The 87,242-nt window shown below is 58.6% G+C and carries 76 protein-coding genes and 1 tRNA gene (1 of these 77 only partly in view); 39 read left to right on the top strand and 38 right to left on the bottom strand.

Annotated elements, in window-relative coordinates; translation table 11 throughout:
- Positions 1-84 precede the first annotated feature (84 nt).
- Positions 85-168: transfer RNA gene (locus tag G5533_RS09330), tRNA-Leu, on the top strand.
- Between the two features lie 217 nt (positions 169-385).
- Here the strand turns inward: G5533_RS09330 and G5533_RS09325 are convergent.
- Complete coding sequence (locus G5533_RS09325) at positions 386-2,218, bottom strand: SLC13 family permease (RefSeq protein WP_040066935.1); 1,833 nt, start codon at positions 2,216-2,218, stop codon at positions 386-388.
- A gap of 263 nt (positions 2,219-2,481) precedes the next feature.
- Between G5533_RS09325 and pnuC the strand changes: the two genes are divergently transcribed.
- The 7 genes from pnuC to nifJ all read left to right on the top strand — a co-directional run bounded on the left by pnuC (position 2,482) and on the right by nifJ (position 11,154).
- A complete protein-coding gene (gene pnuC / locus G5533_RS09320) occupies positions 2,482-3,198 on the top strand; it encodes a nicotinamide riboside transporter PnuC (RefSeq protein ID WP_042656944.1) in 717 nt (238 codons plus the stop codon).
- 3 nt (positions 3,199-3,201) lie between these two features.
- A complete protein-coding gene (locus tag G5533_RS09315) occupies positions 3,202-3,927 on the top strand; it encodes a nucleoside phosphorylase (RefSeq protein ID WP_441254720.1) in 726 nt (241 codons plus the stop codon).
- Positions 3,928-4,032: 105 nt separating this feature from the next.
- A complete protein-coding gene (locus G5533_RS09310; RefSeq protein ID WP_441254719.1) occupies positions 4,033-4,704 on the top strand; it encodes a Crp/Fnr family transcriptional regulator in 672 nt (223 codons plus the stop codon).
- Between the two features lie 42 nt (positions 4,705-4,746).
- On the top strand, positions 4,747-5,070 hold the full coding sequence (yqfB, locus tag G5533_RS09305) for a N(4)-acetylcytidine aminohydrolase (protein WP_441254718.1): 324 nt from the start codon (positions 4,747-4,749) through the stop codon (positions 5,068-5,070).
- A gap of 67 nt (positions 5,071-5,137) precedes the next feature.
- Positions 5,138-5,539 carry a DUF1622 domain-containing protein gene (locus G5533_RS09300; RefSeq protein ID WP_047437940.1) on the top strand — a complete coding sequence of 134 codons (402 nt, stop codon included), beginning with the start codon at positions 5,138-5,140 and terminating at the stop codon, positions 5,537-5,539.
- 200 nt (positions 5,540-5,739) lie between these two features.
- Positions 5,740-7,380, top strand: a complete 1,641-nt coding sequence (locus tag G5533_RS09295; protein WP_441254717.1) for an alpha-glucosidase — start codon at positions 5,740-5,742, stop codon at positions 7,378-7,380.
- A 228-nt stretch (positions 7,381-7,608) separates the two neighbouring features.
- Positions 7,609-11,154: a pyruvate:ferredoxin (flavodoxin) oxidoreductase gene (gene nifJ, locus G5533_RS09290; protein WP_441254716.1), complete on the top strand. Its 3,546-nt coding sequence runs from the start codon at positions 7,609-7,611 to the stop codon at positions 11,152-11,154.
- 111 nt (positions 11,155-11,265) lie between these two features.
- Here nifJ and G5533_RS09285 read toward each other — a convergent pair whose 3' ends face one another.
- Positions 11,266-12,630, bottom strand: a complete 1,365-nt coding sequence (locus G5533_RS09285) for an MDR family MFS transporter (RefSeq protein ID WP_441254715.1) — start codon at positions 12,628-12,630, stop codon at positions 11,266-11,268.
- Positions 12,631-12,815: 185 nt separating this feature from the next.
- Here G5533_RS09285 and G5533_RS09280 point away from each other — a divergent pair, with 185 nt between their 5' ends.
- Positions 12,816-13,418, top strand: coding sequence for an HAD family hydrolase (locus tag G5533_RS09280; RefSeq protein WP_421222277.1), 603 nt, complete (start codon positions 12,816-12,818; stop codon positions 13,416-13,418).
- A 54-nt stretch (positions 13,419-13,472) separates the two neighbouring features.
- Here G5533_RS09280 and G5533_RS09275 read toward each other — a convergent pair whose 3' ends face one another.
- Positions 13,473-13,820 (bottom strand): hypothetical protein, encoded by a 348-nt coding sequence (locus tag G5533_RS09275; protein WP_254204217.1) that lies wholly within the window; start codon positions 13,818-13,820, stop codon positions 13,473-13,475.
- A gap of 858 nt (positions 13,821-14,678) precedes the next feature.
- Between G5533_RS09275 and G5533_RS09270 the strand changes: the two genes are divergently transcribed.
- On the top strand, positions 14,679-15,944 hold the full coding sequence (locus G5533_RS09270; protein ID WP_421222278.1) for a RidA family protein: 1,266 nt from the start codon (positions 14,679-14,681) through the stop codon (positions 15,942-15,944).
- Positions 15,945-16,016: 72 nt separating this feature from the next.
- Here G5533_RS09270 and G5533_RS09265 read toward each other — a convergent pair whose 3' ends face one another.
- From G5533_RS09265 to G5533_RS09255, 3 genes are all read right to left on the bottom strand, one after another.
- Positions 16,017-16,739, bottom strand: coding sequence for a PA1136 family autoinducer-binding transcriptional regulator (locus tag G5533_RS09265; protein WP_158112064.1), 723 nt, complete (start codon positions 16,737-16,739; stop codon positions 16,017-16,019).
- Entirely contained in the window at positions 16,736-17,599 is an 864-nt protein-coding gene (gene hchA, locus G5533_RS09260) for a glyoxalase III HchA (protein ID WP_421222281.1), read from the bottom strand. The genes G5533_RS09265 and hchA overlap by 4 nt, the downstream gene beginning before the upstream one ends.
- Positions 17,600-17,744: 145 nt before the next feature.
- On the bottom strand, positions 17,745-18,617 hold the full coding sequence (locus tag G5533_RS09255; RefSeq protein WP_181269112.1) for a LysR family transcriptional regulator: 873 nt from the start codon (positions 18,615-18,617) through the stop codon (positions 17,745-17,747).
- Positions 18,618-18,752: 135 nt separating this feature from the next.
- Here G5533_RS09255 and G5533_RS09250 point away from each other — a divergent pair, with 135 nt between their 5' ends.
- Complete coding sequence (locus tag G5533_RS09250) at positions 18,753-19,784, top strand: NAD(P)H-quinone oxidoreductase (RefSeq protein WP_441254714.1); 1,032 nt, start codon at positions 18,753-18,755, stop codon at positions 19,782-19,784.
- A gap of 176 nt (positions 19,785-19,960) precedes the next feature.
- Here the strand turns inward: G5533_RS09250 and G5533_RS09245 are convergent, their stop codons facing one another.
- Complete coding sequence (locus tag G5533_RS09245) at positions 19,961-20,494, bottom strand: transcriptional regulator (RefSeq protein WP_164537512.1); 534 nt, start codon at positions 20,492-20,494, stop codon at positions 19,961-19,963.
- A 135-nt stretch (positions 20,495-20,629) separates the two neighbouring features.
- Entirely contained in the window at positions 20,630-22,621 is a 1,992-nt protein-coding gene (gene tkt / locus G5533_RS09240; RefSeq protein WP_005343828.1) for a transketolase, read from the bottom strand.
- 349 nt (positions 22,622-22,970) lie between these two features.
- Here tkt and metK point away from each other — a divergent pair, with 349 nt between their 5' ends.
- From metK to ruvX, 7 genes are all read left to right on the top strand, one after another.
- Entirely contained in the window at positions 22,971-24,122 is a 1,152-nt protein-coding gene (metK, locus tag G5533_RS09235) for a methionine adenosyltransferase (protein ID WP_042058491.1), read from the top strand.
- A gap of 68 nt (positions 24,123-24,190) precedes the next feature.
- Positions 24,191-24,718 (top strand): SprT family zinc-dependent metalloprotease, encoded by a 528-nt coding sequence (locus G5533_RS09230; protein WP_441254713.1) that lies wholly within the window; start codon positions 24,191-24,193, stop codon positions 24,716-24,718.
- Positions 24,719-24,791: 73 nt separating this feature from the next.
- Positions 24,792-25,496: an endonuclease gene (locus tag G5533_RS09225; RefSeq protein WP_376901506.1), complete on the top strand. Its 705-nt coding sequence runs from the start codon at positions 24,792-24,794 to the stop codon at positions 25,494-25,496.
- Between the two features lie 119 nt (positions 25,497-25,615).
- Complete coding sequence (gene rsmE, locus G5533_RS09220) at positions 25,616-26,347, top strand: 16S rRNA (uracil(1498)-N(3))-methyltransferase (RefSeq protein ID WP_441254712.1); 732 nt, start codon at positions 25,616-25,618, stop codon at positions 26,345-26,347.
- A gap of 51 nt (positions 26,348-26,398) precedes the next feature.
- Entirely contained in the window at positions 26,399-27,349 is a 951-nt protein-coding gene (gshB, locus tag G5533_RS09215) for a glutathione synthase (RefSeq protein ID WP_040066605.1), read from the top strand.
- A gap of 201 nt (positions 27,350-27,550) precedes the next feature.
- The gene (locus G5533_RS09210; RefSeq protein ID WP_005349793.1) at positions 27,551-28,105 is read left to right on the top strand and encodes a YqgE/AlgH family protein; all 555 of its coding nucleotides are present in this window, start codon (positions 27,551-27,553) and stop codon (positions 28,103-28,105) included.
- Positions 28,106-28,148: 43 nt separating this feature from the next.
- Positions 28,149-28,571 carry a Holliday junction resolvase RuvX gene (ruvX, locus tag G5533_RS09205; RefSeq protein WP_005343821.1) on the top strand — a complete coding sequence of 141 codons (423 nt, stop codon included), beginning with the start codon at positions 28,149-28,151 and terminating at the stop codon, positions 28,569-28,571.
- Between the two features lie 57 nt (positions 28,572-28,628).
- On the opposite strand, the gene dtpB is transcribed toward ruvX, so the two are convergent.
- From dtpB to ampC, 4 genes are all read right to left on the bottom strand, one after another.
- The gene (gene dtpB, locus G5533_RS09200) at positions 28,629-30,134 is read right to left on the bottom strand and encodes a dipeptide/tripeptide permease DtpB (protein ID WP_368195500.1); all 1,506 of its coding nucleotides are present in this window, start codon (positions 30,132-30,134) and stop codon (positions 28,629-28,631) included.
- A 709-nt stretch (positions 30,135-30,843) separates the two neighbouring features.
- Complete coding sequence (yidZ, locus tag G5533_RS09195; protein ID WP_216979315.1) at positions 30,844-31,806, bottom strand: HTH-type transcriptional regulator YidZ; 963 nt, start codon at positions 31,804-31,806, stop codon at positions 30,844-30,846.
- An 18-nt stretch (positions 31,807-31,824) separates the two neighbouring features.
- The gene (locus G5533_RS09190) at positions 31,825-32,997 is read right to left on the bottom strand and encodes an MFS transporter (protein WP_441254711.1); all 1,173 of its coding nucleotides are present in this window, start codon (positions 32,995-32,997) and stop codon (positions 31,825-31,827) included.
- Positions 32,998-33,293: 296 nt separating this feature from the next.
- Entirely contained in the window at positions 33,294-34,454 is a 1,161-nt protein-coding gene (gene ampC, locus G5533_RS09185; RefSeq protein WP_201937292.1) for an FOX/MOX family class C beta-lactamase, read from the bottom strand.
- Positions 34,455-34,626: 172 nt separating this feature from the next.
- Here ampC and G5533_RS09180 point away from each other — a divergent pair, with 172 nt between their 5' ends.
- From G5533_RS09180 to G5533_RS09170, 3 genes are read left to right on the top strand one after another with little or no spacing between them, the layout of a single operon-like run.
- Positions 34,627-35,547, top strand: coding sequence for an AAA family ATPase (locus G5533_RS09180; protein WP_201937293.1), 921 nt, complete (start codon positions 34,627-34,629; stop codon positions 35,545-35,547).
- Positions 35,547-36,542 (top strand): DUF58 domain-containing protein, encoded by a 996-nt coding sequence (locus G5533_RS09175; protein WP_376901510.1) that lies wholly within the window; start codon positions 35,547-35,549, stop codon positions 36,540-36,542. Before G5533_RS09180 ends, G5533_RS09175 begins: the two co-directional genes overlap by 1 nt.
- Positions 36,529-38,544: a transglutaminase family protein gene (locus G5533_RS09170; RefSeq protein WP_441254710.1), complete on the top strand. Its 2,016-nt coding sequence runs from the start codon at positions 36,529-36,531 to the stop codon at positions 38,542-38,544. Before G5533_RS09175 ends, G5533_RS09170 begins: the two co-directional genes overlap by 14 nt.
- A gap of 62 nt (positions 38,545-38,606) precedes the next feature.
- Here G5533_RS09170 and G5533_RS09165 read toward each other — a convergent pair whose 3' ends face one another.
- On the bottom strand, positions 38,607-40,037 hold the full coding sequence (locus G5533_RS09165; RefSeq protein WP_201937296.1) for an alanine/glycine:cation symporter family protein: 1,431 nt from the start codon (positions 40,035-40,037) through the stop codon (positions 38,607-38,609).
- 701 nt (positions 40,038-40,738) lie between these two features.
- Here G5533_RS09165 and tal point away from each other — a divergent pair.
- Complete coding sequence (tal, locus tag G5533_RS09160) at positions 40,739-41,689, top strand: transaldolase (RefSeq protein WP_005343804.1); 951 nt, start codon at positions 40,739-40,741, stop codon at positions 41,687-41,689.
- A gap of 160 nt (positions 41,690-41,849) precedes the next feature.
- Positions 41,850-42,032 (top strand): DUF3545 family protein, encoded by a 183-nt coding sequence (locus G5533_RS09155; protein WP_005338547.1) that lies wholly within the window; start codon positions 41,850-41,852, stop codon positions 42,030-42,032.
- A 289-nt stretch (positions 42,033-42,321) separates the two neighbouring features.
- On the opposite strand, the gene accA is transcribed toward G5533_RS09155, so the two are convergent.
- The 17 genes from accA to rpsB all read right to left on the bottom strand — a co-directional run bounded on the left by accA (position 42,322) and on the right by rpsB (position 61,590).
- On the bottom strand, positions 42,322-43,272 hold the full coding sequence (gene accA / locus G5533_RS09150) for an acetyl-CoA carboxylase carboxyl transferase subunit alpha (RefSeq protein ID WP_005338549.1): 951 nt from the start codon (positions 43,270-43,272) through the stop codon (positions 42,322-42,324).
- 15 nt (positions 43,273-43,287) lie between these two features.
- Positions 43,288-46,767 (bottom strand): DNA polymerase III subunit alpha, encoded by a 3,480-nt coding sequence (dnaE, locus tag G5533_RS09145; RefSeq protein WP_236356388.1) that lies wholly within the window; start codon positions 46,765-46,767, stop codon positions 43,288-43,290.
- A gap of 38 nt (positions 46,768-46,805) precedes the next feature.
- Positions 46,806-47,396 (bottom strand): ribonuclease HII, encoded by a 591-nt coding sequence (gene rnhB, locus G5533_RS09140; RefSeq protein WP_227341172.1) that lies wholly within the window; start codon positions 47,394-47,396, stop codon positions 46,806-46,808.
- Positions 47,397-47,515: 119 nt separating this feature from the next.
- On the bottom strand, positions 47,516-48,655 hold the full coding sequence (gene lpxB / locus G5533_RS09135) for a lipid-A-disaccharide synthase (protein WP_227341174.1): 1,140 nt from the start codon (positions 48,653-48,655) through the stop codon (positions 47,516-47,518).
- Positions 48,648-49,439 carry an acyl-ACP--UDP-N-acetylglucosamine O-acyltransferase gene (gene lpxA / locus G5533_RS09130; protein WP_005338557.1) on the bottom strand — a complete coding sequence of 264 codons (792 nt, stop codon included), beginning with the start codon at positions 49,437-49,439 and terminating at the stop codon, positions 48,648-48,650. Before lpxA ends, lpxB begins: the two co-directional genes overlap by 8 nt.
- A gap of 5 nt (positions 49,440-49,444) precedes the next feature.
- Complete coding sequence (gene fabZ / locus G5533_RS09125; RefSeq protein ID WP_184155768.1) at positions 49,445-49,906, bottom strand: 3-hydroxyacyl-ACP dehydratase FabZ; 462 nt, start codon at positions 49,904-49,906, stop codon at positions 49,445-49,447.
- Between the two features lie 24 nt (positions 49,907-49,930).
- Positions 49,931-50,950 carry a UDP-3-O-(3-hydroxymyristoyl)glucosamine N-acyltransferase gene (gene lpxD, locus G5533_RS09120; RefSeq protein WP_100654847.1) on the bottom strand — a complete coding sequence of 340 codons (1,020 nt, stop codon included), beginning with the start codon at positions 50,948-50,950 and terminating at the stop codon, positions 49,931-49,933.
- A 3-nt stretch (positions 50,951-50,953) separates the two neighbouring features.
- Positions 50,954-51,466 carry an OmpH family outer membrane protein gene (locus tag G5533_RS09115; RefSeq protein WP_005338563.1) on the bottom strand — a complete coding sequence of 171 codons (513 nt, stop codon included), beginning with the start codon at positions 51,464-51,466 and terminating at the stop codon, positions 50,954-50,956.
- 149 nt (positions 51,467-51,615) lie between these two features.
- Positions 51,616-54,147 (bottom strand): outer membrane protein assembly factor BamA, encoded by a 2,532-nt coding sequence (gene bamA, locus G5533_RS09110; protein WP_204385182.1) that lies wholly within the window; start codon positions 54,145-54,147, stop codon positions 51,616-51,618.
- Between the two features lie 34 nt (positions 54,148-54,181).
- Positions 54,182-55,534 (bottom strand): sigma E protease regulator RseP, encoded by a 1,353-nt coding sequence (rseP, locus tag G5533_RS09105; protein ID WP_266134120.1) that lies wholly within the window; start codon positions 55,532-55,534, stop codon positions 54,182-54,184.
- A complete protein-coding gene (gene ispC, locus G5533_RS09100) occupies positions 55,534-56,730 on the bottom strand; it encodes a 1-deoxy-D-xylulose-5-phosphate reductoisomerase (RefSeq protein ID WP_441254709.1) in 1,197 nt (398 codons plus the stop codon). Before ispC ends, rseP begins: the two co-directional genes overlap by 1 nt.
- Positions 56,730-57,587 carry a phosphatidate cytidylyltransferase gene (locus G5533_RS09095; RefSeq protein WP_421255606.1) on the bottom strand — a complete coding sequence of 286 codons (858 nt, stop codon included), beginning with the start codon at positions 57,585-57,587 and terminating at the stop codon, positions 56,730-56,732. Before G5533_RS09095 ends, ispC begins: the two co-directional genes overlap by 1 nt.
- Positions 57,588-57,614: 27 nt before the next feature.
- Positions 57,615-58,391 carry a polyprenyl diphosphate synthase gene (gene uppS, locus G5533_RS09090; protein WP_216951881.1) on the bottom strand — a complete coding sequence of 259 codons (777 nt, stop codon included), beginning with the start codon at positions 58,389-58,391 and terminating at the stop codon, positions 57,615-57,617.
- A gap of 72 nt (positions 58,392-58,463) precedes the next feature.
- Positions 58,464-59,021, bottom strand: a complete 558-nt coding sequence (gene frr / locus G5533_RS09085; protein WP_216951882.1) for a ribosome recycling factor — start codon at positions 59,019-59,021, stop codon at positions 58,464-58,466.
- A 48-nt stretch (positions 59,022-59,069) separates the two neighbouring features.
- Entirely contained in the window at positions 59,070-59,804 is a 735-nt protein-coding gene (gene pyrH, locus G5533_RS09080) for a UMP kinase (RefSeq protein WP_005343782.1), read from the bottom strand.
- Positions 59,805-59,875: 71 nt separating this feature from the next.
- The gene (gene tsf / locus G5533_RS09075; protein ID WP_005343781.1) at positions 59,876-60,757 is read right to left on the bottom strand and encodes a translation elongation factor Ts; all 882 of its coding nucleotides are present in this window, start codon (positions 60,755-60,757) and stop codon (positions 59,876-59,878) included.
- 104 nt (positions 60,758-60,861) lie between these two features.
- Positions 60,862-61,590, bottom strand: a complete 729-nt coding sequence (rpsB, locus tag G5533_RS09070) for a 30S ribosomal protein S2 (RefSeq protein ID WP_204385178.1) — start codon at positions 61,588-61,590, stop codon at positions 60,862-60,864.
- A gap of 371 nt (positions 61,591-61,961) precedes the next feature.
- Here rpsB and map point away from each other — a divergent pair, with 371 nt between their 5' ends.
- The 4 genes from map (at position 61,962) to G5533_RS09050 (ending at position 66,997) form a co-directional block, all read left to right on the top strand.
- Positions 61,962-62,750 (top strand): type I methionyl aminopeptidase, encoded by a 789-nt coding sequence (map, locus tag G5533_RS09065; RefSeq protein ID WP_216951883.1) that lies wholly within the window; start codon positions 61,962-61,964, stop codon positions 62,748-62,750.
- Between the two features lie 86 nt (positions 62,751-62,836).
- Positions 62,837-65,485 (top strand): bifunctional uridylyltransferase/uridylyl-removing protein GlnD, encoded by a 2,649-nt coding sequence (gene glnD, locus G5533_RS09060; protein WP_441254708.1) that lies wholly within the window; start codon positions 62,837-62,839, stop codon positions 65,483-65,485.
- Between the two features lie 174 nt (positions 65,486-65,659).
- Positions 65,660-66,487, top strand: coding sequence for a 2,3,4,5-tetrahydropyridine-2,6-dicarboxylate N-succinyltransferase (gene dapD, locus G5533_RS09055; RefSeq protein WP_005338581.1), 828 nt, complete (start codon positions 65,660-65,662; stop codon positions 66,485-66,487).
- Positions 66,488-66,613: 126 nt separating this feature from the next.
- Positions 66,614-66,997 carry a DUF3461 family protein gene (locus G5533_RS09050; protein WP_005338583.1) on the top strand — a complete coding sequence of 128 codons (384 nt, stop codon included), beginning with the start codon at positions 66,614-66,616 and terminating at the stop codon, positions 66,995-66,997.
- 269 nt (positions 66,998-67,266) lie between these two features.
- Here G5533_RS09050 and ptsG read toward each other — a convergent pair whose 3' ends face one another.
- The 6 genes from ptsG to G5533_RS09020 all read right to left on the bottom strand — a co-directional run bounded on the left by ptsG (position 67,267) and on the right by G5533_RS09020 (position 73,670).
- Positions 67,267-68,697: a PTS glucose transporter subunit IIBC gene (ptsG, locus tag G5533_RS09045; protein ID WP_005338586.1), complete on the bottom strand. Its 1,431-nt coding sequence runs from the start codon at positions 68,695-68,697 to the stop codon at positions 67,267-67,269.
- Between the two features lie 423 nt (positions 68,698-69,120).
- Complete coding sequence (locus tag G5533_RS09040; protein ID WP_216958954.1) at positions 69,121-70,092, bottom strand: MalM family protein; 972 nt, start codon at positions 70,090-70,092, stop codon at positions 69,121-69,123.
- 91 nt (positions 70,093-70,183) lie between these two features.
- Positions 70,184-71,503, bottom strand: coding sequence for a maltoporin (locus G5533_RS09035; protein ID WP_302054505.1), 1,320 nt, complete (start codon positions 71,501-71,503; stop codon positions 70,184-70,186).
- Between the two features lie 530 nt (positions 71,504-72,033).
- Entirely contained in the window at positions 72,034-72,474 is a 441-nt protein-coding gene (locus tag G5533_RS09030) for a flavodoxin (protein WP_216951888.1), read from the bottom strand.
- A gap of 90 nt (positions 72,475-72,564) precedes the next feature.
- The gene (gene truC, locus G5533_RS09025) at positions 72,565-73,338 is read right to left on the bottom strand and encodes a tRNA pseudouridine(65) synthase TruC (protein WP_041202291.1); all 774 of its coding nucleotides are present in this window, start codon (positions 73,336-73,338) and stop codon (positions 72,565-72,567) included.
- Entirely contained in the window at positions 73,335-73,670 is a 336-nt protein-coding gene (locus G5533_RS09020; protein WP_005338596.1) for a YqcC family protein, read from the bottom strand. The genes truC and G5533_RS09020 overlap by 4 nt, the downstream gene beginning before the upstream one ends.
- Before the next feature lie 276 nt (positions 73,671-73,946).
- Here G5533_RS09020 and G5533_RS09015 point away from each other — a divergent pair, with 276 nt between their 5' ends.
- The 5 genes from G5533_RS09015 to G5533_RS08995 all read left to right on the top strand — a co-directional run bounded on the left by G5533_RS09015 (position 73,947) and on the right by G5533_RS08995 (position 76,879).
- Complete coding sequence (locus G5533_RS09015) at positions 73,947-74,987, top strand: DUF3549 family protein (protein ID WP_019445211.1); 1,041 nt, start codon at positions 73,947-73,949, stop codon at positions 74,985-74,987.
- A gap of 111 nt (positions 74,988-75,098) precedes the next feature.
- Positions 75,099-75,398, top strand: coding sequence for a DUF3301 domain-containing protein (locus G5533_RS09010; RefSeq protein WP_234603541.1), 300 nt, complete (start codon positions 75,099-75,101; stop codon positions 75,396-75,398).
- A gap of 74 nt (positions 75,399-75,472) precedes the next feature.
- Positions 75,473-75,709, top strand: a complete 237-nt coding sequence (locus G5533_RS09005) for a DUF2789 family protein (RefSeq protein WP_005338602.1) — start codon at positions 75,473-75,475, stop codon at positions 75,707-75,709.
- 84 nt (positions 75,710-75,793) lie between these two features.
- Positions 75,794-76,090, top strand: a complete 297-nt coding sequence (locus tag G5533_RS09000; protein ID WP_005343755.1) for a DNA-binding protein — start codon at positions 75,794-75,796, stop codon at positions 76,088-76,090.
- 3 nt (positions 76,091-76,093) lie between these two features.
- Complete coding sequence (locus G5533_RS08995) at positions 76,094-76,879, top strand: Zn-ribbon-containing protein (RefSeq protein WP_266134128.1); 786 nt, start codon at positions 76,094-76,096, stop codon at positions 76,877-76,879.
- 92 nt (positions 76,880-76,971) lie between these two features.
- On the opposite strand, the gene syd is transcribed toward G5533_RS08995, so the two are convergent.
- Positions 76,972-77,520 (bottom strand): SecY-interacting protein, encoded by a 549-nt coding sequence (gene syd, locus G5533_RS08990; protein ID WP_158110989.1) that lies wholly within the window; start codon positions 77,518-77,520, stop codon positions 76,972-76,974.
- 204 nt (positions 77,521-77,724) lie between these two features.
- Here syd and queF point away from each other — a divergent pair, with 204 nt between their 5' ends.
- The 7 genes from queF to G5533_RS08955 all read left to right on the top strand — a co-directional run bounded on the left by queF (position 77,725) and on the right by G5533_RS08955 (position 86,909).
- Positions 77,725-78,573 (top strand): NADPH-dependent 7-cyano-7-deazaguanine reductase QueF, encoded by an 849-nt coding sequence (gene queF, locus G5533_RS08985; RefSeq protein ID WP_421205921.1) that lies wholly within the window; start codon positions 77,725-77,727, stop codon positions 78,571-78,573.
- Between the two features lie 177 nt (positions 78,574-78,750).
- A complete protein-coding gene (locus tag G5533_RS08980; protein WP_266134129.1) occupies positions 78,751-81,033 on the top strand; it encodes a hypothetical protein in 2,283 nt (760 codons plus the stop codon).
- Positions 81,034-81,112: 79 nt separating this feature from the next.
- Positions 81,113-82,726: a GGDEF domain-containing protein gene (locus G5533_RS08975; RefSeq protein ID WP_421205920.1), complete on the top strand. Its 1,614-nt coding sequence runs from the start codon at positions 81,113-81,115 to the stop codon at positions 82,724-82,726.
- Between the two features lie 148 nt (positions 82,727-82,874).
- Positions 82,875-84,230 carry a nucleotide 5'-monophosphate nucleosidase PpnN gene (gene ppnN / locus G5533_RS08970; protein WP_019445906.1) on the top strand — a complete coding sequence of 452 codons (1,356 nt, stop codon included), beginning with the start codon at positions 82,875-82,877 and terminating at the stop codon, positions 84,228-84,230.
- Between the two features lie 135 nt (positions 84,231-84,365).
- Positions 84,366-85,166, top strand: coding sequence for a flap endonuclease Xni (xni, locus tag G5533_RS08965; RefSeq protein ID WP_441254707.1), 801 nt, complete (start codon positions 84,366-84,368; stop codon positions 85,164-85,166).
- A gap of 159 nt (positions 85,167-85,325) precedes the next feature.
- Positions 85,326-86,333: an isocitrate dehydrogenase gene (locus G5533_RS08960; protein WP_005349723.1), complete on the top strand. Its 1,008-nt coding sequence runs from the start codon at positions 85,326-85,328 to the stop codon at positions 86,331-86,333.
- A gap of 117 nt (positions 86,334-86,450) precedes the next feature.
- Entirely contained in the window at positions 86,451-86,909 is a 459-nt protein-coding gene (locus G5533_RS08955) for a hypothetical protein (protein WP_005349721.1), read from the top strand.
- 80 nt (positions 86,910-86,989) lie between these two features.
- Here G5533_RS08955 and rlmM read toward each other — a convergent pair whose 3' ends face one another.
- Positions 86,990-87,242: the 3' portion of a 23S rRNA (cytidine(2498)-2'-O)-methyltransferase RlmM gene (rlmM, locus tag G5533_RS08950; RefSeq protein ID WP_005338617.1), read on the bottom strand. The gene runs 842 nt beyond the window's last position; only the last 253 of its 1,095 coding nucleotides appear in the window; the start codon falls outside the window, past its right edge; it ends in the stop codon at positions 86,990-86,992.

Here is an 87,242-nt window from a genome sequence, read left to right as displayed (position 1 = left end):
GCTATGTAGCTCAGTTGGTTAGAGCATCGCACTCATAATGCGGGGGTCACAGGTTCGAATCCCGTCATAGCCACCATTAATATTGCGGAAGTGGCGAAATTGGTAGACGCACCAGATTTAGGTTCTGGCGCCCTAGGCGTGAGAGTTCGAGTCTCTCCTTCCGCACCATTAATAGCAGTACCAAACAGACCAGCTCATGCTGGTTTTTTTGTATCTGAAATTTGCCTCTCCCCAGTTTTTCTCTCGCTCCTCTATTAACCCAGCTCCACGTTAATTCCCGTCCATCTCACTCTTCACTGATTCCGAGCACGCATTGCCACTCTTGTCTCCCGGCCACAAAAAGCGGCCCGCAGGCCGCTGGTGCACACATTCATCATCCCGGTTATCAAAACGGGAAGAACCAGGGGATCGCCACCACACTCACCGCCATCACCAACAAGGTGAATGGCACCCCGATACGGATAAAATCGGCAAACTTGTAGTTGCCCGGCCCCAGCACCAGAGTATTCACCGGTGACGAGACCGGCGTCATAAAAGCGGCCGAGGCGGCGATGGCAATGGTCATGGCAAACGGATAGGGCGATACCCCCATCTGCTGGGCTGTGCCCAGTGCAATGGGCGCCATCAGCACAGCTGTCGCGGTGTTGGAGATAAAGAGCCCGATCACGGCGCAGAGGGCAAACAGGCTGGCCAGCATGACCCGCGGCCCCATCTCCCCCACCGCATTGATCAGGCCACCGACGATCAGATCCACCCCGCCGGTTTTTTGCAACGCCAGCGCGAAGGGGAGCATACCGACAATAAGGATCAGGGTCGGCCAGTGGATCGACTTGTAGGCACTCTCCATGTCGATGCAGCGAAACTTGCCCATCAGCAGACAGGCGATCAGCGCGGCAATCACGTTGGGCACCGGATCGGTCACCATCAGCAGGATCATCACTCCAAGACAGAAGAGGGCATGAATGGCCTGACTGCGGGCGGGGGCCATCTCGTCCACTTCGGCGGGCAGCCCCATCAGCAGAAAGTCGCGGCTATGGGTCTGCAACTGTCTGATGTGGCTCCAATTCCCTACCACCAGCAGGGTATCCCCCATCTGCAGCGGCTCGTCCACCAGCTTGCCTGCCAGTGCCTCACCATCGCGGCGCAGCCCCACCACGCTCAGGCCATAGCTGGAGCGGAAGGTCACCTCACGCACGCTTTTACCCAGCAGCTTGGACTCGGGGATCAGCGACACCTCGGCCATCCCCACCTCCCGCGCCTGATCGGAGAAGTACTCCCCGCGCAGGATCATGGGTTCGAGCCGCGCCTCGGTGCAAAACGCCCGCACATCCACCTCGGGGTCTGACATGTCGATCAGCAGAACATCCTTGGCCTGAAATTCACTGATCCCCGACACCGGCACCATCACCCGGCGAAACTTGCGCCAGCGCTCCACCCCGATGACGTGGGCACCATAACGGGCACGCAATTGCAGCTCATCCAGGGTGTGGCCAATCAGCGGGGAGTCCGGCCGCAGCGCCAGACGACGGGCACGACCGGCCAGTCGGTAGTCTCGGATCAGATCGCGCAGGGTGCGGCGCCCGGTCGGCTTGCCTTTGCCCTCTTCTCCCTCGCCCACCAGGGAGCCGCGCACCAGCAGCATGTAGAGGATGCCCAGCCCCAGGATCAGCACGCCCATGGGGGTGAAATCGAAGAATCCGAAGCCGTGAATACCGTGGCGCATCAGCTCGCTGTTGACCACCATGTTGGGGGGCGTAGCCACCAGCGTCATCATGCCGCTGATCAGCCCGGCAAAGCCGAGGGGCATCATCAGGCGACCAGCGGGGATCCCCATCCGGTTCGCCACGCTCAGCACCACCGGGATAAAGATGGCCACCACCCCGGTGCTGCTCATCACAGCCCCAAGACTTGCCACCGCCACCATCAGCAGCACCAGCAGCTTGGTCTCGCTGCTACCCGCCACCTTCACCAATGCATCCCCCACCTGATAGGCGATGCCGGTGCGTACCAGCCCCTCACCCACCACAAATAGGGCGGCAATCAGGATAACGTTGGGATCGCTAAAGCCCGCCAGCGCCTCCGGCAGGGTGAGGGTGCCGCTCAGCACAAAGAGGATAATGATCAACAGGGCAACCACGTCCATCCGCACCTTGTTGGTCATGAAGAGATAGATGGCGCCAGCCAGCAGACAGAGCACCCAGACAAGCTCGGAATTCAATGCAACCTCCTTTTATCACGTGATTCTCCTCCCGGAGAGTGGACTCTATCAGACCACAGCCACGGCGCTATCATCTTGCTACATATCAATAAAGTCCGGCCCGCCGGGGCCCCATAACCCATCACTGCTGGAATAACCGGGCAGCAGCGGCGATTTCTTTGATATGGGCCAAGCCCGGGGCGGACAAAAGTCCTGCCCCTCCTCCCCCTCACCCCTTAGAATGGCGCCCTCGCATACTAACCCTCATGCCCAAGGATCAGAAAATGAGCATATTCGAGCTGTTCAGCATCAATAACACGCTAGTGACCATCCCGCTGGGTGGCGGCTATGCCATGTCATGGATTGAAGCCATCGGCACCCTGTTTGGTCTGGCCTGTATCTGGTTCGCCAGTCAGGAGAAAACCATCAACTACCTGTTTGGCCTGATCAACGTCAGCCTGTTTGCCATCATCTTCTTCCAGATCCAGCTCTACGGACTGTTGATGCTGCAGCTGTTCTTCTTCTGCGCCAACGTCTACGGCTGGTACGCCTGGACCCGCCCGGCCAACGATCAGGGGGATACCCTGCAGATCCGCTGGCTCAGCAAATCCAAACTGATGGTGACCGCCGCCGTGAGCGTGCTGGCCATCGCTCTGCTGACCCGCTATATCGACCCGGTCTTCGCCACCCTGGCGCGCACCTCGGTCTCCCTGCTCAACCTGTTTGGTGCCAACCTTGCTACCCCCGAGCCTTCACCCGATGCCTTCCCGTTCTGGGATGCCAGCATGACGGTGCTCTCGGTGGTCGCCCAGATCCTGATGACCCGCAAATACGTGGAGAACTGGATCCTCTGGGTCGTCATCAACATCATCAGCATCGGTGTCTATGCCGCGCAGGGCGTCTACGCCATGTCGCTCGAATATCTGATCCTGCTGTTTATCGCCGCCAACGGCACTCGCCTCTGGGTGATTGCCGCCAAGCGCCAGCCACAAGGTCTATAAGCCATGAGTCTGTTACCCCATCTTCAGTGCCGCCCCGAGCAGATTGCCGAGCGGGTGGTACTGTGCGGCGACCCGGCCCGAGTCGATCGCATCGCCAGCCAGCTCGAACAGTGTGAAGTGCTGGGGCAAAACCGGGAGTTTCGCCTCATCAACGGCCGCTATCAGGGGCTGCCCATCACGGTCTGCAGCACCGGCATCGGCGGCGCCTCGGCCATCATAGCGCTGGAGGAGCTGGTGCAAGCCGGTGCCCGCTCGCTTATTCGGGTCGGCTCCGCCGGTGCCCTGCAACACGACATCGGCCTTGGCGACCTTATCGTGGTGGAAGGGGCGGTACGCAATGAGGGGGCCTCGCAGGCCTATCTGCCCGCCGAGTACCCCGCCTGCGCCGATATCTGGCTGCAAGCGGCCCTGCTCAACCATGTGGCCACTAGCAGCCAGCCTCATTGGCACGGGCTGGTACGCTCCCACGACAGCTTCTATCGAGATGACGAGCAGGAGGTGTGCCGCTACTGGCATGCCCGTGGCGTGCTCGGCGCTGACATGGAGACCGCCTCACTGCTGACCGTGGGTCGCCTGCGCAAGGTACGGGTCGCCGCCGTGCTCTGCAACGTAGTGCTGTTCGAGCAGGATGTGCAGCAAGGGGTAGCGGATTACGCCAGCGCCGAACAGGCGATGATGGCCGGTGAGCAGCACGCCATCGCGGCTGCCCTCTACGCCCTGGTGCAATAAACCGTAAACCGTTAACTGCGGCACATCCGCTACCGTGCGAGCTGGTATCCGGCCCGCACTCTTGCTAGCCTCATGGCCCTCGTCATCCGGTGCGACAGGCAAGTCATGCAGCAACAGCCCTACCCCCTCGGCCGTTTTCACGCCGAACTCCAGCAGCTTGAACCCCGCTTTGCCGCGGCGCTCGACGCCTGCACCCTGTTTCTGCGCCGTTACCTGCCGGGCGAATTGATCATGCGGCAGGGGGAGCAGAGCGAGCAGCTCTATCTGGTCGAACATGGTCGGGTCTCCCTCAATAGCGCCGTCCACTCGGGCCGCATCTTCCAGCTCGGCGAGATTGAGTGTCACAGCCAGATCTTCGGCGAGATGGAGTTCTTCAGCGCCACCCCGGTGCAGTGGAACGTGGTGGCCGAGACCGAACTCGACGCCCGGGTCATCTGTGCCGACAAGCTGGCCCAGCGCCTGCTGACCGAGCCCGAGCTAACCCTCTTCTTCGCTGCGGCGCTTGCCAGCGACTATCTCGATACACTGGAGATCACCACCAGCCGGCTGCTCCACCCCATCGCCTACAACATCGCCTACGAGTTGTGGCGAGAACGCCAGCGTACCCCCATGCTGGGGTCACGCAAGCGGGCCCATGAGGCGGCGCGCTTCGGCACCACAGAGCGGGTTTACCGCCGCGCCCTCAAGGAGCTGGTCGAACAGGGCATAGTTGCCGACGGCAGTGACGGCCCCGTCATCGCCGATCTGGCCAGGCTGCGCGCCTATCTCGACCTTTGATTTCCATTCATCCCATTTCGATTAACCCTGTCAGGAGTCACCATGCCTACTCACACCTATCCAGAGTTCACCTTCTTCAGCCGCTTCGTTGCCGACATTCAGGCGGGTCGCAAGACCATCACCATCCGCGACGAGAGCGAGGCCAACTGGCAGCCCGGCCAGCGGCTGGCCCTGTTCACCAATACGGAGCACCAGCCCTTTGGCACCATCGAGGTGATCTCCGTCAACGCAGTCGCCTTCGATGAACTGAATGACGAGCATGCCCGTCAGGAGAACATGACCCTCCCCGAGCTTAAAAATGTGATCCGCGATATCTACCCCGATCTACCGCCGCTCTATGTGATTGAATTCAAACTGATTGCCTGAACCGGATTTGGCCTTTGCCGAGCGATGTGTTAATAGTGTCCTCTTTTGAATCAGGGAGGTGACCCGAGTGTTTGAGATAGCGAGCCTGAAAGAGGGGATGATGCACGGGGTCGAGCTGTTCCAGCTGCTGCTGGAGATCATCTCCATCGCCTGTGTGGTGATAGGGCTTGGCAAGACCCTCTGGCTGGCGGCAAGAGTGCGGGATCACCAACCCGGCTTTCCGCGCATTCGCCTCTGTTTCGGCAGTTGGCTCATCTTGGCGCTGGAGTTCCAGCTCGCCGCCGACATCCTGGCCACCACGGTCGCGCCGAGCAAGGAGGAGCTGATCCGCCTCGCCATCATCGCGGTGATCCGCACCTTCCTGAACTACTTCCTCGGCAAGGAGCTGGAAGCACAAGCGGAACGCCAGCAAGAGAAGGCAGAGCGCCAGCAGGAGCAGCGCAGCGAACAGGCCAAGGCTGCTCAATAGCCTGTATTCCTGCAGAGTATCAGTGCTAAGTGCCGTGTCATCCCGACCACAGCCGTGGCTTGGGATGGCACCTTTGTGACCCTTTCCGCACTTTTGGCAATCAGCCAACAATGGAACCCTTTTCAAGGTTTCCCCTGCCCTGTTGAGTGCCCGCCCATCTGGGTAAGATAGAAAATCTCTTCCCCCAACCGGCCAAGCTGATGAACCCGCAACCCCGCCATACGCCCGATATCGACCTCGATAGCTGTGTCATCTACCAGATCTACCCCATGAGTTTTCAGGACAGCGATGGCGACGGCATGGGCGATATCAACGGCATCCGTCAGCGCCTCGACTATCTGGCCACCCTCGGGGTCGATATGCTCTGGCTCACCCCCATCTATCGCTCCCCCTGGCGGGACAACGGCTATGACGTGGCGGACTACCGTGCCATCGACCCCGCCTTCGGCACTCTGGCCGAGATGGAGCTGCTGATAGCCGAAGCAGCCGCTCACGGCATCGGCATCATGATGGATATCGTCGCCAACCACACCTCCACCGAGCACGAGTGGTTTATGAAGGCACTGGCCGGGGATCCCTGCTATCAGGACTACTACGTATTCCGGGATCAAGCCTTTGTCGATGCTCACCCCATTACCTCGATTTTTGGCGGCAGCGGGTGGCAGTATGTGCCAGCGCTTGATCGCTACTACCTGCACAACTTCGATCCCAGTCAGGCCGATCTGGACTGGGACAACCCGGCGGTGCGGGCCGAAATGGCAGAGGTGATCAACTTCTGGCTGGGCAAAGGGATCAAGGGATTTCGCTTCGATGTGATCGACATGGTGAGCAAGGAGTGGGACCGGCTGGCCATGAGCAATGGCCCGCGCCTGCACGACTATATCCGTGAGCTCAATGCTGCGAGCTTCGGTGGCAAGGGGATCATTACGGTGGGGGAGACCTGGGGGGCCGATCTCGCCCATATGCAGAACTATTCGAACCATGATGGCAGCGAGTTCAGCATGGTGTTCAACTTCGAGCATCTGGGGCTGGGCAGTGACAAGTGGTCATCCCGCTTCGATCCCCTCGCCTTCAAACGAGCCATGGCCCGCCACCAGCAAGGGCTGCACGGTCAGGGCTGGAACAGCCTGTTTCTCGGCAACCACGACCTGCCCCGCGCCGTCTCCCGCTTTGGCGATGACAGGCCAGAGTGGCGTGAAACCAGCGCCAACCTGTGGGCTATGGTGCTGCACATGATGCAGGGTACTCCTTTCATCTATCAAGGGGAGGAGCTCGCCATGACCAACCGCCACTGGCAGCCGGGCGAGCTGCGCGATGTGGAGGCGCTCAACTACCGCGCCAGCCAGTCAGGGCTGGATCCTGCCGAGCTGAGTCGGCGGCTCGATGCCATCGGCCGCGACAACGCCCGTACCCCGATGCAGTGGGACGCCGGCCCCCACGCCGGTTTCAGCGCCACCACACCCTGGATTGCCCTCAACGCCAACCACGTTGCAATCAATGCAGCCGAGCAGTTGATCCGCCCCGACTCGCCGTTTCACTGCTATCGCCAACTCATCGCCTTGCGCAAGGCTCACCCTGTCGTTCGCCACGGCAATTTCGAACTGCTGGATGGGGATGATCCCGAGCGCATCAGCTATCGCCGCCACTGGCAGGATCCGGCCAGCGGAGAGCGGCACACCCTGCTGCTGCTCGCCAATCTCACGGCGACCCCCTTGCCGATGCCCCACTTCGACAAGGTGGCAGACGAGATGCGATTGCTGCTGGCCAATTACCCAAGCGAACCGCTGCAGCTCTTCGCCCCTTATCAGTGCGCCATCTGGCTGCAAGTGGATCAGGGTTAACCACGTGCTGATGGGCCATGTCAATGGCCCATCAGCCACCTCCCGTTGGCTGTCAGCAGAAAATCATGCACCCACGCAGCGGGATTAAATTAACCACTATTACTGACTTATTAATTGATTATTTATCCCGTTTGATACGCTCTCATTGCCCCTCTTACTATGCCTGCGACCTATCCATTGCCGATGCAACTATCGGCTTTCAAACTGGCATAGCAAAGTGGAAAACACATGATCACCACAGACGGGAATAACGCAGTCGCCTCGGTGGCGTACCGCACCAGCGAAGTCATCGCCATCTACCCCATCACCCCCAGCTCGGCCATGGCTGAGCAGTCGTCGGCCTGGTCGAGCGAACGGGGCAAGAACCTGTGGGGGGATGTGCCCCGGGTTGTCGAGATGCAGTCGGAAGGGGGGGCCATCGCCGCCGTCCACGGCGCCCTGCAGACCGGCGCGCTGGCGACCTCGTTTACCTCGTCGCAGGGGTTGCTGCTGATGATCCCCAACCTCTACAAGCTGGCGGGTCAGCTCATTCCCTTCGTGCTACATGTGGCGGCGCGCACCGTGGCGACCCATGCGCTATCGATCTTTGGCGATCACTCGGACGTGATGGCGGTGCGCCAGACCGGCTGTGCCATGCTCTGTGCCAGCAATGTGCAGGAGGCGCAGGACTTTGCCCTGATCTCCCAGATAGCGAGCCTCAACAGCCGCCTCCCCTTTATCCACTTCTTCGACGGCTTTCGTACCTCTCACGAGATCGCCAAGATAGCGCCGCTCGCTGACGACACCCTGCGCGCCCTGCTGCCCGCAGATGCCATCCGTGCCCATCGTGACCGGGCGCTCACCCCCGACAAACCGGTCATTCGCGGCACCGCCGCCAACCCGGACACCTACTTCCAGTGCCGGGAGGCGAGCAACCCCTGGTATGACGCCGCCTATGGCCATGTGAGCGAGGCAATGCAGGCTTTTGGCGAGCAGACCGGCCGCCACTACCGGCCGTTTGAATATGTCGGCCACCCGCAGGCGGAGCGGATTGTGGTGCTGATGGGCTCGGCCATCGGCACCTGTGAAGAGGTGATCGAGCGCCTGCTTGCCCAAGGGGAGAAGGTGGGGCAGGTGAAGGTGCGGCTGTTCCGCCCCTTCTCGGCCGAGCACCTGCTGGCCGTGATTCCCGAGAGTGCCCGCGCCATCGCCGTGCTGGATCGCACCAAGGAGCCGGGCGCACAGGCCGAGCCCCTCTATCTCGACGTGATGACAGCGCTGGCCGAAGCTGTCAGCCGGGGCGAGCGGGCAAGCCTGCCGCGGGTTATCGGCGGTCGCTATGGCCTCTCCTCCAAAGAGTTCGGCCCCGCCTGCGCGCTGGCGGTGTTTGCCGAACTGGCGCAAGAGAACCCGCGTCCACGCTTTACCGTCGGCATCTTCGATGACATCACAGGTCTCTCGCTACCGCTGCCCGCGCTGGATTCGCAAAGCCCCATCCACGGCCAGCAACACAAGCTGGAGGCGCTCTTCTACGGCCTTGGCAGCGACGGCACCGTCTCGGCGGCCAAGAACAGCATCAAGATCCTCGGCAACCACACCGACCTCTATCCGCAGGGCTATTTCGTCTACGACTCCAAGAAGGCGGGCGGCCTCACCGTCTCTCACCTGCGGGTGGGCGAGCGGCCGCTCCAATCGGCCTATCTGGTGGAAGAGGCGGACTTTATCGGCTGCCATCAGTGGCAGTTTGTCGACAAGTACCGGATGGCGGAGCGCTTGAAAGCGGGCGGCATCTTCCTGCTCAACACCCCCTACAGCGAAGCGGATATCTGGCAACGTCTCCCCAGCGAGGTGCAGCACGCCCTGCGCGAGAAAGAGGCGCGCTTCTACATCATCAACGCCGCCAAAATTGCCCGCGACTGCCAGCTCGGCAACCGCATCAATACCGTGATGCAGATGGCCTTCTTTCAGCTCAGCGCCATCATTCCCCCCGCAGAGGCGACCAGCCTGCTGAAGCAGGCCATCGCCACCAGCTATGGCAGCAAGGGACAAGCGCTGGTCGAACGCAACTGGCAGGCTCTGGAGGCAACCTGCGCCGCACTGACCAGGGTGCAACTTGGCGAGCTGGATCCTGCCAGCCGCCCGCGCCCACCGGTGGTTTCGGCCAAGGCCCCCGACTTTGTCCAGACCGTCACCGCCGCCATGCTGGCGGGGCTGGGTGACAGCCTGCCGGTCTCCGCCTTCCCGCCGGATGGCACCTGGCCGGTCGGTACTACCCGCTGGGAGAAGCGCAACATCGCCAAGGAGATCCCCATCTGGGAAGCGGAGCTCTGTACCCAGTGCAACTACTGCGTCGCCGCCTGTCCCCACTCGGCCATTCGCGCCAAGGTGGTAGAACCGGATGCACTGGCCGCTGCTCCCGCTACCCTGGATGCGCTGGATGTGAAATCCCGTGACATGCGCGGCCAGCAGTACGTGCTGCAGGTGGCGCCGGAGGATTGCACCGGCTGCAATCTCTGCGTTGAGGTGTGCCCGGCCAGGGATCGCAGCAACCCGGATCGCAAGGCGATCAATATGGCTTCGCGCCTCGATCACCTCGACGAGCAGAAGGCCAACTACGACTTCTTCCTCGACCTGCCAGAGCGCAGCGCCGAGCAGCTGGAGCGCATCGACATCCGCACCTCCCAGCTCATCTCGCCGCTGTTTGAATACTCGGGCGCCTGCTCCGGCTGTGGCGAGACCCCCTATATCAAGCTGTTGACCCAGCTCTATGGCGATCGGCTGCTGATTGCCAACGCCACCGGCTGCTCGTCCATTTATGGTGGCAACCTGCCTACCACCCCCTACACCACCAACGCCGACGGGCGTGGGCCGGCCTGGGCCAACTCGTTGTTTGAAGACAACGCCGAGTTCGGACTGGGCTTCCGTCTTACCGTCGATCAGCACAGGGAGCGGGTACGCCGTCTGCTGGCGAACCTGGGCGACACCATACCGGCAGCGCTGCACGAGGTGCTCGGCGATGCCACCCTGCCGGTTTCCGAGCAGCGGGCCCATATCCAGCAGCTGCGAGCACTGCTGCAGGAGAGCCCGATCCCGGCAGCCCAAGAGCTGGCTCGCGATGCGGACTATCTGGTGGAAAAATCGGTCTGGCTCATCGGCGGCGATGGCTGGGCCTACGACATCGGCTTTGGCGGGCTCGACCATGTGCTGAGCCTGGGGGAGAACATCAATGTGCTGGTGCTCGACACCCAGTGCTACTCCAACACCGGCGGCCAGCAATCGAAGGCGACGCCACTCGGGGCCATCACCAAGTTTGGCGAGCAGGGCAAGCGCAAGGGGCGCAAGGATCTCGGGGCCAGCGTGATGATGTATGGTCACGTCTATGTGGCGCAGATCTCCCTCGGCGCCCAGATGAACCAGACAGTGAAGGCGATTCAGGAGGCGGAAGCCTACCCGGGCCCCTCACTCATCATCGCCTACAGCCCCTGCGAGGAGCATGGCTACGACATGGCCGAGAGCCATGAGCAGATGAAACAGCTGACCGCCACCGGCTTCTGGCCCCTCTACCGCTTCGATCCGCGCCGCGCTGACGAGGGCAAACTGCCGCTGGCGCTCGACTCGCGGGCACCCAATGCCTCGCAGGCCGAGACCTTGCGCCATGAGCCCCGCTTCCAGCGGCTGGAGCGCCAACTGCCGGAGGTGGCCAGCCAGCTCTATGAAGAGGCGGAGCAGGAGGCCAACCGCCGCTTCGCCTGGCTGAGCCAGCTGGCGGGCAAGGAGAGTCCGGCGCAGGAGTAACTCGCGCATGGCTTGATGGCAGCAGCCACGCTATTCGCCAAATAACAATCAGGGCTCCCCGCGGGGAGCCCTGATGCTAGCTATGGTGAGCCAATGTCGGCGCAGGCCTGATCAGGCGCTGATGGAGGCCAGCTCGTGGCGCTTCAACGCCAGCAATGTGATGAGCAGCGCCAGCGTGGCGATCAATGCCATGCCGATATAGGTCGCGCTGAAGCCCGGGGCCAGCAGATCGGGGGCGAGCCGGCTCAGATCGCCACCGCTGCCGGCTGGCAGGCGGAAATGAAACAGCATGGAGCAGATGGCCACGCCGACGGCTCCGCCAAGCTCCCGCCCGAAGTTGAACAGCGACATGCCGATGCCGCGATCCTGCCGCGGCAGGGCATTCTGTACCACCACCGAGAGGGCGGGCAGCACCAGACCGAGACCAATATCGGCAAACCCGAGCGCCAGCCTGACCCAGGCATCGAAGTGGATCTGCCACAGCGCCACCGCCGCGAGGCCAAAGCCCACCGCGACAAAACTCTTGTAGTGGCCGGTACGGCCAATCAGCTTGCCGCCGACAAAGGCGCCAGCAGTGATGCAGATCATGAAGATGACCATGATGGCGCCGCTCTCGCTGGCGCTCATCCCCTTCTGCCACTGCATCTGCAACGGCAGATAGACCAGCACGGCAAACATCAGCAACTGGGAGAGCATCACCAGCAGCACGCTCACCAGATAACCGGGCAGCCGTGCCAGATGGGCAGGCAATATGGGGTCGTGGGCACGCCGCTCAATAAGAATGAGCAGCAGCAACGCAACGCCCAGTGCCGCCGAGAGCCAGACGGCGGGCAGCGCCGCTTCCGGCGAGAGCAGCAACAGGGTGAGCGTGGTGACGGTAATCAGCAGAGCCGCCCCCTTCCAGTCGAAGCGACTGTGGCGACGCACGTTGAGCTGCTTGAGGTTGCGGTTGATGAGAAAGACTGCCAGCGCCCCGAGCGGCAGATTGATCCAGAAGATCCAGCGCCAGCTGAGCTGCTCGGTGAAGTAGCCGCCGAGCAAGGGGCCAGCGATACTGGAGACCGCATAGACCGCCGAGATGTAGCCCTGATATTTGCCCACCTCCCGCGGCGGAATGGTGTCGGCAATCACGGTAAACGCGAGGGCAATCAGACCGCCGCCCCCCAGCCCTTGCAGCACCCGCGCTGCCAGCAGGGTCTGCAGATCCTGGGAGAGCGCACAGGCCACCGAGCCCGCCAGAAACAGGCCGATGCCGATATTGAGCATCCGCACCCGACCAAAGAGATCGCTCAGCTTGCCATAGAGGGGCAGCACGGCGGTGGCGGCCAGCAGGTAGGCGGTGACCACCCAGGTGAGGGCGGCACCGGCATGCAGCTCGGCGCCAATCATGGGCAGCGGGGTAGTGACGATGCTCTTTTCCAGTGAACCGAGCGCGATCACAAGCGCCACACTGGAGAAGATGGTTTTGGGGGACATTTTCGAGGTCATAAGCGGACTCGCAGATCTGATATGCCAAAGTATCCGGCAATGAACGGATTATTGTCTCACAAATCAGCAAGAGATAGAAAAAACGGCGGCCACAATCTGCCCAACCATGAGGCCGATCCCACAAAACGCCGACCGTTTCTGCTAGCCTGCCCTATTTGATTCGAGGAGCCCCCATGAGCGAGCGTGAGCAGTACGGGTTTGATCACTACGATGCCCTGATTTTCGATATGGATGGCACTTTGGTAGATTCCATGCCCCTCCATCTGGATGCCTGGGAGCTTACCTGCGCCGAATTCGGCATCCCCTTCGAGCGGGATCAGCTCTATCAGTACGGCGGCATTCCCACCCGCAAGATCATCGCCATGCTGGCCGAGCAGCAGGGGCTGACGGTGGATGTCGAGGCTTTTACCCGTCGCAAGATTGCCCTCTATATGGAACATATCGACAAGGTCAGCGTCTTTCCCAAGATGTGGGAGCTGGTCAGGCACTATCACGGCAAGGTCAAGATGGGGATTGGCACCGGCTCACCGCGCAATCAGGCGGACTCCATCCTCAAAAGCACCGGGCTCGATGCCTATATCTCTGTGGTGGTCAGCGCCGATGATGTCACCAACCACAAACCGCATCCCGACACCTTCTTGCGGGTGGCCAAACTGCTCGGCGCCAATCCCGCCAACTGTCTGGTGTTTGAAGATACCCGGATCGGGCTTGAGGCTGGCAAGGCGGCAGGGATGGATACTCTACTGGTAATGGAAGGCGAACTGCACCAGAGGTAGATCGCAAGCGGACAGCGGCAACATGGCGCCACCTCGATGGTGCCATGATGCTGTTCAACTCGCGGATAAAGGGTTCTCCTGCAAACAGGAGACGAGCGTCGGCCCGGTGGCAACTGTCAAGGAGAGTGCATCGACCATGGCTTCCTCCTTCCATGCCTGATGCTGGCGCAACAACGCCAGTGCTTCAACCGGCGTATCTGCAAAGATGGGGGCCGCCATGGCGGCAAATCCCTGCTCAACCAGTTGACGACGCTCATCGCTATAGCGCGGGGCATTGGCATCGAGATAGGTAAGCGCCTGGCCCAGCGTGAAAAAGTGATAGTTGGGCATCGAATGACCCTCAAAAATAAAGTGCCATTCTACTCCTTTCTGCTCCATTTCCAGCCTTAAACCCTTGTCCATCCGGTGATCTCGTTCACATTTTTGTTAACAATCCCGCAGACAACCATGCCACGGCAGCTGGCCTCGCCCGCGACCCTTTCATCCCTGGCAGGCTGTAGACTACAACCGGCGCAGAGAGCCCGATCCATAGCGCTGCGTCGAGCCAACGTCATCCTCTCTTGACCATGCCGCACCCGGTCAGCCGATATATTGCCAACCCTGGTCACCTCGATATGGGACCACTGGGCTGTGTCACGCATATTTCACCAGATACATAAAAAGATAAAAACGCTCCGAGTCTTGGCCAACCGTCAGCCTACCGATAATTAACAAGCATCCCCCATGCAAATATTTGAATTATATTCCAGCCACATCTTTAACTACTGTTACAGTAATGTCTGCTAACATATTTTTGCGCGGCAAGATAGATGACTAAAAAAACATAAAGTACATATCTATGCACAATAAAATAGTTTGATGGCAGCTTGATGCATCGCATTAACCCTTTCTTTACACTCCTTCACTGCCAAGGTATCTGCCCCAACCCCCGCCCGGACTGGACTATTGCTCGATGCATGGCCATTGGCGGACAAACAGGTGACTATTCAGCATGAATTGAATAGCAATCACATTAAATTTGCACCCATTGAGCCATCTCATAGAAATGCAATCAGCGGTTTGCAACCCATGATAGCCACTCATAGAATCGCAGCGTCTGAAATATCTACCCTGTCCTCTCCTCCCTTATTGCTCTCAGTAATTGAGTGGATCACAAATAATAACCGGGGATGCCGCCGCTGGCGCAGTGGCCATGGCGCACAACGAGATGGGGTAAACCTGTACCTGAATGAACAACAAATATTAAAAAGAGGCATATCTATGAGTGGCACCATCATCAAGTCGGCAAGAAATACCCCCCATGCACCCCAGGATCTGGGCCCCTGCACCCAAACGGTGGCGTTTTCTCATTACAACAATATCTCCGCCCAGCTGCCGGTCGATCCCGCCACCGGCAAGATGGTAAGCGGCGATGTCACCGCGCAGGCCAGACAGTGCCTGAGCAACCTCAAGGCGATCATCGAGAGCATCGGCCATGTGATGGACGATATGGTGAAAGCGACCATCTTCCTGAAAGAGATGGCGGATCTGGAGGCGGTCAACGCCGTCTATCGCGAATTCTTCCCGGGCTATCTGCCGACCCGCACCACCCTCGCCGTCGCCGCCCTGCCGCTGGGTGCGCTGGTGCAGATTGATGCCATCATCTCCAACGGCGAAGGCACCTTCCCGCAAGATCCTTGCCCGCTGGTGAAGCTCGCCCGCAACAGTGACAAGGCGCCGCACAATCCGCTCTCCACCCATACCGTGGCCTTCTCCCACTACAACAATATCGGTGCGCAACTGCCGGTCGAGGCCGCCTCGGGCCAGCTGGTTGCCGGTGGCATCAAGGAGCAGGCGGGTCAGAGCCTGCGCAATATCAAGGCGGTGCTGGAGAGCATCGACGTGCCGTTTGACGATATCGTCAAGGTTACCGTCTATCTGACCGATCTGGCCGATCTGGAGGCCGTCAACGAGGTCTACACCACCTTCTTCCCCGACTCCGCCATCGCCCGCGCCGTCGCCTATCTGCCCGCCCGCTCTGTGGTCAGTGCCGCTGCCCTGCCCATGGGGGCACGGGTGCAAATGGATGCGGTCATCTCCCACGGTGACGGCACCCCGCCACAACTGGTGGAAGACCGTCACAATCTGGTGATCCGTGCCCGCAATACCGACAAGGCACCGCGCAGCCCCTTGCACACCCAGACCGTCGCCTTCTCCCACTACAACCATCTCTCTGCCCAACTGCCGATTGACCCCGCAACCGGCAAGATCCTGGCTGGCTGCATCAAGGAGCAGACCGCCCAGTGCCTGAGCAATATCAAGGCGATTGTGGAGAGCATCGGCCATGTGATGGACGATATCGTCAAGGTCAATATCCAGCTCGCCAATATCGCGGATCTGGATGCGGTCAACGCCGTCTACACCAAATACTTCCCGGGTTATCTGCCTGCCCGCACCGTAATCGGGGTAAGTGAACTTCCCGCCGGTGCTCTGGTACAAATCGATGCAGTGATGTCCAACGCCGAAAGCACCCCGCCACAGGCGTAAAGGTTGCGGAAATAAAAAAGAGACCGGCTATATGCCGGTCTCTTTTTACATGCCAGACAAAGGGATAGCCCCTCAGCCCTCGATATCGCGGTTCCTGATCGCCACTCTGACCGCCTCTGCGGTAGTGGCCACCCCCAGTCGACGGCGGGCACTGCGCAGATGGTTCTCGACCGTGCGCACCGAGAGTTTCAGGGTGGTGGCGATATCGGCATGGCGCCAACCCCGGGAGACCCACTCCAGCACTTCGCGCTCGCGCCCAGTGAGGCCACGCTCGTGGCCCTCTACAGGCATCTCCATCAGCCGACGAGCTGCATGAAAAGCCGCAGCCGCGATCAGCGCAAGGCCAACCCGAGCGGGAGCGCTGGCATCGATCTGATCGCCACCAAAGCTCATCGCCCCTTCCAGCCCCAGCGGCCCATAGACGGGTACCTGCAAGCCATGTCGGCCCGGCCCCTCAGGCTGGCGAACGATACGGTACTGCTCGCCAACGGCGCCAACCTTTTTGCTCCAGAAGAAGGGCTGGTCTCGCTCCCTGATATGCATCGCCATCGGGCACTCGCGCATATAGGTATGCAGGTCGACCGCCTCGCCGCTCTCCAGCCACTCCCCCTCCAGCCAGTAGAGGTGCTCGACCACCCCCTCCTCGCTGGCGCTGATGGAGAAGAGCGCAAAGCGGTGATACCCCAGCGGAGCGGCAAAGGTGCGCACCAGTTGCTGGATCTCCTCCAGCCGCTGGCACCCTTCCAGCGCCACCGCGACCTGCAGCGCATTGGCTGGCGACGACGACAACCTCATCGCTTGGCAACCGCCTCCAGCAAGGTGGTAGCAGCCAGCTTGCCGAGGTTATTGCCCGCCAGCGGGCTGTCACCGGTCAGCAGATTGCGATCCCGGCACACCTCTCCCGAGATGCCATTGTTGACGATCTCAAAGCCAATCTCTTTGAGCTTCTCGCCAAACTTCCAGGTGAGGTGGCCCGGCATATAGCCAATTGCCGGGGTCTGGGCATCCAGCTCATCGGGGAAGGCGCAGATCTTGTAGCCCGCGAAGGTCTCTGGATTAGCCACCGCCAGCAGCGCAGCAGGCCCGTGACAGAGGGAGATGATGAAGCGATCGTTGGCCATCGCCCACTCCAGCAGCGCTTTCACCTCGGCACTCTCCGGCAACCCCATCAGGGCGCCGTGGCCGCCGGGAATAAAGACGCCGATATAGTCGGAGTCAGCGGCCAGCGCCTCTTTCAGCAAATCGGCCAGCTTGGCCGGTTGGCGGAACTGCGGCTGATATTTGCCATAGAGCCCCAGCACCTCTTCATCTTCGCTGGGCATGGCCCACCACTCGAACTTGACCGGATTGCCGGAGAGGGTGGCCACATCAAAGGCAAAGCCCGCCTTGTCGAGGTGATACATGGGCAGCAGGGTTTCGACCGGATGGTTGCCGGTGGAAAACAGGGTGCCGTTGTCGGTGGGCAGATAGCGCTCATCGGCCCCGATCAGCAGGATCTTCCAGCGCCCCTCCCGATAGGGAACGGGATAGTCGGCCCCGGCAAGGTCAGACTTGCGCGAGGTGAACTGGCTCAGGGAGTAGGGCGACGGAAAGAAGGCATTCTGCTCTGCCGGATCCGGGGTCGGTTGTTTATCGTCAACAAGCATATCGGTCATGGGTCAGGCTCCAGTAGTGGTGGACTCGGTCTCACAGTATTGACTGTCAGAGACCAAGTAAATGAGGGTTTTCCCTCAACCGCCATGACTATGGCAAGGGATGTGACCACGCTGCGACAAAACCTGAACAGAATCCCCGCCAGACTTAGGCCATCGCGGCAAATGCCCTGACGATGACATCCATGACCGCTCTGACCCGCGCGGCATGTTGCACATCCTGATGGGTCACCAGCCACACATCGTAGGATTGCTGTAACTGCCGCTCGGGCCAGACCCGCACCAACCCGGCTTGCTCGGCGAGCGGAACCGCCACCTCGCCAAGCCCCAGCCCCATCAACAGGGCCTGACGCAGCATCAGGCTGGTATTGACCCCCGCGGCGACCGTGGCCCCCTCGGCCGCCTCTTCGAGCATCATTGGCGAGCGAGCGCTCTGCCAGTGAGGCTCATACACCACCAGCGAATGGCCCGCAAAACCGGTGCCCGCTTCGGGAATGCCATGGCGAGCCAGATAGTCGGCGGAGGCATACAACCCGACCGGCCAGGAGGCCAGCTTGCGAATAATCAGGTCGGGATTGTCCGGCTTCACCGTCCGGATCGCGATATCCGCTTCCCGCAGGGACAGATTGACCACCTGGGTCGAGGTATTGAGGATGACCCTGATATCGGGATAACGCTGATGCAGCTCGGTCAGGGCCGGTATCAGAAAATCCATCCCCAGGGTGTCTGTGGTCGCCACACTGACCTCCCCGACCAGGCGGTTGTCGACTCCTTGCGCCGCCCGCACGAAATCAATAGCTGCCAGCTCCATCTGCTGGGCGCTGGCCAGCACTATCTCTCCGACATGAGTCAGCACATACCCTTTGGATGTACGGAGAAACAGAGTGGCTGCCAGACGATGCTCCAGTGCAGCAATCCGTCTGCCAATGGTGGCCTGATCGACCCCGACCACACGGGCGGCGCCCCTCAGGCTCCCTTCCCGATGCAACGCCAGAAAAATTTTCGCATCATCCCAGTTCATCACGACTCCCGGTTGAAATGCATTTTTGCATTACAGGTGAGGGATAATACTGCGTTTATTCATCAGCAATCTCCACTATCTTGGTGCTCATCCCACTCGGGGAACCTCATATCACCTCGTTACAAGGAGCCGCTGATGCATAACGCCTATTCCATTCCCGCCACCATGAGCGCGGTAGAGATTACCCAGCCAGGTGGCCCCGATGTCTTGCAACTGACCACCCGCGCCACACCAGCGCCCAAGCCCGATGAGGTTTTGATCTGGCACTATGCGACCGGCATCAATGGGCCGGATGTGATGCAGCGCAAAGGGCTCTACCCGCCTCCGGCAGGGGCATCGGATATTCCCGGGCTGGAGGTCGCCGGGGTCGTGGTCGCCAAGGGGGAGCAGGTGACTCATCTCAAGATTGGCGACAAGGTCGCCGCGCTGATTTCGGGTGGCGGCTATGCCGAGTACAGCGTCGCCCACCAGAGCAATGTCCTGCCCCTGCCGCCCGGATTGAGCTTTGTCGAAGCCGCGGCACTGCCGGAAACCTTTATGACGGTCTGGTCAAATATGTTTGAACGGGGCCAGTTTAAAAAAGGCGACATCATCTTGATTCATGGCGGCGCCTCCGGCATCGGCACGACCGCCACCATGCTGGCCAAGGCATTTGGCGCCGCAAAAATCATCACCACGGTCGGCTCACCCGAGCAGCAGGCCGCCAGCATCAAGCTGGGCGCGGATGTGGCCGTACTCTACAAGGAGGAAGATTTTGTCGAGGCAGTGCATGCAGCCACCGATGGGCATGGCGCCGACATCATTCTCGATATCATTGGCGGGGAGTATGTCGCGCGCAACTATGCGGCGGCCGCCATCAATGGCCGCATAGTCCAGATCGGCATTATTGCGGGCGCAGCCCCCAATCTGGATCTGTTTCCCATGCTGCAAAAGCGGCTGACCCATATCGGCTCTACCCTGCGCTCGCGTACTCCGCAGGAAAAAGCCGATCTGATCGCCCAGCTGCAAACTCATGTCTGGCCATTTATCGAACGCGGCGAGGTCAAACCGCAGGTTTACCAGACCTTCCCGCTGCATGAGGCCGCTGCCGCCCACCATTTGCTGGACTCAGGCCGCCATATCGGCAAGCTGGTATTAACCATGGCGCCGTTGTCATCAGATAAATAAGGCCCATAGCAGACTTGGTTGAGGTGGGTGCGGTGATATCCAACGCGGAAAGCACCCCGCCGCAGGTGTAATGTTGTGGTAAATAAAAAAGAGACCGGCTGATGGCCGGTCTCTTTTTTGGTAACAGGAAGGGATATGATTTTTATTGCATCGAATTAAAGAACGCGAACGTCCGATTACGCTTCGCTAATCGAACCTACAGACTTTCTTGACTTATTTGGCCACGACTTAATCTTTCTACGTTCTTTTTCAACCAATCTTGAACGCCACATTAAGTCTGACAGTAAGATTGCTATAGCAAAATTAAAGCGCATTCTTGGTGTTGAATTTGACTCCAGCTCCTCTGGGCCACACCAAGGTAACTGACTCACAAGATTTAGTACCTTACCAGAACAAAAATCCACACCTCTCCAACTATGACCAAACTCATTTCTAATCTTACGGATTATAGTTATCTCATGATACTCACTTTCTTCAATAAGACCGAGCGCATGAGCAGCAGTTACCTTAGCGGCAAACGTTCCAAGTGGTGCATTGAAACCACTAACAAGTTCACTACCTGATTTGTTTTTAACAAAAAATGACTCAAGAATATTTTTCAACCAGTCATCTAACACTGCGGCTGCATTAAGTACAGCCCCGCGATCACTCTCTTTATTGAACTCCAACAGAAATTCAGATAGTTCAATGATTTCTGTTTCTGTCTGCATAAAACGCCCCTGGTATTAACCCTTGAATCAGATAAACATTTTTAACATTAATAGCTAAATAAAACGCCCCCCATCTTGCGATGGAGGGCGTTTTATTTTCCGGCTATTGGGCCAAGCTGGCCCAATCTTCAGGAATTACAGGGATTCAGCGGTCGCAACCACGTTTTCCACGGTAAAGCCAAATTCCTTGAACAGCAGCTCGGCCGGTGCGGACTCACCGAAGGTGGTCATACCGATGATCTTGCCACCGAAACCGACGTACTTGTACCAGTAGTCAGCGATGCCGGCTTCGATGGCCACACGCTTGGTGACGGAGGACGGCAGGACGGACTCTTTGTACTCGGCAGACTGGGCGTCGAACACATCGGTAGACGGCAGAGAGACCACGCGCACGGCACGGCCCTTGGCTGTCAGCTGCTCATAGGCGGCAACGGCCAGTTCCACTTCGGAACCGGTGGCGATCAGGATCAGCTCCGGAGTACCGGCGCAATCCTTCAGCACGTAGCCACCCTTGGCGGTATCAGCCAGCTGCTGGGCAGTACGGTCCATCTGGGCCAGGTTCTGACGAGAGAAGATCAGAGAGGTCGGGCCGTCGGTACGCTCGATGGCGTGTTTCCAGGCGATGGCAGATTCAACCTGGTCACACGGACGCCAGGTGCTCATGTTCGGAGTCAGACGCAGGGAGGCGATCTGCTCAACCGGCTGGTGAGTCGGGCCATCTTCACCCAGACCGATGGAGTCGTGGGTGTAAACGAAGATAGCGCGCTGCTTCATCAGGGCGGCCATGCGCAGGGCGTTGCGGGCGTACTCCATAAACATCAGGAAGGTAGCGCCGTAGGGGATGAAACCACCGTGCAGGGCGATACCGTTCATGATGGCGGACATGCCGAACTCGCGTACACCGTAGTGGATGTAGTTGCCGGAGGCATCGTCGTTGGTCAGGGACTTGGAGCCGGACCACATGGTCAGGTTGGATGGAGCCAGGTCGGCAGAGCCGCCCATGAACTCCGGCAGCAGCTTGCCGAACGCTTCCAGAGAGTTCTGGGACGCTTTACGGGTCGCAATCTTGGCCGGGTTGGCTTGCAGGGTTTCGATGATCTTGGCGGATTCGGCAGCCCAGTTGGCCGGCAGTTCGCCAGCTGTACGGCGCTTGAATTCGGCAGCCAGAGTCGGGTGAGCGGCTTCATAGGCAGCGAACTTGGCAGCCCAGTCGGCTTCCAGCTTGGCACCCTTCTCCTGAGCGTTCCACTCGGCAGCGATATCGGCCGGGATAACGAACGGGGCGTGGTCCCACTTCAGGAAGGCACGAGCCGCGGCGATCTCGTCGTTGCCCAGCGGTGAGCCGTGGCAGTCGTGAGAACCGGATTTGTTCGGGGAACCGTAACCGATGATGGTGCGGCAGCAGATCAGGGTCGGCTTGCCGGTCTCGGCCTTGGCGGCTTCGATGGCGGCATTGATGGCTTCCGGGCTGTGACCGTCAACAGCCGGGATAACGTGCCAGCCGTAGGCTTCGAAACGCTTGACGGTGTCGTCGGTGAACCAACCTTCTACGTGACCGTCGATGGAGATACCGTTGTCATCCCAGAACGCGATCAGTTTGCCCAGTTGCAGGGTACCTGCCAGGGAGCACGCTTCGTGGGAGATACCTTCCATCAGGCAGCCGTCGCCCATAAAGGCATAGGTGTAGTGGTCAACGATGTCGTGGCCCGGCTGGTTGAACTGCTCAGCCATGGCTTTCTCGGCGATCGCCATACCAACGGCGTTGGTGATGCCCTGACCCAGCGGGCCAGTGGTGGTTTCAACGCCCGGTGCATAGCCGTACTCCGGGTGACCCGGGGTGCGAGAGTGCAGTTGGCGGAAGTTTTTCAGATCGTCGATGGAGAGGTCATAACCGGAGAGGTGCAGCAGGGAGTACAGCAGCATGGAGCCGTGGCCGTTGGAGAGAATGAAACGGTCGCGGTCGGCCCACTTGGGGTTGTTCGGGTTATGTCTGAGGTGGCTACGCCACAGCACTTCGGCGATATCCGCCATTCCCATGGGGGCGCCCGGGTGACCGGAGTTGGCTTTTTGAACGGCATCCATACTCAATGCACGAATGGCATTGGCAAGCTCTTTACGAGAAGGCATCTGAATCTCCTGCGATTGCTTCATTTGATGGCCAAGATTAAGGCGCGTTATTGTCCCAGCAGGGCGCGCGGCGTGCAAATATTATCTGGATGAATAAAGTGGCTTTGGGAGGACAATCGCTTTTCTTGCCCTCTATTGACCAAAGCAACCAGAGAAAAACGTTTGATCCCCATCCCTTTCGGGATAGGAGATCACAGCTTGTGACCCATTGGACACTGTGCGACAAAATAGTGCTGGCAATCGCGGGGGGCGCTAATTAATATAGACGTCCAGATGTAGATACCTCTACACCATCCCATTCACCCGGTTATTGCTGTGGCGATAACCCAGACAAGCTGAGATTCATATCATGGCAAAGCTGTTTACTTCCGAGTCGGTCTCCGAAGGCCATCCCGACAAGATTGCGGACCAGATCTCCGATGCGGTACTGGACGCCATCCTCAAGCAAGATACCAAGGCCCGTGTCGCCTGCGAGACCCTGGTCAAGACCGGTATGGTCATGGTGGCCGGCGAAGTAACCACCTCTGCCTGGGTTGATATCGAAGAGATCGTGCGTGATACCGTGCGTGAAATCGGCTACACCCACTCCGACATGGGCTTCGACGCTGACTCCTGTGCCGTGCTGAACGCCATCGGCAAGCAGTCCCCGGACATCAACCAGGGTGTTGACCGCAGCGATCCGCTGGAGCAGGGCGCTGGCGACCAGGGCCTGATGTTCGGCTACGCCACCAACGAAACCGACGTGCTGATGCCGGCCCCCATCACCTACTCTCACCTGCTGGTGAAGCGTCAGGCTGAAGTGCGCAAGAACGGCACCCTGCCGTGGCTGCGTCCGGATGCCAAGAGCCAGCTGACCTTTGCCTACGACGACGCAGGCAAGATCATCGGTGTCGATGCCGTTGTACTGTCTACCCAGCACGCTGAATCCATCAGCCACAAGGATCTGGTTGAAGCGGTACGCGAAGAGATCATCAAGCCGGTGCTGCCGGCCGAGTGGGTCAACAAGGACACCAAATACTTCATCAACCCGACCGGCCGTTTCGTTATCGGCGGCCCGATGGGTGACTGCGGTCTTACCGGTCGCAAGATCATCGTCGACACCTACGGCGGCATGGCCCGTCACGGTGGTGGCGCCTTCTCCGGTAAGGACCCTTCCAAGGTTGACCGCTCCGCTGCCTACGCCGCCCGCTACGTTGCCAAAAACATCGTTGCCGCCGGTCTGGCCGATCGCTGTGAAATCCAGATCTCCTACGCCATCGGCGTGGCCGAGCCGACCTCCATCAGCGTGGAAACCTTCGGCACTGCCAAAGTCGCCGAAGATCTTCTGGTCAAGCTGGTACGCGAGCACTTCGAACTGCGCCCGTACGGCCTGATCCAGATGCTGGATCTGAAGCGCCCGATCTACCAGGCTACCGCTGCCTACGGTCACTTCGGTCGCGACGAGTTCCCGTGGGAGCAGACTGACAAGGCCGAACTGCTGCGTTCCGCCGCTGGCCTGTAAGGCTCGCTGTTGTGATAAAAGGGGAGCCTGGCTCCCCTTTTGCTTATCCGCTATCTGACGAGATGTTGATGTCTGCCACTCCTGCCCAGCTTGTCGCCCTGCTGCAACAACGCGTCGACGCCTGCTTTGTGCAGGCCGAAGCGCGCCTTGGCCGCACCTTCCCCCGCCCGCGGATCTACTGCAACATGCGGGGCCGGGCGGCGGGATCGGCGCGGCTGCAAACCTGGGAGCTGCGCTTCAACCCTGCCCTCTATCAGGCCAACCAGCAGGCGTTTCTGGATGAGGTGGTGCCCCACGAGGTGGCCCATCTGCTGGTTTATGCCCTGTGGGGTGACGGGCGCGGCAAAAACCGGGTGCTACCCCACGGCCGCCAGTGGCAATCGGTGATGCGGGAGGTGTTCGGCCTTGAGCCCAGAACCACCCACAGCTTCGATCTGGCGGTATTGGCCCAGCGCACCGTGCCCTATCGCTGTCACTGCCAGCAGCATCAGCTCTCTATTCGCCGTCACAACAAGGTGGTGCGTGGCGAGGCCCGCTATCACTGCCGCCGCTGCAAACAACCGCTGGAGCGGGAACGGCCGGAGCCAGAGCAGTAAGCCAGCTTGTGTCGCGCCCCTGTGGTAGGGTGCCCGCCATCGTTCGTCAATCATCCCGTTTGCAAGGAATCCCATGCGTTTCATCTCCTCCCTCGCCCTGACCCTGCTGGCCGGTTTGCCGCTGCTCAGCGCCCCCCTGCACGCCCAGACCTTTCGCGAAGCCAAGCAGGATCTGGTGAAGCTCTATCGCAGCCAGACTGCGGTCACCACCTTCTACTGCGGCTGCGACATCGACTATCAGGGCAAGAAAATGAGCCCGGATCTCGCCAGTTGCGGCTATGAGCCGCGCAAGCAGGCCAAACGCGCCGCCCGCATCGAGTGGGAACACGTGGTACCGGCCTGGGAGTTCGGCCACCAGCTGCAGTGCTGGCAGGATGGCGGCCGCAAAAACTGCGAAAAAGCGAGCCCCGAGTTCAACAAGATGGAGGGGGACATGCACAACCTCTTCCCCGCCATCGGTGAGGTGAACGGCGATCGCGCCAACTTCCGCTTCTCCGACTGGAACGGCAAGCCGGATCAGTACGGCCAGTGCCAGATGCTGGTGGATTTCAAGGAGCGTCGGGTGCAGCCGCCCAAGGGGCCGGTACGGGGCCAGATCGCCCGCGCCTACCTCTACATGAGCGAGCAGTATGGGCTGCGTCTGGCAGCGCAACAGCGTAAACTGTTCGAAGCTTGGGATCGCCAGTACCCGGCAGAAGGCTGGGAGTGCGAGCGTAACCGCCGCATCGGCAAGCTGCAGGGCAATACCAATCCCTTTATTGAAAAGCAGTGCCAATAACCCCATTTGACCAGGGAGGGGGATCGCCCCTCCTATCATGAAACTCTTTCCTTCTGCCGCGTGAGCCTTGCTCGGCGCAGGATATAAAGGGTTTCCAAGCAAGAGACTGACTAGCAGACATGCGTATTCCACGTATCTATGAACCGGCCACCCTGCAAGTTGGCCAGACCATCGCCCTGTCGGAAGACGGCGCCAACCATATCGGCCGGGTACTGCGCATGCAGCCGGGCCAGCAGCTCGAGCTGTTCAACGGCGATGGCAATCAATATCCCGCCACCATCGCCAGCGTCGGCAAGAAGTCGGTGGACGTGACTATCGACAGCTGCGATGCCCAATCGGTGGAATCCCCCTTCGCCATTCATCTGGGTCAGGTGATCAGCCGTGGCGACAAGATGGACTTCACCATCCAGAAATCGGTGGAACTGGGCGTCACCTGCATCACCCCGCTCTTCTCCGAACGCTGCGGCGTCAAGCTGCCAGCAGACCGGCTGGAGAAGAAGCGCGAGCAGTGGCAGAAGGTGGTGATCAGCGCCTGCGAACAGTGCGGCCGCAACGTGGTGCCAGAGGTGCGCATGCCGATGGAACTGGACGCCTGGCTGGCAGAAGAGACCAAGGAACTCAAGCTCAACCTGCACCCGCGCGCCGAGTACAGCATCAACACCCTGCCCGTTCCCGAGCATGGGGTGCGCCTGCTGATTGGCCCGGAAGGGGGATTGTCGAGCGACGAGATCGCCCGTACCGTGCAGGAAGATTTCAAAGAGATGCTGCTGGGGCCGCGGGTGCTTCGCACCGAAACCGCCGCCCTGACTGCGATCACTGCGCTGCAGTGCCGCTTTGGCGATCTGGCCTGAAGCAGGTTTTAAGAATCTCACTAGCAATCGAGCCACAAGAAGGATATTCGGATGACCATTAAACTCGGCATCGTGATGGACCCCATCTCGGCCATCAACATCAAGAAAGATTCCAGCTTTGCCATGCTCGAAGAGGCGCAAAAGCGCGGCTATGAGCTCTTCTATCTGGAGATGAAGGATCTCTACATGGAAGCCGGTCGCGCCTTTGGCACCATGCGCCCGCTCACCGTCAAATATGACTATGCCGACTGGTACACCCTGGGCGAGGTGGTGGATCAGCCCCTCTCCAACCTCGATGTGATCCTGATGCGCAAGGATCCGCCGTTCGACACCGAATTTATCTACGCCACCTACATGCTGGAGCGGGCCGAGGATGAGGGTTGCCTCATCGTCAACAAACCGCAGAGTCTGCGTGACGCCAACGAGAAGCTCTACACCGCCTGGTTTGCCGAGCACACCCCGACCACGCTGGTGACCCGCCGCGCCGACAAGCTGCGCGCCTTCCACGCGAAGCACAAAGACGTGATCCTCAAGCCGCTGGACGGCATGGGCGGTGCCTCCATCTTCCGCATGAAGGAAGATGACGCCAACGTCGGCGTGATTATCGAGACCCTGACCGCCCACGGCAGCCAATACTGCATGGCGCAGACCTATCTGCCCGCCATCAAGGATGGCGACAAGCGGGTGCTGGTGGTGGACGGTGAACCGGTTCCATACTGCCTCGCCCGCATTCCGGCGCAAGGCGAAACCCGTGGCAATCTGGCGGCCGGTGGCCGTGGTGAAGCGCGTCCCCTGAGCGAAGCCGACTGGGCTATCGCCCGCGCGGTGGGCCCGACGTTAAAAGAGAAGGGCCTTATCTTCGTCGGCCTCGACATCATCGGCGATCGGCTGACCGAGATTAACGTCACCAGCCCGACCTGCATTCGCGAGATTGAAGCGGCCTTCGATGTGCACATCACCGGCATGTTGATGGATGCCATCGAGCGTCGGCTGGGCAAATAATCGCTAGGCAGGCTAACCGGCCTGTTCAGGGGTAACCCGTCCCTGACAAGCCCGGAAACAGAGAGGGAGGCCCAGCGCCACCCTCTCTGTTTCAAGGCAATCCGGAAAGAGGCGGGATCTCGCCCAGCCCAAAAAGCGGTTTTTCCCATGGGGATCAACTGCCATAATTGACCTCAAATACCTTTGCACTATTTGGCCTCTATGCAAACACTGCAAAATCACTTCCTGCTTGCCATGCCAAGCCTGACGGATCCCTACTTCGAGCGCTCGCTGGTCTATCTGTGCGAGCACAACGAAGAGGGCGCCATGGGACTGGTCGTCAACATTCCGGTGGAGATGTCGCTGGAAACCATGCTGACCCAGCTCCAGCTCAATCCGCCCAACAACCCGGAGCTCAAGCAGCCGGTACTGCAAGGGGGGCCGGTTCACGCCGATCGCGGCTTCGTGCTGCACAGCTTCCGCCCCGGTTTCAACTCCACCCTGCAGGTGGGGGATGAGATGATGGTGACCACCTCCAAGGATATTCTGGAAACCCTGGGTACGAGCGAGGCTCCTGCCCATTGGCTGGTGGCCCTTGGCTATGCCGGCTGGAGCGCCGGGCAGCTGGAGCAGGAGCTGGTGGACGGCGCCTGGCTGGTGATCCCCCCCAATCCGGCTCTGGTGTTCAAGACCCCCATTCACAAACGTTGGCAGCAAGCTGCCGCCAGCATAGGGGTGAACCCGGTTCACCTCTCCAGCGACATCGGCCACAGCTGATCGGCTGGCCCGCTCCGCTCTCTATTTCGAGGATTTATCAGTTATGTCATCACGCAGCATCATGGGCTTTGACTATGGCACCAAGAGCATTGGTGTCGCCATCGGTCAGGAGCTGACTGGCACCGCCCAGCCTCTGCGCGCCCTCAAGGCCAACGACGGCATCCCCAACTGGGACGAGATTGAGAAGCTGCTCAAGGAGTGGCAACCGGACCTGCTGGTGGTCGGTCTGCCGCTGAACATGGATGGCACCGATCAGGAGATCACGGTACGGGCCCGCAAATTCGGCAACCGGCTGCATGGCCGTTTCGGCAAGCCGGTGGAGTTCAAGGATGAACGACTCACCACCACAGATGCCCGCGCCCGCCTGTTTGAGCGAGGCGGCTATCGCGCGCTGGAGAAAGGCAGTGTGGACGGGGTATCGGCGCAGCTGATCGTCGAAGCCTGGATGGAAGAGCAGTACAACTAAACCATCAACAGCAAGGCAAGGGTCGCCGCCCTTGCCTTGTCTCGCACTATCCCCTCATTACGCCTGTGATTGTCCCGCCACCAGCCCCTCGGCCTCTGTCGGCGTCGCATTCATCATCCGGTTGAGCCAGGGCACCATCAGCCCCATCACTACCGCAATCAGCAGGGTCGCCATCCCGATCTTGCCAAATACGCCGGTGTAAATGGGCAAAGTTTGCAGCGGATCCGTCATCCCTTGCGGCACGGCGGTAAAGGTCGCCACATAGCCACCCAGCAGGGATGCCATCGCCTGAGTCAGGAACCACATTCCGAGAATGAAGCCCATCAACCGTTGTGGCACCAGCGCGGCGACCATCGCCAGCCCCAGCGCACTGATCATCAGCTCGCCCAGACTCTGGAACAGGTAGATAAGCACCATAAACCAGGGGGAGGTCAGCCCCTGCTCATCGGCAAACCACCAGCCGGATGCCGCCGCCGTCAGAAAGCCCAGCGAGCAGAAGAACATCCCGAGGGTGAACTTGAGCGGCATGGTGAGATCCCGCCCCTTGCTGCCCATCCGGGTATAGATCATCGCGAGTACCGGGCTACCCACCACCACCCAGAATGGGTTGAGCGCCTGGAAGCTGATTGGGTTGACGCTCATGCCCAGCATCTCGTGGTGCATGTTGTTGATGGCAAAGAAGTTCAGAGACGTCGGCATCTGGGCATACAGCACGTAGAAGAGCACCGCCTCCAGCATCAGCACGAAGGCCACATACATCTTGTTGCGGCCCACGGTGTCAAGCTTGAACGCCTCACGAAAGAAGAAGATCACCACGGCGATGGTCACCGTCATCAGCACCATGTTGGCGATCACCACGTGGTGCATCAGCCAGGCGCAGAAGAAGACCATGGCTACCGAGCCCAATATAACCAGCAGCAGCTTGCTGTAATCGAGCGGCAGGTGATCCGGCGCGGAGCCAATATCCTTGACCATATTGCGGCAGGCAAAGAAGGTAAGCAGCGCAATAATCAGCCCCACCCCGCACAGGTTATAGGTCACGGTATAGCCGTAGTGTTCGGCAATTACCGGCGCGAGCGAGAGGGAAATAAGGGAGCCGATATTGATCGACATATAAAACAGGGTAAACGCCCCATCCAGCCGCGGATCTTTTGGCTGGTAGCATTTTGACAGCAGGCTGGCCGGATTGGCCTTGAACAGGCAGTTACCGACCGCAATGGTGCCCAGCGCATAGAAAATCAGGTCGGGATTGTAGATCGACAGACCGGTCATAAAGTAGCCTATCACCAGCACTACGGCCCCCAGCACCATGGTGCGCTTGGTGCCGAGAACATGGTCACCGACATAGCCACCGACCGAAATCAGGCCATATACCAGCGCCGAGAAGGCACCGAAGGTAATAAAGGATTGCTCTTGGGAAAATCCCAGTTGTTGCACAAAGAAGACCGCCAATATCCCCTGCACGCCGTAATAACCGAAGCGCTCCCAGAGTTCGACGAAAAATATCATAAAGAAGGGTTTGGGTTGTTGTAACAACCCGGTCGGTGCTGTTGCTGGACGCATATCAACCTGCCTTTGCTGAGATTTATTTTTATTAATCTGATGGTGGCTGCCGCACTATTTTTTGCCCGCCATTGCTATAACGGAGAGCACAGTCAGCCTGCCAATCTGGCTATTTTCGGGTGCAAGCGCCCCGTTCGATGAAAGGTGTTTTTCATCTAGCCGGTTTCAATTACGGGTTATCGGGGGATGGTGAGTGGCGTCTCCCAGTACAGTTACCGGCTCCGGGTTCTACCTTTGCTGCATCCCTTCACTCAAGCCGGTTTATCAACCTTGATGCTTATTCCTCTCTGCTCCGTCACTCATGGCTGGTGGCCAGATAGCCGGGGCATGACACGGCCACAGACGACCTGTGGGGCTGGCTCACGCCGCGCTCTACTGACAGTCACCTACGAAGGCGCTATCTAACCCCGCCATTCCAAGGGGTGTCATGCTATATCACTGCAAATACAGGAACTTAATGGTCGATCACACTTTAAAAGTGACCATTAGTGAAGTTTTCTAATGAAACCACATGAATTTTTTTCGTGAAAAGAGCTTCACTCGAGACGTGCAACCAAGGCTAATCTGTGCATAAAGAGAGTTGAATGGCACACAGTTGAACCCGAACTCGGCACTTAAGTCGTGCAAAAGCCCACTCATCCGGGCGATACGACAACAAAAAGCCGGAGCAGATGGCTCCGGCTGCTCGATGGGCACCGTCACGGCCACATTAGCGTGGCGATTCGTCGTTGTAGAGCCGCCGGATCTCGTTGCGCAGCCACATCACCTTGGCATCCTGATTGTGCCGTTTGTGCCACAGCAGGATGAAGGCGATCTCCAGCTGGGCGTAGAGCTTCTCGGGGAGCGGCAGCGGCATGGCGATCAGATTGTCGTGATGCCGACTGGCATAACCACCACAGTAAGAGGGCGCCACCGCAATCAGCTCGTGGCTCGACTGGGAGGCAATATGCAGCGCCTGCTCGAAGCTGGAGACCATGATGGGCACCTCCCGCTTCAGCCCCTCGTCCTCCAGCAGACTGTCGAGGGCCCAGGTATCGTTCGCTTCCCACACCATGCTGATCTGGGGGCAGGCCAAAAAATTCTCCAGCGACCACTTCTGCTGGAGCAAGGGGTGATCCTTGCGCAGGAACACCACCGGGCGATCGGTGAACAGCACCTCGTGATCGATGTAATAAGGCAAGCGGTTGACCTTGGCCAGGGAGCGGCCATGGGTCTCGCGGGCGCAGAAGCCGAGATCCGCATCGCCATTGACGATGTCGTTGAGGGAGTGGTGATCCCACCCCAGCATCCTGACCACCGAGTTGGGGTACTTCTGGTAGATGGTCATGGGCAGATCGCTCAGGAAGCTGATGTAGAAGGGGGACTCCATCACTAGGGTGAAGCGGGCACCATCGGGGATCGCCTCGCTATTGAGCGAGGTGATGTTGTCAGTGAGCTGGAACCAGACCTTCAGCTCCTCCTCCAGGGTCAGGGAGAGGTTGGTGGGCTGCAACCCCTGCCGTACCCGTACAAACAGGGGATCGTCAAACCACTCCCGCAATTTGGCCAAAGACTTGCTCACCGCCGACGGAGTGACACAGAGCTTTTTCGCCGCCCCTGCCACACTGCGCTCCTGCATCAGGTACTTGAATACCACCAGCAGGTTCAAATCGAGTTCACCCAGATTGCGCATATCCCCTCTCATCTTCCATCAGCCCTGCGACCGCGCTTCACGAAGCGCGAGCCATGGTAACAGCCCTTTGACAGCCAGGTAACTGAGCAGTGCCAGCAGCAGAGCGCAGATCAGCATCTCGGACGGAGTAAAGCCAAGTTGGCCCAGCAGCCAGATATAGAGGCCGGAGAGGCTGATCTGCATGATGCAGAGCACGGCGCTGGCAAAGGCCACGTTATGCTGACAACCATCGAGCGCCTCCCCCATCGCTACCCCGAAGCCACAGGAGAAGCCGACACAGACCAGCGCAAACCCCGGCAGCAAAAGATGGATATCGCCCCCCGCCTGCCAGCTGCCGATCAGTGAGCACGCCGCCAGCAGATAGGAGAGATGAGACACCGCCAGCACCTTCTGTTTGCCCAGCCAGCGCAACAGCAGGGGCATCAGAAAGGAGGTGGACATACTCACGCCGGCCATCACCATCATCACGATGGAGTACTGCTCGGTAGTGAAGCCAAACTCCTTCATCAGGATCAGCGGCGAGACGCTGACATAGACCAGAATGGCGGTCACGCTGGCACTGGTCAGCAGGGAGAGCAACATAAAGCGCGGGGAGCGCAGCAGGGCAAAGGGTTGCCCCGCGCTACTCCCCGGTTGCCGCGCCGGGCGGGTCTCCTTGAGCAGCAGCAGGTTGACAAGACCGCTGACAGCCGCCATCAGCGCCATCGCCACGAAGATCCCGCGCCAGTCAAAATGGGACAGAATTAGGTAACCGAGCACCGGCGCCAGCACCGGGATCACGCAGATCACCCCGTTGATCATCGAGAGCGCCATCGCCAGCCGCTCCTGACTCAGCACATCCCGCAGCACGGTAAAGGTCATGATATAGAGCGCCCCCGCCCCGACTCCCTGCCAGAAACGGCCGAAATAGAACTGGCCAATCTCCTCCGCATTGCCTGCCACCAGCGAGGCGAGGACAAAGATCAGCGCCCCCCCGAGCACCACCCAGCGCCGCCCGTAGCGATCGGCAATCATCCCGCCCAGCAGCACGGTGGCCGCCATACCGAACAGATAGATAGAGAAGGCGGTGTGGATCTGCGCCTCGCTCGCCTGCAAGGCATCGGCAATCTGGGGCACAGCGACCAGATAGAGATCGATCCCGACCGGATAGAGGATGATCATCAGAAAGGCGCACAGCAAAAAAGTTCTCATGGAGGCTCCGTAACAGAAATCTGGCCCCTGTTCGGCCAAAAGCGCGACAAACAGCAGGCAAACTGGTGACTATGCGGAGCACTATAGGAGGGGGCTACCACCACACCTAGTGAAGAGATGGCGATCTATACATTCCAAAATGGAAATATTGTTTCTATCGGTGTGCTATTCAGGCAACTAGATGGACAAGCCGCCGGGCAGAAGAGCACCGTGAGCTGAGTAAAAATAAACGCGATAAAAAGTGCACCGGGTACAATCCCGGCGCACTCGCTTGCGGTAAAACGCAGCCCCCGTGATTAGTCGGCCAGCTTGCTCAAAATGGCGTAGGCCGCCTTGATCCGGGCATCATTGGGATAGTTGCGGTTGGCCAGCATGACGATGCCAATCCCCTTGGCCGGGACAAAGGCAACATAGGCACCAAAGCCGTTGGTCGATCCCGTCTTGTTGTAGAGCCGCGGCTCCCCCATATCTTTGGGCGCGGCAAAGCGTTCCACCGGATTGGCCTTGAAGCTCACTGCCGGCGAGTTGCCCGCCAGCAGTGCCTGCTCGGTGACGGGATAGGCATAACTCTCCCAGCCCAGCCCCTGAGTCATCTCTCCTACCGAGAAGAAACCGGTATGAGTCATGGCAATGGCCTGCTGCATGGTTACATCACCGCGTTTGGTCATGTTGGCCTCGACAAACTTGATGAAATCCGCCGAGCTGGTCTTGATGCCATAGGCCTCGTCCGCCAGCACTCCCGGATTGACCCGGATCGGTTTGTCCTCTTTGGAGTAGCCATAGGCGTAATCACCCATGGCTGCCGCAGGCACCTTGAGGTAGGTGTGGGCAAGGCCGAGCCCCGGCAACAGAGTCTGGCTCATCAGTTGCTCGAAGGGTTGGCCCAGAGAGCTCGCAGCCAGATAGCCGAACAGACCTATGCTGGGGTTGGAGTACTCCCGTTTGGTACCGGCGGCAAAGCGCGGCGTCCACTGGCGGTAGTAGGCTTGCATCTTCTCTGCCGAGTCGACCGCATCGGGGAACTGCAGTGGCAAGCCACCTGCACTGTAGGTGGCAAGATCGGCCATGGTCACACCATCAAAGGCAGACCCTTTCAGCCAGGGCGCGTGCAGGCTCACCTTGTCATCCAGCTTGAAGCCCCCCTTGACCACGGCGTAGGCACCGAGGGTCGCGGTCAGGGTCTTGCTGACCGAGCCGATTTCAAACAGGGTCTGCTCGCTGACGCGCTGACCGCTCTCCCGGTTGGCAACGCCATAGTTGAAATAGTGGGTCTTGCCATCTTTCAGTACGGCAACCGCCATTCCCGGGATCCGGTACTCCTTGAGCACCGGCTGAATGGTGCCATCCACTATTGTGCTCAGGGATACCTCACCGGCAGCATAGGAGAGCGAAGATGACAATGAAGAGAACAGCAGGGTGGCCAGCGTTAATAGGGAAGTCGTGGTTCGTGATTGCATTGGGTTATTCTCGTGGCAAATGAAATTGGGATTAGCATAAACAAGATGTATGTGCCCACGATGAAACTGTGTGAAGTCTCGGTGAAGTGAGCATCGCTTACCGCTCGATGAGCCCTTACTCTGCTCGCTGGCGTATAAGCTGTTGGGGCCAAGGAAAGAAACGGAGGCGCAGGTGAGATCACAAGAACAGATCACGACCGTACTGGGGACACTGGAGCAAGTCATTCTGGGCAAGCCGCTACAGCTGAAAATCGCGCTGGTGACCCTGCTGGCGCGCGGTCATCTGCTGATCGAAGATCTGCCCGGCATGGGCAAAACCACCCTGGCCCACGCCCTGGCGCAGGTGCTGGGGCTGGCATGCAGGCGGATGCAGTTCACCGCCGATCTGCTCCCCGCCGACCTGCTGGGGCTTCAGATTTTTGACCCCCAGCAACAAACATTTCGCTTTCACCCCGGCCCCATCTTCACCCAGGTTCTACTGGCGGACGAGATCAACCGCGCCAGCCCCAAAGTACAGAGCGCCCTGCTGGAGGCGATGGCCGAAGGCAAGGTGAGCATCGAGGGCCACACGCACCCACTCCCCGATCCGTTTTTCGTCATCGCCACCCAGAATCCGGCGGATCAGGCGGGCACCTATCCACTGCCGGAGTCCCAACTCGACCGATTCGCCGTGCGACTCTCGCTGGGTTTTCCGCCGCGAGAAGCGGAGCGCCAGCTACTGCGCGGCCACCAGCCGACTGGCCCTTTGCCCGCCATGCTGGATGCCGCCGGACTCGCCACCTTGCAAAGCGAAGGGGATGCCATCCATGTTTCCGATGCCACCCTCGATTACCTGCTGGCGCTGGTGCACCAGAGCCGCTTTGATGGGGATCTGCCACAGCCCCTCTCCCCCCGAGCAGCCCAGACCTTGCTGGCGGTGAGCCGGACCTGGGCGCTGGTTGCGGGGCGGCGCTTTGTCACGGTAGAGGATGTGCAGGCGGTCTTCCCCTATGTGGCCGAGCATCGGCTGCGGGGCAGCTTTGGCGTACAGCACGGCGAAGCCTGTCCCCTGAGCCAGCGATTGCTGGCCAGGGTCGATCCGGACAATCCCTGATGAGCAAATTGCTAAACCGTTGGCAGCAGTGGCGAGCCCGCTGGCAGCGACGCTGGCTCGATCGCCGCATTCCCCCGGCCCGCCAGATCACGCTGGCTACCCGCAGCCTCTTTATCCTCCCCACCCGCATGGGGCTGCTCTATCTGCTGGTGCTGCTCGTCATCTATCTGCTCGGCACCAACTACCAGAACAATCTGGTACTGCTGGTGGCCTACTGCCTCGGCAGCCTGTTTATGGCCGCCATGTGGCTTACCCACCGCAACCTGTTGGGGCTGGAACTGCTGGGTGGCCAGCTGGTACTGGGGGAAGCGGGTAGCCAGCTACCTATCCGTATCTTGGTGCAGAGCCCTCGCCCGGTGCAGGCGCTCCGGTTTAGCCTCAACGAAGGCACCCTCTGGCTGGCACAGGCCGACGCTGTGCCCAGCACAGTTATCCTGCCAGTATCGGGCTCGCGCCGTGGGCCACTGCCCCTTGGCCGATTGCGGGTCGAGAGCCGCTACCCCCTCGGTCTGTTTCGCTGCTGGTCCCTGCTGGACTTGCAGTTGGAGGGCTGGCTCGCCCCCAAACCGGCGTTCGGGGCGCTAAGAGGGGAACATGCGACCGAAAGCGAGGGGCATCAGGGCCAGCCCGCTCCGGCCACTCTCGGTGACTTTGACTCTCTGCGGACACATCAGGCCGGTGAACCACTGAGCCGGGTCGCTTGGAAGCAACTTGCCCAAGGGCGCGGCCTGCTGACCAAGCAGTTCCATGAACCGCAGCAGGATGAGACTCACCTCACCTTGCAGCGGGTCGCGGGCGGGGATCTGGAGCAGCGGCTGGCGGTGCTGGCCTGGTGGTGCGCCGATTACGGCAAGCGGGGCATCCCCTTTACCCTGACACTGGCAAACCAGACGCTGGGGCCCGATAGCGGCGCCGCCTTTGTGCAGCGCTGCCTGCTGGCACTGGCCCAATTCGATGCAACACCACCGAAGATCACGCCAGATGCTGCTCGATAACCGCCGCCTGCTGCCACTCATCGCCCTGCAACAGCTGCTGCTGGTCGCGGCGCTCTGGCCCCAGTTGCAACTCTGGGTAGTGGCAGTGGGCGCCATCACTCTCGGCGTCCGGGCCATGATGCTGTGGCGCGGCTTGCCGCCCCTGCCTGCCCGCTGGTTGGCGCTGCTGGCCATCACAACCGTGGTGTTGCTGGGGTTGCAGTGGCGCAAATTGGGCACCCTGCCCGCCCTGATCAATCTGCTCTGGCTCGGCTATAGCCTCAAGATGATCGAGGTACGGCGCGAGCGGGATATCGAGCAGGTGCTGCTGCTCGCCTTCTTCCTCATCGCGCTGGCGCTGGTACAACGCCAAAGCATCGGCTGGACAGCCGGGATGGCAGTGGCACTCTGGCTGGCAGTGACCGCGCTGGTGACCGCCGTCGTCCCCGAGCAGAAACGGCCTTGGCGCAGTGCGGGGAGCGCCCTGCTGCTGGCGCTGCCCTTGCTTATCACCCTGTTTATACTACTGCCAAGGCTGCCGCCCCTCTGGCAGATGCCCACCACCAGCCGTGCCCTGTCCGGCCTCTCGGAAGAGCTGGCCCCCGGCGATATCAGCGAACTGGTCAACTCCTCGGAACTGGCGTTTCGGGTCAGCTTTGCCGATGGCCCGCCCCCTGTCCGCGAGCGCTATTTTCCGGTGATGCGCCAAGAAGTTTTCGATGGTCAGCGCTGGTTGCTGAGCCCCGAGGTCAAAGCATGGCAGCAGACAGTGCCGGTGCAGACCGGGCTGACCCTTCTGGCATCATCTTCACGGGCAAGCAATCAGCTGGCAGATAGTCCATTACCCGCCGGGAGCTACGAGGTGATCGCCGAGCCCCAGCGCCACCGCTGGGCCTTTGCCCAAAGTGAACCGACTATTCTGACTGGACCAGTGCTGCTCACCCCCATTCACACCCTCTATCGGCAGGGGAGCGGCGAGGTGGCAATCCGCTATCGCATTGGCCGCGGCGAAGCGCAGCCAGAGAATGATAGCCAAGCCGCTCAGCGCAACCTGCAACTGCCAGCCGGAGGCAACCCGAGAGCGCGCGTCCATGGCCAAGTGCTGGCTGTGCGCTATCCGGATCGCGCAGAGCTGGTCGCCGCCCTGCTAGCGCAGTTTCGCAGCCAATCCTATTACTACACCCTGACACCGCCACGACTTGGCGGTGACGGGGTGGATGAGTTCCTGTTCGATACTCGGCGCGGCTTTTGCGGCCACTACGCCATGGCGACCGCTTTCGTGCTGCGCGCCGCCGGTATTCCGGCACGGCTGGTCACCGGTTATCTCGGCGGTGAGTGGAATCCCAGAGGCAACTATCTGGCGGTACACCAGTTCGATGCTCACGCCTGGGTGGAGTATCTCGATGAAGGAGGAACATGGCGGCGAATCGACCCCACTGCGGCAGTGGCACCGGAGCGCATTGAAGGCGGCGTGAGGGAGGCGCTGAGCGACGCGTTTACCGCCGCCGACCCTCTCGCTCTGCAGCGTTATCGCAACTGGGCCCTGCTCAATCAGCTGCGCTGGTGGGGCAACAATATCGACTACCAGTGGAGTCGCTGGGTGATTGGTTACGATGCGGGCCAGCTCTGGCAGCAAATCGGTCTGCGCTGGCCTGCACTGGCGGGATACACTCCCTGGTTGATCCTCGCCAGCCTGATGCTGGTCGCCCTGCTGGTGAGCTTGCCCCTGCTGTTGCCCGCCCGTCTGCCGCCAGAGCGGCGCATCTGGCAACCCCTGCTCAAACGGGGCAAACGCAGCGGCTATTCCCCAGAGCCTGCCGAGAGCATGGGAGCATGGTGCGAGCGGCTGGCGCGGCTGCGCCCCGACCTTGCCCATCCCCTGCTAAAGAGTGCGTGGCTCTATCGCCGCTGGCGTTATGCCCTCCTCAACGACCGGCAACAAGGGCGCTGCTGGCGCCAGTTGCAACGGCGTATCAGACAGCTCGCCCAGCGCTGGGATCAGCCGCCGAAGAGCGGCTCATAAAAGAAGGGGGAGCCACCGGCTCCCCCTTCAGGTTTTAATCAAGAGGTTTGACTCACCGCTTGTTATTTTTTGGTCGGATTGTCCCAGATCCCCTCTTCCAGCTGGGAGCGGATCTCGGGGTACTTGTTGGCATCAAAGGTGGGCACCTTGCCCAGCCTGAGCTGGTCGTTGTAATCCTTGGCCAGCTTGATGGCGACGCCGGAGAGCAGCAGGATCGCCACCAGGTTGACGATGGCCATCAACCCCATGGAGACATCAGCCATTGCCCAGACGGTCGGCAACTCGCCCACAGAGCCGAACATCACCATGCCCAGCACAAACATCCGGAACAGCATCAGGCCGCCCTTGTGGTTGTGCTCGAGGAACACCAGATTCGTTTCGGCATAGGAGTAGTTCGCCACGATAGAGGTGAAGGCGAAGAAGAAGATGGCCGCCGCGATAAAGATGTTGCCACCGCTGCCAATCTGGGAAGAGAGCGCCCGCTGGGTCAGCTCGACACCGGTCACGCCGGAGCCCGGCTCAAACTGACCTGACATCAGGATGATGGCGGCGGTACAGCTGCAGATGACGATGGTATCCATAAAGACCCCCAGCATCTGCACATAACCCTGGGAGGCCGGGTGCGGCGGATAGGGAGTGGCAGTCGCTGCAGCGTTGGGCGCAGAGCCCATGCCCGCTTCGTTGGAGAAGAGACCACGCTTGATACCGTTGATCATCGCCTGGGAGATGGCATAACCGAGCGCACCCGAGCCAGCCTGCTCAATCCCGAAGGCGGACTTGATGATCAGCATGAAGACATGGGGCAACTCGGTGATGTTCATCGCCACGATCACCAGCGCCAGCAGGATGTAGGCCAGCGCCATAAAGGGCACCACCAGCTCGGCAAAACGGGCGATACCACGAATGCCGCCGAAGATAATCAGGCCGGAGAGCACCACCAGCGCCAGACCGCTGACCCAGTCAGGAATACCAAACGCCACCTTCATCGCCAGACTGATGGAGTTGGCCTGCACCGCGTTGAACACCAGACCAAATGCCAGGATCAGGCAGAGCGAAAACACCACCCCCATCCAGCGCATGCCAAGGCCTTTCTCCATGTAGTAGGCCGGGCCACCACGGTAGTTGCCATCCTCATCCTTGACCTTGTAGAGCTGGGCCAGGGTGCTTTCGACGAAGGCGGTCGCCATGCCGATAAAGGCAATCAGCCACATCCAGAAGATGGCGCCGGGGCCACCCAGATAGATGGCGACAGCCACACCGGCCAAGTTGCCGGTGCCGACACGGGCGGCAAGGCTGGTACAGAGGGCCTGGAAGGAGGAGATGCCTGCATTGTCCGATTTACGGCTGTTTTTCAGCACGGAAAACATGTGGCCAAAGTGACGGATCTGGATAAAACCCAGGCGGAAGGTGAAAAAGATACCGACCCCAATGAGCAGGTAGATGAGCACGGCTCCCCACATCAGGTCGTTTAGCATCGCAATCAAGGTGTCCATAATTCTCTCGTTGTTATTCACATCCATGGTCAGTCTGCGCTGACCGTTTTCTGTCTGTCGTTTAATTAGCGTTTCGCTAAAGGGGCGGAATCTAGCACAGCGGGAGAGCCCGGAATAGTGATCCCGGTCACGCGAGACACAAAAAACGAACGGTAAAAGCCCATAAAGCTCCATTTAAATCGCAAACTTTCAACAAACTCAATAATTCAATCAGACAGGCCACCATTAAGCCCCATAAGAGAACCTTTTTGATATATCCCTGATGAGCTATGCGAAAACGCAAACGCTTGCATGAAATGGCTTTCAAACGGAGACATTTCGCCAAACGTTTTCTCTGTAATTAAATTTCAAGTACGTAGCGAGATAATTTATGTGATCGACGACACAAATATGGATATTGGCTAAAAAAGTTCAGCTGAAAGCAAACCGGAGCGAGGTCGGAATGAAATGTAAAAAACCTTACTAATCATATAGTTTCAAGCCATAAAACGGGATAACTCAGCAGCCTGAATGTTTAACAACCAAGCGCCCCTATTGCAGGATGCAGCACATCAGTATTAATTAGGCAGGCAATGACGATGGGCCGCCCCCATCGCGCTTTTCTGAGCATGAGGCACCAAGATCCTGTAATTTTATTTCAGAACCACCGTCTCAAGCCCGCAACCCAGGGATTACTCCCTCATTAAGAGATGATATTCGCTATGGCCGATAAATTAACCCAGCTGAAAGCCCTGACCACTGTTGTTGCCGACACCGGTGATATCGAAGCCATCAAACGCTATCAGCCCATCGATGCCACCACCAACCCCTCTCTGGTTCTGAAGGCCTCCGAGATCCCCGAGTACGCTCCGCTGATCGAAGACGCCATCAAGTGGGCCAAAGCCCAGAGCCAGGACAAGGCACAGCAAATCATAGACGCGGGCGACAAGCTGGCCGTCAACATCGGTCTGGAAGTGCTGAAGATCGTTCCGGGGCGCATCTCTACCGAAGTGGATGCCCGTCTCTCCTTCGATACCGAAGCCAGCATCGCCAAGGCCCGCAAGCTGATCCGTCTTTACAACGAAGCGGGCATCAGCAACGACCGCATTCTGATCAAGCTGGCCTCCACCTGGGAAGGGATCCGTGCCGCCGAGGTTCTGGAGAAAGAGGGTATCCAGTGCAACCTGACCCTGCTGTTCTCCTTCGCCCAGGCCCGTGCCTGTGCCGAAGCCGGTGCCTTCCTGATCTCCCCGTTCGTGGGTCGCATCCTCGACTGGTACAAGGCCAAAAATGGCCGTGATTACACCGCCAGCGAAGATCCGGGCGTGGTCTCCGTTACCTCCATCTACAACTACTACAAGCAGCACGACTACCCGACCGTCGTGATGGGCGCCAGCTTCCGCAACACCGGCGAGATCCTGGAACTGGCCGGTTGCGACCGCCTGACCATTGGCCCGGCCCTGCTGGAAGAGCTGAGCAAGAGCGAAGGCGCCGTGGTACGCAAACTGGACTACACCGGTGAGCGCAAGGCCAAACCGACCCCGATGACCGAAGCCGAATTCCGCTGGGAACTGAACCAGGATGCCATGGCTCACGAGAAGCTGGGCGAAGGCATCCGCATGTTTGCCATCGACCAGGGCAAGCTGGAAACCATGTTGGCAAGCCGCCTGTAATCGGTTCTTTTTTCTGATAAAAACCGGGCCCCTACCAAGGGGCCCGGTTTTTTTTCATGGGCTTTTTTAGCGCTGTCATAGAGTCGTCACGAAAACGTTTTAATTTCAGATTCGTTATGTTATACGGGTGGTGAAAACGATAAAAACCAAGGAGGGAGCCATGGAAATGTTCAACTTCGATTATGACGAGGTGGTTGAACTCGGTTCGCGTAGCCGCGGGACAACGGGAAAAAAACGTAAATGGCGTGAAATCGAGGCGTTGAAAGACAAACATCGCCTGCAGAAGGAGCTGCAATCCATCGATATCGCCTATGAAGGTCTTACAGACGAGATTGAACTGTAATACCGCCAAGACACCTGTAAAAGCGCTCCGCATAGCCGGGGCGCTTTTTTATGCCGCTATCGGATGATCAAGCGGCATGTCATGCCACGGGCAGGCGACAGACAACGCGTTGCCGCAGTCCCTGACAGCCCTCACCAACAGCGTGGCATACCAACCCTGCCCCTCACCCGCGAAGACTGAGCTGTGCCGTTTCAGGGCGCATTGGGGCAATCACCGCAAGACAAGTCATCAGCAATAAAAAGCCCCCGTCGCTGACGGGGGCCTGAATACTCGGGGCAGACGGCTGCTCTTAGCAGTAGCCGTAGCCCAGCAGACGCTGGTAGCGCTGCTCCAGCAGCTGCTCGGTATCGAGCGGACGCAGGGCGTCCAGATCCTGCTTGATGCGAGCCTTGAGGTTTTTGGCCATCTTCTCCACATCGCGGTGGGCACCACCGAGGGGCTCGTCGATCACGTGGTCGATCAGCTTGAGCTCTTTCAGACGCTGGGCAGTGATACCCATCGCTTCGGCAGCCACAGAAGCCTTGTCTGCGCTCTTCCACAGGATGGAGGCACACCCTTCCGGCGAGATGACGGAGTAGGTGGAGTACTGCAGCATGTTGACGCGGTCACCCACACCGATTGCCAACGCGCCACCGGAGCCACCCTCACCGATCACGGTGCAGACCACCGGCACGGTCAGACCGGCCATCACTTTCAGGTTGCGGGCAATCGCTTCGGACTGGCCACGCTCTTCGGCACCGACGCCGGGGTAAGCGCCCGGGGTGTCGATAAAGGTGATGATCGGCATCTTGAAGCGCTCGGCCATCTCCATCAGACGCAGGGCCTTGCGGTATCCTTCCGGACGCGGCATGCCGAAGTTGCGCTTGATCTTCTCTTTGGTCTCGCGACCCTTCTGGTGACCAATCACCATCACAGGCTCACCGTCGAGACGGGCGATGCCGCCGACGATGGCCTTGTCGTCGGCATAGGCGCGATCGCCAGCCAACTCGTCGAAATCGGTGAAGATATGCTCGATATAGTCAAAGGTGTAGGGGCGCTGGGGATGACGCGCCATCTGGGATACCTGCCAGGCACCCAGATCACCGAAGATCTTCTTGGTCAGCTCTTCGTTTTTCTTCTCCAGCCGGCGGATCTCGTCTTTCAGATCCACGGCGTGATTGCCTTCACTCACATGTTTGAGTTCATCAATCTGCGCCTGCAACTCGGCAATCGGCTGTTCAAAATCCAGAAAAAGACTCATAGGGCCTTAGAACCTCTAATCAAAAACCAATTCAACCCGCTCTCGTCCAAGCAGGACTCGCAAGTCATCTATCAGTTGATCGGTGGGCGTCACCCGCCACTCGGTACCGAGCGTCAATCGCACCCGGGAGCCGGGGCGACGATAGTTTACCTGAACCGGACAGACTCCGGCACGGGCGGGCTCCAAAATCTCGCACAAACGCGGGAAAAAGCGATCATCAATCCGCTGTTCATCGAGGGAGATGCGGATTGCTCTGGCAAAACGCTCCCTCGCATCGTTGATATCCAGTAATTCTCGAGCCGACATTTTAAGGCCACCGGAGAAGTCATCAAAGCTGACCTGTCCAGAAACCACCAAAATGCGGTCTTTTTGCATCAATTCTTCATATTTTTCCAGCGCTTCACTGAACAGGGTCACATCGAGGCGACCGGAACGGTCGTCCAGGGTGAAGATCCCCATCTTGTTGCCACGCTTGGTCACCATGCTGCGGGCCGCAATCACCAGCCCCGCCGCCGTGGTTACGGTATCGCGTGAAGTGGGATGCAGATCGCACAGGCGACCCGAGGTATAACGACGCAATTCGCTGCTGTACTGGTTGATGGGGTGACCGGTGAGATAGAGCCCGAGGGTCTCGCGCTCCCCTTCCAGCCACACCTTGTCAGGCCAGTGCGGCACGTTGGCAAACGCCTTCTTGACGTCGTCAATCTCTTCGGTGAGCACGCCGAACATGTCGACCTGCCCCACCGCCTGCGCCTTGGCGTGCTGCTCGGCGGCACGCATCGCCTCCTCCAGCGTTGCCATCAGGGCGGCGCGGTGGGGGCCGAGCCGATCCATGGCGCCGGAGAGGATCAGCTTCTCCATCACCCGCTTGTTGAGCTTCTTGATATCGACCCGGTTGCAGAAGTCGAACAGATCGCGGAACGGGCCGTCCTGATCCCGGGCGCTCAAGATCGCATCGATGGGGCCTTCACCGACCCCTTTCACCGCCCCGATCCCGTAGACGATATGGCCATCTTCGTTGACCGAGAAGCGATAGCGACCAGTGTTCACATCCGGCGGGATCACGGTGAGCCCCATCCGCTGGCACTCATCCACCAGGGTCACGATCTTGTCGGTGTTGTCCATATCGGCGGTCATGACCGCCGCCATGAACTCGGCCGGGAAGTGGGTCTTGAGCCAGAGGGTCTGGTAGGAGACCAGCGCATAGGCGGCGGAGTGGGATTTGTTAAAGCCGTAGCCCGCAAACTTCTCCACCAGATCGAAGATCTTCATCGCCAGTTCACCGTCGACGCCATTCTTGACGGCGCCCTCCTCGAAACCAGCCCGCTGCTTGGCCATCTCCTCGGGCTTTTTCTTACCCATGGCACGGCGCAGCATGTCCGCGCCACCCAGCGTATAGCCCGCCAAGGTCTGGGCGATCTGCATCACCTGCTCTTGGTAGAGGATGATGCCGTAGGTCGGTTCCAGAATCGGTTTCAGGCTCTCGTGCTGCCACTTCTCGTCCGGATAGGAGATCGCTTCATTACCGTGTTTGCGGTCGATGAAGTTATCCACCATGCCTGACTGGAGCGGGCCCGGTCGGAACAGGGCCACCAGTGCGATCATGTCTTCGAAGCAGTCGGGGCGCAGCCGCTTGATGAGATCCTTCATGCCGCGGGATTCCAGCTGGAATACTGCCGTGGTCTCGTAACGCTGCAGCAGGTCAAACGACTTCTTGTCATCGATGGGGATGGCGGCGATGTCGACCGGCGGCTTGCCCTCTTTGGCAAGACGCGGGTTTATCATGCCGAGCGCCCAGTCGATGATGGTGAGGGTCCGCAGACCCAGGAAGTCGAACTTCACCAGCCCGGCGTACTCCACGTCGTTCTTGTCGAACTGGGTGACCGGGTGATGGCCTTCGTCATCGCAGTAGAGCGGCGCAAAGTCGGTGATCTTGGTGGGTGCGATCACCACGCCACCGGCGTGTTTACCGGCGTTGCGCACCACCCCTTCCAGGCGGCGAGCCATGTCGATGAGGTCTTTGACCTCCTCATCCTGTTCGTAGAGCTCGGGCAGCTTGGGCTCAGCCTCGAATGCCTTGGCAAGCGTCATGCCCGGATCCGGCGGGATCAGCTTGGAGATACGATCCACAAAGCCGTAGGCGTGGCCCAGCACCCGGCCCACATCCCGCACCACCGCCTTGGCCGCCATGCTGCCGAAGGTGATGATCTGGGAGACCGCCTCCCGACCATACATATCTGAAACGTGCTCGATCACTTCATCGCGCCTGTCCATGCAGAAGTCGACGTCGAAGTCGGGCATGGATACCCGCTCGGGGTTCAGGAAACGTTCGAACAGCAGGTCAAATTCCAGCGGGTCGAGGTCAGTGATCTTGAGGGCGTAGGCCACCAGAGAGCCCGCACCCGAGCCCCGGCCCGGGCCAACGGGGATGCCGTTGTCCTTGGACCACTGGATAAACTCCATCACGATGAGGAAGTAACCCGGGAAGCCCATCTGGTTGATCACTTTCAGCTCAACATCGAGACGCTCGTCATACTCGGGACGACGCTCGGCCCGCACCGCCGGATCCGGGAACAGGAACTCGAGACGCTCCTCCAGACCCTCTTTCGATTTGGCCACCAGAAAATCTTCGGTGGTCATGTCGCCGGTCGGGAAGTTGGGCAGGAAGTACTCGCCAAGACGCACCGTCACGTTGCAGCGCTTGGCGATCTCCACTGTGTTTTCCAGCGCTTCGGGGATATCGGCAAACAGCTCCGCCATCTCCTCCTGACTGCGCAGGTACTGCTGGGGGCTGTAGCGACGGGGACGGCGTTTGTCCATCAGGGTATAGCCATCGTGGATGGCAACCCGGATCTCGTGTGCATCGAAGTCATCGGCGTTAAGGAACACCACCTCGTTGGTGGCGACCACTGGCAGCTCGAACTCGGTAGCGATGGCCACCGCCATGTGCAGATAGACCTCTTCGTCGGGTCGACCGGTGCGCAGCAGTTCGAGATAGTAGGCATCGGGGAAGTGGGTCTGATAGAAGGCGACACACTGCTCGGTCATCTGCCGGTTGCCCTTGAGCAGGAACTTGCCCACATCCCCCTCGCGGCCGCCGGAGAGGACGATCACCCCCTTGGCATGCTCGGCGAGCCAGCTCTTGTCGATAACCGGCCGCCCCTGCACATGGCCGCGCTGGTAACCGCGGGAAATAAGCAAGGTGATGTTCTGGTAGCCGTCGTTATCCATGGCCAGCAGGGTGAGACGGAACTGCTCGTCGCCGAGCTCATCGCTCTGCACCCAAAAGTCGGCACCGACAATGGGCTTGATCCCCTTGCCGTGGGCCGCGCCATAGAAGCGCACCAGGCCACACATGTTCATCTGATCGGTCAGCGCCAGCGCCGGCATGTTGTTGGCCGCAGCCGCCCCGACGATGGGGTTGATCTTCTGCAGGCCATCGACCATGGAGAAGTCGGAGTGGACTCGCAGGTGGATAAAACGGGGTTCAGCCATCGTCATCTCCTCTCGCTGCTCAAACTAAATGGCATGGTCTACTCGATCCCCAGTGCGCGGCGCACCGGTTTGAAGCTCTTGCGATATTCGGGCAGCGGGCCGCGCTCTGCCAGAATGGCGAGGTGCTCAGCAGTCGGATACCCCTTGTGGCGGGCAAAACCATACTCGGGATGACGGCTGTCCAGCTCGGTCATCTCCGCATCGCGGGTTACCTTGGCAAGGATCGAAGCGGCACTGATGGCGGCCACCAGGCTATCACCCTTGACCACGGCGCGCGATTCCATCGGCAATGCCGGGCAGCGGTTGCCATCGATAAAGACCAGCTCGGGTGTCACCTTCAGCCCTGCTACGGCGCGCTGCATCGCCAGCATGGTGGCATGCAGGATGTTGAGCTCGTCGATCTCTTCCGGAGTGGCGCGACCGATAGCCCAGGCGAGCGCTTTCTCTTTGATCTCGTCAAATAGCGCCAGCCGTTTCTTCTCGGAGAGCTTCTTGGAGTCAGCCAGTCCGACAATCGGATTGGCGGGATCGAGAATGACCGCAGCGGTGACCACGTCGCCCACCAGGGGGCCACGACCCACTTCGTCCACACCGGCAACCAGCTTGTCGTCAGGAATATCGATCATCATCTTGTAGCCTTGAATCAAAACAGGCCCCGTGGGGCCTGACAGGGGTCGACTGGCGCGGCATCACCGCTCGGAAAACGGATTAACGGGCTGCTCGGCGCAATCGACGGTCCGAAATAGCGTTATCTGCCGAGCAGATCCGCCACCGCATCGGCAGCCTGCGAGTCGGCATTGCAGCGGATCAGCTGGTGCAGCTCGGTGAAGGTGTTGACCAGCGCACTGTTGTCGTGCTCGAAGTACTTGCTCACCTCTTCCACCAGATTCTCCGGGGTGCACTCGTGCTGGATCAGTTCCGGCACCAGCATGCGACCGGCGAGCAGGTTGGGCAGAGAGACAAATTCGGTCTTTACCAGACGCTGGGCCAGCCAATAGCTGAAGGACTTGAGCTTGTAACCCACCACCATCGGCTTTTTCACCAGCATGGCTTCGAGCGCCGCGGTACCGGAGGCCAGCATCACCACGTCGGCGGCGATCATCGCCTCGCGGCCCTGCCCTTCCAGCAGCACCATGTCGAGACCCGGCGCTACCTCGGCCTTGATGGTCATAAACTGCTCGCGCCGTTTCTGGTTGACCAGCGGCACAATGAAGCCGAGATCCGGATAGCGCACCGTCAGGTGTTTGCACGCCTCGAGAAACAGGGGGGACATAAAGCCCACTTCTGCGGTGCGGCTGCCCGGCAGCACCGCCAGCCAGCGGCGATTGGCATCGATACCGAGATTGCGACGCACGGCAGCCTGATCCGGCACCAACGGAATATCGTCCGCCATGGTGTGACCGACAAAACGGCAAGGGGCGTCGAAGCGGTCGTAGAAGGCTTTCTCGAACGGCAGGAAGGCGAGCACCATGTCGGTAGCGGCCTTGATCTTGTGAATGCGGTTCTGGCGCCATGCCCACACAGAGGGGCTGACATAGTGAACCGTCTTGATACCGGCGCGGCGCAGTTTCAGCTCCACTCCGATATTGAAATCCGGTGCATCCACGCCGATGAAGATATCGGGCGGATTGGCAATAAAGTGGCGCAGCAGTTCGCGACGGACCTTGAGAATACGCGGCAGACGGCCAAGCACCTCGGTGATCCCCATGACGGAGAGCTCTTCCATCTCGAACAGGGCCTTGACGCCGAGGGCCTGCATGCGCGGCCCGGCGATCCCTTCGAACTGCGCATCCGGGTAGCGGGCTTGCAGCTCGCGCACCAGACCGGCAGCCAGAATGTCGCCGGAGACCTCTCCGGCGACGATACCGATACGAACCGGATCAGGCACGGATGATCCCGCGCTCGTTATCTTTGAGGAAGTCCACATAGAGCTGGACGGCCGGTTCGGCTTGCGCCATCTCGATCAGCACCGGCAGCACCTCTTCGATGGTCTTGCCGGAACGGAAGATCTCTTTGTAGGCACGCTTGACGGCAGAGATGGCCTCGGCGCTGAAACCGCGGCGACGCAGACCTTCGGAGTTGACCCCGAACGGCTTGGCGTAGTTGCCGGCGGCCATCACGTAGGGCGGCACATCCTTGTTCAGGGCGGCGCAGCCACCGACGAAGGCGTGGGAACCGACGCGGCCAAACTGATGAATGGCGGAGAGACCCCCAAAGATCACGAAGTCACCGATCACCACGTGGCCCGCCAGGGTCGCGTTGTTGGCGAAGATGCAGTTGTCACCGATGATGCAGTCGTGGGCAACATGAACGTTGACCATGAACAGGTTGCCGCTGCCCACCTTGGTCAGGCTCTGATCCTGAATGGTGCCACGGTGGAAGGTGCAGTTCTCGCGAATGACGTTGTTGTCGCCAATCTCAAGGAAGGTGCGCTCACCGGCGTACTTCTTGTCCTGGCAATCCTCACCGATGGAGGTGTGCTGGAAGATCTTGTTGCCGCGACCAATCTTGGTCGGGCCCTTGATCACCACATGGGAACCTACCCAGGTGTTGTCACCGATTTCCACCTCGGCGCCGATGACAGAAAAGGGGCCGATTTCAACCCCTTTACCGATCACGGCAGACTCATGGACGATGGCAGTATCGTGAATGATGGCAGTCTGGTCGATCACGTGTGTTAAACCTCGCGTTTGGCGCACATCAGCTCGGCGGTACAGACCACTTCACCGTCGACGGTGGCGACACCGGTGAACTTGGCAATACCGCGACGCTCTTTCAGGAACTCCACGTCCAGCACCAGTTGGTCACCGGGGCCGACCGGACGCTTGAAGCGAGCGTTGTCGATTGAGGCAAAATAGTAGAGTTCGTTGGGAGACGGTTTTCCCACCATGGTAAAGGCCAGGATACCGGTGGCCTGTGCCATCGCTTCCAGGATCAGTACCCCTGGGAACACCGGCTTGGCCGGGAAGTGCCCCTGGAAGATCGGCTCGTTGAACGAGACGTTCTTGATAGCGCGCAGGGTTTTGCGCTCATCGCTGATCTCGTAGTTTTCCACCCGATCCACCATCAGGAACGGATAACGGTGGGGCAGCAGATCCATGATTTCCTGGATACCCAGGCTCTTCTTTTCAGTAGTCAAAACAGTACCCTATACCAATCGTGATTATTCTTGATCCAGCTTCTTCTCAAGCTTGCTTAACCGCTTGTGCATCTCTTCGATACGCATCACCCGGGCGGCGGTCTTGCGCCACTCTTTATTGGTTTGCAGAGGGATGCCGGAAGAGTAGACACCGGGCTCGGTAATGGGTCGCATCACCATGGCCATACCGGTAACGGTGGCCTGGTCGCAGATCTCCATATGCCCGTTAAAGACGGAAGCGCCGCCAATGATACAGTATTTGCCGACCTTGAGACTACCAGCCATCACGGTGGAGCCCGCCACGGCGGTGCCGTAACCGATCTCCACGTTGTGGGCGATCTGGCACTGGTTGTCGATGATGACGTTGTCAGCGATGCGGGTATCTTCCAGCGCACCGCGGTCAATGGTGGTACAGGCACCGATCTCGACCCGGTTGCCAATGGTCACACCGCCGAGCTGGGGGATCTTGATCCACTCGCCACGCTCGTTGGCATAACCGAAACCATCGGCGCCGATCACTGTGCCGGATTGAACCAGACAGTCGGTACCCATGGTCACATTGTGATAGAGGGTGACGTTGGCCCACAGCCGGGAGCGGGCTCCCAGCCGGGTGTTCTTGCCAACGAAACAGCCCGGGCCAATGCGGACATCGTCATCCAGCACCACGCCGGATTCGATCACTGCATTGGCGCCGATGGCCACTCTCTCGCCCAGTTGCACGTCAGCCGCGATAACGGCACTCGGATGAATATCCGTGGCCGGCTGCGGGGTAGTGTCCAGCAGTTGGGCTACCCGGGCAAAGCCCACATAGGGGTCTTTGAGCACCAGGGCATTGGTGGGACAAAATGGCAGATCCGCTTCTGTAATGAGCACGGCGGTCGCCTTGCTCTGCTCCAGATAGTGCCGGTACTTCTTGTTGGACAGGAAGGTGATATCCCCCTCCCCGGCCTTTTCCAGTGTCGCTACCTTGCGGATTTCCAGGGTTCCGTCGCCATGGACCTGGGCCCCCAGTTGCTGGGCCAGCTGTGCGAGAGTGAATGCCATCAATTAGTTGCTCTTGCTTACCTGAGAAATAACCTGGCCGGAGATGTCCAGCTTGCTGGCGGCATACGGGGCGGCATTGCGCTCCAGCACCAGATCGTAACCATTGCTCTTGGCGATGGAATCGATGGCAGCCTGCACCTTGGTCAGGATCTTGTTGCGCTCTTCGGACTGACGGCGACCGTTGTCCTGCTCAAAGGCTTGACGCTTCTGGTTGAACTCCATCTGCAGCTTGGCCAGCTTCTCCTGGTTCTGCTTCTTCTGCTCGGCGCTCATGAAGGCTTCATCCTTGCGGAACTTCTCGACCAGCTTCTGGCCTTCCTGTTCCAGCTTCTGCAGCTCACGCATGCGCGGCTCGAATTCACCTTTCAGCTTGGCTGCAACGGCTTCACGCTGGGGCAGCTTTTGGAAGACTTCGCCCATGTCGACCACGGCGATCTTGGTCTCAGCGAAGGCAGAACCCATGCCGGCAGCCATCAGTGCAAAGCTCAAACCAGCTACTTTCAACGCTTTATTCACACTTACTCCTTGTTCCCTCATGGCGAGGGCTACCTGATTTACCCGATTATGCAAGCGGCGTTAGGACCGTCTTGTTACCTGGTGAGGCACGCATACCGCGCGTCCCATCATTGAAGACCCCCACCGCATGGGTGGGGGCGAAACTCTGCTTAGAAAGTACGACCGATGTTGAAGGAGAAGAACTCGGTGCGATCCCCTTCATATTTCTTGATCGGCTTGGCCAAGGCGAACACCAGCGGCCCCATCGGCGAGAGCCACTGCAGGGAGACACCGGCAGAGACCCGGATATTGCCCGGGTTGGAGTAGTCCTGGCTCAGATAGTTGCAATCAGAACCGGCGGCGCAAGGATATGCTCCGTTGGCAAAATCGGTGCTCCAGACGGTACCTGCGTCCATAAAGACGGTGGAACGGATCTGCGGACGATAGGTCTCGGAGACGAACGGGGTCGGGAAGACCAGCTCCAGTGAAGCGACGGCCAGAGCGTTGCCCCCCACCGAGGTGTCGGAACCTTCGTAGTAACCAGTTTCACACGGCTGAGAACCCGTGCAACTGCCAGCACCCGGCTTGTTGTAGGTCTTGTAGATCGCCTTGGGACCAATGGTGTTGCTCTTGAAGCCACGCACCGTATCGAAACCACCCGCATAGTAGTTCTCGAAGAACGGCAGCATGGAGTCATCGCCATAGCCGTTACCGTAGGAGACACGACCCTTGCCGATCATTACCCAGCTGTGATCCGCATCGAGCGGGAAGTAGTGGGCATCCTCGGCTGAGAGCTTGTAGTACTGCAGCTCCATGCCCGGTACGGTCACCTTGGCGTTGATACGCTGACGATCGCCAGAAGTCGGGAACATCCCCTTGTTCAGGGTAGAGCGGGTCCAGCCAGCGGTGACATCAACGGTCACGAAATCGAGGTTGGAACCATCCTGTGAGTAAGCATTCCAGAACTGATCCATCTGTACCGACTGGCGGTTATCATTCCACTGATCCCAGCAGTAGGTATTGCCATCAGTATCCGGATTGTCCTTCAGACACTCCTGATAGTTCTGGGCATTGAATGACGGACGGCTCAGCTTGGTGCTCTCGATACCGGTACTGAAGTCGAGACGGTTGAACTCATTGACCGGGAAGCCGCTGGAGAGACGGAAACCGATGGTTTCATTCTCGTAATCAACGATATCGGCATCATCGGCGCGGAACTGGTTGTAGTAGACCCGACCACCCAGGCTGACACCATCCACGGTAAAGTAGGGGTCGTTGTAGCTCAGATCGACGTTCTTGGAGTAGTCGTTGGTGCTGGCGTTGATGGAGACCTTTTTACCGGTACCCATAAAGTTGTCCTGGGAGATCCCCGCCTGCAGGCTCAGACCCGATTCGGTGCCGTAACCGATACCGGCGTTGATGGAGCCTGCTGGCTGCTCCTTGACCTTGAAGTCGAGGTCAACCAGGTCATCATTGCCCGGCACCCGCTTGGTGTCCACTTCTACACTCTCGAAATAACCGAGACGGTTGAGACGGCTCTTGGACTGCTCGATGTTGTCGGAGGAGAGCCAGGTGCCCTCCATTTGGCGCATCTCGCGACGCAGCACCTGATCTTCGGTGGTGGCGTTACCGCTGAAGTTGATATTGCGCACATAGACACGGGGGCCCGGCTCAACGTTGACGATCAGCTCCACTTCCTTGGTTTTGTCATTGATCTGCGGGAAGGTGACCACTTTCGGATAGGCGTAGCCGTAACGGCCGAGGAACTTGGAGAGCACCTCTTCGGTATGAGTCACCTGACTGGCAGAGTAGGTGCTGCCGGCAGCAATCGGGATCAATCCCTTCATCTCGCCACCGCGATCGATCAGGTCACCCTTGAGCTGGACACCGGAGACCTTGTACTGATCCCCTTCCTTGATGTTGAGGGTGACATAGACGCCCTTCTTGTCGGGGGTCATGGAGACCTGGGTAGACTCCTGCTGGAAGCGGATATAGCCGCGATCCATGTAGTAGGAGCGTAGGGTCTCGATATCACCGGCCAGTTTTTGCTTCTGATAGCGCTGGTCGGCGGTAAAGTTCCACCAGGGCACTTCGTCGCGCAGGGAGAGTTGGGCAATCAGCTTCTCTTCAGGGAAGACGCTGTTGCCGACGATGTTGATCTGCTGGATCTTGGCCGCTTCACCTTCCACGAAGGTGAACTTGAGGTCGACCCGGTTGCGCGGCAACGGGGTGACGATCGCCTTGACCTTGGCGGAGTATTTACCCACGCCATAGTAGAAATCTTCCAGTCCCTTCTCGAGGGAAGTGAGCACGGTGCGATCCAGCGGATCGCCCACACGGATACCGGAGGACTCCAGACTCTGGGTCAGTTGCTCCTCTTTGATATCCTTGTTGCCAGCAAACTCGATGCTGGAGATGGTCGGACGCTCCTTGACCATCACCTGCAGCACCTGGCCGTCACGGTAAACCTTCACATCCTCGAAGTTACCCGAGGCATAGAGCTTTTTGATGGCGCTGGCCAGAGCCACGGAGTCGACGGTATCACCGACCCGGATCGGCAGGTTCAACAGTGCGGCACCCAGGGTCACCCGTTGCAGACCTTCGACCTGGATATCTTGCACCACAAAAGAGGCAGGGGCCGCCTGGGCCAGGAAACTGGCACCCAGCAGGCAACTCAACACCAATGCTTTTTTAACAGCCATTTTGTTCTTATGTGTCCTTGTTGATGCTCTGGCCTCAGAGGCGAGCGAAATCGTTAAACAGCGCAATGCCCATCAATAACATCAGAATGGCGGCGCCGATCCTGAAACCCACTTCCTGTATTTTCTCTGATACCGGCTTGCCGGTGACCGCTTCGATAAGGAAATAGACCAGATGGCCACCATCGAGCACCGGCAGGGGGAATAGATTGATAATCCCCAGGTTGACGCTGATCAGCGCCAGAAAACTCAAGAAATAGACCAGACCATAGTCGGCACTGCTGCCGGCGCCCTTGGCAATGGAGATGGGGCCGCTCAGGTTGTCCAGCGACACGATGCCACCGATCAACTTGCCAATCATGTCAAAGGTGAGCGTGATCAGGCTCCAGGTCTTGTCCGCGCCATGCCACAGCGCCTGCAAAGGCCCATACTGTAACAGAATTCGATATTCATCCGGTAATGGAACCAGTTGCGGTGAGAGACCGACGAATCCCACCAGCTTGCCCTGCACCTTGCGGCTATCCGGGGTCAGGGTCACGTTGAGATCACTGTTGTTGCGCTCAACCACCACTTGAAGGGGTTCGCCCGGTGCCTGCTGCACCAGTTCGACAAACTGGGCCCATGCGGTAATAGGCTGATCGCCGACCTGTTTGATACGGTCACCGACCTGCAGCCCCGCCTTTTCACTGGCACTCTTGGCCACCACTGCAGCCACGACTGGCAGCACTTTGCCACTCAGGGGGACGATCCCCAAGCTGCCGATAGGCGACTCTTTATCCGGATCGAAGGTCCAGCCGGTCAGCGACAAGGTTTTATCGGTGGCATAGCTGGTATTGGGTGCCTGCACCTTGAGAGTCACTGCATCATCACCCAGATGACTTATAAGAGCGTAGGTGACGCTCTCCCAGTCACCGGTCAGCTCATCGCCGACCCCGACAATCTCCATCCCGGGCAGCACACCCGCCTCGGCCACGATGGATGCCGGACGCACTTCACCGATCACCGGCTTGACGCTCGGCACCCCGATGATAAACATCAGCCAGAGGGCAAACAGGGCAAACACGAAGTTGGCCATGGGACCTGCGGCGACAATCGCCATCCGCGCCCAGACACTCTTGTGGTTGAAGGCATACTGCTCGTCACCGGGCTTGAGTTCATCGACCCGGCCATCGAGCATCTTGACGTAACCACCGAGCGGGATCAGCGCCAGCACATATTCGGTGCCATCTTTACCCATCCGGCGCCAGATCGCCTTGCCAAAACCGATAGAGAAGCGCTCAACCTTGACGCCACAACGACGGGCCACCCAGAAGTGACCAAACTCGTGCACCGCGACCAGCAGGCCCAGCGCAACAACAAAAGCACCGATATTCCACAACACACCGCCCATCAGCCAAGCTCCTCAATCAAAGTGTGAGCACGGGCTCTTGCCGCACCGTCCAGGGCAAACAGATCATCGAGCGAGCCGACGGCGCTGCTCTCCAGCGCCAGCATCACTGCCTCGTTGATCCGGGCAATATCCATAAAACCGATGCGCCCGGCCAGGAAGGCGGCAACCGCCTCCTCGTTGGCCGCATTGAGCGCAGTAGTCGCCGCTTGTCCCTTCTGGCAGGCATTGATGGCCAGCGCCAGACAGGGGTAGCGATCATAATCAGGCCGGATAAAGCTGAACTCTCCGACACTGAAGAAATCCAAAGGTTCCACACTGGAGGGGATGCGATTGGGATAAGCCAGCGCATGGGCAATGGGGGTACACATATCCGGATTGCCAAGCTGAGCCAGCACGGAGCCATCCTTGTACTGCACCATGGAGTGGATCACCGACTGCGGGTGGATCACCACCTGGATCTGCTCGGGCGCCGCATTGAAAAACCAGCGCGCCTCGATGTACTCCAGCCCTTTGTTGATCATGGTGGCGGAGTCGACCGAAATCTTGGCCCCCATCGACCAGTTGGGATGAGCGATAGCCTGCGCCGGCGTCACCTTGGCCAGCTCGCTGATCTCGGTGTAACGGAACGGGCCGCCAGAACCGGTCAGCAAAATCTTGCTGATCCCCGCCGCCGCCAGATCACAAAAACCGGGCTGGCGCTGCACGGCAGTCGGCAGACACTGGAAGATGGCATTGTGTTCGCTGTCGATGGGCAGCAGCTCGGCACCATGCTCGCGAACGGCCTCCATGAAGAAAGCACCGGACATCACCAGCGCCTCCTTGTTGGCCAGCAAAATACGCTTGCCGGCACGTACCGCGGCCATGGTCGGGGCCAGTCCGGCCGCACCGACGATGGCGGCCATCACGCTATGGGCGTCGGGGTGAGCGGCAACCTCGCAGAGGGCTGCTGCACCAGACATGACCCGGGTCGCACTGCCGTGCGCTTTCAGACGGGCAGCCAGTTCACGGGCGGCATCCTCATCGACCATCACGGCAAAACGGGGGGAGAATTCGAGGCAGTCCCGCAACATGGCATCCACGTTGCGGGCGGCGGTCAACGCCAATACTTGCCAACTGCCCGGGTTATGGCGCAGCACTTTCAAGGTACTCTGACCAATGGAGCCAGAGGCCCCCAGAATAACCAGTGACTTGTGCATCAAAGCTCCTGACTGAGTAGCAGATAACTGAGCAGAAACACCGGCAGGGCGGCGGTCAGGCTGTCGATCCGGTCGAGAATGCCGCCATGACCCGGCAACAGGGTGCCGGAGTCCTTGATGCCCGCCTCGCGCTTGAACATGCTTTCGGTCAGATCGCCGAGTACGGAGGCTAGCACCGCCAGCAGAGAGCAAAACAGCACGGTGATCATCTTGGCAGGAACAAATCCCATCGACCAGGTGACACCGATGGCCAGCAGGCTGGCGGTAAAGAGGCCGCCGCACATCCCTTCGATGGTTTTGCCCGGACTCACAGCCGGTGCCAGCTTGTGCTTACCGAACGCCTTGCCGAAAAAATACGCGCCAGAATCTGCCGCCCAGACCAGTCCCATCACGAACAACAGGATCCAGGCGCCCATCATGGGGTCATGGTAAAAGTTGTAACCACGGATGGCGACCAGCGACCAGAAGAAGGGAACCAGGGTCACCAGACCAAACAGGGACTTGAGCCAGAGAGACTCTTTCCACAGCTTGGCGCTTTGGGGATAACGCAGCACCAGCAGCAGACCCAGCAACCACCAGCTTACCGCGGTCCAGAGCACGCCCATCACGAGGGGGTGCAGGTGAGGCGTCCAGAGTTGCTCCACCGGCAGCCAAAAGAGGCTGGCACCGAGCAACAGACAAAATACGATGGGTAACCATTGCTGCGGAGCAGCAGAGACAAAGCCGCTCCATTCACGGCTGGCCAACAAAAACACCAGCGCTGCCAACAGGGCAAAAAATTTCAATGGCAGAAAGAAGAGCGCCCCCAACACCAGGGGGATCAACATCAAAGCAGTAATAATTCGTTGTTTTAGCAAAAGAAACCTCTCTCTTGGGAGCGGGGTTTAGCCGGTCTGCTGCTCGGCGATCAATTCCCGTATCTGTTCACCCGTGCAACCGAAGCGACGCTCGCGGGCAACGAAAGAGGCAACCGCCTCACTGAACTCGGCCTCGTTGAAATCGGGCCACAATACCGGGGTAAAATAGAGCTCTGCATAGGCGAGCTGCCATAACACAAAGTTGCTGATGCGATGATCGCCACCGGTACGGATCAGGAGATCCACCGGCGGCAGGTCGGCCATACACACTTCGCGACCAAGCATGGATTCATCGATGTCATCGGCGGCCAGTTCACCGGCAACAACCGCGCGGGCCAGCTTGCGAGCCGCCTGAGCGATATCCCACTGGCCGCCATAGTTGGCCGCAATATTCAGGGTCAATCCCTTGTTATTGGCGGTCAAGGCTTCCGCCTTGGCGATTTTGGCCTGCAACCGATCACTGAAGCGAGCGGTATCGCCAATCACCCTGAGCCGGATCCCGTGACTGTGAAGTTTGTTCACCTCGCGGCCCAGCACGGTAATGAACAGCTCCATCAAGGCGCTGACTTCCCCTTCCGGACGACGCCAGTTTTCGCTGGAGAATGCAAACAGGGTCAATGCCTCGATCTTGGCTCGCGCAGCAAAGGTAACGGCCTCGCGCACTGACTTGACGCCCGCCTTGTGGCCATAAACCCGCATCTTGCCTCGGTTCTGGGCCCAGCGACCGTTACCATCCATGATGATGGCGACGTGACGGGGTAAAGACGAGTTGGCACAATCACCCAACGCAGCCAAAAGCGACATGGTTTTCTCCCACAAAGACAAAAGCGCCGTGCAGGGGCACTACACGGCGCTCGTAATATACCTTTCAGGCGCTTAGATTTCCATTAGCTCCTTCTCCTTTGCAGCAAGAGCCTCATCGACCAGCTTGATGTAGGAGTCAGTCAGTTTCTGGATCTCTTCCTGGGCGCGACGGTCGTCGTCTTCGGAGATCTCTTTGTCCTTCAGCAGCGCTTTCAGGTCGGCGTTGGCATCGCGGCGAATGTTGCGCACGGCAACACGGGCGTTTTCCGCTTCGGCACGGACGATCTTGGTCAGGTCGCGACGGCGCTCTTCGGTCAGCGGCGGCAGCGGCACGCGCAGGGTCTGGCCATTGCTGGAGGGGTTCAGGCCCAGATCGGAGGTCAGGATCGCCTTCTCTACCGCCTGGATCATGGAGCGGTCAAAAATGGAGATGGAGAGGGTGCGAGCATCTTCTGCCACGACGTTGGCCAACTGTTTCAGCGGAGTGGCAGCACCGTAATACTCAACCTGGATGCCGTCGAGCAGGCTCGGGTGAGCACGGCCAGTACGGATCTTGGACATCTGGGTCTTGAGTGATTCGACACTCTTGCCCATACGCTCCTTGGCGTCGTTTTTAATCTCGTTGATCACAGCGGTTTTCCTTTTGGCGAACGAGCCGCCATGCGGCTCGCATCTATATTATTTGCTGACGTAATGGATCAGGGTACCTTCCGGCTCACCCATGATAACCCGGCGCAAAGCGCCCGGCTTGTTCATGTTGAACACCCGGATCGGCAGATCATGGTCACGTGCCAGAGTAAAAGCAGCAAGATCCATCACCTTGAGCTCTTTTTCAAGAACTTCATCATAACTCAATTCATGGTACAGCACGGCATCCGGATTCTTGACTGGATCTTCGTTGTATACACCATCAACCTTGGTGGCCTTGAGCACTACATCGGCTTCGATCTCGATCCCGCGCAGGCAAGCCGCAGAATCGGTAGTGAAGAAGGGGTTGCCAGTACCGGCAGAGAAGATCACCACTTTGCCTGCACGCAGCTGGCTGATTGCCTCGGCCCAGCTGTAGGAATCACAAACCCCTTGCAGGGAAATGGCAGACATCAGACGGGCATTCACATAAGCACGATGCAGAGCATCACGCATGGCCAGACCGTTCATCACGGTTGCCAGCATACCCATGTGGTCGCCCACCACGCGGTTCATGCCCGCCTTGGCAAGACCGGCACCACGGAACAGGTTGCCGCCACCGATGACCAGACCGACCTGAACACCCAGCTCAACCAGCTCTTTGATCTCTTGGGCCATCCGCTCCAGCACTGCCGGATCAATGCCGAAACCCTCGGATCCTTGCAGGGCTTCACCACTCAACTTCAGAAGAACACGTCTGTATGCAGGTTTGGGATTGGTACTCATGTCACTGATTCCTGGTCATATAAAGACCGCGACATAAGTCGCGGTCTGGGGAAACGGAAAAACCGGTTCGATTAGGCCTTTTGAGCGGCCGCGATTTGGGCTGCAACTTCAGCAGCGAAATCGGTCTCTTGCTTCTCGATGCCTTCGCCCACTTCGAAACGGGTGAAGGAGACAACGTCAGCGCCTTCTTTCTTCAGCAGCTCGGCAACAGTCATGGAAGGATCTTTCACGAACGGCTGACCAGTCAGGGAAACCTCACCGGTGAACTTCTTCATGCGACCTTCAACCATCTTCTCGGCGATCTCTTTCGGCTTGCCGGAGTTGATGGCGATGTCGATCTGGATTTCGCGCTCTTTGGCAACGACTTCAGCAGATACATCTTCAGGCTTGACGAATTGCGGGCTGTTGGCTGCAACGTGCATGGCCAGATCTTTGGCCAGTTCGTCGGAACCACCGGTCAGCTTGGTGATAACACCGATGCGGGAACCGTGAACGTAGGTGCCCAGGTTGTCACCTTCAACCAGCATCACGCGACGCAGGTTCATGTTCTCACCGATCTTGGCGATCAGGTTGGTGATGGTCAGCTCTACGGATTCGCCGTTGCCAAAATCAGCGGCTTTCAGCGCATCAACGTCTGCGATCTTCTGGGTAGCTGCGATCTCGACGATCTTCTGACCCATGGCCAGGAAACCGGCATCCTTGGAAACGAAGTCAGTCTCGCAGTTCAGCTCGATCATGACGGCAACGTTGCCTTCGGTACGGGCGAAAATCACACCTTCAGCGGCGATACGGCCAGCTTTCTTGGCGGCTTTGGCCTGACCGGATTTACGCATGTTCTCGATGGCCAGCTCGATATCGCCGTTGGCCTCTTCCAGTGCTTTTTTGCAATCCATCATGCCAGCGGCGGTGCGCTCGCGCAGTTCTTTTACCAGGGCGGCAGAAATGTTTGCCATGTCCAGTATCCTCGGTCTTGAATTGACAAGAAACAGGGGCCACAAGGGCCCCTGCTAACCAATTACATCAGCTTGGTTAATAAGGGCTTTGCAGACCTTATCAATTACTCAGCTTCAACGAAGCCATCTTGTTCGGCTTGAACAACGATGTCCTGCTCGCGAGCTTCCAGTACGGTGTCAGCAGCAGCATTCAGGTACAGCTGTACGGCACGGATAGCGTCGTCGTTACCCGGGATGACGTAATCAACGCCGTCCGGGTTGGAGTTGGTATCAACGATGGAAACTACCGGGATACCCAGGTTGTTGGCTTCTTTGATAGCGATGTGCTCGTGGTCGGCATCGACAACGAACAGAACGTCAGGCAGGCCGCCCATGTTCTTGATACCACCCAGGCTCTTCTCCAGCTTTTCCATTTCGCGAGTACGCATCAGCGCCTCTTTCTTGGTCAGCTTCTCGAAGGTACCGTCCTGGCTCTGGGTTTCCAGATCTTTCAGGCGCTTGATGGACTGACGAACGGTTTTCCAGTTGGTCAGCATGCCGCCCAGCCAGCGGTGGTTAACATAGAACTGGTCGCAACGCTCAGCGGCTTCTTTTACGGCTTCAGACGCGGCACGCTTGGTACCTACGAACAGTACCTTGCCTTTCTTGGCAGCTACGGAGCTGATGAAGTTCATGGCATCGTCAAACATCGGAACGGTTTTTTCCAGGTTGATGATGTGAACTTTGCTGCGGGCACCGAAGATGTAGGATTTCATTTTCGGGTTCCAGTAACGAGTCTGGTGACCGAAGTGAACGCCGGCTTGCAGCATGTCGCGCATAGAAACTTTAGCCATTTTATACCTCTATATTGGGGTTAGGCCTCCACACATCCCATATAACCGACCCGTTAAGGCACCCCGGCATATGTGTCGATGTGTGTGTGTTGTTTAAGTAAGGGTGATGAAATCGGGACGCAAGTTCCCCATTCCGGCGCGCTTTATACCATAACTTTGTTCAGGACACCACCGGCCGACACTCTAAACAGGTGTAAATCTGGATCCCGCCAGAGGAGGTTGCGACTGCCATTTGACGCTGTGATGACAATCACACTGGAAGTACGCGGGGGTTGCGGATAAAATTTTGGCCTGATTGCAAACGCATCTATTTTTCATTACCTGATTGCCGGACATCGATAGATGCGCGATCAGGTCCCAAGAGAGATCCCATGTCCATTAAAATCAAGACACCGGAAGAGATTGAAAAGATGCGCGTTGCCGGCCAATTGGCCGCCGATGTGCTGGTCATGATTGCGCCCCATGTCAAAGCTGGCGTCACCACTGACGAACTGAACACCCTCTGCCACAACTATATTGTCGACGTGCAGCAGGCCATCCCGGCCCCGCTCAACTATCACGGTTTCCCGAAATCCATCTGTACCTCGGTGAACGATGTGATCTGCCACGGCATCCCGAACCACAAGAAGCTGCGTGATGGCGACATCATCAACCTGGATATCACCGTTATCAAGGATGGCTACCACGGCGATACCTCGGCTATGTTCATCGTGGGGGAAACCACCCCGCTGCGCCGCCAGCTCTGCAAGGTTGCGCAAGAGAGCCTCTACGCTGCCATCAAGAAGGTGCGTCCGGGTGCCTGCATCACCGAAATTGGCGCCGTGATCCAGCCCATCGTCGAGAAGGCCGGCTTCTCCGTGGTGCGTGACTACTGCGGCCACGGCATCGGTGCCGAGTTCCACGAAGAGCCGCAGATCCTGCACTACCGCAACAGTGGCAAGCTGGAGCTGAAAGCAGGCATGTGCTTCACCATCGAGCCGATGGTCAACAGCAAGAAGTATCACTGCAAGGTCAATCCGAAGGATGGCTGGACCGTGACCACCAAGGATGGCGGCGACTCCGCCCAGTGGGAGCACACCCTGCTGGTGACCGAGGATGGCTGCGAGGTGCTCACCCTGCGCCCCGATGACACTATCGACCGCTTCATCAAACACAGCTAACATCGAACCCCGGCCCTGAACTTCCAAAGCGCCGGGGTTTTTACTTCTGTTTCAGCCGTTTGCCTGCCACTTGCGTGTGAGATGCCATGGACGCCAGCCTGCTTTCCCCCCATTTGTTACCCGATGATCAGCTCACCCGCGACAACTGCAAAGAGTACCTGAGCCGCTTTCTCGGCTGGCTGCACGCCCGTTTTGATGCCGGCGACAACATTATCGAGCTGGTTGCCACCCGCTCCGAATACATGGATCAGTTGCTCTGCCGCCTGTGGCAGAAGTTTGGCTTCGACAAGAGCGACCTGACCCTGATCGCGGTGGGGGGCTATGGCCGCGGCGAGCTGCACCCCCACTCCGATATCGACCTGCTGATCCTCTATGACGGCGACGAACTGGACGAAGTGTTGGGACTACGCATTGGCGAGTTCATCACCCTGTTGTGGGATCTCAAGCTGGAGGTGGGTCAGGCGGTGCGCAACGTGGCGGAGTGTCTCGAGCAGGGGCGCGCCGATATTACGGTCGCCACCAACCTCATCGAGGCCCGCTACATCACAGGTCGCCAGGAGGGCTTTCGGCAACTGAAAGAGGCCACCGGCCCCCAGCACTTCTGGCCAAGTGAAGCCTTCTTTCGTGCCAAGCGCCAAGAGCAGGCGGAGCGGCACCAGCAGTTTCTCGGCACCGCCTACAAGCTGGAGCCGGATCTCAAGAGCAATCCGGGCGGCCTGCGCGACATTCAGACCCTCGCCTGGGTCGCCCGCCGCCACTTCGGCGCCACCACCTTGTTCGAGATGACCAGCCACGGCTTTCTCAATCGCGCCGAGTATCGCGAGCTGCTCGACTGCCAGAATTTTCTCTGGAAGGTGCGCTTTGCCCTGCACATGGCCATCAACAAGGGAGATAACCGCCTGCTGTTCGATCGCCAGCGCACCGTGGCCCAGATGCTGGGGTTCGAAGGGGAAGGCAACACCCCGGTCGAGCAGATGATGAAGCGCTTCTACCAGACGGTGCGGCGGGTCTCCGAGCTCAACGAGATGCTGCTGCAGCTGTTTGACGAGGCGATCCTCGGCAACACCGCCATGGATGTGCGCCGCCTCTCCGACGAGTTCCAGCTCCGTGGCCGCCTCATCGATGCGGTGGATGCGGAGCTGTTTAGCCGTGAACCGGTCGCTATCCTGCGCCTCTTCTATCAGATGGCCCAGCATCCCGAGATTGCGGGCATCCACTCGGCCACCCTGCGCCAGCTGCGCGAGGCACGCCGCAAACTCAACTGCTGGTTGCAGGACTTGCCCGACTGCCGTCGCCTCTTTATGGCGCTGCTGCGCCACCCCAACGGCATCGGCCTGCCGCTCACCCTGATGCACAAATACGGCATCCTCGCCGCCTATCTGCCGCAATGGAACCTCATCGTCGGCCAGATGCAGTTCGACATGTTCCACGCCTACACGGTGGATGAGCACACCCACCGGCTGCTCAAGAACATCCACCAGTTCCCCAATCCGGCCAGTCGCCAGAGCCACCCGCTCTGCCACGAGGTCTTCACCCGGCTGCGCAAACCGGAGCTGCTCAGCATCGCCGCCCTGTTCCACGATATAGCCAAGGGACGGCGTGGCGATCACTCGGAACTGGGCGCCGTCGATGCGCTGGAGTTCTGCCAGCTGCACGGTCTGGATCGCTACGAGAGCCGACTGGTCGCCTGGCTGGTGCGCCACCATCTGCTGATGTCGGTTACCGCCCAGCGCCGCGATATCTACGATCCCGACGTGGTCACCGACTTTGCCCAGAAGGTGCGCGACGAGCAGCATCTCGACCTGCTCTACTGCCTCACCGTGGCCGATATCTGCGCCACCAACGATACCCTGTGGAACGACTGGAAGGGCACCCTGCTGCGGGAGCTCTACTTCGCGACCCAGAAGGCGCTGCGCCAGGGGCTGGAGAATCCGCCCGACATGCGGCTGCGCATTCGAGAAAACCAGCGTCAGGCCAAGCAACTGCTGGCGCAACGGGATGTATCGGAAGAGGCGATCAACCAGCTCTGGGCCGATTTCAAGGCCGACTACTTCCTGCGCCACAGCCCGGAGCAGATCGCCTGGCACTGCCGCCACATCATCGAGCATGGCGACAATCCGGCACCGCTGGTGATCATCGGCAAACACCCGACCCGCGGCGGCAGCGAGGTGTTTATCTACTGCCGCGACACGCCGAATCTGTTTGCCACCGTGGCCTCGGCGCTGGATCAGAAGAACCTTAACATCCACGACGCCCAGATCATGAACTCGCGCAGCAACTATGTGCTCGATACCTTCGTGGTGCTGGAGCCGAGCGGCGAGCCCATCAGCCCCAACCGCACCGCCACCATCAAGAAGGCGCTGGAGAAAGCGCTGCAGGAGCCGGGCAAGCTGGTACTGCGCAGCAAGCCGTTGTCGCGCCGCCACCGCCAGTTCAGCGTACCGACCCGGGTAGTCTTCCTGCCCCGCTCTTCGCCCACTAAAGGGGAGAGCCGTCACACCCTGATGGAGCTGACTGCCCTCGATACCCCCGGCCTGCTGGCGCGGATCGGTGCGGTTTTCCAGCAGTGCGGACTGTCGCTACACGCCGCCAAAATCGCCACTTTCGGTGAGAGGGTCGAGGACTTTTTCAGCCTGACCAGCCTCGATGGCGAGCCATTGACCGCCGAGCAGCAAAAACAGCTGGAAGAGCGACTGGTACACCAGCTCAATCCCCAGCAGTCGGTACTGGATTAAGCGAAGAGTGATTCGAAAGAGGCTGATTGTCGGGCGTTTTTTGCCATACCAAACAACTGGTTGGCGCACACTGGATGAAGAAATGGCCGCTGGCCGGAAGAATTCCGGTCAACCCCTTAAAAACAGTCGGAAAAGTGTGATACAACAAACAGAATTTTTTAAAGGAAACCTGTCATGACCGAGTTGCAACAGATCATTGAAGCGGCCTTCGAGCGCCGCGACACCATTACTCCGGGCTCCGTGGATAGCGCCACCAAGTCCGCCATCCTGCAAGCCATCGACCTGCTGGACTCCGGCAAAGCACGGGTTGCCGAGAAGATCGCCGGTGAGTGGGTTGTCCATCAGTGGTTGAAGAAAGCGGTACTGCTCTACTTCCGCATCAACGACAACGGCATCATCAAGGGCGACGATGCCCAGTACTACGACAAGGTTCCCCTCAAGTTCTCCAACTATACCGCCGAGCAGTTCAAGGAAGCGGGTGTGCGCGTGGTGCCGCCGGCAACAGCTCGCAAAGGCTCCTTTATCGCCCCCAATACCGTGCTGATGCCCTCCTACGTCAACATCGGCGCCTTCGTTGACGAAGGTACCATGGTCGATACCTGGGCCACTGTCGGCTCTTGCGCCCAGATCGGTAAGAACGTCCACCTCTCCGGCGGCGTCGGCATCGGCGGCGTACTGGAGCCGCTGCAGGCCAACCCGACCATCATCGAAGACAACTGCTTTATCGGTGCCCGCTCCGAAGTGGTTGAAGGGGTGATCGTCGAGGAAGGTTCCGTCATCTCCATGGGCGTCTTCATCGGCCAGTCCACCCGCATCTATGACCGTGAAACCGGCGAGATCCACTACGGCCGCGTACCGGCTGGCTCCGTGGTCGTCTCCGGCTCCCTGCCCTCCAAGTGCGGTAAATACAGCCTCTACGCGGCGGTGATCGTCAAAAAGGTCGATGCAAAAACCCGTGCCAAAGTCGGCATCAACGCCCTGCTGCGCTCCATCGACGAGTAATCAGCATTGCTGTGATGAAAGGGCGCCTGATGGCGCCCTTTTCATTTTGGCGCCCCTGTCACAGGCAAGCCATGAGGCATCGGTTAAGATGGATGGGACAGGATCGTTTCAAACCGAGGAAGCCTGATGTACGAGAATCTGAAGAGCCTGGGGATCCAGGATCCCGCCTCCGTCGACAGCTATACCCTGCGCCAGGAGGCCAACCACGACATCCTCAAGATCTACTTCAAGAAGCAGAAAGGCGAGTTCTTCGCCAAGAGTGTCAAATTCAAGTATCCACGCCAGCGCAAGACCATGCTGGTCGATTCCGGTACCCATGAGTACAAGGATGTCACCGAGATCAACGCCAACCTCAAATATGTGGTGGATGAGCTGGACAACCTGACCCAGGGCGTCCATCAGCAGGCCGACCCGGACATCAAGCAAAAGATCCTGCGCGACCTGCGCCATCTGGAAAAAGTGGTACAAAACAAGATCAGCGAAATCGAACGGGATCTGGAGAAACTCTAACCCTCCCCCTCTTGCTTAAAGAGCGCCCAATGTGGCGCTCTTTTTATTGGCTGACTTTATATAGGTTTATCAGGTGATGACATGCGATAAGTCGAGCGAGGCACACCAGCGGTTGTGCCGACATAGGGCATCCCGTTACACATCGCATCTTGGGTAACGAGACTCCTGCCGAGTTCGACCTGCTGTGACTCGCACGATCCATAACCAGAAATAGCAAGAGGGAGGCTTTCGCCTCCCTCTTCAAACACGCTGATATTCAGGCAACAGGATTAGTTGCTCTTCATCCAGATGTCCATGTCGGTTTTCAGGTTGTCGGACTTGGTACCGAAGATGGCTTGAACGCCGGAACCAGCCACTACCACACCGGCAGCACCCAGTTTCTTCAGACCAGCCTGGTCAACCTTGGCAACATCTTTCACACCAACACGCAGACGGGTGATGCAGGCATCCAGAGAAGCGATGTTCTCTTTACCACCGAAGGCGGCAACCAGAGCAGCAGACATCTCGTCTTTGCCTTGGCCAACGGCCTCTTCAGCAGTCTCGTCTTCACGACCCGGGGTTTTCAGGTTCATGGCACGGATAACGAAGCTGAATACGACGTAGTAGATAGCCGCGTAAACCAGACCCAGACCAACCAGCAGCAGCATGTTGTCGGCACGCGGTGATTGCACCACGAAGTCGATGAAGCCGTTGGAGAAGGTGTGACCGTGTACGATACCCAGAGAGTTGGTCAGCACATAAGCCAGACCAGCCAGTACAGCGTGGATTGCGTACAGAACCGGAGCGATGAACAGGAAGGAGAATTCAATCGGCTCGGTGATACCGGTCAGGAAAGAGGTCAGGGCTGCAGAGGCCATGATACCAACGATCTTGGCGCGGTTTTCCGGCTTGGCAGCGTGAGCAATGGCGAACGCAGCAGCAGGCAGACCGAACATTTTGAACAGGTAGCCACCAGCCAGCTGACCAAAACCGTTACCGGCAGCGCGGGAAGCGTCATCAGCAGTCAGGAAGCAGGTCATGATACCGTGAACAGTTTCACCGGCACCGTTGACGCAGGTACCAGCCTGATAGAAGAACGGTACGTTCCAGATGTGGTGCAGACCGAACGGGATCAGGGAGCGCTCAACCACGCCGTAGATACCGAAGGCCAGTACCGGGTTCTGGTTGGCAGCCCAGTCAGAGAAGGCACCGATGGCACCACCCACTGGCGGCCAAATCACGGACAGGATCACACCCAGACCGATGGAGAGGAAACCGGTGATGATGGGTACGGCACGTTTGCCCGCGAAGAAGCCCAGGTACTCTGGCAGCTGGATCTTGTAGAAACGGTTGAACGCCCAGGCAGCGATACCACCGGCCAGGATACCACCCAGCACGCCGGTTTCGATGGTTTCAACACCCATCACAGGTGCCATGACCTTCAGGGTTGCGACCATGATGCCGTAGCCAACGATGGCTGACAGACCGGATACACCGTCGTTATTGGTAAAGCCCAGAGCAACACCCACTGCGAACAGCAGGGCCATCTGGCCAAATACGGAACCACCGGCTTGCTCCATTAATTGGGAGACAATTTCCGGCATCCAGCTGAAGTGGGCAGCACCCACCCCCAGCAGAATACCTGCGACTGGCAAGACTGATACTGGCAGCATCAGCGCCTTACCAACCTTTTGCAGATTAGAGAAAGCATTTTTGAACATTGTGTGCGCTCCTGAATGGATTGTCGTCCCTGAACGATCTATCTGGATGAAATAAGGACTGATTCATTCAGATATCTTCGAGTCGGGCTTGTTTATTTTGACCATCAGAATATAACCCAGCGGGTCATAAATTGCTGCTTTCGAAGGCGGGGGAATATTGAATTTGGAGGGAAGATCACAACTTGTTTAGCGGCTAAAAAACGCATCTAATAGAAATTAATAATCCGCATTATCACTCTATTACAAAGACATATAAATAGCAGTTTCACTTTGTATTTTAATAATGCCATTTACATCAAATAGCAACCCACTGTAACAGAATGTAACGGCGTGATTTTTATTTATTACAGTCTACCGATTAAAAAGGCCTCCAACAAGGGAGGCCTCAATAAATATATCTGACCAGCAAACGGTCGTATTACTCTATTGTTGCGAGCGCTTGACCGCATCAATAAACACGCTTTTTGCTTTGGTTGAACCAGCCCGCTCGGCCTCGTTCACCAGCTTCATCGCCTTGTCGATATCCCCCGCCTTGACTGCTTTTTCGATCTGGCTCTGATAGAAGGCTTCAGTTTCACTCAACATGGCAGGAGCAGGTTTGGCTGCGACCGCAGCTGTTGCAGTTGTGGTAACGGCTGCGGTAGTCGCTATCGCTGCAACCTGCTGACCCTGGCTCATAGCCACCTTGTCGGCATATTCGGGTTTGAATACCGCTTCAAGACCACTTCCACGGGCCATATCTTTGACTTTGATCTGCACCAAGCCCCACGGGGAGTGCGGGATCACCGGATCCTTGATATCAGGCTCAACGGTACCATTAGCACGAGCAAACGCTTTTGATGGATGCAGGATTGTTGTGCTGCCTGAGAGCTTATCCGCGGGCGCATAAACGATCATGTATGTTTCGCTGGCCGGGTTGCCAGGCATGCTGCGATCAACAAAAACACGCCCTTCAATACGGTCGTTATCGAGCAAGTGAGCAGGCTGATAGCTGAATACTGACTCACCCAGGACCCGAGTCACCTTGAACTCGGCATCCAGCATAATGACCTTGGGCACCATCACGGTTTTACTCACCTGTGATGCCAGGCTGATCGCCAGATTGCCGGTGTTGGTCGGCAAGCGATAAGCAGCAAAGTAACTCATCCCCTCATCAAACTGAAAAGTGGGTTGCTTGCCATCAATGGCCAGCAAGGTCTCACCTTCAGGCAAGGGGGCATAACTGAAATCTTTAAACGCCACACAGCAGCTTGAGGCTTTGGCCAACGCTTGCTTGGCTTGATCTGCATCGCTCAAGATCGAGCCATGTTCTTGCAGAGGAACAACCATGTTTCCGGCACAACCGGTTAATAGCGCAGTGATTACGGCTGCAATAGACATCTTTACCCGTTTCATTTTTCTTATCTCCATAATCCGGTGGCCGTGATCCGGCGAAACAAAACTGCCCCCATAAGGGGGCAGTCACTAACTTAACTTAAACTTTTGCTTACCACCAAGCTTCTGCTTGAACACCAAACTGGTAGGTGTCTTTGGAGGTATTGCCTTCGAAGACTTTCTTGTCTTCGTCGTTAGCCAGGTAGGAGGCGAACACACGGATTTCCGGACGGGCCCAGAAGCTGGAACCAGCAGACCAGGCTTGAGCCAGGGTCAGCTTGTAGCCGGCATCTTTGTCTTCGCTGCCATTGGTGGACTTGTTGTTGTCCTTGAAGTAACCGCCTTCAAAGATGGTCTTGTTGAAGTCATCCCACTTGTACATCGGGCGAACAACAACAGACATGGTTTCCCACTTGTCGTTGCCGTCCCACATTTCGTTGCCTACACCGTAAACCAGCTGGTGACCCATCTCCCAGGAGTTGCCCATCGGAACAACGCCCCAGTTGATGATACGGAAACCGTCAGCACCGTCTTTGGCTTCAGCGCCGTACCAGGAACCATCGCCATAGAAAGCCATGGTCTTGGAGTAACCTTCGGTACCGTATTGCAGCACGGTTTTGTTGAAACCACCGAGGATGCCAGCGGTCAGTTCAGCAGTCAGCATCACGCCATCTTGCGGATTCTTTTTCAGTGCTTTCTGATCGTTGGTCTCATTGACCAGAGCATAGTCAACGCCCAGTTCCAAGGACGCATCGGTCCACAGCGGGATGCCGGCATAACGCAGATCCAAGGTGTTAACGTTCAGATCTTCATTCTTCTGATAGGTCGGGTTACCGTTGCCATCCACTCCGGTTTGGGTGTACTGGCCAAACACATCGGCAGCGCTGCGATCGTTGCGTACCCATGCGAAAGATACTTTACCCGGACCAGCCTGGATGCCTTCGATACCAGCACCGGCACCGGAGATGTTCCAGTAGTAGAAGTCGGAGATGTGGATGTCATGGCGTTGATAGTAACGCTTACCAGCCCACAGGGTTGCTTCAGGAGCAAAGTTCAGCAAGCCTTTGGCTTGTACGTTGAACTGACGCAGAGCGAAGTCGGAATCACCATTGCACTGCTTGGCATCGAAGTTACAAACAGTACCGGTACCTTCCCAGTCGTTTGAACCGTTGGAAGCCATGGCAAACATGGAATCAACATAGAAAGTCTTGCCATCTTTGTTGAATACTTCCTGACCCAGTTGCACTTCACCGTAGGTATCATTTTCGTTACCAAGACGGCCAACTTTATTGACGTTGTATTTAACCATGTCGCCGTCGCCGGAAACACCGACGCCGGAACGGAAATAACCGTGGAAATCTACGGCAAAGGCGGCTTGGGAAGCCAGGGCGGCAGTAACAGCTGCTGCAATCGGGAGCCACTTCATTTTCATTGTCATATTCCTTATTTCCCGCAGTGAGGAGTGTGATCCTGAATATTCAACTTCTTATCACCATGTAATCCTGTTGGTGATAACCGAGGTTGATTATAGGGAGCGTATTTCACGACAAATATGAAGCGACTCACAAAATGGCGACAAATCGCTCGGCAAACGATCTCCACAACAACAACAAGTAAAAAAGCCATCAACTGCGCAATTAAAATCCAGAAAACAAGAAAAACACACAACAACAACAACTCTGAAAGCGTTATCATTAATTAATTCGCGATAGAACTAAAGTCATTATTTTACGTTCGAATGACAAAAACATGACTGAGATCGCTTTCAAGATGGAACTTTTATTTGGATGACGGGTCTGCGGTGCGCGTGAAACCATTACGGCAATGGAATGCTAAAAGGGGAAAATACCCCTCCGCCACCAGGGGAAATATGCGTTGCAGAGTGAGATGGTTTTTGTGCAAATAACAATCCCCTGCTACTTAAGGCTCAGGGGATTGATATGGCTCTATTCAAGAGAATATTCAGGGCTGAATATCCCACTTTTTCAGCCAGCTGAGTGCCACCTGTTCGGGTTCATCGTGCACGGTGGCATCCAGCTCCAGCGGGGAAATCACTCGCGTGGCCCCCAACTCTTGCAGCAATCCGTCCAGCCGACGGCCCGCGCCACAAAAATGGTCATAGCTGCTGTCCCCCATGGCAATCAGGGCATAACGCAATCCCTTAAGCCAAGGTGCCTTGTCGGCCAGCTCGCTGGCAAAAGGCTGCAGATTGGGTGGAATGTCCCCCTGCCCGGTGGTGGCACTGACCAGCAATAAAAAACGGCCGGGGTCTATGTCCGCCAGCCGTGCTTCTTCGTGCAGGGTACAGTGATGCCCCTTGCGTTCCAGCTCATCTGCCAAGGTCTCGGCCACCAGCATGGCTGCGCCGTAGACAGTTCCTACCACGATATCGATCTGCGCCATTCTCCTCTCCCTGCTTGAGTCACTCTTTTGAGCAACTCTATCAGCAAGCTGGCGTCAGATGCCACCGATTCAAGGCTGAGCATCAGGCGCTTAGTAGTCGCTCTCGCTGGCGGGCCAGCCCAGCTCGGCAAACAGGCGCAGCACATCCTGACCGAGTGGCGCCTGGATCCGCATCGGCACCTTGAGCACCGGATGGGTAAAGCTCAGGGTGCGGGCCACCAGCAGCAGCCGCTCGCAACCGAAGTGCTCGCGAAAGAAACGGTTGTGACGACCATCCCCGTGGGTGGTATCCCCGACGATGGGGTGGAACAGGTGATCCATATGGCGGCGCAACTGATGCTTGCGACCGGTCTTCGGGAACAATCTGACCAGACTGTAGCGACTGGTAGGGTGCTTCTTGGAGACCGCGTGGGGCAGCTCGACCTGATGCAGGCGACGGAAGGTGGTGACGGCATCCTGCGCCGGGCGATCCGGGTTGCTCATGGCATCGGCAATCTTGTCCAACTGCTCCTTGAGGGGATAGTCGATCACCCCCTGCTCGGGCGCCCAGCCACGCACCAATGCCAGATACTCCTTGTGTACCTGACGTTGGGTAAAGGCTTCAGTGAGTGCGCGGGCAATCACCGGATCGAGCGCAAACAGCAGCACGCCTGAGGTGGGACGGTCGAGGCGATGCACCGGATAGACATGGCGACCGCCGATGAGATCCCGGGTCATCTGCATGGCAAAACGGGTCTCGCCCTTGTCGAGCCAGCTGCGATGCACCAGCAGACCGGACGGCTTGTTGACCGCCACCAGCCACTCATCCTGATAGAGCAGGGTCAGCTTCAGGTCACTCTCTTCTCGGGTTTGATCTGGCATCATTGTTCTATCACTTTGCCGGAGAGCAGCAGATCGAAGCGGGCGATCAGGCGCAGCAGCGCTTCAGCTTCGGCCAGATCTTCTTTGTAGACTTCGCTGGCCATGGGATAAAGGGAGACGCTGGTGGGCAGCGGCGCCTGCAACATCACCAGCTGCTCCATGCGCGGGATCAGCACGAACTGCAGCCACTGATCAAAGCTCAGGGTATCGACACAAAAAGGCAGGGTGCTTGCCAGGGCTTCGTCACCGGGATGGTCAGCTTGCCAGCGCTCAAGGCGCTGCAACTCGGCGGTGAGTTCCCCCAACAGGCCAGCTACCAGCAAATATTGATTCATCTCGCTCTCTTCCTCATAACCACAGATTGATCCGCTGACCCGACAGGGTCAGCCAGGATGCCGATACATTCGGTCGCGCAGCACCGGCGATTAAGCCTGCTCGTCGACATACACGGCAGCCAGCGCGGCCTGCCGACTTTAAAAAAGGGCGATACTATACACCTCCCCCCGCATGGCTGCCATGTTGATATCTGCCGCAACGCGCGTCTGCTGCCACTGGCTATCCTCGGCAAGGGCCTTATAATCGGCCCGCATCACCATTAGCCGGATCTCACCATGTCTGCGACGCCTACTGCCATCAATACCTTGACCGAATTTCTGACTCAGGCTGGCACCCAGTTCCAGCTGTTTGACATGGGCCGCCAGGTGCGGCCACTGGCCAGCGACACCTTTGTGCGCATCGAACAGCAGCAAGAGCCCTACCCCTGGCCGCTGCAACAGCACGCCTGGTTGGGTGTGCACTTCTTCCAGCCGAGCGAGTCTCGCCACTACCTCTGGTTCCTCAAGTTTGCCCTCGATGAGCGCGGCCTGCTGATGTCAAATGGCCCCAAGCTGTTCATGGATCAGGTGGTGGAAACCCTGGGCTACAAGCTCACCGGCGATCTGGATGAAGAGAAGGCCCAGCGCTTGGCCGACAATCCCTACACCTTCCGCCCGGCGGAGGCAAAAATGGCCAGTCTGCACGCCAAGCTGGCGCGCCAGCTGGAGCAGGCCCCTTCCGCCTATTACGATGCCCTCTGCCACTATCTGGCCGCCCCCAACGACACCGGTTGGCAAACGCTGGGGCTGCAGGGCTTTGCCGATCTGGCCGAGCGACTCCATGATGAGCGCAATCTGGCGCTGATCTGCAAGGCGCTGCCCAAACTACCGCAAGAGCCGCTCTATGCACTCTGCCAGAGCCTTGAAAACGCCCCGCTGCCGCCGGCAGTACAAGGCGCCCTGCTCGAGCGGATCGGCAAGGAGCAGGAGTGCGCCGCCCCCAACCCGGAGACCCTGGCCTACCTCTGCCGCGCGATGGCCTCCTGTCCCGGCAGCTCTTTGCGCACCAACAAGCTGCTGACCCTGTTGCAAACCCAGCCGAGCCCGGCGCTGCTGCTCGCCATTGCTGGCCGGCTCTGGCCCGACCTGAAAGATGCCAATCTGCTCAGCCACTATCTGGAACAACTGGCACTGCAACCGACCCAGTTCTTCAATCAGGTTTTTGCCGAGTTGGTCACTTTACCGGCCCTGCGCAATGATATGCTGGCCAGACTGCGTGACCCCAACCGCAGCGATGCGCTGGGCAAGGCCATCGGCCGTCTGTTCGCCTCGGCCTGACCCCTCGCCTCACCCTCACGCCACGAGGCAACACGGCGGGAAATAGAAAAGGAGATCGGGAGTACCGAGCAGGACTCCCGGTTATCGACATCACGATAAGGAAGCCCGCCTATGGGAGAGATGCTCGGAATTTTGTTGCTGATTGCCGTAGCCGGCCTGTTCTGGCTGCAACGCCAACAGGCAGAAGTGGCCTGGCAATACATGCGCCGCTACTGCCAGCACCATGATCTGCAACTGCTGTCGCTGGCCCGCAACCGGCGGGAGCTGGCCCGCAATCCCCTGCGGCTGCTGACCCACTATCAGTTTGAATTCTCCAGCGATGGCGAGAGCCACTATCAGGGCACCCTCAAGATGCAGGGGCTGCACATCGTGGGCGTTGATCTGCCACCCCATCGCATCCCCTCTGCCTGATCCCCAATCTCGTCTCTGCGCCCGATGGCTGTGCCTGTCTATAATCTCAGGGATTAAACAAAGGGAGAGACGAGATGGAACCCCTTGTCCACGATCTGCCAGCCCTGTTTGCCCAGCTCGGGATGGCCAACGACGAGCTGAGCCTGCACCGCTTTGTGCACGACCATCACCTCGACAATGAAACCCTGCTGCCGGAGGCCGGTTTCTGGAATGCCGCCCAGGCCAGCTTCCTGCGCGATGCCCTGTGGAACGACTCCGACTGGTGCGAGGCGATCGACCAGCTCGATGTGATGCTGCGCCAGCCCCGCTAAGCCGCCCGCCCCTTTCCTCCCCTGCCGGCTTTGGTTAAGATCCCGCCCCGATATCGATCCCCCCTTCTCACCCAGAGCATGCTTATGTCCGCCCACGAGATCATCCGAATTGCCAACGAGCTGGCCGCCAAGGGCCTGACGCCCACCACTGCCATGATCAAGGCCCGCCTCACCCAGCCTGTGCCGATGGCCGAGCTGCTGAAAGTGCTGAGCCAGTGGAAGCAGCAGCCAGTTGCGACCGCCGAGAGCGAGATCCTGCCAGAGGCTGTGCCCCAGCCAGCGCCGGAGCTCACCCTGCAGCAACTCGCCGAACAGCTCGCACGCATCGAACAGAAGGTGGATCGCCTGACCGACCTGCTCCTCCAGCAGGGGCAAGGCTGAACCATGTATATCGTCGAACTCTGCTTTGAGTGTTACCGCGATACCTCCCTTGGCGACGCCGAGCGGGCCATCGTCAACTACCTCGACATGCTGCGTTATCAGGGCCAGATCCTCGGGCGGGAGTTCCCCACCAGCATGCACGACGGCTATTTCGTCAGTCGGGTGGTCTGCCCGGAGCAGGATAGCCTGCACCCCGACAACCAGAGCGATCAGGTCAAGCTGGCCGAACAGCAGCTCAATCAGGCCGGGCTGCTGGCGCCCAAACTCCAGCTGCAGGGGGCGGATCTGCTCTCCGACAGCACAGATCCTTGCGGCCAGCAGGGCGAGCGGCCGAGCTGGATGCTGCTCTACACCAGCTTCCTGCATACCTGCTCGCCGCTGCGCTGTGGCGACCACTTCGCCCCCATTCCGCTCTACCAACTGCCCGCGGTCGCCAACGGCGATCAGAAACAGATCATCAAGTGGCAGGAGGATTGGGAGGCGTGTGATCAGTTACAGATGAACGGCTCCATCGCCGAACATGCGGCGCTGCACGAAATCGGCGAAGTGGGCAGCCGCCTCTACCGGCGCGGCACCGATCTGGCCAAGCGGCTGGAAGTGCTGAGCGGCATCCCCACCTACTACTACCTCTATCGGGTGGGCGGGCTGAGCGCTGCCGAGGAGAAGGCGCGCCCCTGCCCCAGCTGTGGCGGTGAGTGGGCGCTGGCAGAGCCACTGCACGAGATCTTCGACTTCAAGTGCGACAGCTGCCGTCTGGTCTCCAACCTCTCCTGGGATTTCAAGGATTAAGCGCGTTCCCTGTACACGATGCCATAAAAAAGAGCCTTGCCGCATGGCAAGGCTCTTTTCGCTCCGATGAGTAACCTTGGCTCGAACAGGTGCTATTGCGGTAACGTCTCCAGCCGTTCCAAAAACGCTGGCAAGGAGGGCGCCAACGTCAGACGGCGACCAGAATCGAGCCACTCCAGCCACACCTGACCACTCTCGTTATCAAGGGAGATGAGCGTCATCTCGTTGCGGGTGGTGGCAATGAAGATGGAGGGGGTTCGTTTTAGCTTGCGCAGCATCAGCAGGTGGCCGATGAGGTTCTCCTTGAGCAGGTCGAGATCCGCCTCGTTCCACGGCAGGATCAGTTCAAGGCGCAACCCCTTGAAGAGGCAGGGGATGGGGCGGCTGAACCAGTGCCCGAACAGGGCAATGGCGCTGGGATGAATTGTCAGCTCAAGGGCATCGGCCATGGCCGTAAAATCGGCGGGCTCGGAGCGATGGTGAGGACGCCAGGCCACCCGACCATCGGCGGGCTCACCAAGCTGGCAGGGGGAACGCCAGTCCGCCTCCCACTCGCACAGGGGCAGGCCTCGTCTGGCCTCGCCATCCCGTTGCCAGCGGGCAAAAAAGTGCTCCAGGGCAGACAAAACTTGATCCGACATCGAAAATCCCCACAATTGCTGGCAAAGTCCGCTATTGCACCACCAAACCCGGTAACAGACAAGGTTGCCAGCCGACCTAGTGACCCGGGAAACAGAACCCGGGATACAGAGAGGCCGACGCCCAAGCCAAGCGGCTGCAACCATCCGGCCCTGCAATGGCCCGTTTCATTCCACTCATCATGAGCACATTACGTGAGCAACCCTGTGAGCAAACAAGATAGATACGCCGGGGCCAGCGCCCTGACCGGCCTGAGCCTGGGCCAGCAATCCGATTACATCAGCCAGTACACCCCCTCCCTGCTGCAGCCGGTTCCACGTAGCCTGAACCGGGATGATCTCCAGCTGGGCGATGACCTGCCCTTTAGCGGTTGCGATGTCTGGACCCTCTATGAGCTCTCTTGGCTCAATGCCAAGGGCAAGCCGATGGTGGCGGTGGGTGAAGTGGCCATTCCGGCCACCAGTGCGAACCTGATCGAATCCAAATCCTTCAAGCTCTACCTAAACTCCTTCAACCAGACCCGTTGCGACTCTATCGAGGCAGTCGCCGCCATGCTGACCAAGGATCTGAGTGCCTGTGCCGGTGAGACCGTCAAGGTGACCCTGTTCCCCCTCGACAAGGCGCCGCACCAGATTGCCCTGCTGCCCGGCGAGTGCATTGATGAGCAGGATATCGAGGTAGACAATTACGAGTTTGATGCGTCCCTGCTGCAAGGGGCGGTCGGCAGCGAGCAGGTTGAAGAGACTCTGCACAGCCACCTGCTCAAATCCAACTGCCTGGTCACCAGCCAGCCCGACTGGGGCTCCGTGGTAATCCGCTACAAGGGGCCGAAACTCGATCGGGAGAAGCTGCTGCGCTACCTCATCTCGTTCCGCCAACACAACGAGTTCCACGAGCAGTGCATCGAGCGGATCTTTATCGACCTCAAGCACTATTGCCAGCCTGAGCAGTTGACCGTCTATGCACGCTATACCCGCCGCGGCGGCCTCGACATCAACCCGTTCCGCTCCGATTTCGAAGCCGTGCCAACCAACCTGCGTCTGATCCGTCAATAAGAGCAGACGTTGATAAAGGGCTTCCCGGTATCACACCACAGCGCCCTGCTATCTCAACCCTGCTGGCGCCTTGATGCATCCGGCTACAAAGGAGCCTGAGCACACCATCAGTAAACGCTGGACTCGCAGGGGTGGGCTTGGATAACATGCCAACACCTCTGCGCCGTCCTTAATCCAATGAATCAACTGTTTTTTCTGGCTATGATGATGTCTTCTCTGTCCGCTCCAAATCTGGATCTGGACAAGGAGCAACTATCCCTGGATCTGCAACAGGCCCAATCACTGGTGCTGACCGACCCTGCCAGATGTGTTCAGATCACCTCCGCCTTTCTGACGCGTGCGGCCAAGAATCCCCAGCAAATCATCAGTAATCGTCAGGAGTTCGGCTATCGCGAGCCTCTGCTCAGCTACAGCACCGTTTCGCAAACCATCGGAGCACACCTGCTTGAAGGGGAGTGCCGAATCCAGCTTGGCCAATATCAAGCTACCCAGCAAACCCTCGACAAGGCGATGGAGCTGGCGGAGAGAGAGCGCCAACCCGAACTCAAGGCCCACGCCCTCTATCTCAAAATCCGTAGCCAGGGGCTAAGGCAAGATGGCCAGAACAACAGCCGTATCCTGCTGGAACAATTGGACGAACAGCTGGCCCGTCCCGACCTCAAACAGAGCCAGTTACAGATCTATAGCCGCCTGCAACGCACCAGCTACGAGATTGAAAATCAGCATCTTGAAGACGCCAAGACCCATCTGGCGGATGCAAGGATCTGGGCTGCCAAAGCCGCCAATCCTCTTGCCAGCGCCTGGGTCAGCGCCATCAGCGGCGACCTTTATCGTGTGCTGCAACAACCCCAGCTGGCATTGGGTGAATATATCGATGCCCAGCAGCAGGCCAAGAATCTCAACGACCCGCTCTTTCTCGGCTTGCTCTCCAACCAGATAGTCAAACTCTATCAGCAAGAGCAGGAGCCCCAGAAAGCGCTGCAATATGCCAATGAAGCGGCCAACTATTTTCACTCCATCGGCAATCCGTCACTGCTATGCGACTCACTTATCGTGCTGGCCCGACTCAACCGTGATCAGGGCGACCTCAATATGGCGCTGGTCTACTTCTTCAATGCGCTGGATTTGCTCGATGAGGGAAGCAGTCGGCCGCAGGCCTCTCTGCTCAAGTACGAGATTGGCAAAACCTATCTGCAAAGCGGTAACCTCTCGCTGGCCGGCAACTACCTCAATGCAGCCCGGCAGTCCCACGAGTTGGGCGATGCCAAAGAGCCGCTGATCGATACCCTGCTGTTGCTCGGCGAGCTCTATCTGAAGAAGCAGGAGGCGGCCATCGCCATCCTGCAGCTGGAAAATGCCCGGGCACTGGCCAATCAGGTAGGCGACACTCGCCGCCAGTACGAAGTATTCCGCCTGTTGTCACTTGCGTATGAGCAGAAGGGATACCTGCACCAGGCCCTCGACAGTTACAAGCGCTTCCATCGTTTGGGAGAAGAGGTTCGCCAGCAGGAAATTGATCAGGAGCAGGCTGCGATCCGCGACAACTATGTCCAGGTTGAACGGGTACAACACATCAAGGAGCTGGAGCAGCAGCTTAACAACAGCCAGCACCAGCAGGAGCGCTATCTCTGGTCGAGCATTACCACCAGCCTGCTGCTGGCGCTCTTCATCTACCTCTTCTTCACCCTCTGGCTAAAATTGCGTACCGCCCGTCTGCAACTGAAACGCACTGGCGAGGCCCTGCTGATCGAACCCCGCTCCGGACTTGCCAACTGGCAGCGGCTGATGAATCGCTGGCCGCGGGAGATGGCAAAACGCCAGCTGAAATCGGAGCGCTGGTATCTGAGCGAAGAGCACAGTGAATTCGATGACAAGCTGCACTATCTGCTGTTCCGGGTACCCTTCCTGGTCAATACGCTGGAGCGCCACGGCTATCAGGCCAGCCGTGAAATCGAGCAGGCGTTCGGCATCTATATGGATACCCTGACCCCGCAAGATGGCCGTATCTATGACTTGCGGGAAGGGCACATGCTGTATGTGGTGCCACAGCGCCACGTGACCAACCTGCATCAACTTGCGGGAGACCTGCTAACCGCAATCGCCGCCTTCCCTTGCCAATACGAGCTTGATCGCCAGATAAGCCTGGGGATTGTCAGCCACCCCTTCCTGCCCAAGGCGGCGACCGCGCTCGATCACAATGGCCTGTTCGACCTCTGCTATCTCGCCCTTTCGGGAGCCATTCAGCTCAGTGAAAAATACCGGCAAAACGCCTGGTTGGAGCTCGCCGCCATCGATTGCCAGCAGGCTGCATTTTTTAATGGGGATGTGTGGCAATGCGGCTTGATGGCAATTGACAAGGGGCTGGTAAAAGTCAATTCTTCTCATGAAAAGCAATGGGTTAACTGGCCCAGCCTCGCAAGGATGCAAGCGGCTGAAGGCCAGCCGGCAAATAATAGATAACAGACGACACTCAACCTCGGGTTCGGCCACTGTTGCTATCCAACACCAAAAACAATAATGACAACAGGGCGACCTGATAATGAATGACATCGCTGCCGTAGCAGGACAATTGGCCAGGCTCAGGGAATCCCTCCAGCAAAAACAGCTGGAGCTCGACGGCGTTCTCTCCTTTTCCGATGCAGAGCGAGCTCGTGGCATCCAGTTTATCAACAAGCTGATGCTCTCTTGCCGCGGCTTCGATCGTGAGCTGGACAATCGCTTCGCCAAGCTCAAGCAGAGACTGGATAGCAATCCCGCATTCACCTCGCTGGATGCAGAGCTACTTGCCATCGAGAAGTTGCTGCAGCAGCACAGCAATGCACTGGAAGAGTCGCTCACCCTGACCCAGGCAGCCATTGATCTTGGCTCAAAACAGCTAAAAACCATCAAGGGCTTCCCGGAAGAGGCCCGAAAATCCCTCAAGGAATTTCTGAAAAGCCCCGCCGGCTATGGTATTGCCGATCATCAAAAGAAGGTGATCCGCCTGCTTGAATTCTATCAGCAGGCGATCAAGATCCAGCTGCTGCCAAGCCAGCCACTGTCCGGCTCTTCAGCGCCCCAACAGCAAGAGAGCGAGCCCGGTTGTGAACCCCAACCTGATGTTGAGCCGTTTGACCTCAAAGATCATGCGCGTATCGCAGACGAACTGCAGCGGCTGATCACCGAACTTGATTTCGCCGGTTCAATTGGCGAGAGCCTCGGGGATATCCGCCGTCAACTGCTGATCGGCATCAATCCTGCCATGCTGGCAGAGACCTGTATGCAGGTCATCGAACTTATCATCGAAGGCACCCGCGAGGAGCGCAAAGCCTCCCGCGCCTTTCTCAGCTCCCTCAACGAGAGCCTGTCAGCAGTGCATGTCGGCTTTACCGAATCCCTCGATGAGGGGCGTGCGCTACAAAATGAAACCCGTGAAACCCGCGAAGCTCTGGTCTGCGAACTGCAGGCGATCGACCACTCCCTGGCCAGCCATAACTCAATCGATGCGCTCAAGCGTGCCATCTCCGGCCATATGGGCGCCATCAATCTGCTGCTGCAAGAACGGGAAAGTACCGCAGCACGGGAGCGTCACCTGCTCACCCGCCTCTCCACCATGGAGTCCAAGCTGCGCTTGATGAAGGATGAGACCGCAGAATACAAGAAGCGGCTGACCATTCAGAAGCACAAGCTGTTCCTCGACAGCCTGACTCAGGTACACAACCGGGCCGCCCTCGACGAGCGGCTGGAGCAGGAGTTCAAACGCTGGCTTCGCTACCGCACTCCGCTCTGCATGGCGATCATCGACATCGATCACTTCAAGAACATCAATGACAATTATGGCCACATGGCCGGTGACAAGGCGTTGAAGGTTGTTGCCAAAGCGCTGCAGAGCGCCCTGCGTGACACTGACTTCATCGCCCGTTTCGGCGGCGAAGAGTTCGTGGTGCTGCTGCCCAATATCAACCCGGACAAGTTCCAGAAGCCGCTGGAAACCCTGCGCCAGACCATCAAGAGCATCCCGTTCCGTTTTCGCGATGCCAAGGTGGAGATCACCATCTCCATCGGCGCAACCCTGTTCAAGGATGGTGACAACCCCTCCGATGTGTTCGAACGGGCGGACAGAGCGCTCTACCACTCCAAGAACGCAGGTCGGGATCAAGTGACACTGGCCTGAGTGGTGACTAAAAAAACAGCGAACAGTCGTCGCCCTATTTCCCTCCCCCCTCCGTTGCCACTACTATCAAACTCAGGGGATGCAACATGGCATCCCTTTTCTCCCCAGGGAAAAAACACAACGATAACAAGTGAGTAAAGGGGAACCTATGATTACGCACATCAATCCCGTCGGCAGCATGGATTTGCTGTCACAGCTTGAGGTGGATCGCCTCAAGCAGACTGCCTCCAGCGATATCTATCAACTGTTTCGCAACTGCTCGCTGGCGGTGCTCAATTCCGGCAGCCATACCGACAGCTCCAAGGAGATCCTGGAGCGCTTCAAATCATTCGACATTCATGTGATCCGGCGCGAGCGCGGGGTCAAGCTGGAACTGTTCAACGCCCCCGAGCACGCGTTCGTCGATGGCGAGATCATTCGTGGTATTCAGGAGCACCTCTTCTCGGTGCTGCGCGACATTCTCTATGTCTCCAACCAGCTTGAATCGAACCGACTGGTCAACCTCACCAATTCGACTCATATCTCCAACGTGGTGTTCGCCATCCTGCGCAACGCCAAGGTGATCCTGCCTGGCGCCGATCCCAACCTGATCGTCTGCTGGGGTGGCCACTCCATCAACGAGATCGAGTACCAGTACACCCGCGCCGTGGGCAGCGAGCTGGGCTTGCGTGAGCTGAACATCTGTACCGGTTGCGGCCCGGGAGCCATGGAGGGCCCGATGAAGGGGGCCGCCGTCGGCCATGCCAAACAGCGGGTGCGCAACGGGCGCTACATCGGCCTCACAGAGCCCTCCATCATTGCGGCCGAGCCGCCCAACCCCATCGTCAACGAGCTGGTGATCCTGCCGGATATCGAGAAACGGCTGGAAGCATTCGTGCGTCTGGGCCATGGCATCATCATCTTCCCGGGCGGGGTCGGCACCGCCGAAGAGCTGCTCTATCTGCTCGGCATCATGATGCATCCGGCCAACGAACGACAACCCATGCCCATCATCCTGACCGGCCCGAAAGAGAGTGCCGACTACTTCCGAGCCATCGACGACTTCATCAAGGCGACCCTCGGTGAACCGGCGACCAAGCTCTACCGGATCATTGTTGGCGATGCACCGGAAGTGGCCCGAGTGATGAAGGAGGCGATGCCGAAAATCCGCGAATACCGCAAATCGGTCGGTGATGCCTACTCCTTCAACTGGTCCCTCAAAATTGAGCCGGAGTTCCAGCTCCCCTTCGAACCGGATCACGCCAGCATGGCCAGTCTGGATCTGCACCGCAACCAGCCGCCCCAGTTGCTGGCCGCCAACCTGCGTCGTGCCTTCTCCGGCATCGTCGCCGGCAACGTCAAGGAAGGGGGCATTCGCGCCATCGAGAAGAAGGGCCCCTTCAAGCTGCACGGCGACAAGGAGCTGATGCACCTGATGGACAAGCTGCTGGAGAGCTTCGTCAAGCAGCAGCGGATGAAGCTGCCGGGCAGTCAGTATGTGCCTTGCTACGAAATCGTCCGCTAGGGTACAGATACATCATCGACAGAGGGGCGCATCGGCGCCCCTCTTTATTGGCGCTATGCCTTCCCGACCGCCATCAATCCCCCATAAGGCGAGCGGTTTGTTACAATGGGGCGTCCCGACCGCCAAGAGTGCCCCATGTCAACTATCCGGCCACACCTGCTCATCATCGATGCTCTCAACCTCATTCGCCGTCTGCACGCGGTACAGGCCCAGCAGGCACTGACCCCTGCCCAGGCGCTGGTTGCAACCCGCGCCAACCTTATCAATACCTGCCGCAAGCTGCTGGCCAATAGCGAGCCAACCCATGTCATTGCCGTGTTTGATGGCGAGGTGCACAGCTGGCGCAAGGAGGTCTATCCGGCCTACAAGGAGGGGCGAACCCCCATGCCCCCTGAACTGCGTGAGGGGTTGGCGCCCCTGCAGGGTGCCTTTTGGGAGTGCGGGGTCGACGCTCTGCTCTCCGAGACCGATGAAGCGGATGACCTTATCGCCACCCTCGCCAGCGGCATCGCCAGCCATGGCCATCAGGCGACCATCATCTCCACCGACAAGGGGTTCTGCCAACTGATCTGCCCGCAGATCCGGGTGCGCGACTACTTCAACAAACGCTGGCTGGATGCCGCCTTCGTCCAGCAGCAATATGGGGTAGCGCCTAATCAGCTGGTCGACTTCTGGGCCCTGACCGGTATCAGCGGTTCCAATATCAAGGGGGTTCCGGGGATCGGCCCCAAGACCGCCACCCAGCTGTTGCAGCAATATGGCAACCTGGCAGCCATGCTCGAAGCCTGCCAGCAAGAGGATGCCGCCAAGCCACTGCTCAAGCTGCGCCAGCATCAGGATGAGGCCCTGCTGGCCCAGCGGCTGGTGCGCTTGCAGCGGGATATTCCGCTGGGATTCAACCTGCGGGACATCCGCTACCCGCCCCAGCCGGACTAAATGGCCGAACAAAAATGCAAGCAAGGGCGCGAACCATGACGAGACTCACCCTCGCTGTTGATGAAAGTGAGTAGAATGTAAAGGAATGTGGTTGGTTTGCTGAGTAAATGCTATAAAGCAGCCCCATCCTCCCCTATACCCTGGAAGTGGAACCCTCTCATGTCCAAAAGAAAAATTACCGTGATCCCCGGCGACGGCATCGGCCCCAGCATCATTGAATCAGCCATCCAGATCCTGACCCATGCGGGCTGTGACTTTGAGTACGAATACGCTGATGCGGGTCTGGTTGCCCTCGAAAAGCATGGCGAGCTGCTGCCCCAGGCGACCCTGGATCTGATTGAGAAGAACAAGGTGAGCCTGAAAGGACCATTGACCACACCGGTCGGCGGCGGTTTTACCTCCATCAACGTCTCCCTGCGCAAGAAGTTCAACCTCTACGCCAACGTGCGCCCGGTCATCTCCTTCAAGGGCACCAGAAGCCGTTACGACAACATCGACATCATCACTGTGCGTGAAAACACCGAAGGCATGTACTCGGGCGCTGGGCAAAAGCGCAGTGATGACAACAAGAGCGCCGAGGCGATGAGCATCATCACCCGCGAAGGGGCCGAGCGCATAGTCAAGTTCGCCTTCGAGCTGGCTCGTCAGGAAGGGCGCAAGAAGGTCACCATCATCCACAAGGCGAACATCCTCAAGTCGACCTCCGGCCTGTTCCTCGAAGTAGCCCGTGAAATCGCCAGCCACTATCCGGATATCCAGAGCGAAGAGATGATCGTCGATGCCGCCTGCATGAATCTGGTGATGTACCCGGAGCGTTTCGATGTCATGGTCACCACCAACCTGTTCGGCGACATTCTCTCGGATCTCTGCGCCGGTCTGGTCGGCGGCCTTGGCATGGCGCCGGGTGCCAACATCGGCGATGGCGCCGCCATCTTCGAAGCGGTGCATGGCTCGGCACCGGATATCGCAGGCAAGAATATCGCCAACCCGACCTCGGTGATCCTAGCCTCCATCCAGATGCTGGAGTACCTCGGCATGCAGGATAAAGCAGAGCGGATCCGCGAGGCGGTACGAGCCACCATCGAATCCGGTGATCGGGTCACCCGCGATCTGGGTGGCACGGCTTCCACCAGCGAATTCACCCAGGCCATCATCGATCGCCTGTGAGTTAATTCATTGATTTTAAAAGGGAGCTTCGGCTCCCTTTTTTATATTTCCGAATCCTTTGCCACTCCCCGAACAGCAACTATGTTCAATAGAGAAGAAGAACAGGGAGTGTTTTTCATGAAGGGATACGGGTGCTATCTGGTTTCGGGTCTGATGCTGGTGTGTGGTACTGCAAGTGCTTTCGAGCAGGATCAACAGACCCAAACTGCCAAACTGCCACAGCAGGAAAAACGGACTGCCACCGAGGTATGGCGCTCGAGCCTGAATACCAACGACCTGCTAAAAGCGCCCAAACCCCTGTCGTTTGGTATTGAAGTCTCCACCGACAACTTTGGTAATCAAAAGATCACCTCCTACCCGCAGCTCAATCTGACCCCGGAAAAGAGCGTCAGTCTGTCGGTCGAACGCTTCAGACCCAAGGTCAAGTTTAAGGCTGGCGGAATGAACACCGCCCTCAGGCTGAGAGGAGACGGGATAAAGATGCAATTCAATCCGGTCGACAAAACCATCCCGCTGCAGATAGAGATCAAGGTGACCGACGACGAATCTTCCCTGCGCCTCGATTACCGTTTCTGATTTTTCGAGCCCTGAATAGCAAAAGACCGGCAGGGTTCCCTGTCGGTCTTGGTATTTATCGTACGGGCTGAACGGCTACATCACGCCTTGGGCTCGAGTTTGGAGACCCAGTACTTGTTGTAAACATGCACGGTGATCTCTTCTCGATCGTGATAGAGCTGCTTGGCCTGGATCACGAACGCGTTGTCGATCTCCTTGAGCATCTCGCGCAGCACTTCGATGTTGTGTACCGATTCCGCATAACGCTTCTTCATCGGCAACTTGAGGTTGAACATCGCCTCCTGGCAGTCACCCTCACGGAACCAGTCCGCAATCATGTGAACGACCCGCGCC

Source organism: Aeromonas sp. A600620, assembly GCF_029479985.1.
Taxonomy (GTDB): domain Bacteria; phylum Pseudomonadota; class Gammaproteobacteria; order Enterobacterales; family Aeromonadaceae; genus Aeromonas; species Aeromonas veronii_A.
Note: the sequence above shows the minus strand (reverse complement) of the source record. Positions and strands in the feature narration are given on the sequence as shown.

Coding starts and splice junctions, on each gene's coding strand:
- G5533_RS09310 (WP_441254719.1), top strand. CDS start 4,033: ATGCAGCAACAGCCCTACCCCCTCGGCCGTTTTCACGCCGAACTCCAG.
- G5533_RS09030 (WP_216951888.1), bottom strand. CDS start 72,474: ATGGCGCAGATCGATATCGTGGTAGGAACTGTCTACGGCGCAGCCATG.
- G5533_RS09015 (WP_019445211.1), top strand. CDS start 73,947: ATGTCTGCGACGCCTACTGCCATCAATACCTTGACCGAATTTCTGACT.
- G5533_RS09050 (WP_005338583.1), top strand. CDS start 66,614: ATGTACGAGAATCTGAAGAGCCTGGGGATCCAGGATCCCGCCTCCGTC.
- ispC (WP_441254709.1), bottom strand. CDS start 56,730: ATGCACAAGTCACTGGTTATTCTGGGGGCCTCTGGCTCCATTGGTCAG.
- lpxD (WP_100654847.1), bottom strand. CDS start 50,950: ATGGCATTCACTCTCGCACAGCTGGCCCAGCAACTGGGGGCCCAGGTC.
- G5533_RS09285 (WP_441254715.1), bottom strand. CDS start 12,630: ATGTCCCCCAAAACCATCTTCTCCAGTGTGGCGCTTGTGATCGCGCTC.
- ruvX (WP_005343821.1), top strand. CDS start 28,149: ATGTCATCACGCAGCATCATGGGCTTTGACTATGGCACCAAGAGCATT.
- rnhB (WP_227341172.1), bottom strand. CDS start 47,396: ATGATGATCGATATTCCTGACGACAAGCTGGTTGCCGGTGTGGACGAA.
- accA (WP_005338549.1), bottom strand. CDS start 43,272: ATGAGTCTTTTTCTGGATTTTGAACAGCCGATTGCCGAGTTGCAGGCG.
- dtpB (WP_368195500.1), bottom strand. CDS start 30,134: ATGCGTCCAGCAACAGCACCGACCGGGTTGTTACAACAACCCAAACCC.
- G5533_RS09010 (WP_234603541.1), top strand. CDS start 75,099: ATGGGAGAGATGCTCGGAATTTTGTTGCTGATTGCCGTAGCCGGCCTG.
- ppnN (WP_019445906.1), top strand. CDS start 82,875: ATGATTACGCACATCAATCCCGTCGGCAGCATGGATTTGCTGTCACAG.
- G5533_RS09245 (WP_164537512.1), bottom strand. CDS start 20,494: ATGCAGACAGAAACAGAAATCATTGAACTATCTGAATTTCTGTTGGAG.
- yqfB (WP_441254718.1), top strand. CDS start 4,747: ATGCCTACTCACACCTATCCAGAGTTCACCTTCTTCAGCCGCTTCGTT.
- dnaE (WP_236356388.1), bottom strand. CDS start 46,767: ATGGCTGAACCCCGTTTTATCCACCTGCGAGTCCACTCCGACTTCTCC.
- G5533_RS08955 (WP_005349721.1), top strand. CDS start 86,451: ATGAAGGGATACGGGTGCTATCTGGTTTCGGGTCTGATGCTGGTGTGT.
- pnuC (WP_042656944.1), top strand. CDS start 2,482: ATGAGCATATTCGAGCTGTTCAGCATCAATAACACGCTAGTGACCATC.
- hchA (WP_421222281.1), bottom strand. CDS start 17,599: ATGACCGATATGCTTGTTGACGATAAACAACCGACCCCGGATCCGGCA.
- map (WP_216951883.1), top strand. CDS start 61,962: ATGTCCATTAAAATCAAGACACCGGAAGAGATTGAAAAGATGCGCGTT.
- G5533_RS09175 (WP_376901510.1), top strand. CDS start 35,547: ATGAGCAAATTGCTAAACCGTTGGCAGCAGTGGCGAGCCCGCTGGCAG.
- G5533_RS09155 (WP_005338547.1), top strand. CDS start 41,850: ATGGAAATGTTCAACTTCGATTATGACGAGGTGGTTGAACTCGGTTCG.
- ampC (WP_201937292.1), bottom strand. CDS start 34,454: ATGCAATCACGAACCACGACTTCCCTATTAACGCTGGCCACCCTGCTG.
- G5533_RS09035 (WP_302054505.1), bottom strand. CDS start 71,503: ATGAAAATGAAGTGGCTCCCGATTGCAGCAGCTGTTACTGCCGCCCTG.
- G5533_RS09270 (WP_421222278.1), top strand. CDS start 14,679: ATGAGTGGCACCATCATCAAGTCGGCAAGAAATACCCCCCATGCACCC.
- syd (WP_158110989.1), bottom strand. CDS start 77,520: ATGTCGGATCAAGTTTTGTCTGCCCTGGAGCACTTTTTTGCCCGCTGG.
- rseP (WP_266134120.1), bottom strand. CDS start 55,534: ATGGGCGGTGTGTTGTGGAATATCGGTGCTTTTGTTGTTGCGCTGGGC.
- G5533_RS09255 (WP_181269112.1), bottom strand. CDS start 18,617: ATGAACTGGGATGATGCGAAAATTTTTCTGGCGTTGCATCGGGAAGGG.
- uppS (WP_216951881.1), bottom strand. CDS start 58,391: ATGTCGCTTTTGGCTGCGTTGGGTGATTGTGCCAACTCGTCTTTACCC.
- bamA (WP_204385182.1), bottom strand. CDS start 54,147: ATGGCTGTTAAAAAAGCATTGGTGTTGAGTTGCCTGCTGGGTGCCAGT.
- G5533_RS09020 (WP_005338596.1), bottom strand. CDS start 73,670: ATGAATCAATATTTGCTGGTAGCTGGCCTGTTGGGGGAACTCACCGCC.
- G5533_RS08960 (WP_005349723.1), top strand. CDS start 85,326: ATGTCCAAAAGAAAAATTACCGTGATCCCCGGCGACGGCATCGGCCCC.
- dapD (WP_005338581.1), top strand. CDS start 65,660: ATGACCGAGTTGCAACAGATCATTGAAGCGGCCTTCGAGCGCCGCGAC.
- tsf (WP_005343781.1), bottom strand. CDS start 60,757: ATGGCAAACATTTCTGCCGCCCTGGTAAAAGAACTGCGCGAGCGCACC.
- xni (WP_441254707.1), top strand. CDS start 84,366: ATGTCAACTATCCGGCCACACCTGCTCATCATCGATGCTCTCAACCTC.
- pyrH (WP_005343782.1), bottom strand. CDS start 59,804: ATGAGTACCAATCCCAAACCTGCATACAGACGTGTTCTTCTGAAGTTG.
- G5533_RS09280 (WP_421222277.1), top strand. CDS start 12,816: ATGAGCGAGCGTGAGCAGTACGGGTTTGATCACTACGATGCCCTGATT.
- yidZ (WP_216979315.1), bottom strand. CDS start 31,806: ATGCGCAATCTGGGTGAACTCGATTTGAACCTGCTGGTGGTATTCAAG.
- G5533_RS09225 (WP_376901506.1), top strand. CDS start 24,792: ATGCGTTTCATCTCCTCCCTCGCCCTGACCCTGCTGGCCGGTTTGCCG.
- G5533_RS09165 (WP_201937296.1), bottom strand. CDS start 40,037: ATGGACACCTTGATTGCGATGCTAAACGACCTGATGTGGGGAGCCGTG.
- G5533_RS09230 (WP_441254713.1), top strand. CDS start 24,191: ATGTCTGCCACTCCTGCCCAGCTTGTCGCCCTGCTGCAACAACGCGTC.
- nifJ (WP_441254716.1), top strand. CDS start 7,609: ATGATCACCACAGACGGGAATAACGCAGTCGCCTCGGTGGCGTACCGC.
- G5533_RS09265 (WP_158112064.1), bottom strand. CDS start 16,739: ATGAGGTTGTCGTCGTCGCCAGCCAATGCGCTGCAGGTCGCGGTGGCG.
- tal (WP_005343804.1), top strand. CDS start 40,739: ATGGCCGATAAATTAACCCAGCTGAAAGCCCTGACCACTGTTGTTGCC.
- G5533_RS09315 (WP_441254720.1), top strand. CDS start 3,202: ATGAGTCTGTTACCCCATCTTCAGTGCCGCCCCGAGCAGATTGCCGAG.
- G5533_RS09250 (WP_441254714.1), top strand. CDS start 18,753: ATGCATAACGCCTATTCCATTCCCGCCACCATGAGCGCGGTAGAGATT.
- rsmE (WP_441254712.1), top strand. CDS start 25,616: ATGCGTATTCCACGTATCTATGAACCGGCCACCCTGCAAGTTGGCCAG.
- G5533_RS09005 (WP_005338602.1), top strand. CDS start 75,473: ATGGAACCCCTTGTCCACGATCTGCCAGCCCTGTTTGCCCAGCTCGGG.
- truC (WP_041202291.1), bottom strand. CDS start 73,338: ATGATGCCAGATCAAACCCGAGAAGAGAGTGACCTGAAGCTGACCCTG.
- rpsB (WP_204385178.1), bottom strand. CDS start 61,590: ATGGCTAAAGTTTCTATGCGCGACATGCTGCAAGCCGGCGTTCACTTC.
- glnD (WP_441254708.1), top strand. CDS start 62,837: ATGGACGCCAGCCTGCTTTCCCCCCATTTGTTACCCGATGATCAGCTC.
- G5533_RS09170 (WP_441254710.1), top strand. CDS start 36,529: ATGCTGCTCGATAACCGCCGCCTGCTGCCACTCATCGCCCTGCAACAG.
- G5533_RS09210 (WP_005349793.1), top strand. CDS start 27,551: ATGCAAACACTGCAAAATCACTTCCTGCTTGCCATGCCAAGCCTGACG.
- metK (WP_042058491.1), top strand. CDS start 22,971: ATGGCAAAGCTGTTTACTTCCGAGTCGGTCTCCGAAGGCCATCCCGAC.
- G5533_RS08980 (WP_266134129.1), top strand. CDS start 78,751: ATGAATCAACTGTTTTTTCTGGCTATGATGATGTCTTCTCTGTCCGCT.
- G5533_RS09190 (WP_441254711.1), bottom strand. CDS start 32,997: ATGAGAACTTTTTTGCTGTGCGCCTTTCTGATGATCATCCTCTATCCG.
- ptsG (WP_005338586.1), bottom strand. CDS start 68,697: ATGTTCAAAAATGCTTTCTCTAATCTGCAAAAGGTTGGTAAGGCGCTG.
- G5533_RS09295 (WP_441254717.1), top strand. CDS start 5,740: ATGAACCCGCAACCCCGCCATACGCCCGATATCGACCTCGATAGCTGT.
- G5533_RS09040 (WP_216958954.1), bottom strand. CDS start 70,092: ATGAAACGGGTAAAGATGTCTATTGCAGCCGTAATCACTGCGCTATTA.
- G5533_RS08975 (WP_421205920.1), top strand. CDS start 81,113: ATGAATGACATCGCTGCCGTAGCAGGACAATTGGCCAGGCTCAGGGAA.
- G5533_RS09275 (WP_254204217.1), bottom strand. CDS start 13,820: ATGGACAAGGGTTTAAGGCTGGAAATGGAGCAGAAAGGAGTAGAATGG.
- G5533_RS08995 (WP_266134128.1), top strand. CDS start 76,094: ATGTATATCGTCGAACTCTGCTTTGAGTGTTACCGCGATACCTCCCTT.
- gshB (WP_040066605.1), top strand. CDS start 26,399: ATGACCATTAAACTCGGCATCGTGATGGACCCCATCTCGGCCATCAAC.
- G5533_RS09000 (WP_005343755.1), top strand. CDS start 75,794: ATGTCCGCCCACGAGATCATCCGAATTGCCAACGAGCTGGCCGCCAAG.
- tkt (WP_005343828.1), bottom strand. CDS start 22,621: ATGCCTTCTCGTAAAGAGCTTGCCAATGCCATTCGTGCATTGAGTATG.